Here is a 115,343-nt window from a genome sequence, read left to right as displayed (position 1 = left end):
CTTGGTAGGGCGATGGGAGTAAGGTTTGCTAAGGAAAAAGCGAAAGTGGTTATTAATTATCGCTCACGAGAATCAGAAGCAAATGATGTGTTAGAAGAAATTAAAAAGGTAGGCGGAGAAGCGATTGCTGTAAAAGGTGATGTAACCGTCGAATCAGATGTTGTGAATCTCATTCAATCTGCTGTGAAAGAATTTGGTACGCTCGACGTTATGATTAATAATGCAGGGATAGAAAATGCAGTACCATCGCATGAAATGCCACTTGAAGATTGGAATAAAGTAATCAATACAAATTTAACAGGTGCTTTCTTAGGAAGTAGAGAAGCGATTAAATATTTTGTAGAACATGACATTAAAGGGTCTGTCATTAATATGTCTAGTGTTCATGAGAAAATTCCGTGGCCACTATTTGTGCACTATGCAGCGAGTAAGGGTGGCATTAAACTGATGACAGAAACGTTAGCGCTAGAATATGCGCCAAAAGGTATTCGAGTAAATAATATAGGAGCAGGTGCAATTAATACGCCGATCAATGCAGAAAAATTTGCTGATCCTAAAAAACGTGCTGACGTAGAAAGTATGATACCGATGGGCTACATTGGAAAACCAGAAGAAATTGCAGCAGTAGCAACTTGGCTCGCTTCTTCAGAGGCGAGTTATGTAACGGGAATTACGCTATTTGCAGATGGTGGAATGACGTTATATCCATCGTTTCAAGCTGGGCGTGGGTAATATAAAAGGACGAAGAGATAAAACTCTTCGTCCTTTTTTTACAAAAAAATAGCGGCCAGCTATTTTAAATTTAGTGATTAATTGTATCTTGAAGAAATTCTGTTGCTTGATGTTCAGTAACATTTTGTACGAGCGCGACTTCGCTGATCATCATTTTTCGTGCATTATCTAGCATTTGTTTTTCGCTCGCATTTAATGCTCTCTCTTTATTACGGCGAAGTAAATCCCGAACAACTTCTGCGCTATCTTGTAAATTGCCGTTTTTCATTTTTTCCATATTCATTGTATATCTTTGTTTCCATGAGAGTGATGGGTCTGACTCCCCGTTTTGAAATTCAAGAAGTATATCATCTAACGTACCTCGATCAACGATATAACGAATACCCGATTTTTTTAATTGATTCATCGGAAGCATTACTTGCATATCTTTACTAATGATGCGTATCACACAATATTGACGTGAAGTACCTAATATTTCTTTCTCTTCAATTGCTTCAATGATTCCTGCACCGTGCATTGGATAAACGATTTTATCACCAATTTGAAACAAATCATCCACCTCCATATGTGGTAACCACTTTTAATGATAGCATACGTATGTAAAAATGTCAAATTTTATATAATAACATAATATTTATATTCGAGTCAATAAGATGAAGTGCTTTTTTATGTTTTTTTGGGGGACCTTATTTATAGTGATTTTTTTAGAAAAATAGTACAGGTGAAGAAAGAAGGCATATCCACTTATTTTTAAGCATAAAATGTAAAAGCGCTAATACAATATACCTAAATCCGTTCTTTGCAAAGGAGGGAGAGAAGGTGGGGCGCACAATAAAAATTGATATTACAAATAAAGTTGTAGCTAAATTTAGACCAAATTATTTGGAATTATATACGAGTAAATTTATGATAGGTAAGTTTTATGTCTATACTGAAGATAAAGAATATGTGTTAGAAGACGGATATATATATGAGAATGGAAAGTTTTATCGCATCATAGATACGCACCGTGGCAATAATCAAGCGGCGGAGGGCTGCGATCTAGGACGGTGTTAACATGATTCGTGTGAAAGTGTTTGATGAAAGTCACGAAAAAGACTTAGAAGATGCTGTAAATGTTTTTTTGAAAAAGATTGATGATAGCAACTTTGTAGATATTAAATATCAAGTTGGTGTTTCCATTAACGACGATGAAAACCAAATTTATTGTTTTTCAGCAATGATCGTTTATAAAACATAAAAAAGAGCTGGCTCACCCAGCTCTTTTTTATGTTTTATGTTGGGACAACATGTGTCGGTAATACGTTCATAATAGAATGGGGTGTGCCTAATTTCTTTGTCGTTAAAAGAGGCTCCCCTGTTTCATGATTTTGGGCATCTTTACACATACCAAGGTGATAACGATCACCTAAAAATGGATCAATATAAAAACCGTTTTTAAATACTTTATCATTCGGATGTTTTTCATGGTGAATATCAGAGCAGTTAATGCAATAGAACATAGCGTTCAACCCCTTTTTATTTTGTTTGAAAAAAGTGAGTCGGTAGTCATTTCGCTCCTAAGGAAATGTTGAGGAGAAGAGAAATAACTACCTACTCAAATGGTGGGCATATTCCTTCTGATTTGTCATATCTCGCGTATTGTCCCTGAGGGAAGGAGGAGAGACGAAGTACGCATGATATAAGTAAGGCGCTTCTTTCAATATGGATGATGGAGTTTCATGTTGAGAGAAGTTTTTATTTTGTATTGCCTTTGTAAGTATATTATGAGGAAATGCTAAGAGGGTGTTTGTCCTGTTGAAAAAATGTTGAGAATTTCTCAACAGTAAAAGAATTAGCGTTGACATGAAATCAAAAGGTGTTATATTATCGAGGTGAAACCAAAAGGTGTTATGTTATAACGCCGAGTAAAGGAGAATGAACATGGAACAACAAAATACATTAAATGATATTAAACAAACAATCGTTTTTAACGCGTCTATTCAAAAGGTATGGAGTGTAGTATCAACTGCAGAAGGAATTGCGTCATGGTTTATGCCAAATGATTTTGTATTAGAAGTAGGACATGAATTTCATGTGCAATCGCCATTTGGGCCATCACCATGTAAAGTGTTAGAAATTGATGAGCCAAACTATTTATCTTTCTCATGGGATACAGATGGCTGGGTTGTTTCATTTAATTTGAAAGACTTAGGAGATAACAAAACAGAATTTACGTTAATTCACGGCGGCTGGAAACATCCTGATGAAATTCTTCCGAAAGCGAATGCGAAGAGCTCTATTATTCGCGATAGAATGAGCGGTGGTTGGGTAGCGATTGTAAATGAAAAACTGAAAAAGGTTGTCGAAGGCTAAGTGTCCTCGTCAGCAGCGAAATATGATGTATTTCAAGCAATTGCTGATCCAACCCGCCGAGAAGTAATACGGTTATTAAGTGACAAAGAGTTACCGATTTCCAAAATAACGGATCATTTTCCGATGAGTCGTACTGCGGTTGTAAAGCACCTTCATATTCTTTCGGAAGCGAATTTAGTAAGTGGAAGAAAAAGCGGAAGAGAGAAGATATATCGTTTGCATCCAGAACCATTAGAAGAATTACAACAGTGGCTCTCGTATTATGAACGTTTTTGGGATAATAAATTATCCATGCTGAAACATATTGTGGAGAATGAAGAATAAAAAGGATGACCAAAATGGTCATCCTTTTTATTGTTGCTCACTTGTTTGTGTAGCTGGCTTTAATAAAAGCCAAGCAATAATTAATGTAAATACTGCTAATACGAAAGTGCTCATATAAATGACGTGTACGCTTGATGCTAATGCGGATTGTGATTCGGTTACTACGTTTGCTGTAGTACCGCCGTGTCCGCCAGATACAAGATCAAGATTTTTAATACCACGTGCGTGAATCATCGTATTAAAGATTGTACCGAATATTGCAGCACCTAACGTTTGACTAAATGTATTAATAAATGTATTTAAACCAACAGCTGTTCCGCGTGTATGAGCTGGTACGGCTGCTTGAATTGTTACCATGTAAATCGGTGTCACAAGCCCCATTCCTAAGCCGAATAATCCGACTGCTATATAAATGAGGAACGATGGTGAATTGGTTGATAGTGTAAATAATAAGAACGTAGCGACTGATAAAATGCTAGCTCCAAGTAAAATGATTTGTTTCGTTTTTAATTTGCCTACTAAGTTACCAGAGAAAATAGCGCCAAATGTCCACATAACAGGGATTGGCATTAAAATAAGTCCAGCTTCTGTTGCATTTTTCCCTAATACACCTTGACTCCAAATTGGAAGGTACATTGTAATACTAATAATCATTGCGCCAGCAATAAGAGTTAATATATTTATCGTAGATAATGTACGGTTAGAGAAAAGTGCTAGCGGAATTAATGGTTCCGGAGATTTTTTCTCGATGGATAAGAAAATAATAAATGAAACGACGGCGAAGATTAATAGGCCGATAATTGTTATGTCTCCCCAGTTTTGCTTACTGCTACCTGTTAATAATGCATATAGTAGAGCGATTGTACTTAATGAAAAAACTGTTGCACCAAGATAATCGATATGATGTTTAGCAGGTTTAATAGATTCTTTGTAGTAAATTACAATCATTAAGCAAGCGATAATTCCGAATGGAACGTTTAAGAAGAAGATATAACGCCAAGAAAGGGAATCAACTAAAAATCCACCTACTAACGGTCCGATAACACCGGATACACCCCAAACGGCACTCATCCAACCTTGTGCTTTCGCGCGGTCTTTCGCTTCGCTATATAAGTCTCCAATAATCGTCATTGTGATTGGCATAACAGCACCAGCACCGATACCTTGAAGCGCGCGGAAGAAAATTAATTGTTCCATCGATGTAACGACTCCGCAAAGTGCAGAACCGACTAAAAAGATTGTAGCCCCGATCAGTAAAACCTTTTTACGACCGAATAAATCAGCGAGCTTTCCGTATATTGGAGTCGAAACAGCTGTTGCAAGCATATAAATTGCATATACCCAACTAACAAGTTCGACGCCTGACAAATCACTCGTTATACGAGGGATTGCTGTACTAACAATCGTTCCTTCTACCGCAGAAAGAAACGTCATTAACATTAAAGACATCATGACTTTTTTTCTCATTTGTTTTCCCCTTACCCTTTTTTAAATATTCAACAATATAAAATATAAAGGTACTAAGGTATATAAAGCAACAAAAAAGCAATGGAAAGTTACATGGAGCAGATGTTTGTCGCTTCTTGTCGGTAAGTCGATATATTTGAGAAATCGCCGATATAAGTTGTAGAATCGCTGATAAATTTGGAAAATCGCCGATAATGATTTCATGGCAATATTAAAAAAAGAAACAGGAATCCCTGTTTCTTTTTTTAATATTGCATTTTCGCGTTTTCTCCAGCTGTCGTTCCAGCAATTCTACCAGTAACAAGGGCTGATGTAATATTATAGCCACCAGTATAACCGTGAATATCAAGAACTTCTCCGCAGAAATATAAGCCGTTCGTGAATTTAGAAGACATTTCTTTCGGATTAATTTCTTTCACGGATACACCTCCGCCAGTAACGAATGCTTTTTCAATTGACTGCGTACCATTTACATTTACAGTAAACTCTTTAAAGTCTTTCACAAGTGCACGAATCTTTTCGTGAGAAACTTGTCCAGCTTGTTCACTACCGTCAATTTCATTTTTTTCTAATAAGAATAGGAAGTAACGTTCAGGGACATAACCTTTTAAAACGTTTTTAATTCCTTTTTTCGGATCTTCTTTCATTTGTTTCAGCATGCGCTGAAATAATTGCTCACTATTTTCCTCTGGCAATGCATCAATACTCATTTGTATTGTGTTCGTTTTAAACTTTTTCAGTGCTTTCACGACGAATTGACTACAGCGAAGAGCAGCAGGACCAGATAGGCCAAAATGAGTGAAGAGCATGTCCATTTTGTGAGAAATGATAGCTTTTCCTTTCGGGTTTAATACGCTTAAGTTTATATCACGTAAAGCAAGACCTTGTAATGAGCGATCACGTATAAACGGCTCGTTTGACAGGATAGGTACTTCTGTTGGGAATAATTCTGTAATTGTATGACCTGCTTTTTCAGCCCAAGCGTATCCGTCTCCAGTGGAACCAGTTTGAGGAACGGATTTTCCGCCAACAGCGATAACGACGTGATTTGTTTCTAACACTTCGCCTGTTTGCAGTACAACTGCCTTCGTTTGACCATTTTCATATTCAATCGTTTCAACAGGCGTATTTGTACGGATTTTTACACCTAAGTCTTTTAATCGTGTTAAAAGTGCGTCTACAACAGATTGTGCTTTGTTTGACACAGGGAACATGCGACCGTGGTCTTCTTCTTTCAATTTAACACCGAGATTTTCGAAGAATGTAATAATATCTTCATTATTAAAAATAGAAAAAGCGCTGTATAAGAAGCGACCGTTTCCTGGTATATGTTTAACAATTTCATCAAGTGGTAGACGGTTTGTTACGTTGCAGCGTCCGCCGCCAGAAATCGCAAGTTTACGCCCAAGTTTATTTCCTTTATCAAGAAGTAAGACATTTGCGCCTTCTTCTGCAGCACCAATTGCAGCCATTAGCCCAGAAGGACCGCCGCCGATGACAATAACATCATAATGCATAATATATCGACCTCATTTTCTACATTTCCTGCCTAAAAGAATAGCATGTTTTCCCTTAAAAGAAAAATAGAGTGAAGTACTGCTTAATGAGAGAATTGTGGTACAATACAAAAGTTAGAGTTCAGCACTATCCTGCTATTTGTAGGCGATAAGACTAAAACCTCAAGATTTAGGAGAAGTAAATAGGGAGTCTGTTAGCCTGTAAATGCTCGAATGGTTCAACTAATAAGGAGTAGGAGAGAAGTCTCCAACTAATTATAGTTTCACTTTATGTAGATGTAGGAGGATTTTTGTATGTCCGATTCGAAATTTCTGCGCGGAACGCTTATTGTTACGCTAGGGACATTTTTAGTAAAGTTCTTAGGCATGATTTACGTCTTTCCGTTTCATGCATTAGTAGGCACAGAAGGCGGAACGCTCTATACATATGGATACATTCCATATACGATCTTTTTAAGTATCGCAACGGCAGGTGTGCCGCTTGCTGTTTCAAAATTTGTTTCCAAATATAATGCGCTTGGCGATTATAAAACGAGCCGGAGAATGTTCCGCTCGGGAATGGTTATGATGATAGTAACAGGAGTTCTTTCGTTCCTAGTACTGTACATGACGGCGCCACTGTTTGCAGAAGCGATGCTTGGTAAACAAAGTATACACAATAATGTAGGAGAAGTTACGACGATCATTCGTCTTGTAAGTTTCGCACTTATTGTTGTACCAGCAGCGAGTTTAATTCGTGGTTATTTCCAAGGTCACCAGTCTATGGGACCAACTACCGTTTCACAAATTATTGAACAAATTATTCGTATCGTCTTTTTATTAGCTGGTAGTTTTATCGTTATTAAAGTACTTGGCGGTACAGTTGCAACAGCAGTTGGAGTAGCGACGTTTGCTGCGTTCGTTTCAGCGGTTGGAGCACTCGGTGTGTTAATTTGGTACTGGTTAAAACGTAAAAAATATTTGGATCAATATTTAATTGAACAAACTGTACCAGAATCAACAGTAAGTACCGTTCAGTTGTTTAAAGAGTTATTCGCATATGCGATTCCTTACGTTGTAATTGGGTTAACAATTCCTTTATATCAACAAATTGATACATTGACATTTAACTCAATTATGCAGGCGATTGGTCAAGGTGATATCGCAGAGCGAGCGCTTGGTATTTTCACAATGTGGACGCATAAGTTAATTATGATTCCTGTATCACTTGCAACAGCGTTTAGTTTAACGCTTGTACCAGCAATTACAAAATCATTTACTGAAAAACAATACCGCTATTTGAAATTACAAATTACACAAACATTCCAAGCAAATATGTTTTTAACATTGCCAGCAGTTATCGGTATTTCAACACTTGCATATCCAATTTACACTGCTTTCTATGACTCAGATCCATTAGGTGGACAAGTATTAATGTGGTATGCACCAGTTGCATTGTTATTTGCTTTATTTACAGTAACAGCGGCAATTCTTCAAGGGATTAATCAGCAAAAGCATGCGATTGTCGCGCTTATTATGGGTGTTATTTTGAAATTTGTATGTAACGTAATCTTTATTCGTTATTTCGGTACAGTAGGAGCAATTCTAGCGACCGCAGTTGGTTTCTTAGCTTCTGTTTGGTATACAAATCGACAAATTAAAAAATACGCACACTATTCATTCGGTGTTGTATATAAAAGAACATTCCAAATTGCAGTACTGACACTTATAATGGTCGTTGCTGTAAAACTATCACAATGGCTTCTATCCTTCATGATTTCGCCTGATGGCCGTATTGGTGCTCTTATAACAGTTGCGATTTGTGCAGGTATTGGTGGTCTTGTTTACGGATTGTTAGCAATTCGCACAGGAGTACTTGAAAGAGTATTTGGCGGAGAAGCATTAGATAAAATTCAACGTAAACTTGGTAGTAGATTTAAAATAAAGTTGAAATCAAGAGGGGCGTAATTACGTCCCCTTTTCTATGATAAATAAAGAAGGTGAAAAACGTGAGATTAGATAAATTATTAGCGAATATGGGATATGGGAGTAGAAAAGAAGTAAAGAAATTATTGAAAGATGGCGTTGTGAAAATTGATGGAACGCCAGTAAAAGATGCGAAAGTTCATGTAAATGTAGAAGAGCAAGAAGTTATGATTCACGGTGAAGTTGTGGAATACAAAGAGTTTGTTTACTTAATGATGCATAAGCCACAAGGTGTTATTTCAGCGACGGAAGATGATAATCATGAAACAGTAATAGATTTATTAGAATTAGAAGATGCAATCTTTGATCCGTTCCCAGTTGGACGACTTGATATCGATACGGAAGGTTTCTTATTGATAACAAATGATGGCAAGTTATCACATCAATTATTATCTCCGAAAAAGCATGTGCCGAAAAAATATTATGCACACGTTGCAGGAGTAGTAACAGAAGAGGATGTAAAAGAGTTTGCTAAAGGTGTTATTTTAGACGATGGCTATGAAACAAAGCCAGGTGCGCTTACAATATTGAAAAGCGATGATATTTCTGAAATTGAGCTTGTGATTACGGAAGGAAAATTCCATCAAGTGAAGCGTATGTTTGAAGCGGTAGGGAAAAAAGTAGTCTACCTAAAGAGAACAGAGATGGGTCCGTTAGTATTAGATGAAGAACTAGAACTTGGACAATACCGAGAGCTAACAGATGAAGAAGTAGAAATGTTAAGAACATACCAAGTAGATACTGAAAAGTAGTACCTTTATAGGTGCAGAAAAAACCCCTTTCTAATAGTTAGAAAGGGGTATGTATTTATTTACATACAATTATTTTTCGTTATGAGGTCATTCTCACTTTCTTTCCTGTTGTTGTCCACTTACCGCGGCAAGGGCTATACACGAGTTCATTAAACTGCAACACATTTAGATCACGTTGTATCGTTCGCGGTGTGATCCCGAACTCATCTACAAGGTCTTTCGTCGTTACCGTTCCGTTTTCATTGATGTACATATAAATTGATTTAATGCGTGTTAGCATACGAGTAGTTGTAGGTTTCAAGAGAAAACCACTCCTCTACTAGTTTTTTTGACCCCATTCAGGAAAGAAGGTCGTTACTACCATTGTACTCTACATGATAAAATTCATGCTTTAATCTACTTAAATTTTACAAAAGTTTAACAAATATTTATATAGAAAAATATTGGTAGTTGACATTGTATATATGGTCAGTCAACTAACACATAAAATTCTACGTAAAACGCCAAATTCCTGCAAATTTTTTTGAAAAAATAAAAGAAAAACTAATAAGAAATGTCTGAAATATTACAATTGTTCGGTATTTAGTTTTCGTGTATGGCATAAGGGATTTCGGTTTGCTATGATGAAAGAGATAATATAGTGAAGGATGGATGCGTGATGTCAGCGATTAATTGGACTGAAGAAGTTGCAAAACGAAAAGATGATTTAATTCGTGATACACAACAATTTTTACAAATTAAAAGTGTATGGGAAGAAGAATCGGCGAAAGAAGGCACACCATTCGGTGAAGGTGTAGAAAAAGCGCTATCTTTCATGTTACATAAAGGAGAAGCTGAAGGTTTTGCTTCTAAAAATTTAGAAGGATATGCAGGTCATCTTGAAATGGGACAAGGAGAAGAGTTAGTAGGTATTCTTTGTCACGTTGATGTTGTACCAGAAGGAGATGGCTGGACGACTCCTGCGTATAGTGCGGATATTCGCGACGGAAAGATTTTTGCACGTGGTGCAATTGACGATAAAGGCCCAACGATGGCAGCATATTATGCGATGAAAATTGTGAAAGAATTAGGCTTACCTCTTTCAAAACGTGTTCGTATGATTATAGGAACAGATGAGGAAAGCAATTGGAAATGTGTAGATCACTACTTTAAAAACGAAGAAATGCCAACAATCGGTTTTGCACCAGATGCAGACTTTCCAATTATTAATGCAGAAAAAGGAATTTCTGATATACAAGTTGTGCAAAATGGTAGTGAAGAGAAAAAAGGTACATATGAACTTGTTTCATTTGATTCAGGGCGTCGTTTAAATATGGTTCCTGATTTTGCAGAAGCGGTTATTACAGGAGAAGATGTAAATGCACTTACAGTAGCATATGAAGAGTATTTACAAACTGCTAAAAAAATAGGGAAATCGACTATAGAAGGCAATACAGTGACGTTGCAAATAGAAGGAATTTCAGCGCACGGATCTACTCCTGCAAAAGGAGAAAATGCAGGTTTATTATTAGCAAACTTCTTAACTACAGTTTCACTTGATGGAAAAGCAACTGCATTTGCGACATTTGCAACATTTGCAACAGAAACATTTACTGGTGATATTTTTGGTGAAAAAGCTACTATTGCTTATAAAGATGAAATTAGCGGTCCATTAACAGTGAATGTTGGTCGCCTTTCTTATAAGAAAGAGAATGGTGGTAATTTAGGATTAAACGTACGTTACCCAGTTACGACTAACTTTGAAGAAATGATTGCAAAGTTAAAAGAATATGTAGATACGTATGGATTTGCAGTAGCAGACTATTCTAACTCTCGTCCGCATCACGTTGATAAAGATCACGAGTTAATTCGTACGTTGCAACGTGTATATGAGGAACAAACAGGTGAAAAAGCTGAATTGTTAGCAATCGGCGGAGGTACTTATGCTCGCTCATTAAAAGCTGGTGTGGCATTTGGACCGCTATTCCCTGGAAAAGAAGAACTTGCGCATCAAAAAGATGAGTACATTGAAATTGAAGACTTATTAAAAGCAACAGCAATTTATGCGCAAGCAATTCATGAACTAGCGAAGTAAAGTGAAACTTTAATCGCCGATATATGAATAATGACCGCTCTCTACTTTAGAGGGCGGCTTCTTTTTAATTGAATGAGATAAGAAAGAAAAGAAACAATAGAAAGAAGGAGACGGTGTACATGGATAGGCATTATTTTGTCGCAATTACGTTACCAAATTATATAAAAGAAGTGCTGTCTAACTATAAAGAGGATACGAATGAGGAATTACCATTTCGCTCGTGGGTACATAAGGAAGATTATCATATTACCCTTTCCTTTTTAGGAGGTGCGACAGAAGAACAGTTAAAAGGGATAAAGAATGGATTACAAACACTTACAAAAACAAAAGAACTATCGTTCACGTTACAAGGTTTTTCAACGTTTGGTAGAGAAGATCAGCCCCGTATTTTTTGGGCGAAGGTAAGTGAGAATCACGATTTGTTTCAGTTGCAAAAGCAAGTACATGTCATTTGTGAAGAAAATGGATTTTCTCTAGAAACACGCCCGTATCATCCACATATTACTGTTGCTCGTAAATGGATAGGAGAAGAAAAGTTTCATTTAGAAAGTATAAAAGAAGTACCTGAAATATCATTTCAAGCAGATACAATTACTTTATACGAATCCCACGTGAAAGAAACCCCGAAGTATAAATCGATTGCTGAAATAAAATTACAAAAATAGAATGGTGAAAACGTTTTTTATGCAGGTGAATATACTATAGAGAAGAATGGAGTTACTGTATAGAGTCTTGTTGATAAGAAAAGCCTTATCATTTGCAGCTCATTTTATCTCGCTCATTAAAGTTTCACTTTATTTTAACTTTGAGAATGATGGTGATTTTTTTATGTTGAAAGTAAAACGTCCATTTGATGCCTATTTAGATGAAATGAATAAAATTACAATTTTGCTCCCACATGCGTATGGAACAAGTCGGACATTTCGTTTGCAAGAAGGAAGTAATGTGAAAGATTTACCGATTGCTCATACGATTGCGCTTCCAGATGCAACGAAGTATGAGTGCTTTATAGAAGAGCCGCTAGATGTGGGAAAGTATTATACAGTACGAGATGAACGGAATGAAGAAACGGATTTACAAATAGGTGCTGTTATTCGAACAACAATTTTCGATGAAAAGTATTATTACGAAGGTACAGATTTAGGTGCTGTGTATCAAAAAGAAGAAACGACATTTAAAGTATGGGCCCCAACTGCAAGGCTTGCGAAAATAAGAATTTATAAGAGCGATAAAGAATATGCCGATCATGAAATGTACAGGGGAGAAAACGGAGTTTGGATTCAAACATTACAAGGTGATTTAGACGGAGCACGCTATACATTTCTTGTTTGTATTAATTTAATATGGAACGAAGCTGTAGATCCTTATGCAAAGTCGGTGACGGTAAACGGAAAACACGGTGTTGTTATCGATTTAGAAAAAACGAATGTAACAAGAAGAGAAGGATTACCACCATTACAATCAATGACAGATGCCATATTGTATGAACTGCATATTCGTGATGCGACTATACATCAAAATAGTGGAGTGATTCAAAAGGGAACATATAAAGGATTGATGGAAGAGGGAACAACAGGACGGAATGGGACTTTAACAGGGTTGTCTCATATAAAAGATTTAGGTGTTACACATGTTGAACTATTACCGTTATATTGTTTCGGTGGTGTAGATGAGGCGAATCCTTCGTCTGCCTATAATTGGGGGTATAATCCATTATATTACAATGCACCAACAGGATTTTATGCTACAAATCCCTCTGATCCGTATAACAGGATAGTAGAGTGTAAACAGTTAATCGAGACATTTCATGAGCATGGCATTAGGGTAATTATAGATGTTGTATATAATCATGTTTATGAAAGAGAGCTATCATCATTTGAAAAGCTTGTTCCAGGATACTATTTTCGTCATGGTGAAGATGGTATGCCTTCTAATGGGACGGGAGTCGGAAATGATATAGCATCTGAACGGAAAATGATGAGGAAGTTCATTGTAGAGTCTATTTTATATTGGCTTACTGAATACAATGTCGATGGATTCCGATTCGACTTAATGGGAATTTTAGATGTTGATACAATGAATATGATAGAAAAAGAAGTGCGAAACATAAAACGAGATGCTTTGTTATTAGGAGAAGGATGGGATTTACAAACACCGCTTCCTCGTGAGGAAAAAGCAACGTTAAATAATGCGAAGAAAATGCCACATATGGCGCAGTTTAATGATCAATTTCGTGATGGGATAAAAGGGAGTACATTTCATATAAATAAGCGTGGTTTTGCATTTGGTGGGCATGTAGACTGTAATCATTTGCAGTATATTGCAGCAGGAAGTCTTTTAAGTATGAAAGAAACAGGGCTGTTTCTAGAGCCGGCGCAAAGCATTAACTATGTAGAATGTCATGATAATATGACGATGTGGGATAAACTAGTGCGCAGTAATGAAGAATCAGAAGCGATTTTGAAAAAACGTCACCTGCTAGCGAGCGCAATGGTTATTCTTTCACAAGGTATTCCTTTCTTACATGCAGGACAAGAGTTTTATCGTACGAAGAAAGGAAATGAAAATAGCTATAATGCAAATGATGAGATCAATCAATTAGATTGGGATCAAAAAGAGAAAGAAATAGAGACCGTTAACTATATAAAAGGTTTAATTGCGATTCGTAAAGAGCATGGGGCATTCCGATTACAAAACGCAGACCTTATAAAAAAACATATGACTTTTTTACAAACATCTACAGAAGTACTTGCATATCACCTAGAGCATGCAGAATCGTTTGGGCCGTGGAAAGAGATTGTCGTTTTATTTAATAGCGGTTTAGAAGCTAAAACTGTGCAACTTCCGAAAGAAGAAACGTGGCATGTGATAGTAGACGAAAAGCAAGCGAAAATAGAGCCAATTTCTTCATTTAGAGGAAAGGAACTTAGGCTCGCTCCAATTAGCACGTATATATTGACGATAATGTGACAAATCGCTACTTGACGATGAGAATGTAATAAATGTAGAATTGACAAAGGTGACGATTTTGATAAGTTGTCATTCTATGACAGGTTTTGTAAAATAAAATAGAGAATTTTTGGCTGAGGCTAATTTTTCTTTTCATTTACAGTAAAATATATGAATCCACAACATGTGTAGAAATGTTGCGGTTTTTCTTTTCATAACTATAAAAGATAAGGATTTGTTAACGGGTAATGAATATGGAATGGTTGGAACAATTATTAGGAAAAGAGTGGAGTCTTGTACCGGCTGGTGGAGTAACGGGCGATGCATATATTGCGCAAAACGGACAACAGAAGTTATTTTTAAAGCGGAATACATCGCCCTTTTTAGCGGTATTGTCAGCAGAAGGAATTGTTCCAAAATTACTTTGGACAAGAAGGGTAACGAACGGTGATGTAATTTCTGCTCAAAAATGGCTTCCGGGACAGAAGTTAGAGCCAGAGGATATGAAACTAGAACGTGTTGCGAAACTTTTGAAGAAAATTCACTCCTCTAAAGCGCTTGTACAGATGATTCAAAGACTTGGGAAGCAACCGCTTCACGCACAAGAGTTATTACAACAACTGCAACTCGTTTTAAGAGGAGATATAAGGGATGATGAAACAATTCAGCAAGGCCTTCAATATTTAATGGATTCATTAAAAGCTATTGAATACAATGAATTCGTTGTATGCCATTGTGATGTAAACCATAACAACTGGATATTGTCGGATGAAGATGAGTTGTTTTTAATTGATTGGGATGGAGCTGTAATTGCTGACCCAGCTCTAGACCTTGGTATGTTATTATATTGGTACATTCCGCGCCAGGAGTGGAGTGAGTGGCTCGGTTTTTATGATATTGAAATGGATGAATCGCTGCTTAGGCGCATGAGATGGTATGTGATAGCACAAACGATTTTGTCTATTCAATGGCATACAACAAAAAAACAGCAAGCAGAAGCTGAATATTGGCATCAATATTTACAGCAACTACTTGCTTCAGAATAATACTTAAGAAAAATTGTCCATTCCAGCAATCCACTGAGTAAGTTGTTCTTGATTATTGGAAATATGGTTGTCCAAATTAGAGGAAGATTTACCCGATTGACTATAAGAATATACATCGTTTAGCATTGTTTTAGCGTCACTACTTATATTATCGTTTGCGAGTAACGATTGAATGAGGCGCTCTAATTGCTCGCATTCTGAAACTGTCCCGCAGCAATCACTTTGGTGGTTGACTAAAATATCTTTCAGCACTTCTAATTGATGTTGTTGATTAATTGGCATGAACGGATCATCCTTTCGATTGTTTTTCTCTTCAAATGTAAGAGAAAAAGCTGTTTCGTCATGGAATGTTTAATGCTGTATGTAGTTTTTATCAAAATGGTACATCTTATACTTGAAAGAAACGGACCGAGTGCTCGTACGTACTTGGTTTTTTGTTTGGTAGATTGATTAAAAAAAGAAAGAAGGAATTATTCCTTTAAAATAGTTTTGTAAAGAGAGGGAGACATCTATGCGTTTAAGACATAAACCATATGCAATGGATCGAATTAACGAGTATTCACATATCGTAATCGGAAACCCAGAGGAGCGCGCTGGTAACTGGAAAGAAGTATTTGGAAATGAACAACCAATTCATATTGAAGTAGGTACAGGTCGTGGCCGCTTTATGTATGATATGGCAAAAGCGAATCCACATATTAATTATATTGGAATTGAAAAATTCACAAGTGTTGTTGTAGATGCACTTGATAAATTAATTGAAGAAGAAGTGCCGAACTTAAAGTTAATTAATAAAGATGCTGAAGATTTAACAGTTTTCTTTGCAAAAGGTGAGATTGATCGCGTTTATTTAAACTTCTCAGATCCATGGCCAAAGAAGCGTCATACGAAGCGTCGTTTAACGTATAAAACGTTTTTACGCAATTATGAAGAAGTGTTAGTAGAAGGCGGAGAAATTCATTTCAAAACAGATAACCAAGGTTTATTTGAATATTCTCTTATGAGTATGGCTGAGTATGGTATGTTACTAACTTACTTAAGCTTAGATCTTCATAACAGCGACTTTGAAGGTAACATCATGACTGAATACGAAGAGAAATTCTCTAGTAAAGGTCATCGTATTTACCGAGTTGAAGCAAAATATCGTACAGAGCCTATGCAGTAATGCATAGGTTTTTTTATATCTAAAATAATCAGAATTTTATGTTAAGATTAATTGAAAGGGGGATGTGTAATGGAACAGTTACAAATTGGAGATATAAAAGTAACGTGGTTAAAAGGCGGAAATACACATTTAGATGGAGGGGCAATGTTTGGTGTTGTGCCGAAAGTACTTTGGTCACGTAAATATAAACATAATGACACAAATCATATTTACTTACGAACAGATCCGTTACTTTTACAAACGAAAGATGGAAATATGCTCATTGATTCAGGAATAGGAAACGGTAAGTTGGATGAGAAGATGAAACGAAATCAAGGTGTAACAGAAGAATCATCGGTTTATGAATCGTTAGAAAAACAGGGATTAAAGCCTGAAGATATTCAATATGTTTTAATGACACACCTTCATTTTGATCATGCATCTGGCCTAACAAAATGGGATGGGGATCACCTTGTACCAGCGTTTCCAAATGCAAAAGTTTACGTAAGTGAAACAGAGTGGAATGAAATGAGGAACCCAAATATTAGATCCCGTAATACATATTGGAAGGAAAATTGGGAACCGATTGTAGATCAAGTTGTTACGTTTCAGCAAGAAATAGAAATTACAGATGAAATCAAGATGGCACATACGGGTGGGCATAGTGATGGACATGCAGTCATCATTTTGGAGAGTCAAGGGGAAACGATGCTACATTTAGCAGATCTCTTGCCGACGCACGCGCATCAAAATGTATTATGGGTAATGGCATACGATGATTATCCGATGACCTCGATTGAAAATAAACAAAAGTGGATGAAGTATGGTGCTGACAAAGAGGCGTGGTTTACGTTTTATCATGATGCATATTATCGTGCTGTGAAGTGGAATGAGGAAGGGCATATCGTAGAAAAAATAGAACGGAAAACGAGTATAGAAGCATAAAAATAGGAGGTTGTTCCATTATATTTATTGGAGCAGCTTCTTTTTTATTATAGAATTTTGCCAGTAAGTCGATATATTTAAAAAATCGCTGATATAATTTTAATCAATACCCGCAATTTCAAAAAAATAAGAGGTTCACCTAATGGGAACCCTCCGTTTTATGCTGCTATAACCTCTAAAACAGTACCTGTTTTAGCATCAACTAAAAATTCAAATCGTTCTTGTATATCATCTAACATTGTTGTAAGACCGCCGCGATAAACTTCATATGCGACATCATATTTTTCAAATGTCTCTGGAACCATATGTACCCAAGAGCCAGTAATTTCACCTTTATGACTTAATGCTTGTTTCACCATTTTCAATGCTTTTTCTGAAGAAATATGGGATTGTTCTTGTACTTTGTTTGCAACGAGATAACCAGCTGCGAACCCAACGCCAAGACCTGCTACTAAACCTTTCCAGCTCATATATTCACCTCAATTCTATAAAATAAAAATAGTGTACCAATAATAATTATAAAGCAAATACAGCTAAAAAAGAAGAAACTAGAAACATTTCGAAAATTTCGTTACAATAAAAGAGGTATTCTACTAAGGTTTGAAAGAAGGGGACTTCGTGAATAAAGAGACATTGCAATTATTTCGTACGTTAACAGAATTACAAGGTGCATCAGGTTTTGAACATGATGTACGCCGTTTTATGAAACAAGAATTAAGCAAATATGCGGATGAAATTGTACAAGACGGTTTAGGTAGCGTATTTGGTCTGAAAAAAGGGGACGAAACTGGCCCGCTTGTTCTTGTAGCAGGTCATATGGATGAAGTAGGTTTCATGGTTACGCAAATTACGAAAAACGGAATGCTTCGTTTTCAAACGTTAGGCGGCTGGTGGAGCCAAGTTTTATTAGCACAGCGTGTACAAGTTATGACGAAGAATGGTCCTGTTATTGGGGTTGTTGGTTCTATTCCTCCTCATTTATTAAGTGACGCGCAACGTGCAAAACCGATGGATATAAAAAATATGTTAATTGATATAGGTGCAGATAGTTATGAAGATGCGATTGAAATTGGTGTAAAACCAGGACAACAAATCGTGCCGATTTGCCCATTCACACCGATGGCAAATGAGAAGAAAATTATGGCGAAAGCTTGGGACAACCGTTACGGATGTGGTCTTGCAATCGAATTGTTAAAAGAATTAAAAGACGAAACATTACCAAATACATTATATTCTGGTGCTACTGTACAAGAAGAAGTAGGTCTTCGCGGAGCGCAAACCGCTGCAAATATGATTCAACCAGACATTTTCTATGCGCTTGATGCAAGTCCAGCAAACGATGCATCTGGTGACAAAACGCAGTTCGGTCAATTAGGAAAAGGTGCCCTTCTTCGTATTTACGATCGCACGATGGTAACACATAGAGGAATGCGCGAATTCATTTTAGATACAGCAGAAACAAACAACATTCCGTACCAATACTTTATTTCACAAGGTGGTACAGATGCTGGTCGTGTACATACAAGTAACTCTGGTATCCCATCAGCAGTAATTGGTGTTTGTGCACGCTACATTCATACACATGCTTCAATTTTACATGTTGATGATTATGCAGCGGCGAAAGAATTAATTACGAAGCTTGTAAGAACAACAGATAAAACGACGTTAGAGACAATTAAGAATAACGCGTAGAGAAGAAGGGCGAAAAACCCTTCTTTTTTTAGATTGAAGAGATGACCCAGCGATGAGTGGGAGCGGTCAGTGCTTAATTGGTGTTCGAATGATGTATGAAGACTCCAAGTAGGAAGTGAGAGGAAGGCTGTTTTTGTTTTTGAAGACGGTAATGTTGCTAGAAAAACCCTTCTTTTTTAGGCTGAATAGATGACTTGGTGATATGTGGTAGTGGTTGATGCTTAATTCGTATCTGATAGGGATATTAGAATAGAATGATGAATTTTTATAGAGGTGAACGAAATGAAAGTAGTAGTAGGATCAAAGAATAAAACGAAGGTTGGCGCTGTGGAGAAGGTTTGGAAAGATGCTGAAATTACATCTCTTTCTGTTCCGTCAGGAGTATCAGCTCAGCCTTTCTCAGATGAAGAGACGATGCAAGGAGCGATTAATAGAGCGAAGCGAGCGCTAGAGGAAGGAGAAGCTCCAATTGGTATTGGGCTAGAAGGCGGCGTAATGAAAACGGAGCACGGTTTATTTATGTGTAACTGGGGCGCGCTAGCAACAATTGATGGGAAAGTATTTGTGGCCGGAGGAGCGCGTATTACGTTACCAGACGATTTTTTAGCACCTCTTGAAGATGGTAAGGAATTAAGCGAAGTGATGGAAGAGTTTGTGCAGCGAAAAGATATTCGTAGTCACGAAGGTGCTATCGGTATTTTTACAGATGATTATGTCGACCGCACGGAATTATTTGTACACGTTGTTAAGTTGTTAGTTGGGCAATATAAGTATGACGAAAAGCAAGCATAAACCTTGCACCGTGCGCGATGTATGGTAGTATAAAAGAAAGATTATAACATGAAAACATGCACTCGTTAGAGGAGGAAATATAGATGAAGTCATTAGAAAGCATGGAGCAATTCCAACAGTTAAAAAATGAAGAGAATGTAGTCTTTATGTTCTCAGCAGAATGGTGCCCAGACTGCCGCTTTGTAGATCCATTTATGCCAGAAGTAGAAGAGAAATATAGTGATTTCTCATTTTACTATGTAGATCGTGATGAGTTTATTGATCTATGTGTAAAATTAGACGTATTTGGCATTCCGAGCTTTGTAGCGTACAATAAGGGTGAAGAAACTGGTCGCTATGTAAACAAAGATCGTAAAACACAAGAACAAATCGAAGAGTTTATTGAAGGTTTAAAATAAGGCAATTTGCCAATTGAATTGTAAAACAACCTCTACCTTCGCGGGGGAGGTTATTTTTTTGGAAGGGAGGAAAAAGAGATGAAGATGACAAGTAAAAAGATGAAAGACGAGTTAATGAAGAAATTATCTCGCCCAGAATGGGACTTTCAGTATGATAGCGAGAAAGAAGTTCTACGTATTGAACAGAAAGACTCTAAAAAAGGTATTAACGTATCGCTTCCAGGAGTTGTGGCAAAATGGGAAGTGAATAAAGAAAAAGCAATTGAAGAGGTTGCTTATTATGTACAAGAAGCGCTAATTGCGATGCATAAAGAAGAAAATAGCGGAGCGAAAATTTTACCTGTTATTCGCTCTACTTCTTTCCCGAAACAAGCAGAAGAAGGAAATCCGTTTATTATGACGGATCATACGGCGGAAACACGTATTTACTATGCGTTAGATTCGAATAAAACGTATCGACTAATCGATGAGCGTCTGTTACAAAAATTAGAACTTACAGAACAGCAAGTACGTGAAATGGCATTATTCAATGCTCGTTCATTAGGTTATGAATTTAAACAAGACACAGTAGCGGGTAATACATTCTACTTTTTAAACACAAATGATGGGTATGACGCGACGCGTATTTTAAACGAATCGTTACTACAATCGATGCGTGAAAAGATTTCTGGTGACATGGTTGTTGCTGTTCCTCACCAAGATGTATTAATTATTGCTGATATCGTTAACGAAATCGGTTATGATATTATTGCACAAATGACAATGAAATTTTTTGCCGAAGGGCATGTTCCGATTACATCACTTTCATTCGTATATGAAGATGGAGACTTTGAACCAATCTTTATTTTAGCGAAGAATCGGAAGAAGACAGATGGAAAAGAGAAAGGATGAACGAAGTGAACGTTTTTTACAACCTTGAAGGAATTGGTGACACTTTAATTGTTGCCTTACAAGATATTACTTTAGAGAACCGTACTTTTGATCGCAAAGGAGATGTTGCTCGCGTTTATGATCGTGAAAGCAACGTAACGGGAGGATTCAACATCTTTAATGCATCTTCTTATTTAGAAGTAACAGAAACAGGTAACCTTACATTAACGAAAGAGCTTGTTGAGAAAATCAACGAAATTTTAGCGAAGAACGGCTTTGAAGAAACAGTAGAAGCAGATCTTTCTCCGAAATTTGTTGTAGGTTATGTAGCTGAAAAAGAAAAGCATCCAAATGCTGATAAGTTAAACATCTGTAAAGTAGAAATCGGTACAGAAACATTACAAATCGTATGTGGCGCACCAAACGTTGATGCAGGACAAAAAGTTGTCGTTGCAAAAATCGGTGCTGTAATGCCAAGCGGTATGTTAATCAAGCCAGCTGAGCTTCGCGGTGTTCCTTCTTCTGGAATGATCTGCTCTGCACGTGAATTAGAGCTTCCAGACGCTCCACAAGAAAAAGGTATTCTTGTATTAGAAGATAGTTTTGAAGTTGGACAAGAATTTAAATTTTAATTGATATAAAAAAAGAGAGGTTGTCCTTTTGGGCAGCCTCTCTTTTTTGTCATTTTTGTTGGTAAGTCGAAATTTCGTGTTGAATCGTTAATATATTGAGAGTTGTGATAGATATACTCAAAAAATCGTAAATATGATAAGGGTGTCACCTTTTGTCTTAAAATCTATATTGTATTTTATAAACAAACTAGTTAAAATTTAGAAAAATAGAAGGGGATAGACGTATGAAACAACAACCAAAAATCGCAGAACTTCTAAAACGAATTGAAACTTCAAAACAGCAAGATGTTGAGCTAGGTACTTATGAAATATATGTGTTTAGTGAAAGTGAATTAGAAAAAGGACAAATCGGTTACCGATATGATAAACATAAAAAGTCATTAATAAGTGAAGAAAACGGAAAGTGGCAAGAAGGATGGATTGCAATTGGATATGAAACGGATATGGGCGATCCAGTTTTCGTAAATATAGATGATGACGCTTATCCAGTTTATACTGCAGAACGTGGTACAGAAACATGGCAGCCAGTTTATATTGGAAATATGGATGAGATTATAGGGCAATTATAAGAAAGACTTTGAATCCGGTGCAAAGTGATGGGAGAGAAGTATGAAGTATATAAAAATAATGAGCATGATTGTATTCATTGGAATATATATGGCCGGTTGTTCACAAGAGCAGCCGAAAAAAGAAACTACATCTTCTATACAAGAGAAAAACAAAGATACCAAAGAAGACGCACCGGTAGAAAAGCAGCAAGAACAAGAAAAGAACGAAGAATCACAAGCAATTCAAACGAATGAGCAAGTAGAACATAAGCAAGAGGAAGTATCATCTGAGGAAAAGAAAGAAGAAACTACGCCAGTGCAGCCAATTGAGCAACCAGTGCAAAATAATGAACAAAAAGTAGAGAGTAATGAAAAGCAAGGAAAGTTTCTCGTCGTTATTGATCCAGGGCATCAACAAAAAGCGAATTTAAATTTAGAGCCGATTGGACCAGGGGCAACAACGCAAAAATATAAAGTGACAGATGGTACAACAGGTGTTGTGACGAAAAAGAGAGAGGCTGTACTTGTATTAGAAATGGCTTTTTTATTAAAAGAAAAGCTTGAAGAAAAAGGGATACAAGTGTTAATGACAAGAACGTCACAAGACGTTGATATAAGTAATAAAGAACGGGCGACATTCGCAAATAATCATAAGGCTAATTTATTTTTACGTCTTCATGCAGATGGTTCTGAAAATCCAAACCAAAGTGGATTTGCTGTATTGACGCCGGCAGAAGGAAGTCCGTATACGAAAGAGATTTATGCGGAAAGTCTTCAAATCTCCCAAACGATAGTAAATAAAATGAGAGAAAATCAGCAAGTGAAAGTAAATGGAATTAAATTTAGGGGTGACCTTTCTGGATTCAATTGGTCCAAAGTACCTGGCGTACTATTAGAACTTGGGTTTATGTCAAACTATGAAGAAGATAAAAAATTATCTGACCCGCAGTATGTAAATTCTTTATTGCAAAGTGTAACGGATAGTGTAGATGCATATCGGAAGAGTAAAGCTTAAGCGCAGTCTTACATGAAAGGCTGCGTTTTTCCATAGGAAAACACTCGTAAATTAGAATATTGTGGATAAATATGACATGCTTAATTTTACCTGCACTTTTTGCCGAATGCTGATACAATAAAGGATGTTACTATTTAGTAGAAAGAGTGGTAAGCATGTTAGATTGGATGAAAAAGCTGTTTAACAAAGAGGAAGAACAAACAGCGATGAATAAAGAAGTACCAAAGCAAATTGAAAGTCAGCCGAAAATTCCTCGTGTAAACCACTACACTGAAGCAAGAGAAGCACAAATGGCAAGTAGGAATGCAGGTAAATGCCGTTTTCCTTTAGTACCGGATAATGGGTTCGATGAAGAGGATGAAAGCGAAGTAAATCGCTTTGAAGAACAACCTGTTCAAGGAGTAGCATATGAAGAACCGACTGCCCAAAGAGGAATAAAGGTGGAAAGAAGCAGACGACCGTATGTGGAAAAGGTTGTTTCTACATATGAAGAACCGGAAGTGCAATATGAACCGGTGCGGGAGTCTGTCGTTAAAAAGGCATCTGCACCTTCGCAAGAGAGTAACCGTAGACCATTTCGTCCAACAGAAATGATTTCGCCAATTTATGGATATAATCGTCCTTCAGTAGAGAAAAAGGTTGAAAAGCAGGAGGAAGTAAAAGAAAGAGAAGATCTTGAAATATCTGTAGAGGGAAAAGCAGTTGTTGATGCATGGTTAGAGAAAAAAGGATATAAATTATCTGATTTCTCAGAAGGGCAAGCAACGTCTTCTGCTCCAGGTGAAGTAGTTGAACAGAAAGGCCAACAGAGTAAAAAAGAAGAAAAATCAGTTGTTGATCAATGGCTAGAGAAAAACGGTTATGAAATTGAACGCCAAGTGCCTTTAGTAGAAGAAAAAGAAGTGATTAAAGAAATGAGTACACCGCAGGAAGTTTCAGCGGATGAATTACTTCATAAAACAGTAGCTGAGCAGATGGAAAGTGCTAAGCTAGAAAAAGATGTAGTGGTGTTAAACGAAAACAATCTACAAGAAGAATTAGTAGCTTCTAAAGTAGAGCACGAGGATACAATATTATCAGAAGAAATTAAACGTAATACAGAAATAAAACAACCTACTATTGAAGTAGAAAAGCAAGCTCCAGAAGAATCAGTGATTGTCAAAGCAGAAGAAAAACTTGAAGAAACAATCATTGTGGAAATACCAGAAGAGCTAGAAGAAGTGGAAGTAATTGCAGAAACAGAAGAGCAAGAAGAAGTAGAAGTAATTGCAGAAACAGAAGAGCAAGAAGAAGTAGAAGTAATTGCAGAAACAGAAGAGCTAGAAGAAGTAGAAGAGTCAGAAGAAGTGGAAGTAATTGCAGAAGCGGAAGAGTCAGAAGAAGTAGAAGTAATTACAGAAACAGAAGAGCAAGAAGAAGTGGAAGTAATTGCAGAAACAGAAGAGCAAGAAGAAGTAGAAGTAATTGCAGAAGCAGAAGAGCTAGAAGAAGTAGAAGTAATTGCAGAAACAGAAGAGTTAGAAGAAGTGGAAGTAATTGCAGAAACAGAAGAGTCAGAAGAAGTGGAAGTAATTACAGAGGCAGAAGAAACAGAAGCGCCTGTAGTAGAGACATTTGTAGCACTTGAGGAAATTCAGCAGGAAGATGAAGTAATTGAACAAAAGAGTGAATTCATACATGTTGCTGAGGCTGATGAACAGACAAAGAACGATGTTCAAAGTTTTGCGAATGTTTTAATTGCAGAAACAGAGGAAAATAGACGAGTTGTAGAAGAAGCGTCAGTCGCGGAAGAACAATCAGTTGTAGAAGAAGCACCAGTCGCAGAAGAACAACCAGTTGTACAAAAAGAAGAACCAAAACGTGAGAAAAAGCGTCATGTACCATTTAATGTTGTTATGTTGAAACAAGACAGAACACGATTAATGGAAAGGCATGCAGCTAGAACAAAGGCAATGCAGCCTTCTGTTGATGTACGAGTAGAGAATAAGCCAGTGCAACAAGAGGTAGTAGAGCCACAAGTGGAAGAACAACCAGTGCAACAAGAGGTAGTAGAGCCACAAGTGGAAGAGCAACCAATGCAACAGGTGGTAGTAGAGCCACAAGTGGAAGAGCAGCCAATGCAACAGGTGGTAGTAGAGTCACAAGTGGAAGAGCAACCAATGCAACAGGTGGTAGTAGAGTCACAAGTGGAAGAGCAACCAATGCAACAGGTGGTAGTAGAGCCACAAGTGGAAGAGCAACCAGTACAACGAGTAGTAGTAGAATCCCAAGTAGAACAACCAATACAGCAAGTAGTGGTAGAGCAAGTACAAAAGCCAATTTCAAGTACGGAAGTAAAAGAGAAGGCATATGTTGTAAATCAAAGAGAGAACGATATGCGAAATGTATTGCATACACCACCGACATATACTGTTCCACCATTAGCGTTGTTGTCAATTCCACAGCAAACAGCGCTAGATAATACAGAATGGTTAGAAGAGCAGAAAGAATTATTAGATACAACGTTTAATAATTTCCATGTTGGAGCACATGTTATTAATGTATCGCAAGGACCAGCAGTAACTCGTTTTGAAGTGCAACCAGACCCAGGCGTGAAAGTAAATAAAATTACAAATTTAAGTGATGATATTAAGTTAAGTTTAGCTGCGAAAGATATTCGTATTGAAGCGCCGATTCCAGGGAAGAGTGCGATTGGGATTGAAGTTCCAAATAAAGAAAGTAAGCCAGTATTTCTTCGTGAAATTTTAAGAAGTCCTGTATTCACAAAGAGTGAATCACCGCTTACTGTTGCGCTTGGACTTGATATTTCAGGGGATCCAATTGTAACGGATATTCGAAAAATGCCGCACGGACTTATTGCGGGTGCAACGGGTTCAGGTAAAAGTGTGTGTATTAACGCAATTTTAACGAGTATTTTATATAAAGCGAAACCACATGAAGTGAAGTTAATGTTAATTGATCCGAAGATGGTTGAGCTTGCACCATACAATTCTGTTCCGCATCTTGTAGCACCTGTTATTACGGATGTAAAAGCAGCAACAGCTGCATTAAAATGGGCAGTTGAGGAAATGGAACGCCGTTATGAATTGTTTGCACACGCAGGTGCTCGTGATTTAACTCGCTACAATACGATTGTAAGTGAGCGAGAAATTCCAGGAGAGACATTACCTTATATCGTTATTGTCATTGACGAGTTAGCTGATTTAATGATGGTAGCACCGGGTGATGTTGAGGAAGCGATTTGTCGTATTGCGCAAAAAGCACGTGCTTGTGGTATTCATTTATTAGTAGCGACGCAGCGTCCATCTGTAGATGTTATTACAGGTTTAATTAAGTCAAATATTCCAACGCGTATTGCGTTTACTGTATCATCTCAAGTTGATTCACGTACGATTATCGATATTGGGGGCGCGGAGAAATTACTTGGCCGTGGTGATATGTTATTTTTAGGGAACGGTACATCTAAGCCAGTTCGTATACAAGGTGTCTATGTATCGGATGATGAGATTGAAAAAACAGTTGATCATGTGAGAAAGCAAATGAAGCCGAATTACTTATTTAAGCAAGAGGATTTATTAGCGAAAACAGAACAGGCTGAGTCGGAAGATGAATTGTTCTTTGATGCATGTCAATTTGTTGTAGAACAAGGGGGAGCGTCCACATCTTCTGTACAGCGAAAATTCCGCATCGGTTATAATCGCGCGGCACGTCTCATTGAAGAGATGGAATCGCAAGGAATTATTTCTGAAGGTAGAGGAACGAAACCGAGAGATGTCCTTATTTCTGAGGATGAATTTGCCGCTATGCAGGAAACAAATGTATAGTAAACGGTTTTGCTGTATACTAAGAGAAAATGTTGGATAGTAAAGTAGGGAGTAAAGCGACATGAAAGAAATTGAATTAAAATTAAAAGGTGAAATAAATAGACTAACAAATAAAACATTTAAATTTGACGAACGTGTTGGAGAAGGTTGGTTCTCTGCCGTTTACTTTTTAAAGACTAGAGAAATCATCGAAGAATTTCGCCCGAAAAGTGTTGTAACGATGCAATTTTTCCAAAAGGAAAATACAGTTCTTTGCGGAACGGATGAAGTAATTGCATTGCTACAAACATTCGCTAAAAATCCTGAGGAACTTGAGATTAACTCTTTAAAAGATGGCGATAAAATTAGTCCATTTGAAACAGTGTTAACAATTCATGGTCCTTATGAGAATTTCGGATTTTTAGAAGGTGTTATTGATGGGATTTTAGCTCGTCGTACATCGGTTGCAACAAACGTATATAATGTTGTTCAAGCTGCACGTAGTGTAGATAAAGAAAAACCAGTTATTTTCATGGGAGATCGTGACGATCATTATACACAACAAGCTGGTGACGGTTATGCAGCATACATCGGAGGTATGAGCGCACAAGCGACGCATGCGATGAATGAATGGTGGGGCAGAAGTGGTATGGGAACAATGCCTCACGCATTAATTCAAATGTTTAATGGTGATGTTGTAGAAGCGGCAAAAGCATATCATAAGAAATTCCCAGAAGATGAATTAGTTGTACTAATTGATTACAATAATGATGTTATTACAGATGCACTTCGTGTAGCGCGTGAGTTTGGATCAACATTAAAAGGTGTGCGTGTAGATACGTCTCGCACAATGATTGATCAATACTTTATTCGCCACCCAGAAGTACTTGGAACATTCGATCCACGTGGTGTAAACCCATCGCTCGTATTTGCACTTCGCAAGGCGCTTGATGAAGAAGGATTCCAGCATGTAGACATCGTTGTAACTGGTGGATTTGATGAAAAACGTATTCGTGAATTTGAAGCTCAAAAGGTACCTGTTGACATATACGGGGTAGGAAGTAGCTTGTTAAAAATGAATATTGGCTTTACTGGTGATAATGTAGAATTAAATGGGAAACCAGAAGCAAAAGCTGGTCGTAAATATCGTCCAAACCCACGTTTAGAGCGTGTTCAATTAGAAAAAAGAGAAGATATGTAAAAGAGAGAAAAACTGATAGGTGATTGACCCTATCAGTTTTTCTGTTATCATAGTATAGCGGCTTCTTTTTTGCTATAATGGACTTGTTATGGACATATAAAGAAGTACGTACGAGTTTATCCTGATAAGTGAAGGGAAAGAATAACTTCACTACATCAAAAATGTATGATGATTACCAAAATAAGAAAAGATTCATATACTGTCTTATAGATAGGCCGTTGTATTAGTTCGAAATGTTGGAGGTTCTTTAAGATGACAGTTTACCATTTTGTAGGAATTAAAGGAACAGGAATGAGTTCATTAGCGCAAATTCTTCATGATATGAAGCATACTGTTCAAGGGTCTGATTATGAAAAGCGTTTCTTTACACAAACAGCGTTGGAAAAGCGTAGTATCTCGATCCTTCCTTTTGATAAGAATAATGTAGAAGAAGGACAAGTGATTATTGCAGGAAATGCATTTCCTGATACGCATGAAGAAATCGTAGCAGCAAAAGAATTAAACATCCCAGTCCATCGTTACCATCATTTCTTAGGTGACCTGATGAGCCAATACACAAGTGTTGCTGTAACTGGTGCACACGGAAAAACATCAACAACAGGTTTGTTAGCCCATGTAATGCAAGGTGCACACCCGACATCTTACCTTATTGGAGATGGAACAGGGCATGGGGTAGAAAATAGTAAGTATTTTGTATTTGAAGCTTGTGAGTATCGTCGTCATTTCTTGTCTTACAATCCAGACTATGCAATTATGACGAATATTGATTTTGATCATCCAGATTATTTTGCAGACATCAATGATGTATTCAGTGCATTCCAAGAGATGGCATTGCAAGTGAAAAAAGGCATTATTGCATGTGGAGATGATGAAGAACTTCAAAAAATTCAAGCGAAAGTACCTGTTATTTTCTATGGATTTGGAGAAGATAATGATTTCCAAGCACGTAACATTCAAAAGAGAACAGATGGCACGATATTCGATGTATTCGTTCGTAATACGTACTATGACACGTTCAAAATTACAGGATACGGCAACCATAGCGTATTAAATGCATTAGCAGTAATCGCGCTTTGTCATTATGAAAACGTTGATGTAGAAGCAGTAAAACATCAATTAACAACTTTTGAAGGCGTAAAACGTCGCTTTAATGAAAAGCCGATGGGAGAGCAAGTAATCATCGATGACTACGCACACCATCCGACAGAAATTAATGCAACGATTGAAGCTGCTCGTCAAAAGCATCCAGAGCGTGAAGTTGTCGCTGTATTCCAGCCACATACATTCTCACGTACAGAAAAGTTCTTAGATGAGTTCGCAGAAAGCTTAAGCAAAGCTGACCAAGTATACTTATGTGATATTTTCGGATCAGCACGTGAAAACAAAGGTGAATTAACAATCGAAGATCTGCAAAAGCGTATTGACGGTGCAGAATTAATTACAGATACAACAACGGATGTATTAAAGAAACATAAAAACGGCGTTCTAATTTTCATGGGCGCAGGTGACATCCAAAAATTCGAAGCAGCTTACGTAAAAGAAGTTCAAGTTGCAGAGAAATAATAGAAAAGACGCATAGCGGTGGCTGTGCGTCTTTTTTGTTGTGTTCAACTTTTATTTATGTATTGACCTAGAGCTAACTCTAGGTTGTAAGATGAAAATGTAAAAACAAGGGGGAGAGAACATGTATAAAATCGGTGAAGTAGCAGAATTAACAGGGATGGGCATTCACACTTTGCGCTACTATGAGAAATTAGGTTTATTACCACCACCAACGCGATATAGTGGTATTCGTCAATATACAGAAGGCGATGTACGTTTATTAAAATTTTTATATTCATTAAAACAAACTGGGATGTCATTAGAAGAGATGGCTGAGTTTGCAAGTGATGGGTGCATTATAGAGGAAATTAGGCAGAAGAAAGAGGAAGTACCAGCGAAAGTAAAAAAGAGAATTTCCATTTTAACAACGCACTTGGAGCGATTAAAAGAACAGCAGGAACAATTGCAAAAAGTTGTTCAGCTAACGGAGGAGAAGTTAGAAATTTATTACGGTTTTCTAGAAGAAAAGGACTTGGAGGCCGGCAATGAAAAATAAAGTATATACGCAGTTATTAGGTTTTGCGATATTTACTGGTGGGACATTTAATGCGTCGAAATATGCGGTGCAGTATTTCGACGTAATTCATATAGCAGCATGGCGTTTTGGGATTGCTGCATTTGTGATGTTATGTTTGTTAAAAATACGAAAAGATTTTGATTTGAAAGTATGGATGCAGAATAGGACCTATTATCTTTTGCTAGGTATTGTTGGTGTATTCGGCTTTAACTTCTTTTTCTTTTTAGGAATGAAATATACAGAAGCTGTTAATGGTGCACTTATTATGGCGACAAATCCTCTCGTTACGACGCTGTTAGCAAGTGTCATTTTACGAGAGAAAATTGTGAAGCGCCAAGCTATTGGAATGTTACTTGCACTAATTGGCGTTGTTTTTGTACTTACACAAGGTTCGTTTACAATACTACAACATTTATCATTTTCAAAAGGGGATTTTTATATTTTATTAGGGAATATTTGCTGGGCGTTATACGGCGTGCTAGGCAGACGGTTTATTAAAACTGGTAATCCAATACAAACGACGACATATACGATGACTATTGGTGCACTTGCCTTTATTATCATATCTTCTACACAAAAAAGTATAGTACCAGTTTTAGAAATTCCTTTGTTGGCATGGGGAGCAATTCTCTTTATGGCAATTGGAATGAGTGTGCTTGGTTACTTATGGTGGAATAATGGAATTGCTCAAATTGGTGCAGCAAGGACATCATTATTTTTTAATCTAGTGCCTGTTGTTACAATACTTATTTCTTTTATTGAAGGATTCAATATAACATCTGCACAATCTGTAGGAATGATATTAGTTATTACGGGAGTATCGTATTCTTCTGGTTTTATACAAAGAAAATCAAAAGACAGTGTTAATATTTAACTTTTTACACCTAAAAATGTTAGAATAATAAGAAAACTAAAAAGGGGACTAAAAAGCATGTTCACACTCCGAGTAGATGACGAAATCGAACTACAATTACTAGAAAAACATCATAAAGAGGAATTATATCAATTATTAGATCAAAACCGTAATCATTTACGAAAATGGCTCCCTTGGGTAGATGGGACAAAATCTGCTGATGCTTATGATGAGATTTTTCCGATGTGGTTAAAGAAATTTGCAGAGGGAGACGGTTTTGAAAGTGGTATACGTTACAAAGGAAAGCTCGTTGGGATGGTAGGTATTCATCCAGTGAGCTGGGGGAAGAAAGCCGCGAGTCTTGGGTATTACCTTGCAGAAGATACTGGAGGAAAAGGCGTTATGACGCGTAGCGTGAAGGCTGTGCTTCAATATGCATTTGAGTATTTAAAATTAAATAAAATGGAAATCCGATGCGGTGTTGAAAATGTGAAAAGTCGCGCTATTCCAGAGCGTTTAGGGTTTAAGTTAGATGGTATTTTACGAGATGAAGAATGGTTATATGATCATTTCCATGATGTCGCTGTATATAGTTTATTAGCTTCAGAGTGGAAAGAAATTCGATGAACGAGAAAATTGGTATTGTTCCGTATGAAAGTACGTTTCAAGAGGAAGTAGTAGATCTTATCGTTCATATTCAGCAAAAAGAGTATAATGTTCCCATTACGAAAGAAGAGCAACCTGATTTACTTGAAATAGAAACATTCTATCAAAAGGATCACGGAAACTTTTGGGTAGCAATTTATGATGGTAAAGTAGTTGGAACAGTAGCTTTATTAGATATTGAGAATCATCAAGTAGCGCTAAGAAAAATGTTCGTACAAAAAGAGTTTCGTGGAAAAGAATGGGGCGCATCACATATGTTGCTTCAAACAGCAATTTCATGGGCTGAGGATAAAAAATTGAAAGATATTTACTTAGGAACAACAGTAAAATTTTTAGCGGCACATCGTTTTTATGAAAAGAATGGTTTTCAAAGTGTGAGTATAGATCAGTTGCCGAAAAATTTTCCAGTGTTACAGGTAGATAAGAAATTTTATAGGTACATTGTGTAAAAGGTCATTTAGAAATGGCCTTTTTCTATGAACTAAAATGGAAATAGTGGTATAATTTGGATTAGGGGGTGTAGGTATGAACTTTCCAATTCAAAGAAGTAAGTCAGTAGTCATTTTTGTTTGTCTTACGTTAGCTTTTATGTGTATATATCCAATTGTCATGCTTTTCACTAATAAAGCGCATTGGATATCGGCGTTGATTGGGATGGGTTTATGCTTCATTGTAAATGTACCACTTGTTTGGGAAGTATTTATTAAAAAACATAAAGTAGAAAATGGCGTATTAAAGTACGGTGTTTTAAATGACGATATTGTATTGAAAGAGATAAGAATAATTCGTCAAGTTAGGAAATCGCTTGAAATTACGACGAATGCATATAAAGTACATATAATTGCGATGCCGCAAAATATGAATGAATTTTTGGCGCTTATCGAGAAAGAAAATCCGCATGTGAAAATAGAAATGGTAGGTAAGAAATGAAATATGTAAAACCTTTGTTTTGTTTGGAAATTTTGCTTGTGTTTGCTATTTGCACTAGAGTATATATGAAATGGGATCTGCCCTTATATGAACCAATATTAATAGGTACTATCGCAGTGGCGCTTTTATATTATTTTCATTTTCAGCAAACAAAAAGTAAGAACAGTAGATCGATATAGGGTGAGGATAATAAAAAACGCTCGGATATAATTCCGAGCGTTTTTTATTATTTTAAGTTCTCTGGGTTTAAAGCTTCTAGTTCAGGTACAACGAAGCGTCCGTCTTTACGGATTAGTACGTCGTCGAAGTAAATTTCACCGCCGCCGTATTCAGGGCGTTGGATGCATACTAAGTCCCAATGGATGTTTGAGTTGTTACCATTCCATGCATCGTCGTAAGCTTGTCCAGGAGTGAAGTGGAAGCTGCCATCGATTTTTTCATCGAATAGGATGTCTCCCATTGGATGTAAGATGTATGGGTTTACGCCAATTGCGAATTCACCAACGTAGCGTGCGCCTTCGTCTGTATCGAAGATTTTGTTAATGCGTTCTGAATCGTTTGCAGTTGCTTCAACGATTTGGCCGTTCTCGAACTTAAGTTGTACATTTTCAAATGTATAACCGTTGTAAGGAGATGGTGTGTTGTAAGAAACTGTACCGTTAACAGAGTCACGAACTGGTGCAGAGTATACTTCACCATCTGGAATGTTTAAATGACCTGAGCATTTAATTGCTGGAATGTCTTTAATAGAGAATGTTAAGTCAGTTCCAGGACCAGTTAAACGAACTTTATCTGTTTTATTCATTAATGTAACAAGGCTATCCATCGCCTTATCCATTTTACCGTAGTCTAAGTTACATACTTCAAAGTAGAAGTCTTCGAAAGCTTCTGTACTCATTTTAGCAAGCTGTGCCATAGAAGCATTTGGATAGCGAAGAACAACCCAGCGTGTTTTTGGAACGCGAATGTCTCTATGAACTTTTTTGCCAACTGTTTGGCCATGAACTTTCATACGCTCACTTGGAACGTCAGCTTGTTCATTAATATTATCGCCAGAGCGAAGACCGATATAAGCGTCCATGTCTTTCATTACGCTTGCTTCATATGCAGCGATTTGTTCGAAATGTTCTTCAGTAGCACCCATTAATAAAGAGCGATCTACTTGATGATCTTTTAAAGAGACGAATGGGAAACCACCAGCTGCATATGCTTCTTTTACAAGTGCAGTTACAAGTTCTTTTTGTAAGCCAAAGTTTTCAATTAATACTTTTTCACCTTTTTGTAAGCGGATAGAGTAGTTAATTAAATTGTATGCTAACTTTTCAATACGTGGATCTTTCATATGTAAAGCCTCCCTACTAATTATGTATCCTCTCCTATTGTAACCTACTTAGTGGAATTTGTTGAATGATTTATGTTACAGTTAACGAATAAGTATGAAAATTCTAATGATGAGATAGGGATTAGAATGAAACGGAAAATGATTGTATAATAGGGGAAAGTATGAAAAAGATAAAGGAAGTGATGAAATGCAAGTTCTTTTATATGTAAGTGCGGCTATTATCGCGGTTGCTTTCGCAGTATTAGTAGTGTATGTATGCAGAACGTTGTTATCGGTTCAGAAGACGTTAGAAAACGTTGCAAGCACGTTAGAAGGTTTAGAAAAACAAATGCAAGGAATTAGCGTAGAGACAGAGCAATTATTACATAAAACGAATGCGTTAGCTGATGATATTCAACAGAAGTCACAGTCATTAAATAAAGTGGTAGCGGGTGTAGATGGGATTGGAACGACAATCCAATCTTTAAATACGAAGCTTCGTAATGTATCAGACTCTGTAACGGACGAAATTGAAAATAACGCTGATAAAGTAGCGCAAGTTGTACAGTGGAGCAGTGCGGCGATTGAAGTATACAATCATTACCGTGCGTCGAGACAAGAGAAGAAGGTTGAAAAAGAAGAGCGTAAATTAGAAAGAATTGAGAAAAACGCTGAAAAGAAAGAGAAGCGCTCTAGATTTCGTATGAGAGGTGAATCGTGATGAATATGACAAAGCTTGAAACAATTGAAGAGCTTGAAGTCTTAGTAGAAAAGAATGAGCCGTATGTTCTTTTTAAACATAGTACGACATGCCCGATTAGTCACGGTGCATACACAGAATTTCAAGCGTATTGCAGTGAAGAAAGAGAAGTGCCAGCGTATTACTTATACGTACAAGATGCAAGAGATGTGTCAAATCGTGTTGCAGAACAATACAGTATTAGACATGAATCACCGCAAGTATTATACATAAAAGATGGTATGGTAGTATGGAATACATCTCATTGGAATATTAAAAAAGATGCTTTAGAAGAGAATATAAAGTAAAAAGAAGCAAGCTAAAGGTGCTTGCTTCTTTTTTTTGTTTTTGTTGAAATATATTTAATGGTACACTATTAATAGTTCAAACTAAATAACTAGATTGTTGAAAGTAGGTTTTAAGTAATGAAGAAAATGGCATTATCCTTCGCAGTCGTAAGTTTATTACTGGGAGCTTGTAGTAACAATAGTAATACGATTAGTAAGAAGGATGAAGTTATACAAAAAGATACAAAAGAAAAAAGTATGATTCCGAGAACTGCTGTTTCTAAAGATTATTATAGAACTGTTATTCCTTTAAAAGAACAAAAGGTTATTAATACAGCTAATATAAAAACAAATTCTAAATTAGATTTAGCAGAGTATGAAAATGGTTTAATAAATATTGCAACGCAGCAATTTGATACAGAGAGCCACGTACTGCAATTAAATCAGTATATTCCAGAGAAACTAGTTGATGAACTAGTTGCGAAAGTAGAAGCGCCAGTTTTGACGAATATTATAGAACAAGACTATTTCGGAAAACAGAATTCAAATGAATTAAGTTTATCTGGTGTTATGATTGGCTTAGCTATGTCTTCAAGTGTATCGAATGAAGAAGCTATGTCTAAAGGGTCTGAAGTTGCTAAACAACTTATTGAAGCTATTAACAAAAATGATAAATATAACAAATCTCCAATTACGTTTGCTATCTTTAAGCAAGAAAGTACAAGTTCTTTAAAAAATGGTACGTATATTGCTAGTGCTACTGTTCAAAAGAATGATACGAACCTTGGAAATTGGAGTACAATTGATGAAAAGTCGTATTCATATCCTTCTGATGAATTTACACAAGCACATGGAGAAGATAATACAAAAATAACTAACTTTGCTAAGGAAATAAAAGGTTTTTCTACTGGAGATTTTATTCCAGTCAACGCAAAAGTTTCTTATAAGAAAGATCAAATGGATACATTAAATATGAATATTGTTATTAAATATAACGGTAAAACAGAATTAATGGCTCTTACCCAATTGGCTGCGCAAGGTATGTTGGACAAATTGCCTAAAGATGCGAAAGTACAATTACAGATCAAGTCCGAGAGTAAAATTGAGGCCGTTATTATAAAAGAGAAAAACAGTGATAAACCGTTTGTTTCCTTCTTGTAAAAAAGACAGTATGTAAACTGTCTTTTTTTTTATTTTAAATGAAAATATACAATGTTTTTTGATGATAATTCATTGCTGTATATCGTGTGACAATCGTATATGTATCAACTATAATAAGTTATCTTAAAAAAGTAATATATAGGAATTTGAAAGATGTGGCTTTTTTATGGCATCACAACAATTAGGTCGTTTACGTTCTGAAATTGATCAACTTAATTTACAAATATTAGAGTTATTAAACGAAAGAGGTCGTCTCGTACAAGAAGTTGGTACTTTAAAAGAAGTATAAGGTGTGAAACGTTTTGATCCTGTACGTGAAAGAAATATGCTGGATTTAATTGTAGAGAATAATAATGGTCCATTTGAAACTTCGACTTTACAACATATTTTCAAACAAATTTTTCAAGTTGGTTTAGAGTTACAAGAAGAGGATCATCGTAAAGCACTACTTGTGTCTTGTAAGAAAAAATAGAAGATACGATTGTTGAAATTAATGCGTGGTGGTGCTTTCAAGCCACATACTTCACCGTATGATTTTCAAGGTCTTGGATTAGCAGGATTACAAATTTTACGCCAAGTAGCAGATAAATATGATTTGGCTGTTATTAGTGAAATTTTAAATCCAAATGATATTGAGATGTCATTAGATTACGTTGATGTTATTCAAATTGGCACTCACAATATGCAAAACTTTGATTTGCTAAGGGCAGCTGGTGCTGTAAATAAACCAGTATTATTAAAACGTGGTCTATCAGCAACGATTGAAGAATTCATTAATGCGGCAGAATATATTATGGCAAAGGGAAATGGGAACATTATTTTATGTGAACGAGGTATTCGCACGTATGAAAGAGTGACGCGTAAGACGCTTGATATTTCCGCTGTACCGATTTTAAAGAAAGGAACACATTTACCTGTTGTTGTCGATGTAACGCATTCTACAGGGCGACGTGACCTTCTCTTATCAACTGCAAAAGCAGCGATGGCAATTGGTGCAGACGCAATTATGGCTGAAGTACATCCAAATCCCGCTGTAGCTTTATCAGATGAGGCGCAGAAAATGAATATTCCGCAGTTCAATGATTTTATGAATGAATTAAAATCATTTGGAAGTAAATTATAAAAGCTTTTAATGAGCTGTTCCAATAAGGCGTTTTGGGGCATCTGTATAGAGACTGTCATTGTCGATTTTTGTTGGTAAGTTGATATATTTAAAAAATCGCTGATATAATTAGAGTTGTGGTAGATATATTTGGAAAATCGCTGATATATTTCGAGTTACGGTTCATATATTCGAAAAATCGTCGATATAAATTTCATTTACTATCGTACTGCTTAAAATAAGATTTCTACTTAGGAAACATCTATTTTTTTACAAAAAATGCTCTTTTTTCATAAAAAATACGAAAATACGAGAAAAGAAGCGAATTTTTTCGAAACTTTTGCGGGAAAATATTGTATGAGCCTGCGTTTTTATCGTATCATTAGTAAAAGGAAGAACTCGGGACGATTGGTGGCATCTGCAAATAGAGTTGATGTCTTTTTTTCATTCAAGTAACCGATACATAAAAATAGATAACAAAAATAGAAGGAGTGTGCGATGAGATGAACGTAACAATCTATGATGTAGCGCGCGAAGCGAACGTTTCAATGGCTACCGTATCACGCGTTGTGAACGGTAACCCAAATGTAAAGCCTACAACAAGAAAGAAAGTATTAGAAGCAATTGATCGTTTAGGGTACCGCCCAAATGCGGTAGCACGTGGACTAGCAAGTAAGAAGACAACTACAGTAGGTGTTATTATTCCTGATATCTCAAATACGTTTTATGCAGAACTTGCACGTGGAATTGAAGATATCGCAACAATGTACAAATATAACATCATTTTAAGTAACTCTGACCAAAACAAAGAGAAAGAGTTCCATTTATTAAATACGATGCTTGGAAAGCAAGTGGACGGAATTGTTTTCATGGGTGAAGATATTACAGACATTCACATTGAAGAATTTAAAAAATCTCCAGTACCAATTGTATTAGCAGCGTCATTCGATGAGCAAAATGAAACGCCATCAGTAAATATTGATTATACACAAGCAGCTTACGATGCAATGAAGCACTTTATTGAGCAAGGACATAAGCGTATCGGTTTCGTCTCTGGTCCATTCATTGATAAAGCGGGAAGCGCGAAAAAGTTACAAGGTTATAAAAAAGCTTTAGAAGAAGAAGGTATTTCATATGATGAAAATCTTGTAATCGATGGAGATTACACATATGACTCAGGTATCGAAGCATTCGAAAAGCTTTGGAGCAATGATGAAAAGCCAACAGCAATCTTCGTATCGTCTGATGAAATGGCACTAGGTGTAATCCACGCAGCACAAGACGCTGGATTAAACGTACCAACTGACGTAGAAGTACTTGGTTTCGATAATACACGCCTTGCATTAATGGTTCGTCCGCAACTTTCAACAGTTGTACAACCGATGTATGATATCGGTGCAGTAGCAATGCGTCTATTAACAAAGTATATGAACAAAGAAAAAGTAGAAGATCACACTGTTATCTTACCTCACCGTATCCAATTTAGAGATTCAACGAAGTAAGTATAAAAAAGCTCACAGCGATTGCTGTGAGCTTTTATTCATATTCAGGATAATATTTTTCAATTACTGTATCTACAGTTTCATTTTTCTTAACGTGTAAAAATCTTGCGTACAATTCTTTTCCAGTTTCAAATGGCGTATCGTCTAATTCAAACACATGTAACACTTTTCGGAACGTCCATGTGATTTGCTCATCATACATATTATCGTATGTGTGCTCCGATTGTATAGCTATATTTTCACCTAGTTCATGAGCTTCTTCTAAACTGTTTGCTTTAACAAGAATAATACTTTCTTCAAAAAGTGTATCGTGATTCTCTTCATAATGCTCATCAATTTTCGTAGGATCAGGCTCACCAGCATGAACAGACTCAAACAATAATTTTACAGCGTACACATTATGCTGCATGTTTCACTTTATAAATAATACTTGCGACAAGCGAAGCAGGTATTGTAAATACGTTACTTTGATAATGGTAATGCACTTGGGATTCTTCATAAGACATGTTGTCATATAGTTCGTTTTGTGAGACATTCATTTTTTTCTGTTTTTCTTTGAGCATTTTAATGTAGTTGTACTGTATTGGGACGAGAATGATGAAATAAGCTAATACGATTAGTGAAATCCAAATCATTATGAACACTCCCTTACAAAGAATATTTGTATATGGTAATTATATCAATTTACATGAAAAATATCCATATTTTCCCAGTGGTCAATTTCTTTTCCAAAATGCAAAAAGTTCTTCAGCGCTTCGTAAATTATGTTCAAGGCATGTTTGGGCAGTGCGTTTTAAAACTTTGTATTAACTGTTCTAATCTAGAAGGATTATATTGTTTCACATGGCCAGTAATAATGGTTTCATCTTTGTCTAAGTCAATTGTAATTTAATCGAATCGCTCTACTTGTTTAAAATATCCTACAATATCATCTTCCAATTGAAATTCTCCCTAGTTTATAGCTTATTTAGAAGATTTCTCTATAAATTGTATGATTCCTTGTTATATGTCACATAAGTGCAAATTTACCTATTATAGGGCAATGTCATGTATAATAGAAAGAAAAGGCTTGTGAGGGGGGAGAAGAGATGATCGTTCTTTGGATAATTACGCTTTGTATGACTGCTATTTTTGCATATATGACGTTAAAACAAAATGGCTTAAAGCGATTTGTTCCAGGAAGTATTCTTGCAGGAATTGCCCTTATCACGTATGTAATTTCTATTTTTATTGAAAGTGTATCAGTAGATATGAGCACAAGTTTAATGTTTATTGGTATTACACTATTTGCAGGTAGCATTATGGTACTTATGGTTGCTGGTATTATTTTATTTATTCATATGAATTCGGAAACGTTATAGCATATAGAAAAGGCATGTCCCGAGGGACATGCCTTTTTATCCGTTCAATTATGCTCTATCTTTAGAAGAGTTTTGCTGTTTTAGTAAGTCGCGAATTTCGCCAAGAAGTTCTTCTTCTTTTGTTGGTTCTGGAAGTTCTTCCTCTTTTTCTTCTTCTCTTTTAGATGTTAGTTTGTTGAAAACTTTAACAAACATAAAGATAGCAGCTGCAATAATTAAGAAATCAAAAATAGTTTGGATGAAGTTACCATACATAATAGATGATTTACCGAATGTAATTTTTAAATCTGTAAAGTCAACGCCACCTAATACCATACCAAGTAATGGTGTGATGATATCTTTTACTAAAGAACTAACGATTTTACCGAATGCAGCACCGATTACAACCCCGACAGCTAAATCGATTACATTACCTTTGAATGCGAATTTTTTAAACTCGTTCCACATGTGTTAATCCCATCCTTTCCACGATTCATTATGAAATTTATAATTCCTATCAACATATTCTATAGAAATTTACGAGAGAAATAAAGAGGAAATGGGAATGAAAGTAAATTCTGAAAAATGTATCCGTTTTAATTTTTGTTTACATCATCTAGTAAAGATTGTAGCATTTGCTGCGTTTTTAATCCTTCTAATCCATCTACAACAGGCTTTGTATCGCCTTGTACACACTCAATAAAATGATGAACAGCATCTTCAAAACCACGTTGTTTTAACGTCGTATCCCATGATGGGGAACCACTTTGTGAAACTGAGTTTTCCTGTTCAATTTCAAATGTATTCATATTTTTTACGCGAATGATTTTCCCTGGCGTTACAAGTTCAATTTGTTCTAAATTTGTACCGGCATGGCGATGCATTGCAGTAGAAAGTAACAGTCCACTTGGAGTTGTATATGTATGATGTCCGTAAAGAAGTTCATTCTTTTCATTGATTTGCATCATATTGTGGACGGCGTTAAGGTCATCATTAGCTAACCAGCGAGCAGTATCTACAATGTGTAAATAATCATCTAACATAGTGAAGTCGTACGTATATGGCCCGACTTTATTTGTACGATGCTTTTCAATTCGAATCCATGAAATATCATTAGCCTGTTCTTTGGCAGCGACATACATAGGAACGAATCTGCGATTAAATCCGACCATTAATTTTCGGTTATACTTCTCGCTCAACTCGACTAGTTGCTCAGCTTGTTCCACTGTAGCTGCTAGCGGCTTATCAACATAAACGTCGATCCCTTTTTTCAGAAGTTCAGAAACGATTTCATAATGTGATGCAGTTGAACTATGCACGAAGATTGCATCGCATTCCGAAGCTAACATTTCAATAGAATGAAAGTCTTGAATCCGGTATTGCTGGCAAACTTGTTTTCTTTTCTCCTCGTTAGGTGTAAACGCCCCTACAAAATTCCAATCTGTTTCTTTTGTAAGTGTTGGAAGATAGGCCTTTTGCGCAATACTTCCAAGTCCAATCATCCCAATTTTAGGTTTGTTCATTTTTATTCCCACCCTATTAATATTAATGTAACGGCTTAAATGTAGCATAGGGTGGGGGAGGAAGGCAAAAATTAGCTTTTTACTTACGTCCTTCTAACAAAATCTTCTCTATCTCTTCAAAGTGATGAGCGCGAGCATGCTCTAACGGGGTAACACCATCATGGTCTGGAATATTTACATCTGCACCGTGCTCAATAAGAAGGCGAATGACTTGTTGCTGTGTTTCGTTTCCGTTATTTAGTACGATGGCTTCCATTAAAGCTGTCCATCCGAGGTTATTTACATGATTTACATCAATATTTGTTCGAGTGAGGAGTTCTTTTATAACTTCAATATAGCCATGTTCTGAGGCTGGGATAAGAGCTGTTCCACCGTAACGATTTGTAATCGTAGGATCTGCACCAGCATCAATTGTTAGCTTTAAAATGTCTAAGTAACCTTCCGCACCGGCGTATAGAAAGGGATTGTTTTTCATGTCATCTTGGATGTTTACGTCAGCACCAGCTTCGATAAGCATTTTTGCGGTTTTTACATCATTTTTGTATGTTGCAATCATAAGCGGAGTGCGTCCTTGATTATCCGTCGCATTTATATTTGAGCCTTGTTTTAGTAAAGATATAATAGTATTCGTTTCATTTTTTTCAGTAGCTGCTAGTAGTGCAGTCTCCATGTTTATCATCTCCTTTTTTACTTCTTGTTCTTGCGAGCATCCTTGTAAAAAAATTACGCAACATATCATACTGAATGTTTTTTTGAACATGGAATTTCAACCTCCTAATTTCAACTGTAAAATAGGAACATTAAATTTTTATAAACTGACGCTAAAATTACTATAAAATCGCTTGAGTATTTGAACATATATTTTTATGCTTATGAATATGAAGGATGGGTAAAGTGAGGATGTAAATGATGTCTATTAAAACAAGGTTTTTATTTTCTTATATTGCTGTAATTCTCGTTTCTATTACACTCATATTAGTCGCGGGATTTTTAATTGTTTTTTCGATAACAGGTGACTTGGAAGCAGTGAAAAATTTCTATAAAAGTTCTTACATTCAAAAGCCGCTTACACCAGAAGAAGAGAATGCCTATCTTGAATTAAAACTAGCGGCAAAGCAACATCAATCTCAATTATTAGATGAATCGTTCGTTTCATCAATTGAAAAAGAAGGCGTGAAAATAATTGTAAGAAAGGGAGAAAACATTTCTTATGCTACAAAGGGTTTTGAAAGTTCGACTTTAACAGAAGCCCTTCCGAAATTTGAAGCAGCAAATATTAATAGTCGTGGTACAACGGAACTAGGTGATACATTTTATCGATATGTAAAATTTGATTTTTATTTTGCAGAGAAAGAAGAAGGGAGTATATTTGTACTAAAAAAGCAAAGTTCATTTGTAGATCTTACACAAAAATTATTTCCAATCTTATTCGTATCGCTTTTACTATTAGCTATTTTACTTATTGGGTTATTAAGTTATCTCGTTTCAAGAAGTGTAATAAAACCAATTTTTGTATTGAAAGGCGCAACAGAGAAAATTAAAGAAGGAAATTTAGATTTTCAAATGCCAGTTACATCGCACGATGAAATAGGTCAATTAAATCAAGGATTTGAGGAAATGAGGAAGAAGTTAAAAGAATCGATTGAAGTACAAACGCAGTATGAAGAAAATCGAAAAGAACTTATTTCAAACATATCGCATGATTTAAAAACACCGATTACATCTATTATCGGATATGTAGAAGGAATAAAAGACGGGGTAGCAAATACGCCAGAAAAAATGGATAAGTATTTAACGACAATTCACACGAAGGCAAAACATATGGACACACTCATTGATGAACTCTTTTTGTTTTCGAAGCTCGATTTGAATCGAGTTCCATTCCAATTTGAGACAGTTGAATTAAATACGTTTATGCAAGAATTAATAGAAGAGATGCAGATGGATTTAAGTGAAGAAGGTATAGAAGTTAACTTACAATTACATTCATCGCCATTATATGTAACGGCTGATTGCGAAAAGATAAATAGAGTTATATCAAATTTAATTCATAATAGTGTGAAGTACATGGATAAAGAAGAGAAGAAAATTACTGTAACAGTATCGAGTGATAACAATAAAGTTATTGTGAAAGTGATGGACAATGGATCAGGTATAGAATCTGATACGCTACCGTATATCTTTGAACGTTTTTATCGTGCAGAACAATCGCGAAATTCTAGCACAGGTGGAAGTGGACTTGGTTTAGCAATAGCGAAGCAAATTGTTGAAGAACATGGCGGGGAAATTTGGGCGGAAAGCGAGCTTGGTAAAGGCACAAGCATTTTCTTCTCATTGGAAAAAGTAGAGGAATGTGGTGAGTAAATTGAAAAGAATTTTACTAATAGAAGATGAAGTAAGTATTGCAGAATTACAGCGAGATTATTTAGAAATTAATGATTTCCAAGTTGATGTAGAGCATTCAGGAGAAACAGGTTTACAAATAGCCCTGCAAGAAGAATATGATTTAATTATTTTAGATATTATGCTCCCGAAAATGAACGGATTCGAAATTTGTAAACAAATACGTGCTGTAAAAGATATTCCGATTCTACTTGTTTCAGCAAAAAAAGAAGATATAGATAAAATTCGCGGACTCGGATTAGGAGCGGATGATTATATAACGAAACCGTTTAGCCCAAGCGAATTAGTCGCAAGAGTAAAAGCTCATATTGCTCGTTATGAAAGATTATCAGGAAATGTAAGTAAGCAACGTGATACGTTATATATTCACGGAATTTCTATCGATCAACGAGCGAGGAAAGTTTTTATAAACAATGAAGAAGTGGCATTTACAACGAAGGAATTTGATTTATTAACATTCTTTGTCACACATCCAAACCAAGTATTAAATAAAGAACAGTTATTTGAACGCATTTGGGGATTAGATTCCGCTGGTGATTTAGCCACTGTTGTCGTCCACATTAGAAAGCTACGTGAAAAAATTGAAAGAGATCCTGCCCACCCACAATATATTGAAACAGTATGGGGAGCTGGTTATCGTTTTAATGTGTAGGGAACCTGCCGAGTAATTGGCAGGTTTTTTTGTATGTTATTCGAATGAAAAGGAAGGAATAGGTAATTTATGTTAAAATGTAAAGAGAAACAAAACAGAGGAGAGCATGAGGGGCGTGCTATATGTTGGGGGATATATTAAAAGATAATAAATCAAACAAGGCTTTAAAGATTGGAACTAATATCGTACTTATCTTATTGATTATTGGTGCAATACAAATGTTTTATGATGAAGATTCTACGAATGATCATTTTGGTTGGTTCTTTTTTGCGATCTTTTGGGTAATTAAAAGCATTTCTAGCTCTAAGGTAAGTTTAAAAGATAGAGATAAGAAGTCGGTATTACTTGATGTGGGTTTAGTTGTTATTTCTTGTATTTTTTTAGTTGTTTTTAGTGTGAAATATTTCTTTTGAAAAAAGCTCATAGTCTTATAGAGGCTGTGAGCTTTTTGTTCGAAAATTAGCTTGCGACCTTAACATACTATTTTAGAGTTCCTTGTTGCAATGATTTATAAAATGTTTGAGTAGTAGAAGTAAACTGAGTAGCCTCTTCTAAAAAAGGATAATGGTTGCTGTTTTCAAATGGAATGAAGATAGAATTACGTATCCCATCATGCATCTTGATAGAATACTGAATTGGGCACTGTACATCATATCTTCCGCATATAATAAGTGTCTTTGTTTGGATGGAAGGTAAATACTCTCTTAAATCAAATGAAGGATATTCATTGACGAAAGCATTCATCCGGCTAACGGACATTGTTTTTTTGATTGGTTTACAAAAATAAGAGTTGTAGTTTTCTGGTTTATACAATGATAATTTTGTTCTCTTAGTAGATAGTTCTTTCCGTTCTTCACTTGTAAGGTGAGGGCTTTTTAAGTTTTCGATGAGCTCTTGCATATAATGAAATTGTGAATGTTCGGGATGATAAATGCAAAATGGTGTTTCGGTATAGTTACTTGCTGCAGCTCCTACTACGACTAATGATTGTAAGGAATTTGGATATGTAATCGCATATAAAAGGCCAAGCATACCACCTGTTGAATGACCAGCGAAATGCCATGTTGGAAGTTGTAATGCTTCTCGTATTGCTTCTAAGTCGTGGATTGTTTCAATCATGCTTAATTCGTTTTCTGAATGGGCGGTTACAGAGCGACCAGTATCTCGTAAATTAATGAGAAATACACGATGCGTAGCAGTAAAAACATCCGCAAAGTAATCACCAGTTTCATTAAATTGTGAATAGTGATGTGTAATACAAAGCGATTCGCCATCTCCTTTTGTAAAGAGTTCAAATGTACCACGTTTCGTGTGGATCATTTGTCGTTTCCACATAATATCACGACCTTTTCTCATAAAAGTTGGGCCAGGCTGTTATGAAATGAAAATATATCGGCGCATCTCGAAATATATCAGCGATTATTAAAATATATCGACTTACCGACAGAAACCGACAATAAATAAAAGGAGGCTATTCAAAAACGAGCCTCCTTTTCGTTTAGTACAAAGATTTTGTCATATTATTCCGAATAATTTCAAGGGATTTCGCTACAGTTAATGCATTTTTTTCTTCAATTTCTGGTTTACGGGGGATAGGTTTATACATGTTGTCTGGATCTTCCCATGTGAGGGGAAGTTCTGTTTCTGCTTGTCCTTTCCAAGCTTCAATCCATTCTGGAGGGAGATAACCTGAGATGTTTTGGATGTTGTTCATTTCGAGCCAAATGAGCGCCCATGCTCTTGGTACGACGCGCCAATGGTCATAGCCGCCACCGCCGACAGCGATCCAGCGACTGTCGCAATATTCATTAGCAATTTCACGAGCGAGTTTCGGTATTTCGCGGTAAATATTCATGGTCGCACAAAGGTGTGTAAGTGGGTCGTAGTAATGTGCATCAGCACCATTTTGCGTTAAAATAATATCCGGTTTAAAGTATGCTGCAACTTCTTTTACAACAGTTCGATATGATTCTAAGAACGATTCATCTTCTGTAAAAGCATCGAGTGGAACGTTAAAAGAATAACTATAACCATTACCTTGTCCGCGTTCGTTTACAGCGCCAGTTCCAGGGAATAAATAGCGACCAGTTTCATGTAATGAAATGGTGCATACGTTAGGGTCATCATAAAATGACCACTGTACACCATCACCGTGATGAGCGTCTGTATCAATATATAGGACGCGTAAACCGTATTTCTTCTGAATATACTTCATTGCGATAGAACTGTCGTTATAAATACAAAAGCCAGATGCTTTACCACGGAAGCCATGATGTAAGCCGCCTCCTAAGTTAAGCGCGTGTTTTACTTTTCCGGAAAGAACAGCATCGACAGCTGTTAATGTACCACCAACGAGCAATGCGCTTGCTTCGTGCATATTTGGAAACATCGGTGTATCTTCTGTTCCAAGTCCATATGTCATCGCAATTGATTTTTCTAAATTTCCTTCTCCAGCACGTTTTACCGCATTTATGTACTCCTCTGTATGAACGTAGGCAATCTCTTCATCTGTAGCCATCCGTGGTGAGATGATTTGAGAGGGAGAGATGAAACCGCCCTTTTGTAATAAATCATACGTAAGTGTGACGCGCAGTTGGTTAAAAGGATGATCAGGGCTAAATGAATAGCCCCGAAAGTCATCCGAATAAATAAACGCGCTACTCATGCTTGCATCCCCATGATGTTCGGCCATAATACGCGATAGCCTTCTGCTTCAAGTGCATCAATCACTTTTAGAGGATTCATCGTTTGAATGCGGAAAACAAGTACTTTATCATTCTCGTCTTTTGCTGGATAGACGAGAACGCTCACGATATTTATTTGTAAATCACTAAAAATAGCAACGACTTTTCCAAGAATACCAGGTTCGTTTTTTACTTGAATTTCAATTTGTGAACTCGGTTGATGTGCCCCTGTTAATTTCACTAACGTGTGCAGTACTGTAGATTCTGAGATGATACCAACTAACTTACCAGCCTTTGTAACAGGAAGGCAGCCAATTTTATTTTCAAAAAATAAAGTAGCAATTTCCTCAACGAAATCGAGAGGGTGGCAAGTCATTACAGGATGTTTCATAATAAGTTCAAGCGGTTGCTGTAGCATATCGAGTGAAACTTGTTCATCTAGAATAGACGGACTTGCATCTCTTACATCCCGATCAGAAATAATGCCTACGACGTGATTATTTTGATCGACAATTGGAATGTGCCGAATGCCTTTCGTGCGAATCGTTCGGATTGCTGTTTCGATTGTATCGTTTGGATGTAGTGTAACTACATTTTGATTCATAATTTCTTCTACAATCATTCCAGTTGCCCCCTTTATTAATACATAAAACGATTGTGAAAACGTAGATGATCAAAAGCTTGAATAGAATCCGTATCAACGCGTTTACCGATGCGGACCATTAAACAGTTGGCGGGATGTGAACAAATTTCAGGATCGTCTGTAGCCATCCATTGTAACCCGCCGGCATTCATCATCTTTTCCATTACTTTTCGGTATTCCCACACATTCAATCCTGTTTGTTTCAAATCCCAGTGCCAATAATATTCAGTCGTCAATATAATGTAATCTTCCATATAATCGTCCATCATAGAAACCTCTAGTAAGTTCTTTCCGACAGAACTCCCGCGGAAGGCTGGGACTACTTCTATTGCCCCAAGCTCAATTAAGTTTTCCATTTTTCCTTCTGACCATCGTTCAAGTGGATCAGGATATAAATATGTAACATATCCAACAATCATTTGGTCATGTCTAGCAATAATGAGTCGAGCTTCTGGTAATTTAGAAATTTCGACAATTGCTTTATATTGCTGTTCAGCAGGACGAAATGCAACTAAATCTGGATGAAATTCATACATTTCAAGATTATGTGTAGAGACAGGACCTTCAATAATTAAAGTGCCTTTCGCTGTTTTTAAGTTTCTAGCATTGTATATTTTTTTATGAATCAATGTATTGCTCACCACCTTGAGGGTTTGTGAATCTATTAATATCGTACTTTATAATATATGCGATGTGAATCGAATTTTGTCATTAAAAATTTGTCTAAAAATCAACAAATATACTGAAAATTTTAAATAATATCATTATAATAGATAATAGAATACATAGGAGGGGGATGTAAAGTATGAAAGTAGAAACGCTTCCTGTCATTAAAGGAGAAAATAATTTGCCGAATTATGATGAGGCATACGCGAATTTTAACTGGGAAGAGGTTAATAAAAACTTTACTTGGAATGAAACAGGCCGAGTAAATATGGCGTATGAGGCAATTGATAAGCATGTGAAATCCGATCGAAAGAATAAAGTAGCTCTTTATTATCAAGATGGATCGCGAAAAGAGAAATATACGTTTAAGGAAATGAAGGATTTTTCTAATAAAGCAGGGAATGTCCTGAAAAATTATGGCGATGTAGAAAAAGGCGATCGCGTTTTTATTTTTATGCCACGTTCTCCAGAGTTATATTTCGCACTTTTAGGTGCAGTGAAATTAGGAGCAATTGTTGGACCGTTATTTGAAGCATTTATGGAAGGTGCGGTTCGCGATCGTTTAGAAGATAGTGAAGCGAAGGTGTTAATTACAACGCCTGAGTTATTAGAGCGTGTACCATTAAATGATTTACCTGCTTTAAAAACAGTTTTCCTTGTTGGAGATAATGTAGAAGAAGGCGGTAAAACGGTAGCGTTCAATCCTTTATTTGAACAAGCTTCAAAAGAATTACATATTGAATGGTTAGGCCGTGAAGATGGTTTAATTCTTCACTATACGTCTGGTTCTACTGGTAAGCCAAAGGGTGTGCTTCATGCGCAAAATGCAATGGTTCAGCACTATCAAACGGCGAAATGGGTATTAGATTTAAAAGAAGATGACGTATATTGGTGCACAGCTGACCCGGGCTGGGTAACGGGAACTGCTTACGGTATTTTCGCACCGTGGTTAGTTGGAGCGTCAAATGTTATTTTAGGTGGACGCTTTAGTCCAGAAGCTTGGTATGAAGCACTGCAAGATTACGGTGTGACGGTTTGGTACAGCGCACCAACAGCGTTCCGTATGTTAATGGGAGCTGGACAAGACGCAATTAAAAAATACGACTTATCACAAGTTCGTCACGTATTAAGCGTTGGTGAGCCGTTAAATCCAGAAGTAATTCGCTGGGGTATGAATGTATTTGGACTTCGTATTCATGATACGTGGTGGATGACAGAAACAGGTGGACAAGTTATTTGTAACTACCCTTGTATGGAAATTCGCCCAGGCTCAATGGGTAAACCAATTCCAGGTGTGAAAGCAGCGATTGTTGATAATGAAGGAAATGAAGTTCCTCCATACACAATGGGTAACTTAGCAATTGCGAAAGGTTGGCCATCTATGATGCGTGCAATCTGGAATAACCAGAAAAAGTATGAATCTTATTTCATGCCGGGAGATTGGTACGTATCAGGTGACTCTGCCTATATGGATGAAGATGGATACTTCTGGTTCCAAGGACGTATTGACGATGTAATTATGACGTCAGGTGAGCGCGTTGGTCCGTTTGAAGTAGAAAGTAAATTAATCGAGCATGCTGCTGTTGCAGAAGCAGGTGTAATTGGTATTCCTGATCCAGTGCGTGGTGAAATTATTAAAGCATTTATCGCACTTCGAGCAGGATACGAACCATCTGATGAATTAAAAGAAGAAATTCGTCAATTTGTAAAGAAAGGCCTAGCAGCTCATGCAGCGCCAAGGCAAATTGAATTTAGAGATAAATTACCGAAAACGAGAAGTGGTAAAATTATGCGCCGCGTATTAAAAGCGTGGGAATTAAACTTACCAACAGGTGACTTATCAACGATGGAAGATTAAGAGAGGAAGGTCTGAACGAAAAATGTTCAGACCTTTTTTTATGTTATTATTAACTTATATATATAAGTTAAAGGGGGGAGTATGATGAAAACAGAAAAAGAAAAGATGATACTAGGAGAAATGTACATACCGGCTGATCCAGTTTTAGTACAAGAAAGAGAGCAAGCACGTATATTAACGAGAAAATTAAATGATACGCCAGAAGAGCAATTAAAAGAGCGTAGCGAAATCGTAAAAGAATTATTTGGAACGACAGGAGATAATATTCATCTTGAATCTTCTTTTAGATGTGATTACGGTTATAACATTCACGTTGGCGAAAATTTTTACGCGAACTTTGACTGTACAATTTTAGACGTATGCCCGGTAACAATCGGAGTGAACTGTATGTTAGCTCCAGGTGTTCACATTTATACAGCAACACACCCGCTTGATCCAGTAGAGCGCATAAGCGGATCAGAATACGGAAAACCAGTTACAATTGGCGATAACGTATGGATTGGCGGAAGAGCAATTATTAATCCAGGTGTAACAATTGGAGACAATGCGGTGATCGCATCTGGTGCTGTCGTAACGAGAGATGTATCTAATAATGTAGTAGTTGGCGGGAATCCCGCAAAGATTATAAAAAAATTAAAATAATATTTGAACGAAGTGTCTTCCTCGTCTGTATACATTTGTGAAAGAATAGATGAGGGAGGCTTTTTTATGTCTAATAAATTACTTCTTGCTTTTGCTTTAATTGGAATTATAGTTGTATTTTCTTGTGGTCTTTTCTTACCGATACCAATTGGATATAGAGTATCAATGCTTACAGCTGGAGCTATAATGGGTGTTCTGTTTTCAATAATTATTCCATTTGATAGAAAACATATAGTACGGAAAAATGGATATAAAATTGATTTTACAAAAACAAAAGTGTATTTTCGCTGGAATGTATTTGATACTATTTCTGTCTGCCTTGCGTTGTATGCATGCATATGTGTGCAAGCGTTAAATATTTTAGTTGCAATGGGATTTACGATTCAAAACCCATATGTGCAATTTTTTACAAATCAATCACAATTGTGGATTTTTATTGCGATTGCATATTTAATTTCCCGTATTTCATTAACGTTAAAAGGAATAAAGGAGATCAAAAATCATGGCGCAGATTGGGATTGAGGAGGAGCTCATGCTTGCGTATCAAAGTGGAGATAAACAAGCGGGAGAAAGACTATATATTTTAATCAAACCAGCGCTATACAAATTTTTATATCGATTTAACCGAGATGAACAATTAAGTATCGATCTTGTGCAAGATACGTTTTTGACGCTAGAGCGTAAGAAACATATGTATGAAATTGAAAAAGGTAAAATAAAAACGTATTTATTTCAAATTGGTTATCGTCTTATGATTAATAAATTAAATAGGAGAAAAAGGTGGCGTACGCTTTTGCCATTTTTAGTGCCGATTCCGGAAAAAGAATTTTCTCACGAAGATCGGCTCACAGTAAGAGAAGCAATTTTGAAAGTTCCAGAAGAGCAAAGAGCGGTCCTAATCCTTTCTTATTATCATGATATGCAGCAAAAAGAAATTGCAGAAATATTAAACATTCCGATTGGAACAGTGAAATCGAGACTTCATAATGGAATAAAGAAATTGAAACAATTGCTGGAGGTGGATGAAATTGAGCGAAAATCCCTTTAAGAGTGAATATAAGTTAAAGCAACATTTAGATAGTGATCATGTAGAAATACCAGACTTTCCAAAAACGGTAAGTCGATTCGATCGATTAATAGGGTTTCTTGGTTCCCCGGCGAAAGATCCTGTGGAGGCGACCATTGGAAATGATTTATCGGTTGTGTTTCATGTATCGTTGTTAGTTGGGGTTCCAATGCTTTCTCTTATTACGATACTCTTTATGGCGTTGTAAAGGATTGGAAAGAAGAGAAATTCCACCTCTATTTGACACGCCTATATAAATGATGGTATAAAGAAAAGTATATGAATAATTGAGCGTGGAAAGGGAGAAGTAGTGATCATTTCCCTGTTTTAGAGAGCTGATGGTCGGTGGAAATCAGCACATAGATGATCGCGAATTACGCCCCTAGAGCATCTTTTTTCGATTGAATTGTATTCAAAAGGGAAAAGACGGTGCTAAGCCGTTATGTAAATAAGGTGGTAGGCTTTTTTGCCTGCAACTAGGGTGGTAACGCGATAATCAAAATCGTCCCTTATTTGAAGGGGCGATTTTTTTATGTTTTCAACTTTCACGCCAGTAATGAACTTAAAGGAGAGTATGTAGGATATGGGTATTTTACAAGATCTTGAATTTCGCGGTCTAATTAATCAGCAAACAGATGCTGAGGGCCTTGAGCAATTATTAGAAAAAGAAAGCGTTAAATTATACTGTGGTTTCGATCCGACAGCAGATAGCTTACACATTGGTCATATGTTACCAGTATTAATGTTACGTCGTTTCCAATTAGCTGGTCACCAACCAATCGCACTTGTTGGCGGTGGTACTGGTATGATCGGTGATCCAAGTGGTAAAAAAGCAGAGCGTACATTAAATACGAAAGATACAGTTGCTTACTACACAGAAAGCATTAAAAACCAACTTTCAAACTTCTTAGAGTTCGAAAACGTGGACAACCCAGCAACGATGGCTAACAACTATGACTGGCTTGGTAACTTAGATGTAATTTCATTCTTACGCGATATCGGTAAAAACTTCGGTTTAAACTATATGTTAGCAAAAGATACAGTAGCATCTCGTTTAGAAACTGGTATTTCATTCACTGAGTTCAGTTACATGATTTTACAATCATATGACTTCTTAAACTTATACCAACATCATAATTGCCGTCTGCAAATCGGTGGTAGTGACCAATGGGGTAACATTACAGCTGGTCTTGAATTAATCCGTAAATCAGAGGAAGATGCGAAAGCATTCGGTTTAACAATTCCACTTGTTACAAAATCTGACGGTACGAAGTTTGGTAAAACAGAAGGCGGAGCAATTTGGTTAGACCCAGAGAAAACAACTCCTTACGAGTTCTACCAATTCTGGATTAACACAGATGACCGCGACGTTGTTAAATACTTAAAATACTTCACATTCTTATCTCATGAAGAAATTCTTGAGCTTGAAAAGCAAGTAGCTGAAGCACCAGAAAAACGTGCAGCACAAAAAGCATTAGGTTCTGAAATGACAAAACTTGTTCACGGCGAAGAAGCATTAGAGCAAGCAATCAAAATTTCAGCTGCACTATTCAGCGGTTCTGTAGCAGAACTAACTGCAAGCGAAATTGAACAAGGATTCAAAGACGTACCATCTGTAGAACGTACTGCAGAAGATACAGTATTAATCGACTTACTTGTAGAAAGCAAAATCTCTCCATCAAAACGTCAAGCACGTGAAGATGTAACGAACGGCGCAATCTACGTAAACGGTGAGCGTACACAAGCGTTAGACTACGTTGTAACAGAAAACGACCGCATCCAAGGTAAATTTACAATCATTCGCCGCGGTAAGAAGAAATATTTCTTAATTCGTTACTAATTAGGAACGAATGTAAAACAAATAAAACCCCGAATTGTAAACTGAAAAGTTTATGATTCGGGGTTTTTTATGTATGGATTTAAAACGTCGGATCTTTTCTTTTAAATAGAATATAAAGAATTAATATGAACATATAAAGTAAACTCACTAGCATAACGATAAATGCTGTTGGATAAAATTTTGCTGCATATATAAAGAAATCGATTTGATAAATATCTTCGTAATTTGAAACGGTGCCTTTGAAGTAATTCGTAAACTTAGCGCTATATTTCCATTCATCAGGATCATCTATTAAATTACTTCCCTGATACCAATTAATAAGCGCGGAAGTAATAAACAACATACATGCACTGCCTAACTGAACCATTTGGTTTATCGTCAAAATGAATCAACCTCCTGTTTTATGGTTATTATAGCGTGCATTCATATACTTGTAACCGTTTTGTTGTAATCTCCTTTTCGAGTTCATACGGAAATCACATGTAAGCGGTATGATAAATGTATAACAACTAGAAAGGAGTGGTAAAACGAAATGTCACTAGAAGCGCTAATTATTTTTTCTTTGCTAAATGCGGGTCAGCTTGCAGAGAATTCGAAGGTGGATGTACATAAAGAGCAGAAAGATGCTTATGTATATGTTCAGAAAGAGGAAAATAAATAATTTTATTTTATATATAAACGAAAAAAGCCAATCCACAGGATTGGCTTTTTGTCATTAACGAGAGTAGAACTCTACGATTAATGCTTCGTTGATTTCAGCTGGTAACTCAGCACGCTCAGCGTGACGAGTGTAAGTAGCTTCTAATTTGTCAGCATCGAAAGTTAAGTATTCTGGTACGAAGTTGTTAACTTCGATCGCTTCTTTAACAACAACAAGGCTGTTAGATTTTTCGCGAACGCTGATAGTTTGACCAGGTTTTACACGGTAAGATGGGATATCTACGCGAGCGCCATCAACCATGATGTGACCGTGGTTTACTAATTGGCGAGCTGCACGACGAGTGCGAGCTAAGCCCATACGGTAAACTAAGTTGTCAAGACGAGCTTCAAGAAGGATCATGAAGTTTTCGCCGTGCTTACCAGGCATTTTACCTGCTTGGTCAAATGTGCGACGGAATTGACGCTCAGTCATGCCGTACATGTGACGAAGTTTTTGTTTCTCTTGTAATTGTAAACCGTATTCTGAAAGTTTCTTACGTTGGTTAGGACCGTGAGGACCTGGTGCGTAAGGGCGTTTTTCTAATTCTTTTCCTGTGCCGCTTAGAGAGATTCCAAGACGACGAGACAGTTTCCAAGCTGGACCTGTATAACGAGCCATAGTTGACTCCTCCTTTAAAAATGTTTTTATTTACGTAAAATAAAAACAGACGTAATCGATATTTACGGGCATTTTGTTTTCATGTACCTTCGCTCCAGCAGCAGGGAGTTACGAGATACACCTCCGTAGAGGAACAAAATACAAACGATAAACTCACATTACAAGGCTGCCTTTTTATTTTACACAAACGCTATTATATCTTTTACCCAGAGTTTCGTCAAGCGAGTACGTTTTTGTTTTATGCATATAAATTTTGGAAATTAATATAAGAAGGAATTTAAAACAATATAAAAGAAGAGATAGAAACACAAATAAAACGCTTACATAAAATATGGTAAAAACGTTCATCAGTTTTTTACTGGTGAATATGCGGTAATAAAAACATAAAGGGGATGTTTTTATGAAAAAGAAGCATATGGAGACAGCGTTAATTCATCACGGTTATACACCTGAGGAACATAAAGGAAGTTTAACACCACCTTTATTTCAAACCTCTACGTTTACATTTGAGACTGCGCAGCAAGGAGAGGCGAGTTTTGCGGGAGTGGATCCATCTTATATTTACTCAAGGCTTGGAAATCCGACTGTGAAATTATTTGAAGAACGTATGGCGGTGTTAGAAGGAGGAGAAGAAGCACTTGCCTTCGGATCTGGTATGGCAGCTATTTCAGCAACTTTAATCGGTTTTTTAAAGGCTGGAGATCATATTATTTGTTCAAATGGATTATATGGGTGTACGTACGGTTTTTTAGAAGTGTTAGAAGAAAAATTTATGATTACGCATTCGTTTTGTGAGATGGAGACAGAGGTTGATATTGAAAATAAAATTCGTCCAAATACAAAGCTTATTTTCGTTGAAACACCGATTAATCCAACAATGAAATTAATCGATTTAAAACAAGTTATTCAGGTTGCGAAGCAAAATGGTTTACTTGTCATTGTTGATAATACGTTTTGTTCACCTTATTTACAAAGACCGCTTGAGCTTGGCTGTGACGCTGTTGTGCATAGTGCGACAAAATATATTGGTGGCCATGGTGACGTTGTAGCGGGTGTAACAATTTGTAAAACGAAAGCGTTAGCTGAAAAGATTCGCCCGATGCGAAAAGATATCGGCGGCATTATGGCGCCGTTTGATGCGTGGTTATTATTACGCGGGTTAAAGACGTTAGCGGTAAGAATGGATCGTCATTGTGATAATGCAGAAAAAATTGTATCGTTCTTAAGAAAACATGATGCGGTAGAAGGTGTTTGGTATCCAGAAGGGGAATTAGCATCTCGTCAAATGAAGCGCGGGGGCGGTGTTATTTCTTTTTCAGTAAAAGGCGGAAAAGAAGAGACGCAAGCATTTATTAATGACCTCCACTTTATTACAATTGCGGTGAGTTTAGGAGATACAGAAACGTTAATTCAGCATCCAGCAACGATGACGCACGCTGCGATTCCAGCTGAACTAAGAAAAGAAATGGGCATTTTCGATAATTTAATACGCTTATCGGTTGGTTTAGAATCTTGGGAGGATATCGTTTCTGATTTAGAGCAAGCATTAAAGAAAATATCTACTGTTAATCAATAAAAAAAGAGTGAGCTATCGGTTTTGTACAGGACGTACTAAATCGATAACTCGCTCTTTTCTTTTTACATATGTTTTAGGAGTGTTTCCACAAACTTTTCTAAATAGCGCTGATCTACTTCATCAAAACGATTCTTTTCAGGACTATCAATGTCAAGTACACCAATGACAGCTCCTTCTTTCACAATCGGTACAACGATTTCTGAATTAGAAGCACTATCGCAAGCGATGTGACCTGGGAATTGGTGAACGTCCGCTACAAGCTGCGTTGTTTTCGTTTCAGCTGCTACGCCGCAAACGCCTCGTCCAAATGGAATGCGTAGGCAAGCAGGCATTCCTTGGAACGGTCCAAGGACAAGCTGATTTCCTTCTGTTACGTAAAAGCCAACCCAATTAACGCGATCTAAAAATTGGTTTAATAATGCGGACGCATTTGATAAGTTTGCGACTACGTTTGATTCGCCAGTTAATAACGCATCCAGTTGTTTAATTACTGTCTCATATTGCTGCACGCGAGATCCTGCATAACTTTCTTTAGTAAACATGGAAACAGCTCCTTTTTTATCGAGATGTGTAAAATATTAGCAAAATACGATGTATTTCACATGACTTTGTCGATAGAAAATTAAAGGAATTTGTCTTAAAAGTCAAGAAATTTAAACTATAGCTGTTCATTGAGAGGAAGTGAGCGCATGAAGCAGACGAAACAAAAAGTAATTGATGCGGCAATATCGTTGTTTAATACGAAAGGTTATGATGGAACGTCGGTGCGAGACATTGCAAAGCGAGCGGATGTGAATGTAGCGAATATTTCATATTATTTTGCTGGGAAGCAAGGTTTATTAGAACAGCTTATTACTGATTTTTTAGAAGGGTATATTCATGTGATTGAAATTTCGTTTGAACAGAGAGAATATTTGTCGGCTAAAGATGTGATGGTGCAAATGGTGCGTGGGATGTTACGATATCAATTTGAAAATAGAGAACTAACACGTTTCTTCTACCGAGAGCTTTCGCTTGATACGACATTAATTCGTGAAGTGATGACCGTTTATTTTTCTAAAGAAAGATATTATATAGAGCAAATTATTAGACAAGGACAAATGAAACAAGAATTTCAGAAAGTATCATTTACAATGTTTATGACGCAATTAAAAGGTATGATAAATATGCCGTTTTTATATCCACAATATATATCAGAAGTACTGCATTCTTTCCCGTCTGAGACATTTTTCATAGAAATGTACACGAAAGAGATTGAGCAATGGATGGAACAAGCATTATGTAAAGCAAATATGTACCATGAATGGCCAAGAGCTGTTCATATGTGAAGAATCCCCACCTAACGAACTGAGGTGGGGATTTTTATGTTTACTTTTCTTTGCCATAAATTGTTACATAATAGCGCGATAATTGTTAATGCAGCTCCAGCAATTTCGATTTTATCGACTGTATAACCTCGAAAGATAGAACCAATCAGGGCAAGGATAGGGACTAAATTCATAAATAATATGCCGTTAATAGATGAAATATAGCGATTTCCCATATTCCAGCAAAATACAGCGATAACTCCTGCGATAATCGACATATAAAGGAGCTCAAAACGAACGCTCACAACTGTACGCAGTGACGGCATAGTAACTATATTTGTGTACGTTAAGAAAGTAACAATAACGATGAGTGAAATTGAGCCAAATAAACAAGTCAATGTCGTATATCGAAGTGGTGACCAAGATTGAAAACGAGCACCCCCGTTTGTATAAATGACCCAGCAAGTAACACCGCATAGCATTAATATATTTGTCGATAAGTGACTTGCAGCTCCAAATAATAAGTGAATATTTCCTTTTGAAATGACAAGCATAACACCGAGTAATGCAACGAACATACAAAGAAATGTGTAGTTTTGAGGGCGACGATTTTTCGTTATCCATTGCAGTGATAAGGCGATTAGAGGCATAAGGGACTGAATCATAGCTGCATGAATTGCTCCAGAAGGCCCGGCAAGTTGTTGTCCGTAGAAAACGAGAAAACCATATCCTGCGAAACCGACTGTCCCATAAAAGAACAGAGAAAGTGTTCTTTTTTCTAAGCGGAGTGAAGTCTTCCCTTCAGTAATTAATAGCAAAATAAGAAAAATAATAGCTGCTGATCCATAGCGAATCGTTGTGAAGAAGAACGGATCGATAAATTGCAGGGCATTTGCCATTACAGGAAACATAAATCCCCAGGCAGTTACGGCGAGTAAGCATAGAAAGGATCCGAGTAGCATTTGTTTTTTGTTCAAGAGTATCTTTCCCCTTTACATTTCGTTATAGTAAGTTGATGAAATAAGTATAAAGAGTAATTGTTTATAGGAGGAAATATCGATTTCTTATAACGGTTATAACTTTTTGTTAGAGGTGTGTACGATGGATTTGGAGGCAGTACGATCGTTTATCGAAGTGAAGCATACGCGAAGTTTATCAAAGGCAAGTAAGATTTTACATATATCTCAACCAGCGCTTAGTAAGCAAATTCAAAAGTTAGAAGCGGATTTAGAGGTTACTTTACTTAAGCGTTCTGCGCAAGGAGTGGAGTTAACGGAGGCAGGAGAGTTATTTATAAAAAGAATGCTACCGATTTTGGAACAAATAAATGAAGTGAAAACAGAAATGAGGAGGTATCAAGAGAACCGAAAGTTTTCAATTGGTATACTACCGAGTTTAGCAGAGCATTACATATTAGAGTGTAAAGATGTATTAGGTGATGAGTTCGAAGTAGAGTGGCAAATCGGACATACGGAAGTATTAAGAGATTTATTTAAAGCGCGGGAGATTGACGCGATGTTCATCGATTCAGTAGTAGAAGGTGCTACGTATATAAAAGAAGTACAACAAGAGAAAATTGTTTGTGCCATTTCAAATAATCATCCGTATAAAGAGAAGAAAGTCATTCAAATAGAAGAGCTGCAAAATGAAAAATTAATTGTATATCCAGAAATATGCGATGTAAGGAAAATGATTATGAACATGTTTCATGAGATAGGTGTAAAACCAACTATAGCTGTGGAAACATCTTACGCAGAACCGATGCTTGCAATGGTAAAAGCTGGCCTTGGCATCACTTTACTTCCAGAAAGGGCAGTAGAGCAGTCTGTAAGGCAGGGAAATGTACATGGAATTTCTGTTGAACCACCACTCATGCGGAAAATTTATTTCGCATCTCATACGAAAGATTGTTTGTTATTACAATCATTTGAGGATAGGTAGTGAGGTAGGCGGAATATTGAGAAAGATTACAATCGCATTGAAAGAAACATGAAATTTTAAAAAAAACTAGGTCAAAAACAAGCCATTACATGGTATGATTAGTACATTGTTAGTTGTTAAATATAGGGGAATTCCCTTTTTATACATAATGCCTTCCATTTCATAAACGGAACGGACAAAAAAAGAGATATAACTAGGAGGCTTTTTTGCATGGATTCTATCCTGACGATCGTTATCATTGTAGTAAGCTCTATTCTAGTGCTGCTCATGATAGAGCTTGTGATAAGAAATCGTTCATATAAAGATATTGAAGCACTGGAGCAGTGGAAACAAGAGATAAAAGATAAACCTGTGGCAGATGAACTAAAACGGGTAAAAGATTTAAACATGACGGGTCAAACAGAAGAACTGTTTGGTAAATGGCGTGAAGAATGGGATGAAATTGTATCAACAACCCTTCCGAAAGCTGACAAAGATTTAGCGCAAGCGCGAAAATTCGCCTCGCAATTCTCCTTCCGAAAAGCAAAGCATGCGATGAACGAATCCATAAGTGGTTTAGATGACGCTGATAATCGTATTACAGGTGTTTTAAATGAATTACAGCAATTGTTAGAAAGCCATGAGAAAAATAGCTCGGAAATTGAAGGGTTACGTGATACATATCGTAGTATGAAAAAGAGTGTTCTTGCTCATAGACATATGTATGGAGCAGCAGAGCAGAAAATCGAAGAGATGCTAGACGCTGAATCTAATAAATTTAAAAGCTTTGAAGAAGCAACAGATAATGGTGACTACTTAAAAGCGAGAGAAATTGTTATTAGTTTAGAAGAAGGTTTAGCAAGTTTAGAAATCATTATTCACCAAATTCCAGATTTATTAGTAGAGTGTCAAGCGACGCTACCAGTTCAACTGGAAGATTTATTACAGGGTCATAATGATATGGTAAGACAAGGTTATGTATTAGAGTATTTGGAAATCCCTAAAGAAGTTCGTGATATGACGACACAACTAAACACATGTTTAATGGATATACAGGAGCTTCATATAACAGAAGCGGCTGAAAAAGTGGAAGACTTAAAAACTCGTTTAGATGGTTTCTATGATCAACTTGAGCAAGAGGTGCATGCGAGACATTATGTGGAGCAAAAAACACTTTCTGTTTATGAAGACTTAGAAGAAATACGTATCGAAACGATTGAAACGAAAACAGAAACACAACTTGTGAAACAAAGCTATCAATTGCAAGATAAGGATATTGAATCTCAAAAAGTAATTGAAAAGCAAATGCACATTTTAACGAAACGTTTTGAAATGCTACAATTACGCGTTGCTGAACAAGATATTGCCTTCTCTATTATTCGTGAGGAACTAGAAGAGGTTTATGAGCAATGTGAAACGTTAAAAGTACTTCATGCAGAATATAAAGAAATGCTGCAAACGATGCGTAAAGAAGAATTTGAAGCGCGTGAGAAGTTACAAGAAATGCGAAATACTATTTTCGAAACGAAACGCTTTATGCAAAAGTCGAATTTGCCAGGTCTTCCAGAGAGTATTATGGAAGATTTAAAAAGAGGGCAAATGGCAATGCAAGCTGTATATGAACAATTAGAAGTAAAGCCGTTAAATATGAACGCTGTAAATAGCAGTTTAGAAGAAGCATACACAACTGTGAACGGTGTAGCTGAAATGACAGAAGAATTAATTGGACAAGCGTATTTAGTTGAAAAATTAATTCAATACGGTAACCGTTACCGCAGTCATGATGAAAGCCTTGCAGAAAGCTTAAATTATGCGGAGAAATTATTCCGTGAATATCAATACGATGCAGCTTTAGAACAAGCCGCTTCTGTACTAGAGCAACTTGAACCTGGTGTTGTTCAAAAAATAGCTGAATATGTAGACAATGAACAAACCCTTTCATAAAAGGGTTTGTTTTTTTGTGTAATTTTGCAGGCGATGTTGCTATAATGAATAGCGGAATACAGTAAGGTTATTCGTTTCAAAATAAAGTGAAACTGTAATCAGTGGGGGTATCTCACTAATTATTATTCACTAATCGGGATAAAACGGAACCTTTGCGTAGTCTTAGCGTAATGACACGTATTTATGATATGATTATATGATGTGATAGCGCTGAAAGGGGAAGAACGATGATCTATTTTGATAATAGTGCGACGACGAAGCCATATCCAGAAGCTCTTCAATCGTACGTGACGGTTGCTGGGAAATATTTTGGTAATCCTTCTTCTATTCATTCGCTTGGAGGAGAGGCAGAGCGTCTATTAACACAATCAAGAACGATTGCAGCGCAGCTTCTTCACGTTAAACCTTCTGAAATTATTTTCACATCAGGTGGAACGGAAGGGAACAACCTTGCGATTAAAGGGATAGCGATGAGGAATCGTTCGCGCGGCAAACATATCATTACAACAAATATTGAACACGCGTCTGTGTTTGAGGCATATAAGCAATTAGAAGAACTCGGATTTGATGTAACATATTTACCGGTTAACGAGCATGGTGTTGTATCGGTAGAGGATGTAAAACGAGCACTTCGTGAAGATACGATTCTTGTATCAATTATTCATGTGAACAACGAAACTGGAGCAATTCAGCCCGTTGCTGAAATTGGAACGTTATTATCGAATCATCCGAAAATAAGATTCCATGTAGATCATGTACAAGGGATAGGAAAAGTACCGCTTGATTTATATGCTTCTCATATTGATCTTTGCTCAATATCTGGACATAAATTCCACAGTGTAAAAGGAACGGGTCTTCTTTATATACGTGATGGCGTAAGATTAGATCCGATTTTATCAGGTGGTCAACAAGAGCTTAAGTATCGCTCTGGTACAGAGAATTTACCTGGCATTGTAGCGATGGTGAAAGCTCTTCGCATGACAATGGAACAAGTGAAAGAAAAGGTAGCTCATTTGCAAAGTTTACAAGCAGAGCTTGTCAGCTTCTTTAAAGAGATGGAAGATGTGACAATTAATACATCGCTTGCATATGCAGCACCGCACATTTTAAATGTATCATTTGTTGGTTTAAAACCAGAAGTAGTCGTTCATGCTTTAGAAGAGCACGGTGTATATGTATCGACGAAGTCTGCTTGTTCTTCAAAAGCAAATGAAGTGAGCAGAGTGTTAGTGTCAATGGGAGTGCCGCATGCAGCAGCTGCAAGTGCTATTCGTATTAGTTTGGCACCAGACAACACGATGGAAGAAGTAAAACAATTTGAAGGTATTGTAAAAGAGACGATGCCAAAATTATATGAAGTGATGAGGTAAAGAAATATGATGACATATGAATATATTTTAGTGCGTTACGGAGAAATGACGACAAAAGGTAAAAACCGTTCTAAATTTGTAAGCACATTAAAAGATAACGTGAAGTTCAAACTGAAAAAGTTCCCAAATATTAAAATTGATGCAACGCATGACCGTATGTACATCCAGTTAAATGGTGAAGATCATGAAGCAATCTCTGAAAGATTGAAAGACGTATTTGGTATTCATAAGTTTAACTTAGCGATGAAAGTACCATCAGAATTAGAAGACATTAAAAAAGGTGCATTAGCAGCGTTCTTACAAGTAAAAGATGATGTGAAAACATTTAAAATTACAGTGCACCGTTCTGATAAGCGCTTCCCAATGAAGACGATGGAGTTACTTCCAGAAATCGGTGGGCACATTTTAGAAAATACAGAGGATATCACAGTAGACGTCCATAATCCAGATGTGAATGTACGTGTAGAAATTCGCAGTGGTTACAGCTATATTATGTGTGGTGAGCACATGGGAGCTGGCGGTTTACCAGTTGGCGTTGGCGGAAAAGTAATGGTACTTCTTTCTGGTGGTATTGATAGCCCAGTAGCAGCGTACTTAACGATGAAACGCGGCGTATCTGTGGAAGCAGTTCACTTCCATAGCCCACCTTTCACAAGTGAGCGTGCAAAACAAAAAGTAATCGATTTAGCACAAGAGTTAACGAAATACTGTAAACGTGTAACGCTTCACCTTATTCCGTTTACAGAAGTGCAAAAAACGATTAATAAAGAAATCCCATCTAGCTATTCAATGACGGTTATGCGCCGTATGATGATGCGTATTACAGAGCAGATTGCTGAGGAGCGTAATGCACTTGCAATCACAACTGGTGAAAGTCTTGGACAAGTAGCAAGCCAAACATTAGATAGTATGCATACGATTAACGAAGTAACAAACTACCCAGTTATTCGTCCGCTTATTACGATGGATAAATTAGAAATTATTAAAATTGCTGAAGAAATCGGCACGTATGATATTTCAATTCGTCCATACGAAGATTGCTGTACAGTATTCACACCAGCTAGCCCGGCGACGAAGCCGAAGCGTGAAAAAGCAAATCGATTTGAAGCGAAATACGATTTCACACCGTTAATCGAACAAGCTGTAGCGAACAAAGAAACAATGGTATTACAAACAGTTGAAGTAGTGGCGGAAGAAGAAAAATTCGAAGAACTTTTCTAAAACCATAAATTACCATATCTAAAATGTGTATGAAGTCATGTTATTTATCACACTCTATACTCACAAGGAGGTGATATAACATGGCACGTAGCACAAATAAATTAGCGGTTCCTGGTGCTGAATCAGCATTAGACCAAATGAAATACGAAATCGCTCAAGAGTTTGGTGTTCAACTTGGAGCGGATGCAACATCTCGCGCTAACGGTTCTGTTGGTGGCGAAATTACAAAACGTCTAGTTTCACTAGCTGAGCAACAATTAGGCGGTTTCCAAAAATAATCCCATATACGATGGCTTAGAAAGGGCGGGTTTTCCCGCTCTTTCTTTTTGTTGTTCAAATTAGTATAAATTCATTTCGACAAAAGCATAAAAAAATTGTCAAAAGAAGAGGGTTCAAAATTTACTGAAAATTCTTTATTATATAAGGGAGGCATAAAGAAAAAGGAGGATGTTTCTGAAGAGAGAGGAATTGTTGGCACCACCATCTTATAATTTAGTTTCAGAAATAGAGAAATATACAGACGATAAAGAGAAGCTTGCTTTAATTTGGCAAGATGATAAAGGGAATAGACGAGAAGTTACATATTTTGAATTAATGCAAGGTGCAAATAAAATTGGAAACGCTTTTATAAAAAGTGGCTTACAAAAAGGGGACAAGCTCCTTATTATGATGCCGCGCTTAATTGAAGCATACATGACGTATATCGCTGCGATTAAAGCAGGATTTGTCGTAATTCCAAGTTCGGAAATGTTGCGTAAAAAAGATATCGAATATCGAATTGGACATGGCGAAGTAAAAGCGATAGTAAGCTATGAGCCGTACATTGGACAGTTTGATGATATAGAAGCAATGGAATCTCTTCAAAAATTCGTCCTGAGCGAGCAGTCAGTAGAGGGATGGATCAATTTAAAAACAGCATTAGAAACAGAAAGTGACATGTTAGAAATGGCGAAAACAGATAAAGAAGATATGGTCTTTTTATCTTACACGTCAGGGACGACAGGAAACCCGAAAGGTGTCGTTCATACGCACGCGTGGGCATACGCTCATTTACGTACAAGCGCCCCAAATTGGCTCGGAATTGAAGAGAATGATGTTGTATGGGCAACGGCTAGTCCAGGGTGGCAAAAGTGGATTTGGAGCCCGTTTTTAGCAACTTTCGGTTCAGGGGCAACAGGATTTGTATACAACGGTAAGTTTGAACCGAAAACGTATTTAAATTTATTAGGCGATAATAAGGTGAATGTGCTTTGTTGTACACCGACTGAGTATAGATTAATGGCAAAGGTAGAAGATTTAAGCGAGTACAATTTAGAGGCGTTACATAGCGCTGTATCCGCAGGTGAGCCGTTAAATAGAGAAGTCATTGGAACATTCCAAAAGCACTTTGATATTACAGTAAGAGACGGCTATGGGCAAACGGAAAATACACTACTTGTTGGTGTAATGAAAGGGATGGATATTAGACCAGGATCAATGGGGAAACCAACGCCAGGTAACCACGTCGATATCGTAAATGAGGAAGGTATTCCAGTTAAAGTAGGCGAAGTTGGTGATATTGCAGTTCACATTGAAACGCCGGCACTCTTTAAACAATATTATAAAGACGATGAGCGTACAGCGATGCAATTCCGCGGTGATTATTATATTACAGGTGATAAAGCGAAGAAAGATGAAGACGGCTACTTCTGGTTTGAAGGGCGCGGTGATGATATCATTATTAGCTCTGGTTATATAATCGGGCCGTTTGAAGTAGAGGATGCGCTTGTAAAACATCCTTACGTAAGAGAATGTGCGGTTGTCGCAAGTCCTGATGAAATTCGCGGAAGTGTCGTGAAGGCATTTATCGTATTAAGAGAGAATATAGAAAAGAACGAAGAAATATTAATTCCAACACTCCAACAACACGTCAAAGAACTCACTGCACCATATAAATACCCTCGCAAAATTGAATTTGTAGATGAACTACCAAAAACGATTTCTGGAAAAATTCGCCGTATTGAACTTAGAAAACAAGAGATGGAGATTCCGTCAAAATAATTTTGAAAACAGTGAAGTAAATAGTTGAATGAAATGCAAAACAATGATAATATAAAAACGAACACAAGTTCGATTTTATAAATTTAAAAAAGAGGTGTCCGTATGATTTTAGGTATTAATCCGTACTTAGTTTTAGATGGTAGTGGGCAAGAAGCTGTACAGTTTTATAAAGAGGCTTTAGATGCAAAAGTAGAAGTCATGCAAACTTTTGGTGACATGCCTGAAAATCCAGAATACCCGATTCCAGCTGAAGCGAAAGAGCGCGTTTTACACGCTACTTTAAAAGTTGGTAATACGGATCTTATGATTTCTGATACATTCCCAGGTCAAGGGCATGCAATCGGATCTCAAGTAACAATCGCAATTCAAATTAGTAATGCAGAAAAAGCAAAAGAAGTATTCGATAAGTTACAAGAAGGTGGAGAAGTTATCATGCCACTTCAAGAAACATTCTGGAGCCCAGCATACGGACAAGTAAAAGATAAATTTAATATTGAATGGCAAGTTACAACGTCTACTACTGAACAAAAGTAATTTTTAGAAAAGCACCATGTTTTGAAATGGTGCTTTTTTTTATACAATAAAAAATAAAGAAGATGGGATATATGGGAGAAATTTGGTATGGCGGTACCATTTACACAATGAGAGAAGAAAATGAAAAAGTGGACGCTGTTTACATTGAAAACGGTACGATCGTTGATTTTGGAAGTAAAGAAGAGTTAGAAAACCAATATGCCGCGGTTACATTGCACGATTTAAAAGGCAAAACAATGATCCCAGGTCTCGTTGATAGCCATATGCATCTTATTGGGCATGGAGAGAGATTACTCCGTCTAGATTTATCAAATTGTACATCTTATGGTGAAGTGCTTACTCTTGTTCAGAAGCGAGTGAAAGAAGCTCCAAAGGGCTCTTGGATTATTGGAGAAGGATGGAATGAAAATAACTTTACAGATACGAAAGATGTTCACGCGCGTGATTTAGATGAAATTTCGAAAGAACACCCCATTTTATTAAAGCGAGTTTGTCGTCACGTTACATGGGTGAATTCATACATATTGCAAGAAGCGAACATAACAGAAGCGACGCAAAATCCAAAAGGCGGGAAAATCGGTAGGGATTCATCAAATAAGTTAACAGGACTTTTATATGAACAAGGACAAGAATTAATTAAACATGTTCAGCCTGAAATTGATGAAGCGTATTTACAAAGAGCTTTGCAAACAGCGATTAAAGATTGCTGGAAATATGGACTTGTAGGCGGGCATACGGAAGATTTAAATTACTACGGTGGTTTTAGAAAAACATATAATGCGTTTTCTCACGTTATAAAAGAAATGCCATTTAAAGCACATTTGCTCGTTCACCATGAAGTAGCACATGAACGAAAAGAATATGAAAATGAACATTATATTGAATTTGGGGCAATGAAAATTTTTTCTGACGGTTCTTTTGGAGGAAGAACAGCATTATTAAGTGAACCGTATGAAGATGCAAAGGAAACGAATGGGGTTGCAATTTTCACGCGTGAAGAACTTGCAGAATTAGTGAAGAAAGCACGAGACTTACATATGCCAGTTGCGATTCATACTATCGGTGACTTGTCGCTTGAATATGTTATTGATGCACTCGAATTATATCCACCAGCAGAAGGGTTACGTGACCGTATTATTCATTGTCAGCTTGCTCGTGAAGAGTTGATAGAAAGAATGAAAAACTTGCAAGCCATTATCGATATACAGCCAGTCTTTCTTTCATCAGATTTTCCATCAGTCATTGAAAAACTGGGAGAACACCGTCTTCGTTATGCGTATGCTTGGAAGACATTACTGGAAGCAGGACTACATTGTAATGGTGGCTCAGATGCTCCTATTGAACAAGTAAATCCGTTTCTAGGCATATATAGCGCTGTTACACGTAGAAGTTTTATTGACGGTGTATGCTATATGCCTGAGGAAAGATTAACGGTATATGAGGCTGTTTCTTTATTTACAACAGGGAGTGCCGCCTATGCAATCGGAAAAGAAGCGAAACGAGGGCAAATTACAAAAGGATATGAAGCAGACTTTACAATATTAGACCACAATATTTTTGAAATTGAGGCAGAAGAAATAAAAGAAGTACAAGCAGAAATGACCGTAATAGATGGCCGAGTTGTCTATAGAAAAGATGTGTAAAAATATATCAGCGATTATTAAAATATATCGAATTACCGACAAAAACTGACAAGAATAACGGCCGGATAGTAAGAGATTATTGTTCGCGTCAATCGGGGTAAATAAATAACCGCAGAATTATGGAATTCCATAATTCTGCGGTTATTTTAATCCTATAAAAACGTTCTCTGTACTTTTTCCCAGAACGAATTATTTTTTAATTTAACTGTTTTAATTTGTTTATCGCTTAAGCGTACAACAGCTTTTTCCACTTGTTTAATGCTAAGCGCTTCGTTATCCATGCCGATAACAGGATAATCGTTACCGTCTGGTCTTAGTTTTAAAGTTAATGTACGTTCGTGATTTAAAATGAACGGTGAACCGAGCGTACGGTAAGTGTTGTTGTTTAAAGATGCTAGTTCGCTTACTTGGAAACATGGAATAAGTGGGTCAACAACTGCACCATGCAATGATTTATTGTAAGCAGTACTTCCTGTTGGGGTAGAAACTACTAAACCGTCTCCTCTAAATGTTTCGAAATATAAATCATCAACGTGAACATCTACAACGAATGTTTTAATAATGCTAGAACGTAATGAGAACTCATTTAAACAATGGAAAGATGTACTGTGATCTACATCTACCTGAATTGTTGGATATTTTCGCACTTCAATTTCATTTTTTGTAATTTCTTGAAGGGCTGTATCAACGTGATCAATGTGGAAATCGCAGTAGAACGAAGTTTCATCTTTCGTAGAAATCCCTGCGTATAAGCAATCTTCCCTAAAACCAGTTTTACGAACGGCTTGTAAGAAGGTTGCATCATCTCCAACACTGACGATAGCGTTTGCATTTTTTGGATGATCTAATATGGTAAATCCATTCTCTTCTAAAATACGATAGATTGGTTTCATTTTTTCAACGAGCGTTGCTTTGTCATCACCATAAAAGAAAAATAAATTGCGACGATCTGCCATTATGTATCCCTCCACTGCAGTTAAATTTTCTGTTTTTCGTGCTACATATCATTAGAGTCCGTTCCCTGATGATATGTTCAAATAATATATTTCGATACAAATTGTCAAAATACCTTTTTATTTTTAGAAAAATTTTTATATTCAATCTTATGGAACTCTGTTTAATGATGAATAAAGTTGTCGATAATGGGTACGGAGTGAAAGGATGATACGTATGAAGTGGCTCGTAATTGGAATAATAATTCTTCTCCTTTTTATTTTGCTTATACTATTGTCGAAAATATCGCTTAAGGTGACATTTTTATATTCAGAAATGGAAAAGCAATGTTTATTTCAAGTGAAAATATGGATGATTCGATATACATTTGATGTATTGGAAAGAATTGAAAAACAGCAGAAAAAAACAGGACAGAAAATCGAAAAAGCTGAAGAGGACGGCGGACTAGATAATAAAATTATGGCGCAACTTGACAGTATTGGAGAACTGATAAAAAGGCTTCAAAAAGTTCATACTATCGTTAAAGATTTTCTCAAACGAGTGAAAATCAATGGTTGGAAATGGCATACGCAAATTGGAGCAGGCGACGCAGCTAGTACTGGAATTGTCACTGGATATGCATGGGGGACAAAAGGAATGGCTGCTGGAGTTGTCGGACAATATATGCATATTGTCGATGTACCAGAATTTGAAATTACTCCTGTTTTTCAAGGGAAAGGATTTGCATCGAGATGCGAGTTAACAGCATCTTTTCGTATATTTCGTACTATAAAAACAGCGGTGAAATTGCTCATATTTATGAGGCAGCAAAAATCTGGTATGACAGAAAAATCTGTTCAAGCATAGGGGGGATATAGAATGGACCATCCAATTCAAGGTTTAATGACAACCGCAATGCAGCATTTAAAACAAATGACTGATGTAAATACAATTGTTGGTGACCCAATTAAAGCGGCAGATGGAAGTGTAATTCTTACTGTTTCGAAAGTAAGTTTCGGATTTGCTGCTGGTGGAAGTGAATTTGGTAGGGTAGAGCATTCAGGCCGTCATCCATTTGGCGGAGGAAGTGGAGGAGGAGTTTCTATTAATCCTGTTGCCTTTCTTGTTATAAATGGAGATGGTGTGAAAGTATTACATTTAGATAAGCAAACGCATGTCATCGATAAAATAATTGAATTAGCACCACAAGCTGTTGATAAAGTGAAAGAAATGATGGATAAACGAAAAGAAGATGATCCTGAATTTCAAATTTAACGAATAAAGAAGCTAATCAATAGGTTAGCTTCTTTTATTTTTTTGTAAATAAAGCGATTTTATTTGCATTATCGATAGGGACAAACTATCATTTACATTGTACATATTTTGTTTAAATAAGGGAGGATTTTCAAGTGGCAAACGTAACTTTTAAAGGTAATCCAATGACTTTAGTTGGAACAGAAGTTAAAGTTGGCGATCAAGCGCCAAACTTCCAAGTATTAGCAAACGACTTATCTCCAGTAAGTTTAGAAACATACAAAGGCGAAGTAAAATTAATTAGTGTTGTACCTTCAATCGACACAGGTGTGTGTGATGCACAAACACGTCGTTTTAACCAAGATGCAGCAGGTATTGAAAACGCAAAAGTATTAACAATTAGCGCTGATTTACCATTCGCTCAAAAACGCTGGTGTGCAGCAAACGGTTTAGAAAATGTTGTAACACTTTCTGACCACCGTGACCTTTCATTCGGTGAAGCTTACGGCTTAGTAATGAAAGAACTTCGTTTACTTGCTCGTGCAGTATTCGTAGTAGATAGCAACGACAAAGTAGTTTACGTAGAATACGTAGGCGAAGGTACAAGCCATCCAAACTATGAAGCAGCATTAGAAGCAGCTAAATCTGCAAAGTAATGTGAAGGAAATGACCTCTTATAAAGAGGTCGTTTTTTCTCATATATCGCTGCGTAACGGTGCCGATATATGAGAAAAAACGTTATATCATATATAACTTGAGAGGGAGCTCTTTACAGGAGGTCGCTTTTTCTTTTTGGAAAAAATCACTTTGTGGTATGATATAAGTTATGTGTAAAAGAGAGAAGGAGGAATGTACGTGAGTCAGACAGTGGAAACATTATTTTCTATTTTTGATTCTTCTGCGGTAGTTTTACGTAAAGAATTAGATGTGACATATTTAGAGGCGCTTGTAGAAACAGGTGATAACTTGTTTGAGGGAGCGATTTTACAAGAGGAATTATCCGAATCAGCAATTGAAAGGCTGAATCGTGAATATAGTACGTTTAATGAAGAAACATATAAAGGTGAAGAAATTCGTAAAGCATTTCAGTTAGCCATCTTAAAAGGAATGAAAGAAGGCGTACAAGCGAATCATGAAATGACGCCTGATGCAGTTGGGATGTTCATGAGTTACTTATTCCATAAATTTATGCAAGGTCAAAACGAAATTACAGTTTTAGATCCTGCAATTGGAACAGGAAATTTAATGACTACAGTGTTTAATAGCGCCAAAGAAGGACTAACAATGAGTGGATTTGGTGTAGAAGTGGATGAAGTGCTAATTAAACTTGCTTTAGTAAATGCAAATTTACAAAAGCATGCAATCGAATTCTTCCATCAAGATGGACTAGCACCACTTTATATCGATCCAGTTGATGCAGTCGTTTCAGACTTACCGATTGGTTACTATCCAAACGAAATCGGTGCCAGTGAATATAAATTAAAAGCAGATGAAGGAATGTCGTATGCTCATCACTTATTTATTGAACAAAGTGTGAAACATACGAAAGAGGGCGGGTACTTATTCTTCTTAGTACCAAACTTCATTTTTGAAAGTGACCAGGCACCAAAATTACATGCATTTATTAAAGAAACATGCTTTATTCAAGGGTTATTACAGCTTCCTGTTTCCATGTTTAAAAACGAGAAAAATGCAAAAAGTATATTTGTTCTCCAAAAGAAAGGCGCTAATGTAACAATGCCAAAACAGGCGTTATTAGTGGAGTTGCCTAAATTCTCTAACATGAAGGCGATGGAGAACATTATGGATCAATTAAATACTTGGTTTGCAACACATAAATAAAGCTGGGTGTATGTAACAGCATTAGTGATTCATGTAGTACAGTTTTATATAATATGTCATATTTTTAAATATATACTAGATTTAACTGAATTTTTTTGAAATCTGTAATATATATTTTTTCTTGGTGTTACAATTTTTTCACTTGAAATATATGTCGGACGATGTTTAAATTAAAATCGTGAGTATAAAATTTGCTAATGATGAAACGTTTTCATATTTGGTGAATTTGATCAGATAAAATCGAGCGGTTTGTGGAAACATCCACACAACTACCAAGAGAAAAAGGGGCGAAAGACTAGATGTCAAAAATCATCGCGATTAACGCAGGAAGCTCTTCCTTAAAATTCCAATTATTTGAAATGCCAAGTGAAACAGTATTAACAAAAGGTTTAGTAGAACGTATCGGTTTAGAAGATAGTATCTTCACTATTACTGTAGATGGCGAAAAACAAAAAGAAATTACAAACATTCCAGATCACGCAGTAGCAGTTAATATGCTTCTTAAAAAGTTAACTGAAAACGGAATCGTTAAATCTCTAGATGAGATTGGCGGTATCGGTCACCGTGTCGTTCACGGCGGCGAAAAATTTGCTGACTCTGTTTTAATTACTGATGAAGTATTAGCTGATATCGAAGAATTAAGCGATTTAGCACCACTTCATAACCCAGCAAACGTTGTTGGTATTAAAGCATTCCAAGAAGTATTACCAAACGTACCAGCAGTAGCAGTATTCGATACAGCATTCCACCAAACAATGCCGGAATCTGCATTCCTATACAGCTTACCATATGAGTACTATGAAAAATTCGGCATCCGTAAATACGGTTTCCACGGAACTTCTCATAAATATGTAACTGAGCGTGCGGCTGAATTATTAGGTCGTCCAATTGAAAGCTTAAGCTTACTTTCTTGTCACTTAGGTAACGGTGCAAGTATCGCAGCAGTAGAGGGCGGTAAATCTATCGATACTTCTATGGGCTTCACTCCACTTGCTGGTGTAACAATGGGTACACGTTCTGGTAACCTTGACCCTGCGTTAATTCCATACATCATGGAAAAAACAGGCCAAACAGTAGAAGAAGTAGTTAACGTATTAAACAAGAAGAGTGGTATGTTAGGTCTTACTGGTTACTCTAGTGACCTACGTGACATCATTGCGAAAGAAGAAGAAGGCGACCACCGTGCGAAAGTAGCACTTGATGTATTCGTAAGCCGTATCCACAAATACATCGGTTCTTACACTGCTCGTATGAAAGGTGTAGACGCAATCATCTTCACAGCTGGTGTAGGTGAAAACAGTGCGATTATTCGTGAGCGCGTATTAGAAGGCCTTGAGTACATGGGCGTATACTTCGATGCAAAACGTAATAACGTATTCGGTGAAGAAGCATTCATCAGCTTCCCACACTCTCCAGTAAAAATTATCGTAATTCCAACTGACGAAGAAGTTATGATCGCTCGTGACGTACTACGTCTTGGAGATATTGGTTAATATATGAAAAGAAAGACGAGATCCTATAGGATTTCGTCTTTTTTCTTTTGGATGTATTTTAAAACTCCATCTGGATATAATATTTTTTCTTTCTGAATGAATGCCGTAATAGGAATCCATTTCGCATACACTACTGTTTCCTCATCTTGTATATTTAATATTTTCATTTCATATAGTGACGTGTCTAATAAACGCAAAGAATATAGTTGAATGATTTCATGACCAATGTCCCCATCGAGATGAAAGACATTTTCTAAACAACCTAAATAATTGGTGATTTCTATCTCCGTATGAAGCTCTTCTGTAAACTCCCGAATAACAGTATGTGCTGATTTTTCACCAAGTTCAATGGAACCGCCAAGAGGTCGGTAAAATGTTTCATCGGCTGAATGATATTCTTGTACGAGAAGGCGATCTTGATGTACAGCAAGACCGAAAGCTTTTGCACGTGGATACATATAGAATCACTCCTTATTTGTTTTGTATAAGGACGATTATAATGTATGGTGTGATAAAAGTATCGTGTATTTAAGTGTGTGGTCTAACTGTAATTCCATCAAATAGGTCTTTCCAAAATGCTTCATTGTATTGGTATACATCCATAATAGGACATTTCATAACGCAAATACGTTGTAATCCCCAATCTTCTTGGGTGATAGTTGGTATATCGGCAGGAATTAGTAACAGGACAGAGAATGTATGTGTAACGATTTGAGATAAAATTTGTTCTAGGGAACATGCTTCTTCATATGTTCCTCCAGTTCGAATAAACAATATGGATTCCGCCGTTTCAATTGTAGTTAGAAAACGATTAATTCGATGTTCATAGTTTAACTTAATTTCTGTATAAGAAGGCCAATAAGTTGGTGTGTTTACATCTGTTTTAAAGTCATGACAGGAGTCAATTTCATAAAGGTTGTCCCTTAATCTTAATTTGGCATCATCATCCCAAAATGAGATGAAGGATAGATTTTCGAAATTTAAAAAACGGTCAAATCGATTTTGTAATAATAAATTTACTTTCGTTAATGAAGGACTTAGCATAAAATCAATAACGCCAAAAAATGGTGATAATTCTAATTGATATAATGCCCAAGCAGGCCAACAGTTTTGTCCTAAGCTGAATACTGCTTTATAGTTTTGTTTTAGATTGGATAGATTCATGTGAAGTATCTCATCCTTTTTGCTATTATTTTATGTCACTCATAAAGGGTATGTGAAAAGAGATATACAAGCATATTTGTAAAGAATAAGCAGAAATATGTTACAATAGAAAAAAATCGAACGAGGTGGTTGTTACGATGCGATCGAAGCGAGAACAAGCCATTTTAGACAATATAAAAGAATGGGAAGCGCAATTAGTTGAGCAAGAAGCGACCGATTTTCAAAAAGTGTTTGATAAATGGTTACATACTACAGTTGCGAAATTACCTGAGAAAAAGCGAAAAGAATTCTTCACGAAAGCAGATGGATGGCTCTTTCATTTGCATGCATTTATTCAAAGTTCACAAGCACAGTTAGACGCACGTAATCGGATTTTAGGAACATCGAGATTATTTGATGAATCGATTGAACAGCTTGAAGATTTGAAAGCATTATCTATTGATCAGTTAACATACATAGCAGAGCAGCAAACAGCACGTCATCGTCTATATTCATTTGTGCAAGGCGGGGCGACAGGTGCTGGAGGTTTATTATTATTAACGGCGGATTTTCCGGTTATGATCGCGTTAAATGTGAAGGCGGTCCAACTTATTGCAACATCATTTGGACATGATGTGAACAAGCCATATGAAATGATGCTTGCGTTAAAGGTGTTTCACGCGTCATTACTACCAGGAAGACTTCAGCAATACGCATGGTACAATTTATTGCAAGAGCTGGAACAAGAAGATTCGTTCTTTTATGAAGGAGACGAAGCAGTGTTACAAACAGCTTCTACTGAAGTTGTGTTAAAACAAATTTTGAAGACATTTTCGATTTATGCTCTTCGTCGTAAATTATTCCAAGGTATTCCGGTAATTGGAATGGCAATTGGATCTACAGTGAATTATCGTTTAACAAGAAACGTTACTGAATTTGCAAATAGATTTTATCAAGTGCGCCATATAGTCGAGAAAGAAAAAAGAGCATAAAAAAAAGCGAGAGGCCGAAGCCTTTCGCTTTTTTAATTTGTTGCATGTTTTTTGGACATTGGAACAGATACTGGCTGCTTTTCTGCTGTTTTTTCTGTTTTTGGATAATAAATTAAATCCAATGTTTTTGCCTGTACGGCAATCGAAAGAATAGTAAAAGCAATTTCTGTCCAATTTAAATAATATAATGAAAGCGCAAGAACAATCGCGTCAAAGACGAAGAAAATTTGCCCAATTGTAAAACGAGTTCGTTTACTTAATACAATTGTTAAAATATCGTCTCCACCGGTTGCACCGCCAAATCGCAATATAAAACCGAGTCCAATACCAGCTAACGCACCGCCAACTACTGCAGCTATAAATAAGTTATTTGATAAATCTACCGTAAATGGAGAATAATTTTCCATAAAGGAATAAAATACTCCGAATGAAATTGAACCTAAGAATGAGTAGCCAACCATTTTTCTACCTAAAAATGAAGCACACAGTAAAATAATTGGGATATCCATTAATACAGTTGAAATAGATGGTGAAATATCATAAAAGTTTTGAATGAATAGTGCAATTCCTACAAAGCCACCTTCTGTTAAGTGGTTTTGGAAGTGAATGTGATATAGCGCTGCTGCTAAAATAAATGAACCGATTAAAACCATAAAAATTTCTTTAATAATTTGCCGACTTTGGATGTTCCTCATCGTTATTCCTTCTTTCCGTAGTTAGTAGTCCTTTTTGTGTTGTAAACTAACTACGAGCTCACATGTAGCTTTCAGTTAGTTTACGAAAAAACTAACTACGCTATATGTCGCTGAAGAAATAACGAATAATCCTCTCGTCCATCAATTCTCCCTACCTTCGTTTTAGTTTAAGTCTTAAAACGACTAAACAAAACGTGGAGTAGGATTCGTCATTTAGCAATCCTGCTCTTCTTTGTTTTGTTTAGTTAGTAACAATTAAGTCCTAAACAAAACGCTATGTGTAAGAAGAGTCTTTTTTTTGCCAAATTATCCTTCGGGCAATCATAATTTCCCCACTCTCGTATTTTTTTCGCTAGACTAAAGTATCTGAGCTAAAAAATACGCTACGTGTATGATTCGTCAATACGATGCCACATGCTCCTTCGAGCGATCATGATATCAAAATCCCTTCCTTCAAGATTTATACTATTATATCATACTTTTAAAAAATGTATGCGGATGGAAACCGACAATAAACGGAGGGAATCTACAAAAAATGTTATGTTTAAATATTTTTGTAGAAAAGCCTAAGTTATTTCGGAGGATTGGACAGTTTATAACGGTTTGTCCAATAAGTAAGAAAAAAAGGTTTTATTCCGTTGTGTTCTTTTCATCATTTTTATCTTTAAAAAACGCATCCCAACTAATCACACTTAAAAAAGTTAAAGCAATAATAACGAAAGCACGCATAAGCTTTAGACCTCCTTTTGTACATAGTATATGAATCATTCGATTTGGAATGTGTCATTTTTTTACAAATCTTAACTATTATGAGAGTATATTAATATAGATAGATGAAGGGGAGAGTGAAGGTATGCTAAAAGACATGTTCAAAAGAAAAGAGTTAATATGCATTTCATGTCAGAAAAAAATTCAATATGAAGAAGAGCTTGTTGCTTTTGTAAAGTTGCCGAAAGAAAGAGGTATATTAGTTGGTCCATTCGATGTATGTTTGGCGAAAACAGCACAAGAAATATATTGTAAATCATGTTACGACAAAAAAGCATGACCCAAAGTAATTGAGGGGCATGCTTTTTTCATTGGTGTGCTTTCCCCTCAGATACATTTTGAGTGAGTCGATACCAAAGCCAAAGGTCATTAATGATGGAAGCAAGATCGGCAATTTCTGAATTTAGTTTACAAGAAACTTCGAAGTCTTCTTCGTTATTTAAATAATGTTGTTTTGTATTAATATAGTGCTCAAGTTCTTTTATACGATCAGGAATTTTCCCGCGAACTTGTTCCCATCTTAGTAAAATAGCATGTTGCATTTTTTCGGGGATTTCTTCCCAGTCTTCTTGTAAATGCGGAATTTCAATTCCTAGATGTTCATCGTATAAGAAATACTTTTCCATAAGTTCACCCCCGTTTTCCTGCTTATATTGTACAGAAAAACAGAAAGAAGTTCGACGAAATTGTTTGAAAAAATTTGAAAATGACTCTTGATACATTTTGTGAAAGGTGGTAAAGTGTGAATTATTATAAAATAAAATGAATATTTATTCTTTAGGGGGATGCAAAATGGAGAAGAAAAAAGTTGTATTAGCATATTCCGGAGGTCTTGATACTTCCGTTGCAATTAAATGGTTACAAGAGAAGAATTATGATATTATCGCGCTTTGTTTAGACTTAGGGGAAGGAAAAGACTTAGGGTTTGTGAAAGAAAAGGCGCTTTCAGTTGGTGCAATTAAATCATATATGGTGGATGTCCAAGAAGAATTTGCGAATGAATATGCATTGATGGCGATGCAAGCACACACATTATACGAAGGGAAATACCCTCTTGTCTCTGCATTATCTCGTCCGCTTATTGCGAAGAAATTAGTGGAAATCGCAGAACAAGAAGGCGCAACTGCAGTTGCACACGGATGTACAGGGAAAGGAAATGACCAAGTTCGTTTTGAAGTTTCTATCCAAGCATTAAATCCTTACTTAGAAGTGATTGCGCCTGTACGTGAATGGAAATGGTCACGTGAAGAAGAAATTGCATATGCAAAAGAAAACGATGTACCAATTCCGATTAATTTAGATAGCCCGTTTTCAATCGATCAAAACTTATGGGGACGCAGCAACGAATGTGGAATTTTAGAAGATCCATGGGCAGCGCCGCCAGAAGATGCATATGAGATGACATTGGCATTAGAAGATACACCGAATAAACCAGAGTTTGTAGAAATCGGATTTGAAGCAGGCGTACCGACTACTTTAAATGGTACTGCATATTCACTTTCAGAATTAATTAAAACGTTAAATGCGCTTGCTGGAAAACACGGCGTTGGACGTATTGATCACGTAGAAAATCGTCTTGTCGGTATTAAATCTCGTGAAGTATACGAATGCCCAGCAGCAATGACGTTAATCACTGCGCATAAAGAGTTGGAAGATTTAACACACGTAAAAGAAGTAGCGCATTTTAAACCAGTGATTGAACAGAAAATAACAGAACTTATTTATAACGGTTTATGGTTCTCACCTTTAAAACAAGCGCTTCATGCATTTTTACAAGAAACGCAAAAGAATGTAACAGGTACAGTGCGTGTGAAATTATTTAAAGGTCATGCGATTGTAGAAGGACGTAAATCTGAATACTCTTTATACGATGAAAAATTAGCAACATATACTGCTCAAGATGAATTTAATCATGATGCAGCAGTTGGATTCATTTCATTATTCGGTTTACCGACGAAAGTATACAGCCAAGTGAATCAAAAGAAGGTGGAAGCGTGAGCAAACTTTGGGGCGGACGATTTACGGAAGAAGCGGAAGCATGGGTTGAAGAGTTTGGAGCATCCATCTCCTTCGATCAACAATTAGTAAATCAAGATATAAACGGGAGTATTGCACACGTAACGATGCTAGCAAAGCAAGGCATCGTTACGAAAGAAGAGGCAGAGAAAATAAAGATAGGTCTTCAATATTTATTAGAAGAAGCGAAACAAAATAAATTACATTTTTCGGTTGAAGCTGAAGATATTCATTTAAATATTGAAAAGATGTTAATTGAAAAAATCGGTGAAGTAGGAGGGAAACTTCATACAGGCCGAAGTCGTAACGATCAAGTGGCGACAGATATGCATTTGTATTTAAAAGAAAAGGTAGAACATATTATAAAAGCTACAAAACAATTGCAAACTGTTCTTGTTCAACAAGCAGAAAATAATATTGAAACCATTATGCCAGGCTATACGCACTTGCAGCGTGCCCAGCCGATTTCATTTGCTCATCATATTCTTGCTTACTTTTGGATGTTAGAGCGTGATGTGAATCGTTATGAAGATTCATTAAAGCGTAATAATATCTCCCCATTAGGAGCAGGAGCGCTAGCTGGGACGACATTCCCGATCGACCGAGAATATAGTGCGGAACTTCTTGGGTTTAATGGAATCTATGAAAATAGTTTAGATGCAGTAAGTGATCGTGATTTCATACTGGAGTTTTTAAGTAATTCATCTATGCTCATGATGCACTTATCACGTTTTTGTGAAGAACTTATTTTATGGAGTAGCCAAGAGTTTCAATTTATTGAAATGAGCGATCAATATGCGACAGGTAGCAGCATTATGCCGCAAAAGAAAAATCCGGATATGGCGGAACTAATCCGTGGTAAAACAGGCAGAGTATACGGTAATTTATTCAGTTTACTTACAGTAATGAAAGGATTACCACTCGCTTACAATAAAGACTTACAAGAAGATAAAGAAGGAATGTTTGATACAGTCAAAACAGTAGAAGGATGCCTTCATATTATGGCGGGCATGCTTGAAACGATGACTGTAAACAAAGAAAAAATGGGGCAAGCTGTGACGCAAGATTTCTCCAACGCAACAGAAATTGCCGACTACTTAGCAAACAAAGGACTACCATTCCGTCAAGCTCATGAAATTGTTGGGAAGTTAGTGCTACATTGCACACAAAAAGGAATTTATTTATTAGATGTCCCGCTTGAAACATATCAAGAAATGAGCTCTTTATTTGAAGAAGATTTGTATGAAGTTCTTTCACCATATGCGGCTGTAAAGCGTCGTAATAGTGCTGGTGGGACAGGGTTTGAACAAATCAAAAACGCTTTGGAGAAGGCGAAGGGGTTAGTTGGAGAGTTTGTTAGAAGTTGATTGATTTTATAGGGAAGAAGGTACGCTAATCTTGATGGAGAGAAGCTTACCTTCTTTTTTTATAGCCCAACATTAATCATACTTATGTCGATCTTCTGTAATTCGAATATACTCTATATCCATCAAATCACGAAGTAATGCACCATTACTTAGTTCAACGCCGTGTTTCTCTTTAAAATGAGTGCGAATTGTATCTAGCATTTCAATTTCTTTTCCGTTTACGTCTAAAATAATGCGTTCAGAATCATCCATATAGCATCCTCCTTTTTTACACATATATATTTTGTCCGTCTATTTCTAAAAAATGTATGTTAACGTAATGTTAGGAAATAAGAAAGGGATGGAAAATGAGACGTATTTATTTTATAGGGCTAATTTTGTACACGCTAATTGTATTGCATGTTGCATTCCCAAACGTATTTTCATTTGGAAATGTAGAAACAGCACATGTTGCGATATTTATCTTTTCTCTATTTGTAGTAGATTGCTTTATTTCTATATGGCTTTCGAAAAGAAAAGATATACAAGGTAAAAAAGAAATGGAACGGAAAAAGAGAAAACGTTCATTTTGGATGATGACGTACTGTTTGTCTTTAGTACTTACTGCTGCTTTTTTTAGTGAGCATATTCCATTAGAAAGGTTAAATATTGGATTTGGAGCGTTCGTATTCGCATACTATTTTTTTATGCACTTTCTTTCTTATATGAAAGAAAAGCGAGGAGAAGAGGAAAATCCGCTTGTAGAAGAAGCGAAAGAACAAGAGCATAAGAGAATAGAAGGGGATATAAAGAAACTTGGAGAACAAAAATGGTATTTAAAATCAAAAATCATATATGTTCTTTGTTTCATTACGCCGCCAATTGGCTATTTGTACGTCTTCTTACTTCGTAAAAAAATGACAGAAGATGCAAAGCAAACATACTTAACGGTTGCGACGATTATGATGGCATTATGGTCTTTGAAGTTTCTTCCTCCCTATGTATTAGCAATTACTGTTGTTATTGTGGCTTGTCTTGTATTTATAGTGAAGTTTATAAAATGAAAACACGAAGCCTAATATGTAACACTGAATTTAAAATAGTTAAAAATATATAAGATATACTACACGAAGACACATGTTGTTTAACAATGTAGTTTTAAAGTGTAGAAACACTTAGCTTGATACGCTTGTTTTTTATCACTACATTCATCAAAGTAACAATAAAGTCGTTTCTGTAATGATTTAAGAAAGGAATAACCTATTTAATAACTACATGCTACTGAATACAGTCTTTCATGTATTGTTATAAGAAGAAAAACAAGAGCCAGTGTTATTAAACTAACAGATAGATTAAAGTAAGAAATGTTATACTATAATTTGTTTAGTAATAATAGGAGGAATAATAATGGTTCAATCAATAGTTCATATCGCATTAGTAGTAAAAGACTACGATGAGGCAATAGAGTTTTATACAAAGAAACTAAATTTTACATTGGTCCAAGATATATATCAGCCAGAGCAAAATAAAAGATGGGTAGTGGTATCTCCTCCTGGTTCAGTCGGCACGACAATACTACTGGCTAGAGCATCTAAACCTGAGCAAGATTCTTTTATCGGTAACCAATCAGGCGGTAGAGTTTTTCTTTTCTTAAATACTGACGATTTTTGGAGAGATTATAATGAAATGATCTCAAGAGGAATAGAATTTGTGAGAGAACCGCAAGAGCAAGAATATGGAACAGTTGCAGTATTCAAAGATTTATACGGGAATTTATGGGATTTGTTACAACTAAAAGATGACCATCCAATCGCTCAAAGAATTAAGTAGAATACAGTTTAAATTTTATTAAATAATCAATTGGAAAATGGGGATTTTGAAGTGTTCTTTGATTTTGTGGAGTGGATTGATATTTTAAAATCCATACAAGAGTAGAGAAGAACAGAGAAGATTTATTCCTATGAATAAAAATAAAGGCATGTCGTGAAAAAAGGAGTGGATTTCCCACCCCTTTTTTAGTTTATTATCATTGTTTAACAATATGTGTTTATTGTTCATTCGAGCCTCGAACTTAATTTTCCTTATCCTTCGGTAAAATATGTGGACTTGGTGTTTTATCTATAAATTAAAGATCACCTTGCTCCTCATCACCACGAACAACAAGGACATCGCATTTCGCATAGCGAATAATATGTTCAGAGACGCTACCAATTAGGAAACGTTCAACAGCATTTAAACCAGTTGCACCACACATAATTAAATCTACTTTATGGTTTGGAGCGATTTCTTTTGAAATTTTAGATTTAGGATTACCAAATTCTAATACAGTTTCAATTTTTTCAAGACCAGCTTCAAGCGCAGTTTTTTTGTAGTCTTCTAATAAGTCTTCTGCAAATAGATTTGCACGTTCAGCAATTGCACGGCTATAAGCCTCTACTGCTGAGTACGCTTTTACATCAACGATATGAGCGATTGTTAATGTTGCATTGTTGCGCTTTGCGACTTGAATTGCTTTTTTAAAGGCTTTTTCTGCTTCTTTAGAACCATCCACCGCGATTAAAATATTTGTATATGTATTATTCATAGTAAATTCCTCCCAATCTGTTTTATAACTGTTTACAACTTAATTATAAAACAAATTTTGGTAACGTGCTTGCCAGAAACGTTACAGAATTTTGAAAACTCTGTTTCAATTCATTTTAGTTGTAATTGGAGCGAGAACTTGTTACATATGAAGTATAGCAATTTAAAAGGGGGCAGTTTTGTGAGACATGCGCTCATTACAGCCGGTACGAAAGGTTTAGGAAAGCAAGTAACAGAAAAGTTATTGGCTAAAGGCTATTCAGTAACAGTAACGTATCATAGCGATATCACGGCTATGGAAACGATGAAAGAAACATATAAAGATGTGGAAGAGCGTCTACAATTCGTGCAAGCAGATGTCACGAAAAAGGAAGATTTACATAAAATAGTAGAAGAAGCGATGAGCCGTTTTGGCAAAATTGACTTTTTAATTAATAATGCTGGTCCATATGTATTTGAACGAAAAAAGTTAGTTGATTATGAAGAAGATGAATGGAATGAAATGATTCAGGGAAATTTAACAGCGGTATTTCATTTATTAAAACTTGTTGTTCCGGTCATGAGAAAACAGAACTTTGGCCGTATTATTAATTACGGATTTCAAGGGGCGGATAGTGCACCGGGATGGATTTATCGTTCAGCTTTTGCCGCAGCGAAAGTAGGACTTGTTTCATTAACGAAAACAGTTGCTTATGAAGAAGCGGAGTATGGTATTACTGCGAACATGGTATGTCCTGGTGATATTATTGGCGATATGAAAGAGGCAACTATTCAAGAAGCACGTCAGCTGAAAGAGCATAACACACCGATTGGTAGATCTGGAACAGGTGAAGATATTGCAAGAACCATTTCGTTTTTATGTGAGGACGATTCCGATATGATTACCGGTACAATTATTGAAGTGACTGGTGCAGTGGATGTTATTCATAGACATCGATAGAATAAAATAAGATGAAGTTTCGAATAATTGGACAGTTTATCCATTGTGCTGAGAGGTGCGGATAATACTGTCCTTTAATATAAAATTAAATCTATCGGAAAACTTGTATTATTTTTTGTCAAATATTGAGATATTATGTTAAAATATAAGAGCGTAGAAAGCGCTTTAAAAAATGATTCAGGGGTCATTTCATAACTCAAGGGGGAACTAATCATGCGTATCGGTATTCCAACAGAAATTAAGAACAATGAAAACCGTGTGGCAATGACGCCAGCGGGAGCAGTACATTTAGTACAAAATGGTCACGAAGTTTTTGTTCAAAAAGGAGCAGGTTTAGGATCTGGCTTTACAGATGAAGAATACGTACAAGCTGGTGCGAAACTTGTAGAAACTGCTGAAGAAGCATGGAATCAAGATATGGTTATGAAGGTAAAAGAGCCAGTAGCAAGTGAATACGGCTATTTCCGTGAAGGTTTAATTTTATTCACATACTTACACTTAGCTCCAGAACCAGAATTAACGAAAGCATTAATCGATAACAAAGTTACATCAATCGCATACGAAACAGTACAATTAGACAATCGTTCTTTACCATTACTTGCACCTATGAGTGAAGTAGCTGGTCGTATGTCTGCACAAATCGGTGCACAATTCCTTGAGAAAAACAAAGGCGGTAAAGGTATTTTACTTGCAGGCGTTCCAGGGGTAAAACGCGGCAAAGTAACAATCATCGGCGGTGGTCAAGCTGGTACAAACGCAGCTAAGATTGCAGTAGGTTTAGGTGCAGATGTAACAATCATTGACTTAAGTGCAGAACGTCTTCGTCAATTAGATGATATTTTCGGTAACCAAGTAAAAACATTAATGTCTAATCCATACAACATTGCAGAAGCTGTTAAAGAATCTGACCTTGTTATTGGAGCAGTATTAATTCCGGGTGCAAAAGCGCCAAAACTTGTAACTGAAGAAATGATTCAATCAATGGAACCAGGTTCTGTCGTTGTAGATATTGCGATTGACCAAGGTGGTATTTTCGAAACAACTGATCGTATTACAACTCATGACAACCCAACTTACGAAAAACATGGCGTTGTTCATTATGCAGTTGCTAATATGCCAGGTGCGGTTCCACGTACGTCAACTCTTGCATTAACAAACGTAACAGTACCATATGCAGTACAAATTGCGAACAAAGGCTATAAAGATGCTTGCCTAGGCAACTCTGCATTATTAAAAGGTATTAACACATTAGATGGATATGTAACATTCGAAGCAGTTGCAGAAGCTCACGGCTTACAATACGCTGATGCGAAAGAGCTACTTGAAAAAGCTCCTGCTTTATCATAATAGAAATACATTTGAGACCTTCCTTTTCATAAGGAGGGTCTTTTTTATATGGGGAAATAACATGTGAATAATTGTTATTTATTGGTGTAAATCGATTTTTATTATGATAATTTAGAATTATATAATAAAAGAGGGGATTCAATGGGGAGTAAAAAAAGGAAGCAAAAGCAAGCTAAAAGACAAAAGTACATAAAGAAAAAACAGAAACAGAACATACCTTTTTCACAAAAAGTAGTCATTATGATAGAAAAAACATTCCGGTATATTTGTATGGCTCTGTATGTAATTTTGTGTATGTATTCATTTGGAGTGTTTTACAGTTTTGGGATAACTCCCAATATTATTGAGAGCATTCTAGAATTTATACTTGTTGCAATAGAATTAGTCTTATTCTTTATATTATTTGATAAAGTATGGCCTAGTCATGAAAGTAAAAAAGATAGAAAAAGAAGCAAAAAATCTTCATACGCTTCAAGCTCATCAAGTGGGTTCGGTGACTACAGTAGCAATGACTGTAGTAGCTCAAGTGATGGTGGAGGAGATTGCGGAGGTGGTGGAGACTAAGTTGATTTTTCAGAAGAACGACTAATGGAAGGATGGGACGAAATATGGAAACTGTGAACTTAATAGAATTAACAAAAGACATTCAAGATCAACATAAAAACTTCGTCGTTTCAAACATAAACAGTCATTGCTTACGCATCGCTGTCTTTACGGGTGAATATGATTGGCACTATCATTCTAATTCGGATGAATTATTTATTGTGCTAGAGGGAGAATTACTTATTGATTTTGAAGATGGAGAAACAGCGGTTTTAAAGCCAAATGATTCTATTTTAATTCCAGCATGTACGATTCATAGAACGAGAGCATTAAAGAGAACGGTAAATCTTTGTTTTGAACATATAGAGGCTGATACGATTAAAGTGGAGCAATTATGAAAAAATTATCTGTAGCCGATTATAGAAAAGTTCTTCCGGTTTTAGAAGGTAATACAAGAACGACGACGTTTGCTTATGCGGTATGTGATCAAATGATAGATGGTGAGGTTTTTATAAACGGGCAATTAACAGCAGGATTAATTATTACAGCTAACGGTATCTATTATTTATTTGGTGATACGAATGATCAAAATTATAACGAAGAGTTATTTTCATATTTAAAAACGGCTATTGAAAAAACAGAGAAGAGATTTACACTCTTCACTTCGAGTGAAGAGTGGGAAATGATGATAGAAGAGCGTTTTAGTAATGTACTTCGGAACATCCCGCGAATGAAATTTCAAAGCGTAACCTTTGAAGAGAGCCAACGAGATTTTAACAAAAATACATATGAAGTGAAGCGTATTGATAGAAGAGATATAGAGCGCAGCAGTGAATTTAAAGAGGAGTACTACAAAGAGTATTGGGGATCAAAAGAAACGTTTTTGAACAGTGGTTTTGGATTTTGTATAGAACAAGATGGGATAATTGTAGCTGAATGTGTCTCAATATTTAGCGGGAATGGTTTTGCTGAAATAGATATTGCAACACATGAAGCGCATCAAGGGAAAGGATTAGCTCAAGCTGTTGCAACAAGGTTCATTGAACATTGCATGCAAAATGACATTATACCGAGCTGGGATTGTTATGTAGACAATATTCCTTCGCGAAAATTAGCTAGTAAATTAAGTTTTTATCATCCAATAGAATATAGTTTGTTTGTACGTAAGAAAACGGGGGAATAAAAATGAATGTAGAATTAACAAGATTTAAAGTTAAGCCTGGTAAGAGTCATCGAGTAGATGAATGGATGCAGCTTCTTAATGACAATTTGAAAGAAGTGCTTTTGACATTAAACGACGAAAAGATGTACGTTGAGACAATTTTCCGGGAAATAAGAGATGGAGAAGAGTACTTATATTGGTATTCTGTGCAAGGAGAAGGTGGTATTTTTGTCGAAAATTCGCATCATGAAATTGATAAAAAGCACTTAGCATTTTGGTATGAATGTATCGATGAAGAAGCAACGTCTATTGATATGAAAACAGAAGTTGTTATGATTCAAGATGTTGTGAAGGAAGCGATGAAATAATAGATTGTTATTTTATAACTGTAAAATGATCTTCTTTTTTGTTGGAATATATATTATTGGAGATGCTGTAGGATGAAAATTAGTAATAAATATATCACTCTCGGTGAAATAGAAATAATAAGAGAACCTTTAAATAAATTGCATGAATATCATAATAATAAATCAAAACATTTTTCTGGTGATTATCCAAGAATGACATTTGAGGAACGTATTGAAAATTATAAACAGAATTCAAATTACGGAGAATATAGAATTGAATTATTAGTTGAGGCGGAAACAGATGATATATTAGGGTTTTGTATAGCGTATAGTAAAAGTGTAAGCGGAAAGATTGAAGTTTTATTCGTTGATGAAAAATACCGAAGAAACGGATTTGGCTTAAAATTAATGAATAGTGCAGTGGAATGGTTTAAAGCGAAGAAGATAGATGAAATTGAATTAACAGTAGTGTATGGAAATGAAGCTGTATCGTTTTATGAAAAGTTGGGGTTCTATCCTCGTTCAATTATTATGGCAACTAAGTCATAACGATAGTATGGGGAGAGAGGAGTGGGAGTTTTTGCTTCAAAAAAATGATTCATATTTTACTAAAATATATGTGAAAAGCGCATCAAAATGGATGTGCTTTTTATTATGAAAAAATTTATAAAAGCTGCATTTGAATATCTTTAAGTGAAAATAAAGAGGGATATCGAGAATATTTTAGGATAAACTATAAAGTGAAACTTTAATCAGTGGAGTGGTTCATCCCTCACTGATTATCAGCCCTCACCAATCGGGCTTTTACGGGCAGTCCGCCCCCCACCTAATTTCTTTGCTTCCGCTGAATTTTGATGTGAGGTCTTACTGCCCGTTAATGCGGGATAAAGAAATAAAAAACACCAAACCAAAAGACTTACCAATATACGGTGTAGTTGTAACAGGAAAAACAGAGGATTTACAAAGTTTACAAGGATCACCGTATATTAAGGCTGCTGTAAGAGGTGTAACAGTTGAGAAATATTGATTACAAGTAATTAATGTGAATAATCAGAAAATTTATGTTATAATATGGGAAAAGGAGGTTTATATGAGGCAAATACATGGAGCAATTTATATTTACATAACAATGTTTTTCGTGGCGATATCCTATGGGTTGGGGCACGTGTATTCGCATCCTATACTAACTTTTTTAAGTGGAGCATGTATGGCGTTTGCGCTTCTTGTCCACCTTTTCTCAGTTTGGATCGTGAAATTTCAATTAAATATTAGTGAAATAGAAGAAGGCACTTTTTGAGTGGCCTTCTTTTTTAATAATATTTTGGAAGCTCTTGTAGCAATTTCTCAATTTCGAATTCGGTTTCTTCACATATAGAAAGTGTGCGTAGTCTGAAAAATAAGCTACGTAAGAAAGATTTTGTATTTCCATATAAAAACTCGTACGATTCAATAGGTAGTGCTTGTTTTTGGACCGGTAATTGAGCTACTAAGTCACGAAGGGCTAATATGAGTATTTCTTCTTTCAGGCCATTTTGCAGCATTGTGACAATCGGATAAACGAGACGCTCGTCTTCTTCATATCGTCTTCTTCATATTTGTAGTAAATAGAATGGACACAAACTTTGTTTAACAAAGTTTTTAATATCTCTTCGTAATGTAAAGTTTCTAGTTTAGGACTATGAACAAGCGCCTCAAATGTATCGGAAGCATGTGCGATACTATGTGCCCAGCCGTGGTCTTGCACATATCCGCGGAAATCATGTTCATTGTTCATATATAGAATTAATTGATCTTTTACAGTTAAAATATCATTCTGTGATAAGAAATTATGAGTTGTATCTGCATCTATAATGAGCGCAATTAATAAGGTCGTAAATGCACGAGTAAATACAGCATCTTCATCATCTGAATGAATCTTATACAATAAATATTTTTCACCGATGCTTTCTAATAATAGTTTCTGTAATTGTGTGTGTGAAAGGTAGCGATTTTTGATGAGATGATAAAAAGTAGAGTAGATGAGTTTGTCCCTTAAATAGCTATTAGTATCGCCAATATGTTCAAGCATATTGGAACTTAAAGAATCAATGTTAAGTGTGTTATCCAGTATGTAATTATTATTACGAATTTCTTCTAATTGTTGTTGTAACATATAAATCCTCCTTTTTTAGAAAATTCTGTATTTTAATAGTATAATAAAAGGAAGGAATAGGCAATGAATTTTGATGTGGGGATCTTACTGTCCGTAAATGCGGGATAAATAAGTGTATTTGAATGGAGGGGGCATTATGAAGAGAGCATTATTCTTTTTCATTAGTATTTTCTTTTTAGGAAGCTGTTCCATTTCGTATGTTAATTTTTCTAGTGAGAGCAAAAGTTGGACTGGACAATATAAAGGGCATATTAAGGATGACAGTGAAGATGGAATGTTTACGTTTCAATATAAGGGTGGGGATGGAAAGACAGAATTTAAAAACTTAGAGATTGCTATTAATGGAGCCTTTAGTACAATGACACAAACGTCAGAAGTTCATAAAGGAGCAAGGGTTGAAATAAAATCTTCTTGTGTAAGTTGTGCACCTCTATCTAAAGATGAACCGATAGAAGTTGTAATTAAATGGGATGATAAGTATGAGGAGAAGATGGTGTTAAATTTGAAATAGCCTAAATTAAGGAGTTAAAAATGAATAGGCATGTGAAAATTGTTATGTTTTTAAGTGTATTTCTAGTCATATTATCAGCTTGTACTACAAAACAAGTAGAGCAGGTAACGGTAAAAGAAGTCCCTAAAGAAGGGTATATCATATTAAGAAATGACACGGTATTTTTTGCCGATGATAAAACGTTTGAAACAAAAGTAGAGTTACAAAATTATATAGAACAACAAATGAATAAAGAGCATCCACCACATATAGTCTTGAGCTTTAAGGACAAAGACGCATATAAACAGTTAAAAACAGGGGATAAAATAAAAGTATGGTTTTCTCAAATACTTGAAAGCTATCCAGCAAGAATGATTGTAGAGAAATTTGAAATAGTAGAGGAATAAAAAAAGGCAGCATTCACGCTGCCTTTTTATTATTTTACAAATTGTAATTCTTTCGGGAATTTCGTTAAAATTTCTGATCCGTCTTTTGTAATGTAAATATCATCTTCAATACGAACGCCACCTACGTTTGGTACGTAAATACCAGGTTCGATTGTGAAGACCATACCTTCTTTTAATGGAGACTCGTTACCAGCTTTTACATCTGGATATTCATGTACGCTAATTCCAAGTCCATGACCAAGTCGGTGCGGGAAGAAGTCTCCGTAACCTGCATCTGCGATAACAGAACGAGCAGCGTTATCGATTGCGCCAAGTGTAACACCTGGTTTACATGCTTCAACTGCTTGTAGTTGTCCAGCAAGTACAGTGTTGTAAATGCGAGTTTGCTCTTCAGAAATCTCACCGAATGCTACTGTACGTGTAATATCAGAGCAATAACCTTCAATGATTACACCTAAATCAAATAGTACGAAATCACCGCGCTTCATTTTGTTTGCGCCAGGAATACCGTGTGGAAGAGCAGAGTTTGCACCCGCTAATACCATCGTATCAAATGACATCTTATGTATGCCTTTTGTTTTTAATTCGTGTTCAATAATTGCTAATACTTCTAGCTCGCTACGGTTTTCTTTAATTGCATTTACACCAACTTCAACAGCGTAGTCCGCCATTTTAGCTGCTTCGCGTAAAATAGAAAGTTCTTTTTCATCTTTAATTAAACGAAGTTCGCGAACTTTCTCCTCAGCTGATTTGAAAGCTGCATTTGGGAATAATTTCGTTAATTCTTCGTAGCGCTCTACGTTTAAATGTTCTTTTTCAATTGCAACTGCATTTGCATTGATGCCGCGGTCTTTAATTGCTTTTGCAATCATATCCCATGGTCTGTCAGTATCAGTAAATCCGATAATTTCATGTGCCCAGCCAGCGTTACGTGCTTGACCTTCTTCCATTTTAGGACAAATTAAAATAGGTTCTTTTTCTTGGAATACAAACATACCAAGTAATCTTTCATGCGGTTCACAGTGGAAGTTCGTCATGTAGAAGACGTTCGGTGTAGAAGTTAAGAACGCAGCTTCTACGTTTTTTTCTTTTAGCCATTGCATTAAATTTTCTAATCTAGCATTCATCGATTGGCCCCCCCGAGATATTTAATTACAAATATAACTTTAACTCGGAAGAAAGCGTTATGACAAGTAAATAGATGTTAGAAAAGACAGGGAATTGAAAAATCATGTAGAATAAAAAGTGAGAATGTGAATAGGGGAGGAATGTAATAATGAAAGTATCTTATCATGGGCATTCAGTTGTGAAAATTGAGGCGAATGGAAAAGTTATTTTAATTGACCCGTTTTTAACAGGTAATCCGAAAACAGATTTAAAAGCTGAAGATGTAAAAGTGGATGCAATCCTTTTATCGCATGGACACGGTGATCATGTTGGAGATACAGTAGAACTTGCGAAGAAAAATAATGCAGTTGTTGTAGCGCCATTTGAACTAGCAACATTTTTAAGTTGGCAAGGTGTAAATACACATCCGATGCATATTGGTGGTTCACATGAATTTGACTTTGGAAAAGTGAAGTTTACACAAGCATTCCACGGCTCTAGTTATATTGATGAAGCAAATAAGACGATTACATATACAGGTATGCCAGCAGGTATTTTATTTACAGCAGAAGAGAAAACAGTGTACCACGCAGGAGATACTGCACTATTCTCTGATATGAAGTTAATTGGGGGAATTAAATAAAGTTGATCTAGCATTTTTACCAATTGGTGATAATTTCACAATGGGACCAGAAGATGCTGTACTAGCGGCAAAATGGATTAATGCGAAAACTGTTGTACCGATGCATTACAATACGTTCCCAGTTATTGAACAAGATCCATATCAATTTGTAGAAAAGCTACAAAATTGTACAGGGAAAGTATTAGAAGCTGGAGAAAGTATTACACTATAGAAAAGAAAAGTGAAGGGTTTTTACGTGTGTAGAACAGCTTTTAATGCTTGTATTTGTTTTGGTGATTCTTTTCTTTTGGTACGTGGTTGTTCAGGTGTTTCATTCAATTCCATTGCAACTTTTTTCCCATCTACGAAAGCTAAAAATACAGCACCTACAACCTCTAAAAGTTTTTTCATCATGTGTTCGCTCCTTTGTTTTATTTCTTGTCTTCATTGTATAGGGAATCAAGTGGGCGAACTATCGAATGAGATGACAATAGCATTACATTGTTGTAATAGAATGACTGGTGGAATGTAAGAGTCATTTTGTTATAAAAAAAATAGTACAGGTATGCAAAGAGAGAGTGTAACAGTTTTGAAAATATAGTATACTGAAAGTACAACACATGAAGAATTTAGGGAAAAGAAAGTATGGTGAAACCATTTGGCTACCAAGCATAACCAAATTTTAGAACATATTAATAGCCTGCCAGTAGGCCATAAAATTTCTGTAAGACAAATTGCGAAAGATTTGAGTGTAAGTGAAGGGACAGCTTACCGTGCAATTAAAGATGCAGAAAATAAAGGATATGTTAGTACAATTGAACGTGTCGGAACAATTCGAATTGAACAAAAGAAGAAAGAGAATATCGAAAAACTGACATATGCAGAAGTCGTTAACATTGTCGACGGTCAAGTACTTGGGGGCAGAGAAGGACTACATAAAACATTAAATAAATTCGTAATCGGAGCTATGAAATTAGAAGCGATGATGCGCTATACAGAAGCTGGGAATTTACTCATTATTGGTAACCGTACGAATGCACATCAATTAGCGCTAGAAACTGGAGCCGCTGTATTAATTACGGGTGGATTTGATACAGAAGATCATGTGAAGAAATTAGCAGACGAATTAAAGCTGCCGATTATTTCAAGTAGCTACGATACATTTACGGTCGCAACGTTAATTAACCGTGCAATTTATGATCAACTGATTAAGAAAGAAATTGTACTTGTTGAGGATATTTTAACACCAATTGAAGAAACGTTATATTTAAAGCCACATGATACAGTACAGCAATGGCATGCATATAATGAAGAGACAATGCACGGAAGATATCCAATTGTCGATGAAAATAAAAAAGTGCTAGGAATCGTAACTTCAAAAGACATGATCGGTGTAGCGAAAGAAACACCAATTGATAAAGTAATGACAAAACACCCAATTACAGTGAATGGTAAAATGTCTGTCGCAGCTGCGGCACGTATGATGGTGTGGGAAGGAATTGAATTACTTCCTGTCGTTGAGGAAGGAAATAAACTGCAAGGTATTATTAGCCGTCAAGATGTACTTCAGGCACTGCAAATGATTCAACGTCAGCCACAAGTTGGAGAAACAATTGATGATATTGTAACGAATCAATTTATGACGCCAAAAGAAGCGAAAAATGAGCATCTATATCAATTTTCAGTGACGCCGCAAATGACGAACTCAATCGGAACGTTATCGTACGGTGTATTTGCAACAATTGTGACAGAAGCGACAAATCGCGTTATTCGTGCGCAAAAGAAAAGCGATTTAATTGTTGAAAACTTAACAATTTATTTCGTAAAGCCGGTTCAAATTGATAATGTTGTATCCGTTCATCCGAAAGTATTAGAAATTGGGCGTAAATTTGGTAAGGTTGATGTAGAGGTGCATCATGAAGGTAATGTCGTTGGAAAAGCATTACTTATGGTTCAGTTAATTGATAAATAAAAAGATGGAACAAATCGTTTTGATTTGTTCCATCTTTTTTGTTGTTTTAAATTTGAAAGGCATGATTTTAGATGAGAGTTTTAGTGAAATATGTATGGGGTGGAATGGAAAAGTAACGCAAGAAAAGACAGAATAGTAATTCAATTTGGTTGTATATTGTGTTATGATAATATTGTAAGAAAATGGATTTATGAAAGGTGGTATACATTATGTCGTCAGCCGTACTCTTTTTTGGTAGTATCGCATTATTTTACTTTCTTGTAATGATACCGATCCAATATTTATATTTACAAGGTTTACATGAAAAAAAGGAAAAGACAGGATTATCTCAGCGAGAGCTATATGAAAAAATGTCTTTTGGAGAAGAACAATTACATTTTCACGTACAAGGTAACCCATTTAATATACCATCTGCGTTTGTCGCATATATGATTTTAAAAGTTAGGGGACGTAAAAAAGCATCACAATTTTGATGCTTTTTTACGTTGTTTCATAGACTTCTGCTTCTTTAACTGCTAATGGTAAGAAATGTTTGTATTGGCGAAATCCATTAAATACACTTGCACTACCAAATAGAACGAATAAGATACCAACGATAATACGAGCGGTTGAAAGTTCTAAAAAGAATTGGTTTATCCCGAAGAATAAGACGAATGAACCGAGTGCCATTGCGGATTTTCCAGAGAGCCAACCTTTCTCCATTGGGCGGTTTGTACGAAAGTATTTTGTTTTGTAGAAGAGATACAACATAAATGAGACGATAATACAGAAGACTAATACTGGCATAATGAACACTCCCATCGTTTTATGAAAAAAATAGTGGAGAAAAAAGAAATATCTAAACTTTCTAACTTTTATTATAAAGCAATTGTTCGCATGTATGAAATACTTTCCGTTATAATGAGAGATAAAGTGAAGAAGTTGATTAAAAAGGAGATTATACATATGCATGAGCAAATTTTAGGAGCAATTAAAGAGTTTGATACAATTATTATTCATCGCCACGTGCGTCCGGATCCAGATGCATTAGGTTCACAGGGTGGCCTTGGTACAATTCTAAAAGAATCGTTTCCAGAGAAAAATATTTATACGGTTGGGTACAATGAACCATCGTTAGCATACTTACGAGTAATGGATGATATTGAAGATAGTATATACGAAAATGCGCTTGTTATTGTTTGTGATACTGCGAATCAAGAACGTGTTGACGATCAACGCTATACAAAAGGGAAGATGTTAATTAAAATTGATCATCACCCAAATGAAGATCCATATGGAGATATTACGTGGGTAGATACGACAGCGAGTTCGACAAGTGAAATGATTTATGAGTTTTATAACTATGGAAAAGATAAAGGATTAAAAATAACAAAAGAAGCAGCCCGCCTTATTTTAGCAGGAATTGTTGGAGATACAGGTCGTTTCTTATTCCCAAATACGACAGCAAAAACACTTCGTTACGTAAGTGAGCTTGTTGACATGGGTGTGAAATTCACAGATTTATACAATGAAATGTATAAGACAAAAGAAAAAATTGCTCGTTTAAACGGTTATATTTTACAAAACTTTACGATGGTAGAAGAAGGAGCAGCTTACATTAAATTAACGAAAGAAGTATTAGAAGAATTTGATGTACTTCCTTCTGAAGCATCTGGTGTTGTTGGAGCGCTTGGCAATATTGATGGATTAAAGGCGTGGGTTCTATTTTTAGAGGAAGACGACGTAATTCGTGTTCGTCTTCGTTCAAAAGGACCAGTTATAAACAAATTGGCAATGCAATATAACGGCGGAGGACATCCGATGGCTTCTGGTGCCAAGGCATCTTCTTGGGAAGAAGCGGATCGTCTTTTTGCTGATTTACGTGAGATTTGTAAATAAGGGACTATATGTTAGAACGAAAAGAAGGAGCGGCGCTAAAGCCCTCCTTCTTTATTTTTCCTTTTCTATAGTAATGCTAATTTCAAGCACTGTATCAAAAGATATTGTATCGACTTTAAAACGGTATAGTCGATCGTAATGTTTGTACGTTTTGTTTTCGATTACCTTTTTGAGTAGGTCTTTATTTTTTGCGATACTTTGAATGTTTTTCGTTAAAAGATGCTGGAGATCATTATGGATAGATGTAGTCATATTTTCGAGTGTAAGATTGTCTAAATCGTATTTTTCCCGATTGATAAGTTTTATTTTAATCTCTTGAATGGTTAAGAGCCGTTTATTTTCAGTGTTCAATTTTTCTTGATCTTCGAGAAGGACGTGGAGCTTTGCTTCTTGTTTTTCTATAATTTCTCTTTGTTCTGCTATTTTACTAGCTTGTTCTTCTTGAAAAACACCGTATATGTACAAAAAAATAAACCAGCTCAACACGCCTCCAACAGCAGCACCAGCTAATACTAAGTACCATCTTTTTGCTGTATTGGCACTTGGTACTCTCATACATGTTCCTGCGTTAGCCATTTAATAATAATGAGACCTGTTTGCATACCACCAGTTGCGAAAAAAATAAGGAGAATTTGTTTTACGATATCTTTCATATCTCCGCCAAAGAAACTTCTTTCAAAGCTATAAAAGGTATCGAATGTTCCACCGATTGCTGCAACGAGTGCCCAAATTCTTAAATTTTGGGCGAATTGATTAATGTAAGTTAGAGCTGGTTTTCCGATAAGAAACGCACCAAATCCACCAATTAATGAACCGCCAAGTATAACCCCAAAGGCAATAAAATAACTAATAATAAGCAGAGAGAAAAAAGTATGTTCTCTTACATCCATCGTCATTCCCCTTTCTTCTTCATATATATGGACAAAGTATAAGAAGTATGTTTTGATTTCCGCTTTCCTCATCACCTATAATAAAAGTAGTCAAATAGGTAAAGAGAGGGTACAACAGTGAAGTTTGTGCATTTACAATGTCAAACCGTTTTTAGTTTATTAAAAAGTGCTTGTAAAATTGATGAGCTTGTAGTCAGGGCGAAAGAACTTGGTTTTTCATCGCTGGCTATTACGGATGAAAATGTTATGTATGGCGTTATTCCGTTTTATAAAGCATGTAAGAAACATGGTATACAGCCTGTTATTGGATTAACCGCTTCTATTTTTAGTGAAGAAGAAGAAAGGTCTTATCCGCTTGTATTACTTGCTGAGAATGAAATAGGCTACCAAAATTTATTAAAGATTTCTAGCAGTATTATGACAAAATCCAAAGAAGGTATTCCTAAGAAGTGGCTTGCGCATTATGCGAAAGGATTAATTGCTATTTCACCAGGTAAAGATGGCGAAATTGAGCAATTATTACTAGAAGACAATGAGAGTCAGGCAGAAGAAGTAGCTCGCACATATCAAAATATGTTCGGCCATTTTTATATGAGTTTGCAGCATCATGCGATTCAAGATGAGTTGCTTTTACAAGAGAAACTACCTGAATTTATTAGTAGGGTTAATATTCCAGTCGTTGCAACAAACGATGTGCGCTATATCAATCAAAGTGACGCACTTGTTCACGAATGTTTACTATCTGTTGAAAGTGGAACGAAAATGACTGATCCAGATAGGCCGAGGCTGAAAACAGATCAATATTATTTAAAGTCATCGGATGAAATGGAAGCACTATTTTCCCATGCGCCGGAAGCAATCCAAAATACAATGAAAATTGCAGAGCGTTGCCAAGTAGAAATACCGTTCCATGTAAATCAACTTCCGAAGTTTCCTGTTTCGTCTAATGAAACGAGTGATATATACTTGCGTCGTGTTTGTGAAGAAGGTTTGCGGAAACAATATGGTGCGCCGAAAGAAGTGCATATAAAGCGTTTAAATCATGAATTAAATGTTATTTCTCGTATGGGATTTAGTGATTATTTCCTCATCGTATGGGATTTTATGAAGTATGCACATGAAAATCATATTTTAACAGGACCAGGTCGTGGATCGGCAGCTGGTTCACTCGTCTCATACGTATTAGAAATTACAGATATTGATCCGATTGAATATGATCTATTATTTGAAAGGTTTTTAAATCCTGAACGTGTGACGCTTCCCGATATTGATATTGATTTTCCAGACGTAAGACGTGATGAGATGATTCGCTATGTGAAAGATAAATACGGTCAGCTCCGTGTTGCGCAAATTGTAACGTTTGGTACGCTTGCAGCAAAAGCGGCAATTAGAGACATTGCCCGCGTAATGGGGCTTCCGCCGCGAGATATTGATATATTTTCAAAACTTATCCCATCAAAGCTTGGTATAACGTTAAAAGATGCATATGAAGAATCACAATCACTTCGTGAGTTTATACAAGGGAATCTTCTGCATGAGCGTGTGTTTGAAATCGCAAAACGTGTAGAAGGTTTACCACGTCATACGTCTATTCATGCGGCTGGCGTTATTATGAGTCAAGAACCGCTAACAGGCAGTGTAGCAATTCAAGAAGGACATAACGATGTTTATGTTACGCAATATCCAGCCGATGCGCTAGAAGAACTTGGGTTGCTTAAGATGGACTTTTTAGGATTACGTAATTTAACGTTACTTGAAAATATTATAAAATTTATCGCGAACAAAACAGGGAAAGAAATCGATATAAGAAACTTACCTCTTCAAGATGAAAAGACGTTCCAATTATTAGGGAGAGGGGATACAACAGGTGTATTCCAGCTTGAGTCAGGTGGTATGCGAAATGTACTTCGCGGGTTAAAACCGAATGAGTTTGAAGATATCGTAGCTGTTAACTCATTATACAGACCGGGACCGATGGAACAGATACCGACCTTTATTGAATCGAAACATGGAAAAAGAAAAATTGAATATTTACATCCGGATTTAAAGCCAATTTTAGAAAGAACATACGGCGTCATTGTATACCAAGAACAAATTATGCAAATTGCATCGAAGTTAGCAGGGTTTTCGCTTGGTGAAGCAGATTTACTGCGCCGTGCAGTGAGTAAAAAGAATCGTGATATTTTAGATCAGGAACGTAAGCATTTTGTCCAAGGTTGTTTGCAAAATGGTTACGATGAGACGTCTGCTGAGAAAATTTACGATTTAATTGTAAGATTTGCGAATTACGGTTTTAACCGAAGTCACGCTGTAGCTTACAGTATGATCGGATATCAACTTGCCTACTTAAAAGCGAACTATACGCTGGAATTTATGACGGCACTATTATCAAGTGCAATTGGAAATGAAGATAAAATTGTACAGTATATACGAGAAACGAAGCGAAAAGGTTTTCATGTTTTGCCGCCGTCTCTTCAAAAAAGTGGTTACAACTTCCAAATAGAGGGGAATGCGATACGTTACAGTTTACTTTCGATTCGAAATATTGGAATGGCTACAGTGACGGCATTATTAGAAGAACGAGAGAAAAAAATGTTCGAAGATTTGTTTGAATTTTGTCTCCGTTTGCCGTCAAAGTTTGTAACGGAGCGCAATTTAGAAGCTTTCGTCTGGTCGGGATGTTTTGATGATTTTGGTGTTTCGAGAACGAATTTATGGAAAAGTATTAAAGGGGCATTAGAGTACGCGAATCTCGCACGTGATTTAGGAGATGCTGTTCCAAAATCAAAATACGTACAAGGAGAAGAGCTATCTTTTATTGAACAACTAAATAAAGAGAAAGAAGCACTTGGCTTTTATTTATCAAGTTATCCGACAGCGCAGTATGTAAAGTTAGCAAAAGAATTAGAAATTCCATCTCTCGCTCAGGCGATGCGACACAAGAAAAAAGTACAAAGAGCTATTGTGTATATAACAAGTGTGAGAGTGATTCGTACGAAAAAGTTTCAAAAGATGGCATTTATTACATTCTGTGATCAAAATGATGAAATGGAAGCAGTCCTCTTCCCGGAAACGTATATACATTTCTCGGACAAGTTACAAGAAGGAGCAATTGTTTTAGTTGACGGTACGATTGAGCTAAGAAATCATAAGCTGCAATGGATTGTAAATGGGCTATATCCGCTAGAGGAAATGGATGTTTATGAAGAAAAGAAAGACGCATCTGTTTACGTGAAATTGCCGTCTCAGTATGAGAAAAAGCTTTTAAATCAGGTTACGAAAATATTGTTCGACTATTCAGGTTTTGCGAAAGTACTAATTTATTATGAAAAGGAACATAAAATGGTACAATTATCTCGGAGTTTATCGATTCATCCAAGTGAAGAATGTTTAGGAGCACTTCGTGAAATTGTCGGGGAAGAAAATGTAGTTGTGAAAATATAATGGACAATTTCCCTACACTTCGATTATTATAGTAGTAGTGTTCGTGGTCAGACCACTTGGAGAAATTGATATCAGCAAGAATAATTTGAGGAGAGTGGATAGTTTGTCAACACTTCGTGAAGAAGCACTTCACATGCATAAAGTGCATCAAGGAAAATTAGAAACTGTATCAAAAGTAAAAGTAGAAAATGCAAAAGATTTAAGTCTTGCATATTCTCCAGGGGTTGCAGAACCTTGTAAAGAAATTTATGACGATAAAAGTAAGGTATATGAATATACGATGAAGGGAAATATGGTAGCAGTTGTGACAGACGGAACGGCTGTACTTGGTCTTGGTAACATTGGACCTGAAGCATCTCTTCCAGTAATGGAAGGTAAAGCTGTATTATTCAAGAGCTTTGCTGGTGTAGATGCATTCCCGATTGCCTTAAATACAAACGATGTAGATAAAATTGTTGAAACTGTAAAATTAATGGAGCCAACTTTTGGCGGCGTTAACTTAGAAGATATCGCAGCACCAAACTGCTTCATTATTGAAGAGCGTTTGAAAAAAGAAACAAATATTCCTATCTTCCATGATGATCAACACGGAACAGCTATCGTAACAGTAGCAGGTCTTGTAAATGCACTGAAATTAGTTGGAAAGAAAATGTCTGACATTAAAGTTGTCGCAAATGGCGCAGGTGCAGCAGGTATTGCAATTATTAAACTTTTATATCGCTATGGTGTACGCGACATTATTATGTGTGACCGTAAAGGGGCAATCTATGATGGTCGTCCTACAGGTATGAATCCGGTGAAGGATGAAGTTGCAAAATATACAAATAAGAATCGTATAGAAGGTTCTTTAGCTGATGTTGTACAAGGTGCGGACGTATTCATTGGTGTATCTGCAGAAGGTGCATTAACAGAAGAGATGGTTCGTACAATGAATGACAATGCGATTATTTTTGCAATGGCAAATCCAGTTCCAGAAATTATGCCAGAATTGGCAAAAGCAGCGGGCGCAGCTGTTGTTGGAACAGGTCGTTCTGACTTCCCGAACCAAGTAAATAATGTACTGGCGTTCCCTGGTATTTTCCGCGGTGCACTTGACGTACATGCGACACAAATTAACGAAGAAATGAAGATGGCAGCTGTACAGGCTATTGCTGAGCTTGTAGCAGAAGATGAGTTGAATGCAGACTATATCATTCCAGCACCATTTGACGCGCGTGTAGCGCCTCAAGTAGCGGCTTACGTTGCAAAAGCAGCAATGGAGACAGGAGTAGCTCGCCGTCAAGTAGATCCAAATGAGATCGCTGAAAAAACAAAACAATTAGCGCTGATTGGTAAAGAATAAGCGAGGAATTTCCATTGACATCATCAAATACAAAAGTATATCTCGAAATTGTAAAAAAAATCCGTTCCATTATGGAAGAGGATGGATTGGTAGCGGGGGATCGTTTGCCGTCTGAGCGCGAGTTAAGTTCACGCTTAAACGTAGGACGTTCCTCTGTAAGAGAAGCATTGCGTGCTTTAGAACTGGTAGGATTGATTGAAACGAGACGTGGTGAAGGGACGTTTATTCGAAACTTTTATGATAACGGTCTTGTACAATTAATTGCTCCGTTCTTACTGCAAGATGAGAAAACAATTCGTGATTTATTACAAACAAAACGATTGCTTGAGAAAGATATGATTCGAATTGTATGTAATTTACCGAAAGAAACGTTTTCTAAAGTACTAAGTAGATTACACCAAGTACTTGAAGAAAATGAAAGCTCAATCCCAACGCTTCATCAAACGTTCTTTAAAACACTTATTGAACAAGTCGATAATTATTTACTATATCGCATTTGGATGATCGTAAATGATTACGTAGCAACTCTTTCTTGTAAAGTTTCAAGAGATTCTATCGATATGTATAGAAAGCTTTATGCTACTTTGGAAGAAAAACAAGAAAATGATGCACTAAAAATTTACGATGAATTAGTAGAGAATATACAGTTTCACTCGTAATGTATAAAATTTGTCGAAATGACCATGACACGTTATGACAAACATTCTACCGCGTAGCGGTTAAAGTTAAACGTAAAGAGTGAGGTTATTAGACAGATTGAGAAGATAAGGCTAACATCAAACTTTGGTGTTAGCCCCATTTTCTTCTTACGCTAACCTTAGCTCTCAACGAAGGGGGTCAAATTGTGCTAAGAGATTTATTCGTGAAAAAGAAAAAGTACGCTGCAATACCTTCAGAACAAGTACGAAAAGATGTACCAGATGGCGTTATGACAAAATGTCCGGAATGTAAAAAAATCATGTATACGAAAGAACTTCTAAAAAATTTAAAAGTATGTGTGAATTGTGGATATCATCATCCTATGAATGCATGGGAACGTCTTGATAGTATATTGGACGAAGGGTCATTCCGTGAGTATGACAAAGAAATGGTTTCATTAAATCCACTCGAGTTTCCAGGTTATGAAGAGAAACTAGAGAGCGATCGTAAGAAGACTGAATTGAACGAAGCGGTTGTAACTGGTGAAGGAACAATTGATGACATGCTTGTTGTTGTTGCAGTAATGGATTCTCGTTTTCGAATGGGGAGCATGGGCTCTGTAGTAGGAGAAAAAATCGCCCGTGCGGTTGAAAAGGCGTACGACTTACAAGTTCCATTTATTATCTTTACTGCTTCGGGTGGTGCCCGTATGCAAGAAGGGATATTAAGTTTAATGCAAATGGCAAAAACAAGCGTAGCTTTGAAAAAGCATAGTAATGCAGGAGGGTTATTTATTTCTGTTATGACTCACCCAACGACGGGCGGGGTTTCAGCGAGTTTCGCTTCACTTGGTGATTATAATCTTGCAGAACCAGGTGCACTTATCGGATTTGCTGGTAGACGTGTAATTGAACAAACGGTGCGTGAGAAACTACCGGAAGATTTCCAAACGGCAGAATTCTTACTAGATCATGGTCAATTAGATGCGGTGGTGCATCGTGATGATATGAGAGAATCGCTTCGCAAGATTTTAGAAGTTCATCAAGGAGGGGAATTGGCTGTATGGCAGAGCTAGAATTTGAAAAACCAGTTGTTGAGCTAAGAAATAAGATTCGTGAACTGAAAGACTATACGAAAAACAGCCAGATGGACTTCAGTGAGGAGATTCGTATTTTGGAAGAAAAGCTAGAAAATTTAGAGGAAGATATATACGGCAATCTAAAAGTATGGGACCGTGTTCAAATTGCTCGTCATGCAGAACGACCGACAACGCTCGATTATATTGAGCACTTATTTACTGATTTTTTCGAATGTCATGGAGATCGTCTATTTGGCGATGATGCAGCGATTGTCGGCGGCATTGCGAAATATAAAGGGATGCCTGTAACTGTAATTGGGCATCAGCGCGGAAAAGATACGAAAGAAAATATTCGCCGTAACTTTGGAATGCCTCATCCAGAAGGATATCGAAAAGCACTGCGTCTCATGAAACAAGCGGAAAAGTTTAATCGTCCTATTATTTGTTTCATCGATACGAAGGGAGCTTATCCTGGTAAAGCAGCTGAAGAACGTGGACAAAGTGAAGCTATTGCCCGCAACCTATTTGAGATGGCAGGTTTAACGGTACCAGTTATTTGTATCGTTATCGGTGAAGGCGGTAGTGGTGGTGCGCTAGGTCTTGGAGTAGGAGATTACATTCATATGCTAGAAAATTCCACTTATTCTGTTATTACACCAGAGGGTGCAGCGGCAATTCTTTGGAAAGATGCAGGAAAAGCAAAGGAAGCTGCAGAAGCAATGAAAATTACAGCAGCAGATTTGAAGGAATTAGGTGTAATTGATGAAATTATTCCAGAGGCAAAAGGTGGAGCTCACCGTAATCTTTTAAAACAGTCAGAAAATATAGACTTAATAATTAGAAAAACTTTTGAACAATTAAACGGAATTTCGAAAGATGAATTAATCGAAAAACGTTATGAAAAATATATGAAAATTGGGCAAGTTTCGTTTTCAAACGCTTCCATTGGGATAAAATAAGAAAAGCGTGCGTTCCTCTTCGCGAATGCACGTTTTTATTATGAAAAGACACATCTTCTCCATTGTGTTTTTATATTTTTTCGTGTTATTTTATTATAAGGCAAATAATCTTTATGAGGTGAGTACAAATGAAACGTATTGGTGTATTAACAAGTGGTGGAGATTCACCTGGTATGAATGCTGCCATTCGTGCAGTTGTTCGTAAAGCGATTTTCCATGATATTGAAGTATATGGTATTTACCATGGATACGCTGGATTAATTTCTGGTCACATTGAAAAATTAGAACTTGGTTCTGTTGGCGATATTATCCACCGCGGTGGTACGAAATTATATACAGCAAGATGTCCTGAGTTTAAAGACCCAGAAGTACGACTAAAAGGTATCGAGCAATTAAAGAAACATGGTATCGAAGGACTTGTTGTTATTGGTGGAGATGGTTCTTACCAAGGCGCTAAAAAATTAACTGAACAAGGATTCCCATGTGTTGGTGTACCAGGTACAATCGACAATGATATCCCTGGAACAGACTTCACAATTGGTTTCGATACAGCTTTAAACACTGTTATTGATGCAATTGATAAAATCCGTGACACAGCTACATCTCATGAACGTACATATGTTATCGAAGTAATGGGACGTCACGCTGGTGATATCGCATTATGGGCTGGTTTAGCTGATGGTGCAGAAACAATCTTAATTCCAGAAGAAGAGTATGACATGGATGATGTTATCGCTCGTCTGAAGCGCGGTAGTGAACGTGGTAAAAAACACAGTATTATCGTTGTAGCTGAAGGTGTTGGAAGTGCAATTGACATCGGTAAGCACATTGAAGAAGCAACAAACTTTGATACTCGTGTAACTGTATTAGGTCACGTACAACGTGGCGGATCACCAAGTGCACAAGACCGTGTATTAGCAAGTCGTCTTGGCGCAAGAGCAGTTGAATTATTAATTGCTGGTAGAGGTGGACGTTGTGTAGGTATTCAAGATAACAAACTTGTTGATCATGATATTATCGAAGCGTTAGCTCAAAAGCATACAATCGATAAAGATATGTATCAATTATCTAAAGAATTATCCATCTAATCGGCGTAATGTCGGATATTTGGGAACGGTTTCATAATTTTCGGAGGTGCAATATGCGTAAAACTAAAATTGTATGTACAATAGGTCCTGCTAGTGAAAGTATTGAAAAATTAGAGCAATTAATTGAAGCGGGTATGAACGTTGCTCGTTTAAACTTCTCTCATGGTAGCCATGAAGAGCACGGAGCTCGTATTAAAAACATTCGTGAAGCTTCAAAGAAAACTGGTAAAACAGTTGGTATCTTACTTGATACAAAAGGTCCAGAAATCCGTACTCACGACTTCGTAGACGGACAAGCTGAGCTTGTAACAGGTGCAGAAGTAGTTCTTTCTACTGAGCAAGTATTAGGTACTGCAGAGAAGTTCTCTGTATCTTATGCTGGTCTTTATGACGATGTAGACCCAGGTTCTCGCATTCTAATCGATGACGGTCTTATCGAACTAGAAGTAATCGAAAAAGCTGATGGAAACATCCGTACAAAAGTTCTTAACAGCGGAACTGTAAAAAATAAAAAAGGTGTTAACGTACCAAACGTAAGCATTAAGCTTCCTGGTATCACTGAAAAAGACGTAAAAGATATCATCTTCGGTATCGAGCAAAAAGTTGATTTCATCGCAGCTTCATTCGTACGTAAAGCGTCTGACGTATTAGAAATCCGTGAATTATTAGAAGAGCATGGCGCTCAATATATCCAAATCGTACCGAAAATCGAAAACCAAGAAGGTATCGACAACATCGATTCAATCTTAGAAGTTTCTGACGGTTTAATGGTAGCTCGTGGTGATATGGGTGTAGAAATTCCACCAGAAGAAGTACCATTAGTACAAAAACGTCTAATCAAAAAATGTAACGTGTTAGGTAAACCAGTTATTACTGCGACACAAATGTTAGACTCTATGCAACGTAACCCACGTCCAACTCGTGCGGAAGCAAGTGACGTAGCTAACGCAATCTTCGATGGTACAGATGCAATCATGCTTTCAGGTGAAACAGCTGCTGGTCAATATCCGGTAGAAGCAGTAACAATGATGGCTAACATTGCAGTACGTGTTGAAAAATCATTACAATACGAAGATATGTTCAAAAAACGTATTAAAGAGTTCACTCCAACAATTACAGATGCAATTAGCCAATCTGTTGCGCATACAGCACTTGCTCTTGATGTAGCTGCAATCGTAGCTCCAACAGAAAGTGGACATACTGCGAAAATGATCTCTAAATACCGTCCAAAATCTCCAATCGTAGCTGTAACATCTGACGAGCAAGTAGGACGTCGTCTTGCACTTGTTTGGGGTGTACAAGCATTTATGGCTGAGAAGCGCGCAGCTTCAACTGACGAAATGTTAGATACAGCGATTCAAACAGGTATGGATGCAGGTCTAATCGGCCTTGGAGATACTGTAGTAATTACTGCTGGTGTTCCAGTTGCTGAAACTGGTACAACAAACTTAATGAAAATCCACGTTGTTGGTGAAGAAGTTGCTAAAGGACAAGGAATCGGTCGTAAAGCTGCAAAAGGTAAAGTAGTTGTAGCAAAAACAGCTGCTGAAGCTGTAGCGAACGTAAACGAAGGTGATATTCTTGTTACAACAAGCACTGATAAAGATATGATTCCTGCAATCGAAAAAGCTGCTGCTTTAGTTGTAGAAGAAGGTGGCCTAACAAGCCATGCTGCTGTTGTGGGCGTATCAATCGGTATTCCTGTTATCGTTGGTGTAAACGGCGTAACAGCAACTTTAAAAAATGGCCAAGAAGTAACAGTTGATGCAGCACGCGGAATTGTTTATAATGGACATGCGGAAGTGCTATAAGTAATACGGAGAGAAGGATCGGAGTCCTTCTCTTTTTTTACACAAAAACGAGATAGAATTAGCTTAAAACGCCTAGAATTGCTTTTAAAAGCTGTTTGTTATGGGTTTTAATATGAAAGGGTATTATATTTCATATGATGTATATAGGCGTTGTGAGGGTGTTAAAAGTGAGTTGTGAGAGAGGTGTAGAACTATGAAGTGGTTACTATTCTTGTTTATTTTAATACCGGCGATTGAGATTACGGTCTTAATCGGATCAAGTCATGTAATAGGTTTATGGTCTACGTTCGCTATGATTGTATTTACAGGTGTAGTAGGTGTGTATTTGGCGAAAAGACAAGGATTTAAAGTGCTTGGAGAGATTCAATCTAAGTTGAATAGAGGGGAAATGCCAGGTGAGGCAGTATTAGATGGTATTTTTGTATTTGTAGGAGGTATTCTCTTAGTGCTTCCTGGTTATGTGACAGATGTGCTAGGGTTTATCTGCGTGATCCCTATTACGAGAGCTTTATTGAAGCCGCTTGTTATGAAGTGGGTGGAATGGAAGTTTAGAAAGAACTCTACTATTATCATTCAGAAGTAGCGCTTAGATTATAACGATCTAAGTGCTATTTTTTTGTCTTGTAAGAGGGGAGGAACTTTCTGATTGAAGCTTTGCTTTACCGCGTTATTTGTGGGGGGATGATGAGTGGGGATGAACAAAACGTCCGCTTATTATATTTGCTATATAATTTTCGTTTGAACTCTTGTTGTGCTTCGATTAAACGTGTGATTTTTTAGTGCTATTAATTTGGATGAATAAGATGGTGCGAAATGCAGCCAAATTAAAGTTTTGCTTTCGAATATAAAGGAGCGATTGGTGTAAAGAATTCATATAAAAGGTGGTGATTGTTAGTTGAAGCCTTATTTTATGCCATTTTGTATATTTATTCATTTACATAAAAAGTAATAAATGTAAGTAATAATTATAGATAAAATAGAATAAAAATGTATTTTTAACTAGAATATGTGTTTTTTTATGCAAAAAAACAAGAGGATTATCCTGTTTCTGGGTAATGCTCTTGTTGCGTGTGAGTAGTGTGAAAAATAAGTAAAAGGAATAATCAGTGGGAATTTCCCACTGATTATAGCTTGATTTTTTGTATGAATTAGAAACTGTTATTTTGAAGGTGAACCTTTAATATATTTCCACAAGTCATGGAAGACATTAGCTTTGTGTAATGTATTAAGTAGTACTAAGGTGACTGGACCGATGATTAATCCTAAAAAGCCAAAAAGCTTAAAGCCGACAAATAGAGCGACGAGTGTTGCTAATGGATCGAGACCGATGTTAGATGAAAGTACTTTCGGCTCCATAATTTGTCTTTGGACAATCACGACGATGTATAAAATGAGAAGGCCAATGGCGAATCCGGTATCGCCAGTGAAAAATACGTATATAACCCACGGAACGAAGACCGCGCCTGTTCCTAAATAGGGTAGTAAATCTACAACTCCTGTAATAATCGCAATAGTAATGGCGTATGGTACGCGTAATATTAAAAGTCCAATCAGTACAATGACGGTTGTCATAGATACGAGTGTAAGTTGTGCTTTCACAAAACCGAATAAAGCTTTTTTTAAGTCGACAAAAATAGTTTTTCCGTAGCCATGTACACGATTTGGTAGTAATTTTCTTGCTTTTTGAGCAAGACGGTGCCAATCGTAACTAATGAAGAAAGTGGCTAATAAAATGAATACAAGGACAGTTAACGTTGTTGGCAGTGCACTAATGAAATTCGTTAACCCGCTTATAATGGCGGTTAAAAGTTCTTTCATTTGTGTTGTTGCTTCTGTTCCTAAGTTTTGGATGTTTTGTGTAATTGTATAGCGCTGTGGTTCTCCAAGATGATTAAATTTAGAGATTAAATCATCGTAGAGAGGCATAATATGATTAAGTGCAAATTGCTGAGCGAATGTAACGATATCTGGAAACTTTACTGTAACAAGTTGTAGTAAGTATGTTGTGGCAGATATTGCTTCAGTCACAAGATATGTAACAAGTCCGACGATAGCTCCAAATACGAGAATTAAGCTAACGAGTACTGCTAGTGCGCGAGGAAATTGTAGTTTTTGATTAAGGAAATTGACGACAGGATTAATCAAATAAGCAAATGCAAAAGCGATAATAAAAGGATAGATAAGCCCTGACATGTATAGTAATACATAGAACCCAGCTACCGTTGCTACAATGACAAATATGAGTCGCAATATCATATATAGTAAGTTTCGGTTCAAAGATGTATACCTCCCATTCCAATTTGGATTATCCTAATTCGTTCAACTTATAACGAGTGTGTCCCACTGATTAAAGTTTCACTTTATGTTATAGTGGAATGATGGATTTTTCCTGCTTTTTCAGTATGTGAGTGACTGTGAAAGCTTGGTGTTGATGCTTCTACTATATGGTAAAAACTTCATTTTCTCTTCTTTTTATTTTACCTGTTTCTTATTAGAAAAGAAAGAAGAGACGACTGTTTTCAAAAATGTATACATGCTTAAATTTTTATGGTGAAAGTCTCAATTTATCATTTTAAAATACATAAAAAATGAAGTGATTCATGTTGAATAGGCATCGATATAGCATGTATAACGATAGGTTTAAAGGTATTTTTGTTTGGAAATGAGTTCATTATTTTCAGAAAGGAAGTGCAAACATGATTAGTCAGTCAACGTTATTTTTATTCATACTACTTATTATAGGACTTATTGCTAAAAACCAATCGCTTACTGTAGCTATTGGTGTGTTATTTCTATTGAAGTTTACGTTTTTAGGAGATAAGGTCTTTCCTTATTTACAAACGAAAGGAATTAACCTAGGTGTAACGGTCATTACAATAGCGGTGCTCGTACCGATTGCGACGGGGGAAATAGGTTTTAAACAACTTGGAGAAGCGGCGAAATCGTATTATGCGTGGATTGCTTTAGCTTCAGGTGTAGCGGTCGCTTTGTTAGCGAAAGGCGGCGTACAATTGTTGACAACGGATCCTCATATTACAACTGCGCTTGTTTTTGGGACAATTATAGCGGTTGCGTTATTTAATGGGGTTGCTGTTGGTCCGTTAATTGGGGCTGGAATTGCCTATGCGGTTATGAGTATTATACAGATGTTTAAATAAGGAATTTTATAGTAATATAAAATTTTTGAATTCTTTCTGTTCACAAAAGTCAGATAATTGTTTATAATAGGATTAGAAACTTTGAAAAGTTACATAACAGCAGAGACTTTACACCAGATAAAATAAAAACAACATAAAACAATTTTATAATGATATTGTTTTATGTTGTTTTTATCATAAAACTCTTCGGAATGTATTTTCCTCACTAACTTGTTGTTTTGAGCGTGAGGATTCGGGGAGACATTCACGCTCATGCTTTCCATGTAAACAATGGACAATAAGAGGGGAACACCGCAACAAATTTGCATGATCGTGCATTTTGCTTGCCTAAAGAGTGAACGGGCGTTCATAATTCATAAGGGGAGCAAATAGATATAAGGAGCAAGGTTGGGAGAATTTTCAGGAAAAGGAGAGAATGTCATGACTGTTATTCGAGGTTTAGAAGGGGTAGTAGCAACAACATCATCTGTGAGCTCTATTATTGATGATACATTAACTTATGTTGGGTATAATATTGATGATTTAGCTGAGAATGCTACGTTTGAAGAAGTAGTGTACTTATTATGGCACCGCAAGCTTCCTAATGAAAAAGAACTAGCGGAATTTAATGAAATTGTATCTGAATACTATAAAGTTCCAGGTGAGATTTTAACATATTTGAAACAAGTAGATTTAAAAATTGCACATCCGATGTCTGTTTTACGAACTGCAATTTCCATGCTATCATTATACGATGAGAGCGCTGAAATTATGGATGAAAAGTCCAATTATTTGAAAGCGGTTAAATTACAGGCTCAAGTGGGAACTTTAGTTGCTGCTTACGCGAGAATCCGTAAAGGTTTAGATATTGTTGAGCCAAGAAAAGATTTATCATTAGCTGCAAACTTCTTGTACATGTTAAATGATCGCGAGCCAAATGAAGTTGAAATTGAAGCTTTTGATAAGGCACTTGTACTTCATGCAGATCATGAGTTAAACGCTTCTACATTTACTGCACGTGTTTGCGTAGCTACACTGTCAGATGTATATTCTGGTATTACAGCAGCAATCGGTGCATTAAAAGGTCCTCTTCACGGTGGGGCAAATGAAAATGTAATGAAGATGTTAACTGAAATTGGCGAAGAAGAAAATGTAGAGTCATATATTCATAATGCTCTTCAAAATAAAGTAAAAATCATGGGCTTTGGCCACCGTGTGTATGAGCAAGGTGATCCACGTGCAAAACACTTACGTGAAATGTCTAAGAGATTATGCGTGCTTTTAGGAGAAGACAAATGGTATAATATGTCTATCAAAATTGAAGACATTGTAACAAAAGAAAAAGGTCTTCCACCAAATGTCGATTTCTATTCAGCTTCTGTATACCATTGTTTAGGAATTGACCATGACTTATTTACACCTATTTTTGCAATTAGCCGTATGTCAGGCTGGTTAGCTCATATTCTAGAACAATATGAAAACAACCGTTTAATCCGTCCGCGTGCTGATTATAATGGACCAACGCATCAAGTGTATGTTCCAATCGCACAAAGATAAGCGAAAAACACTATTTCGATAGTGAAAATACGCTTTCAAAAGTCTGATTCTTTCGGAAAGATGTAATGATTAGAATATTTTAATTTGACTAACGGTTTGAACTGAGGGGTTATTCCCTCAGTTTCATACATATGAAATTTCAAACATGGGGGTTATCACATTGACGACAGGTGAAAAAATTACTGTAACTAATGGTGTTATGAATGTACCAAACAATCCGATTATTCCATTTATTGAAGGAGATGGAATTGGTCCTGATATTTGGGCAGCTGCATCTCGCGTAATAGAAGCAGCAGTTGAAAAAGCTTATGATGGTGAGAAGAAAATCGTTTGGAAAGAAGTGCTTGCAGGGGAAAAAGCATTCAACCAAACAGGCGAGTGGTTACCAGAAGAAACTTTAAATTTAATTCGCGAATATTTAATCGCAATTAAAGGTCCACTTACAACTCCAGTTGGCGGTGGTATTCGTTCTCTAAACGTAGCACTTCGTCAAGAATTAGATCTATATGTATGTCTACGTCCAGTTCGTTATTTTGAAGGTGTTCCTTCACCTGTAAAACGTCCGGAAGATACTGATATGGTTATTTTCCGTGAAAATACAGAAGACATTTATGCTGGAATTGAATATGCACAAGGATCTCCAGAAGCAGAAAAAGTTCTTGCTTTCTTAAAAGAAGCAATGGGTGTTAATAAAATCCGCTTCCCAGAAACATCTGGTATTGGTATTAAACCAATCTCAGAAGAAGGGACAAAGCGTCTTGTTCGTGCTGCAATTCAATATGCAATTAATGAAAAACGCTCTTCTGTTACATTAGTTCATAAAGGAAACATTATGAAATTTACAGAAGGTGCTTTCAAAAACTGGGGTTACGAAGTAGCGGAACAAGAATTCGGCGACAAAGTATTTACTTGGGCTGAATATGATCGCATTGTTGAAAAAGATGGTAAAGATACAGCAAATAAAGCGATGGCAGACGCTGAAGTGGCTGGAAAAATCATCGTAAAGGATTCTATTGCAGACATCTTCTTACAACAAATTTTAACTCGTCCACGTGAGTTCGATGTTGTTGCAACAATGAACTTAAATGGTGACTATATCTCTGATGCACTTGCTGCACAAGTAGGTGGAATTGGTATTGCACCTGGTGCAAACATTAACTATGTGACTGGACATGCTATCTTTGAAGCTACACACGGTACAGCTCCAAAATATGCAGGTTTAGATAAAGTAAACCCATCTTCAGTTCTTCTTTCAGGTGTATTATTATTAGAACACTTAGGATGGAATGAAGCAGCGAAATTAGTAACAGATTCAGTTGAGAAAACAATTGCATCAAAAGTAGTAACATATGACTTCGCTCGCCTAATGGAAGGCGCAACAGAAGTGAAGTGTTCTGAGTTTGCTAATGAGCTTATTAAAAACATGGATGTAGCGATAATCAAAAATGCATAATTAAAGCGGGGGGTAAATTATGACAATCAAACGCAAGAAAGTTTCAGTCATCGGTGCAGGATTTACAGGAGCAACAACGGCATTCTTATTAGCACAAAAAGAACTTGCAGATGTTGTATTAGTGGACATTCCACAACTGGAAAATCCAACAAAAGGGAAAGCGTTAGATATGTTAGAAGCGAGCCCAGTACAAGGTTTTGATGCTAACATTATTGGAACATCTGATTACGCAGATACTGCTGATTCTGACGTTGTCGTTATTACAGCAGGTATTGCACGTAAGCCTGGTATGAGCCGTGATGACTTAGTAGCAACGAACTCTAAAATTATGAAAAGTATTACGCGCGACATTGCAAAACATTCACCAAATGCAATTATTGTTGTGTTAACAAATCCAGTTGATGCAATGACATATTCTGTATTTAAAGAAGCAGGATTCCCGAAAGAGCGTGTAATTGGCCAATCGGGCGTATTAGATACAGCTCGTTTCCGTACATTCATCGCACAAGAATTAAATCTTTCTGTGAAAGACATTACAGGATTTGTTCTTGGTGGACACGGTGACGACATGGTACCTCTTGTGCGTTATTCTTATGCAGGCGGTATTCCGTTAGAAACGTTAATTCCGAAAGAGCGTTTAGAAGCAATCGTCGAACGTACACGTAAAGGTGGCGGTGAGATTGTAGGCTTATTAGGAAACGGTAGTGCATATTACGCACCAGCAGCTTCTTTAGTTGAAATGACAGAAGCAATCTTAAAAGATCAACGCCGTGTATTACCAGCTATTGCGTACCTTGAAGGTGAGTATGGTTATAGTGACCT

Annotated in this window: 124 protein-coding genes, 4 pseudogenes and 1 other annotated feature (2 of these 129 cut by a window edge); of the genes and pseudogenes, 93 read left to right on the top strand and 35 right to left on the bottom strand. The window is 36.5% G+C overall.

The features are described 5' to 3' along the window. Positions 1-732 carry the 3' portion of a glucose 1-dehydrogenase gene (locus ACQRBL_RS23620; RefSeq protein WP_411995747.1) on the top strand. Its footprint begins 54 nt before the window's first position, so the window shows 732 of its 786 coding nt (coding positions 55-786); its start codon lies beyond the left edge, outside the window; the stop codon is at positions 730-732. 70 nt (positions 733-802) lie between these two features. On the opposite strand, the gene ACQRBL_RS23615 is transcribed toward ACQRBL_RS23620, so the two are convergent. Then, the gene (locus ACQRBL_RS23615) at positions 803-1,297 is read right to left on the bottom strand and encodes a CarD family transcriptional regulator (protein ID WP_000451447.1); all 495 of its coding nucleotides are present in this window, start codon (positions 1,295-1,297) and stop codon (positions 803-805) included. Positions 1,298-1,551: 254 nt separating this feature from the next. Between ACQRBL_RS23615 and ACQRBL_RS23610 the strand changes: the two genes are divergently transcribed. Beyond that, entirely contained in the window at positions 1,552-1,788 is a 237-nt protein-coding gene (locus ACQRBL_RS23610; protein ID WP_000533803.1) for a DUF2553 family protein, read from the top strand. Between the two features lies 1 nt (position 1,789). After that, a complete protein-coding gene (locus ACQRBL_RS23605) occupies positions 1,790-1,972 on the top strand; it encodes a sporulation protein Cse60 (RefSeq protein WP_000621752.1) in 183 nt (60 codons plus the stop codon). Between the two features lie 34 nt (positions 1,973-2,006). Here the strand turns inward: ACQRBL_RS23605 and ACQRBL_RS23600 are convergent, their stop codons facing one another. Next, positions 2,007-2,234: a DUF3973 domain-containing protein gene (locus tag ACQRBL_RS23600; protein ID WP_000498986.1), complete on the bottom strand. Its 228-nt coding sequence runs from the start codon at positions 2,232-2,234 to the stop codon at positions 2,007-2,009. Between the two features lie 421 nt (positions 2,235-2,655). Between ACQRBL_RS23600 and ACQRBL_RS23595 the strand changes: the two genes are divergently transcribed. Together ACQRBL_RS23595 and ACQRBL_RS23590 are read left to right on the top strand one after the other, a co-directional pair. Beyond that, positions 2,656-3,087, top strand: a complete 432-nt coding sequence (locus tag ACQRBL_RS23595; RefSeq protein WP_000437770.1) for an SRPBCC family protein — start codon at positions 2,656-2,658, stop codon at positions 3,085-3,087. After that, positions 3,088-3,411 carry an ArsR/SmtB family transcription factor gene (locus ACQRBL_RS23590; RefSeq protein ID WP_000098837.1) on the top strand — a complete coding sequence of 108 codons (324 nt, stop codon included), beginning with the start codon at positions 3,088-3,090 and terminating at the stop codon, positions 3,409-3,411. It begins immediately after the preceding gene. Between the two features lie 27 nt (positions 3,412-3,438). Here ACQRBL_RS23590 and ACQRBL_RS23585 read toward each other — a convergent pair whose 3' ends face one another. Together ACQRBL_RS23585 and ACQRBL_RS23580 are read right to left on the bottom strand one after the other, a co-directional pair. Continuing rightward, on the bottom strand, positions 3,439-4,878 hold the full coding sequence (locus ACQRBL_RS23585) for an MDR family MFS transporter (protein WP_411995748.1): 1,440 nt from the start codon (positions 4,876-4,878) through the stop codon (positions 3,439-3,441). A gap of 245 nt (positions 4,879-5,123) precedes the next feature. Beyond that, entirely contained in the window at positions 5,124-6,395 is a 1,272-nt protein-coding gene (locus tag ACQRBL_RS23580; protein WP_000558864.1) for an NAD(P)/FAD-dependent oxidoreductase, read from the bottom strand. A 294-nt stretch (positions 6,396-6,689) separates the two neighbouring features. Here ACQRBL_RS23580 and ACQRBL_RS23575 point away from each other — a divergent pair, with 294 nt between their 5' ends. Further along, entirely contained in the window at positions 6,690-8,342 is a 1,653-nt protein-coding gene (locus ACQRBL_RS23575) for a putative polysaccharide biosynthesis protein (RefSeq protein WP_001284026.1), read from the top strand. 41 nt (positions 8,343-8,383) lie between these two features. Continuing rightward, complete coding sequence (locus tag ACQRBL_RS23570) at positions 8,384-9,112, top strand: pseudouridine synthase (RefSeq protein ID WP_001234948.1); 729 nt, start codon at positions 8,384-8,386, stop codon at positions 9,110-9,112. Between the two features lie 79 nt (positions 9,113-9,191). Here ACQRBL_RS23570 and ACQRBL_RS23565 read toward each other — a convergent pair whose 3' ends face one another. Continuing rightward, a complete protein-coding gene (locus ACQRBL_RS23565; protein WP_000805512.1) occupies positions 9,192-9,413 on the bottom strand; it encodes a DeoR family transcriptional regulator in 222 nt (73 codons plus the stop codon). 357 nt (positions 9,414-9,770) lie between these two features. On the opposite strand from ACQRBL_RS23565, the gene pepV reads away from it, so the two are divergent. The 4 genes from pepV (at position 9,771) to ACQRBL_RS23545 (ending at position 15,181) form a co-directional block, all read left to right on the top strand. Continuing rightward, positions 9,771-11,186, top strand: coding sequence for a dipeptidase PepV (gene pepV, locus ACQRBL_RS23560; protein ID WP_411995749.1), 1,416 nt, complete (start codon positions 9,771-9,773; stop codon positions 11,184-11,186). A 119-nt stretch (positions 11,187-11,305) separates the two neighbouring features. After that, the gene (gene thpR / locus ACQRBL_RS23555; RefSeq protein ID WP_098256392.1) at positions 11,306-11,851 is read left to right on the top strand and encodes an RNA 2',3'-cyclic phosphodiesterase; all 546 of its coding nucleotides are present in this window, start codon (positions 11,306-11,308) and stop codon (positions 11,849-11,851) included. A gap of 163 nt (positions 11,852-12,014) precedes the next feature. After that, on the top strand, positions 12,015-14,156 hold the full coding sequence (pulA, locus tag ACQRBL_RS23550; protein ID WP_023523197.1) for a type I pullulanase: 2,142 nt from the start codon (positions 12,015-12,017) through the stop codon (positions 14,154-14,156). A gap of 227 nt (positions 14,157-14,383) precedes the next feature. Next, entirely contained in the window at positions 14,384-15,181 is a 798-nt protein-coding gene (locus tag ACQRBL_RS23545) for a phosphotransferase family protein (RefSeq protein ID WP_002094168.1), read from the top strand. 3 nt (positions 15,182-15,184) lie between these two features. Here the strand turns inward: ACQRBL_RS23545 and ACQRBL_RS23540 are convergent, their stop codons facing one another. Then, positions 15,185-15,463, bottom strand: a complete 279-nt coding sequence (locus ACQRBL_RS23540) for a YtzH-like family protein (protein WP_001122235.1) — start codon at positions 15,461-15,463, stop codon at positions 15,185-15,187. Between the two features lie 229 nt (positions 15,464-15,692). Here ACQRBL_RS23540 and trmB point away from each other — a divergent pair, with 229 nt between their 5' ends. Both trmB and ACQRBL_RS23530 read left to right on the top strand, forming a co-directional pair. Then, positions 15,693-16,346 (top strand): tRNA (guanosine(46)-N7)-methyltransferase TrmB, encoded by a 654-nt coding sequence (trmB, locus tag ACQRBL_RS23535; RefSeq protein WP_001239383.1) that lies wholly within the window; start codon positions 15,693-15,695, stop codon positions 16,344-16,346. Between the two features lie 69 nt (positions 16,347-16,415). Further along, positions 16,416-17,270: a YtnP family quorum-quenching lactonase gene (locus tag ACQRBL_RS23530; RefSeq protein ID WP_000436839.1), complete on the top strand. Its 855-nt coding sequence runs from the start codon at positions 16,416-16,418 to the stop codon at positions 17,268-17,270. Positions 17,271-17,428: 158 nt separating this feature from the next. Here the strand turns inward: ACQRBL_RS23530 and ACQRBL_RS23525 are convergent, their stop codons facing one another. Continuing rightward, the gene (locus tag ACQRBL_RS23525) at positions 17,429-17,740 is read right to left on the bottom strand and encodes a PepSY domain-containing protein (RefSeq protein WP_000118541.1); all 312 of its coding nucleotides are present in this window, start codon (positions 17,738-17,740) and stop codon (positions 17,429-17,431) included. A gap of 148 nt (positions 17,741-17,888) precedes the next feature. Between ACQRBL_RS23525 and ACQRBL_RS23520 the strand changes: the two genes are divergently transcribed. From ACQRBL_RS23520 to ACQRBL_RS23445, 16 genes are all read left to right on the top strand, one after another. Beyond that, on the top strand, positions 17,889-18,962 hold the full coding sequence (locus ACQRBL_RS23520) for a M42 family metallopeptidase (protein WP_411995750.1): 1,074 nt from the start codon (positions 17,889-17,891) through the stop codon (positions 18,960-18,962). 282 nt (positions 18,963-19,244) lie between these two features. Then, complete coding sequence (locus ACQRBL_RS23515; protein ID WP_000869939.1) at positions 19,245-19,754, top strand: DUF84 family protein; 510 nt, start codon at positions 19,245-19,247, stop codon at positions 19,752-19,754. 83 nt (positions 19,755-19,837) lie between these two features. Further along, the gene (locus ACQRBL_RS23510) at positions 19,838-20,152 is read left to right on the top strand and encodes a thioredoxin family protein (protein ID WP_000838193.1); all 315 of its coding nucleotides are present in this window, start codon (positions 19,838-19,840) and stop codon (positions 20,150-20,152) included. Positions 20,153-20,230: 78 nt separating this feature from the next. Continuing rightward, complete coding sequence (locus ACQRBL_RS23505) at positions 20,231-21,043, top strand: DUF1444 domain-containing protein (RefSeq protein ID WP_000784605.1); 813 nt, start codon at positions 20,231-20,233, stop codon at positions 21,041-21,043. Beyond that, on the top strand, positions 21,040-21,654 hold the full coding sequence (gene ytpR / locus ACQRBL_RS23500) for a YtpR family tRNA-binding protein (protein WP_001006777.1): 615 nt from the start codon (positions 21,040-21,042) through the stop codon (positions 21,652-21,654). The genes ACQRBL_RS23505 and ytpR overlap by 4 nt, the downstream gene beginning before the upstream one ends. Positions 21,655-21,878: 224 nt before the next feature. Further along, the gene (locus tag ACQRBL_RS23495; protein WP_000813348.1) at positions 21,879-22,223 is read left to right on the top strand and encodes a hypothetical protein; all 345 of its coding nucleotides are present in this window, start codon (positions 21,879-21,881) and stop codon (positions 22,221-22,223) included. A 40-nt stretch (positions 22,224-22,263) separates the two neighbouring features. Further along, positions 22,264-23,217 (top strand): N-acetylmuramoyl-L-alanine amidase, encoded by a 954-nt coding sequence (locus ACQRBL_RS23490; protein WP_023523194.1) that lies wholly within the window; start codon positions 22,264-22,266, stop codon positions 23,215-23,217. Positions 23,218-23,372: 155 nt separating this feature from the next. Continuing rightward, positions 23,373-27,041: a DNA translocase FtsK gene (locus ACQRBL_RS23485; protein ID WP_411995751.1), complete on the top strand. Its 3,669-nt coding sequence runs from the start codon at positions 23,373-23,375 to the stop codon at positions 27,039-27,041. A gap of 61 nt (positions 27,042-27,102) precedes the next feature. Next, positions 27,103-28,221, top strand: coding sequence for a nicotinate phosphoribosyltransferase (locus tag ACQRBL_RS23480; protein WP_411995752.1), 1,119 nt, complete (start codon positions 27,103-27,105; stop codon positions 28,219-28,221). A 252-nt stretch (positions 28,222-28,473) separates the two neighbouring features. After that, the gene (gene murC, locus ACQRBL_RS23475) at positions 28,474-29,784 is read left to right on the top strand and encodes a UDP-N-acetylmuramate--L-alanine ligase (RefSeq protein WP_000219469.1); all 1,311 of its coding nucleotides are present in this window, start codon (positions 28,474-28,476) and stop codon (positions 29,782-29,784) included. A 121-nt stretch (positions 29,785-29,905) separates the two neighbouring features. Continuing rightward, a complete protein-coding gene (locus tag ACQRBL_RS23470) occupies positions 29,906-30,319 on the top strand; it encodes a MerR family transcriptional regulator (protein WP_000276605.1) in 414 nt (137 codons plus the stop codon). Further along, entirely contained in the window at positions 30,309-31,214 is a 906-nt protein-coding gene (locus tag ACQRBL_RS23465) for a DMT family transporter (RefSeq protein WP_411995753.1), read from the top strand. The genes ACQRBL_RS23470 and ACQRBL_RS23465 overlap by 11 nt, the downstream gene beginning before the upstream one ends. Positions 31,215-31,271: 57 nt before the next feature. Beyond that, positions 31,272-31,820, top strand: coding sequence for a GNAT family N-acetyltransferase (locus tag ACQRBL_RS23460; protein WP_000494680.1), 549 nt, complete (start codon positions 31,272-31,274; stop codon positions 31,818-31,820). Next, entirely contained in the window at positions 31,817-32,308 is a 492-nt protein-coding gene (locus tag ACQRBL_RS23455; RefSeq protein ID WP_411995754.1) for a GNAT family N-acetyltransferase, read from the top strand. Before ACQRBL_RS23460 ends, ACQRBL_RS23455 begins: the two co-directional genes overlap by 4 nt. Positions 32,309-32,384: 76 nt before the next feature. Continuing rightward, entirely contained in the window at positions 32,385-32,789 is a 405-nt protein-coding gene (locus ACQRBL_RS23450; protein WP_063548790.1) for a PH domain-containing protein, read from the top strand. Then, on the top strand, positions 32,786-32,968 hold the full coding sequence (locus ACQRBL_RS23445; protein ID WP_023523191.1) for a hypothetical protein: 183 nt from the start codon (positions 32,786-32,788) through the stop codon (positions 32,966-32,968). The genes ACQRBL_RS23450 and ACQRBL_RS23445 overlap by 4 nt, the downstream gene beginning before the upstream one ends. Positions 32,969-33,015: 47 nt before the next feature. Here the strand turns inward: ACQRBL_RS23445 and ACQRBL_RS23440 are convergent, their stop codons facing one another. Then, a complete protein-coding gene (locus ACQRBL_RS23440; protein ID WP_000654729.1) occupies positions 33,016-34,131 on the bottom strand; it encodes an aminopeptidase in 1,116 nt (371 codons plus the stop codon). 187 nt (positions 34,132-34,318) lie between these two features. Between ACQRBL_RS23440 and ACQRBL_RS23435 the strand changes: the two genes are divergently transcribed. The 5 genes and pseudogenes from ACQRBL_RS23435 (at position 34,319) to ccpA (ending at position 38,901) form a co-directional block, all read left to right on the top strand. Next, positions 34,319-34,831, top strand: a complete 513-nt coding sequence (locus tag ACQRBL_RS23435) for a DUF948 domain-containing protein (RefSeq protein ID WP_001197721.1) — start codon at positions 34,319-34,321, stop codon at positions 34,829-34,831. Then, the gene (gene ytxJ, locus ACQRBL_RS23430; RefSeq protein ID WP_001057469.1) at positions 34,831-35,157 is read left to right on the top strand and encodes a bacillithiol system redox-active protein YtxJ; all 327 of its coding nucleotides are present in this window, start codon (positions 34,831-34,833) and stop codon (positions 35,155-35,157) included. The genes ACQRBL_RS23435 and ytxJ overlap by 1 nt, the downstream gene beginning before the upstream one ends. Positions 35,158-35,274: 117 nt before the next feature. Further along, positions 35,275-36,297, top strand: coding sequence for a CamS family sex pheromone protein (locus ACQRBL_RS23425; protein WP_000738029.1), 1,023 nt, complete (start codon positions 35,275-35,277; stop codon positions 36,295-36,297). Between the two features lie 166 nt (positions 36,298-36,463). Continuing rightward, positions 36,464-37,420, top strand: a pseudogene (locus tag ACQRBL_RS23420) (bifunctional 3-deoxy-7-phosphoheptulonate synthase/chorismate mutase). Positions 37,421-37,902: 482 nt separating this feature from the next. After that, positions 37,903-38,901: a catabolite control protein A gene (gene ccpA, locus ACQRBL_RS23415; RefSeq protein ID WP_001103303.1), complete on the top strand. Its 999-nt coding sequence runs from the start codon at positions 37,903-37,905 to the stop codon at positions 38,899-38,901. Positions 38,902-38,935: 34 nt separating this feature from the next. On the opposite strand, the gene ACQRBL_RS23410 is transcribed toward ccpA, so the two are convergent. Together ACQRBL_RS23410 and ACQRBL_RS23405 are read right to left on the bottom strand one after the other, a co-directional pair. Then, entirely contained in the window at positions 38,936-39,298 is a 363-nt protein-coding gene (locus ACQRBL_RS23410) for a DUF4288 domain-containing protein (RefSeq protein WP_003271799.1), read from the bottom strand. Between the two features lies 1 nt (position 39,299). Then, positions 39,300-39,536: a DUF3949 domain-containing protein gene (locus tag ACQRBL_RS23405; RefSeq protein WP_000637899.1), complete on the bottom strand. Its 237-nt coding sequence runs from the start codon at positions 39,534-39,536 to the stop codon at positions 39,300-39,302. A gap of 453 nt (positions 39,537-39,989) precedes the next feature. Here ACQRBL_RS23405 and ACQRBL_RS23400 point away from each other — a divergent pair, with 453 nt between their 5' ends. Then, positions 39,990-40,262 (top strand): DUF3917 domain-containing protein, encoded by a 273-nt coding sequence (locus tag ACQRBL_RS23400; protein WP_000636589.1) that lies wholly within the window; start codon positions 39,990-39,992, stop codon positions 40,260-40,262. A 48-nt stretch (positions 40,263-40,310) separates the two neighbouring features. Here the strand turns inward: ACQRBL_RS23400 and mscL are convergent, their stop codons facing one another. The 3 genes from mscL to ACQRBL_RS23385 form a co-directional block, all read right to left on the bottom strand. After that, positions 40,311-40,709, bottom strand: a complete 399-nt coding sequence (gene mscL / locus ACQRBL_RS23395) for a large-conductance mechanosensitive channel protein MscL (protein ID WP_000267003.1) — start codon at positions 40,707-40,709, stop codon at positions 40,311-40,313. A gap of 128 nt (positions 40,710-40,837) precedes the next feature. Next, entirely contained in the window at positions 40,838-41,764 is a 927-nt protein-coding gene (locus tag ACQRBL_RS23390; protein WP_063548786.1) for a Gfo/Idh/MocA family protein, read from the bottom strand. A gap of 79 nt (positions 41,765-41,843) precedes the next feature. Continuing rightward, positions 41,844-42,524, bottom strand: a complete 681-nt coding sequence (locus ACQRBL_RS23385; RefSeq protein WP_000474107.1) for an ankyrin repeat domain-containing protein — start codon at positions 42,522-42,524, stop codon at positions 41,844-41,846. Positions 42,525-42,673: 149 nt separating this feature from the next. Between ACQRBL_RS23385 and ACQRBL_RS23380 the strand changes: the two genes are divergently transcribed. The 3 genes from ACQRBL_RS23380 (at position 42,674) to ACQRBL_RS23370 (ending at position 45,232) form a co-directional block, all read left to right on the top strand. Further along, complete coding sequence (locus tag ACQRBL_RS23380; RefSeq protein ID WP_000023857.1) at positions 42,674-44,128, top strand: HAMP domain-containing sensor histidine kinase; 1,455 nt, start codon at positions 42,674-42,676, stop codon at positions 44,126-44,128. Between the two features lies 1 nt (position 44,129). Beyond that, positions 44,130-44,819, top strand: coding sequence for a response regulator transcription factor (locus ACQRBL_RS23375; RefSeq protein WP_003271808.1), 690 nt, complete (start codon positions 44,130-44,132; stop codon positions 44,817-44,819). Positions 44,820-44,941: 122 nt separating this feature from the next. After that, positions 44,942-45,232: a hypothetical protein gene (locus tag ACQRBL_RS23370; protein WP_000900160.1), complete on the top strand. Its 291-nt coding sequence runs from the start codon at positions 44,942-44,944 to the stop codon at positions 45,230-45,232. Between the two features lie 67 nt (positions 45,233-45,299). Here the strand turns inward: ACQRBL_RS23370 and ACQRBL_RS23365 are convergent, their stop codons facing one another. The 4 genes from ACQRBL_RS23365 to acuA form a co-directional block, all read right to left on the bottom strand. Continuing rightward, positions 45,300-46,175 carry an alpha/beta fold hydrolase gene (locus ACQRBL_RS23365; protein ID WP_003271811.1) on the bottom strand — a complete coding sequence of 292 codons (876 nt, stop codon included), beginning with the start codon at positions 46,173-46,175 and terminating at the stop codon, positions 45,300-45,302. Between the two features lie 142 nt (positions 46,176-46,317). Then, positions 46,318-47,484 (bottom strand): acetoin utilization protein AcuC, encoded by a 1,167-nt coding sequence (gene acuC, locus ACQRBL_RS23360; RefSeq protein WP_411995755.1) that lies wholly within the window; start codon positions 47,482-47,484, stop codon positions 46,318-46,320. Continuing rightward, the gene (locus tag ACQRBL_RS23355) at positions 47,481-48,125 is read right to left on the bottom strand and encodes an acetoin utilization AcuB family protein (protein ID WP_000634583.1); all 645 of its coding nucleotides are present in this window, start codon (positions 48,123-48,125) and stop codon (positions 47,481-47,483) included. The genes acuC and ACQRBL_RS23355 overlap by 4 nt, the downstream gene beginning before the upstream one ends. A 17-nt stretch (positions 48,126-48,142) precedes the next feature. Beyond that, a complete protein-coding gene (acuA, locus tag ACQRBL_RS23350) occupies positions 48,143-48,775 on the bottom strand; it encodes an acetoin utilization protein acetyltransferase AcuA (RefSeq protein ID WP_411995756.1) in 633 nt (210 codons plus the stop codon). A 176-nt stretch (positions 48,776-48,951) separates the two neighbouring features. Between acuA and acsA the strand changes: the two genes are divergently transcribed. The 6 genes from acsA (at position 48,952) to tyrS (ending at position 54,218) form a co-directional block, all read left to right on the top strand. Further along, complete coding sequence (gene acsA, locus ACQRBL_RS23345; RefSeq protein WP_411995757.1) at positions 48,952-50,670, top strand: acetate--CoA ligase; 1,719 nt, start codon at positions 48,952-48,954, stop codon at positions 50,668-50,670. 81 nt (positions 50,671-50,751) lie between these two features. After that, positions 50,752-51,312 carry a maltose acetyltransferase domain-containing protein gene (locus tag ACQRBL_RS23340; RefSeq protein WP_003271816.1) on the top strand — a complete coding sequence of 187 codons (561 nt, stop codon included), beginning with the start codon at positions 50,752-50,754 and terminating at the stop codon, positions 51,310-51,312. Between the two features lie 66 nt (positions 51,313-51,378). Further along, the gene (locus ACQRBL_RS23335; RefSeq protein WP_000066427.1) at positions 51,379-51,834 is read left to right on the top strand and encodes a hypothetical protein; all 456 of its coding nucleotides are present in this window, start codon (positions 51,379-51,381) and stop codon (positions 51,832-51,834) included. Continuing rightward, positions 51,815-52,360 (top strand): RNA polymerase sigma factor, encoded by a 546-nt coding sequence (locus ACQRBL_RS23330; protein ID WP_000057196.1) that lies wholly within the window; start codon positions 51,815-51,817, stop codon positions 52,358-52,360. Before ACQRBL_RS23335 ends, ACQRBL_RS23330 begins: the two co-directional genes overlap by 20 nt. Further along, positions 52,341-52,586, top strand: coding sequence for a hypothetical protein (locus tag ACQRBL_RS23325; RefSeq protein WP_001293786.1), 246 nt, complete (start codon positions 52,341-52,343; stop codon positions 52,584-52,586). The genes ACQRBL_RS23330 and ACQRBL_RS23325 overlap by 20 nt, the downstream gene beginning before the upstream one ends. 77 nt (positions 52,587-52,663) lie before the next feature. Continuing rightward, positions 52,664-52,891 (top strand) — a binding site (T-box leader). 70 nt (positions 52,892-52,961) lie between these two features. Then, positions 52,962-54,218, top strand: coding sequence for a tyrosine--tRNA ligase (gene tyrS / locus ACQRBL_RS23320; RefSeq protein WP_411995758.1), 1,257 nt, complete (start codon positions 52,962-52,964; stop codon positions 54,216-54,218). Between the two features lie 79 nt (positions 54,219-54,297). Here tyrS and ACQRBL_RS23315 read toward each other — a convergent pair whose 3' ends face one another. Next, positions 54,298-54,600, bottom strand: coding sequence for a YjdJ family protein (locus ACQRBL_RS23315; protein WP_023523185.1), 303 nt, complete (start codon positions 54,598-54,600; stop codon positions 54,298-54,300). 150 nt (positions 54,601-54,750) lie between these two features. Here ACQRBL_RS23315 and ACQRBL_RS23310 point away from each other — a divergent pair, with 150 nt between their 5' ends. Continuing rightward, positions 54,751-54,879 carry a hypothetical protein gene (locus ACQRBL_RS23310; protein WP_000050944.1) on the top strand — a complete coding sequence of 43 codons (129 nt, stop codon included), beginning with the start codon at positions 54,751-54,753 and terminating at the stop codon, positions 54,877-54,879. 54 nt (positions 54,880-54,933) lie between these two features. Here the strand turns inward: ACQRBL_RS23310 and rpsD are convergent, their stop codons facing one another. Beyond that, positions 54,934-55,536, bottom strand: coding sequence for a 30S ribosomal protein S4 (gene rpsD, locus ACQRBL_RS23305; RefSeq protein ID WP_000135315.1), 603 nt, complete (start codon positions 55,534-55,536; stop codon positions 54,934-54,936). A gap of 400 nt (positions 55,537-55,936) precedes the next feature. On the opposite strand from rpsD, the gene megL reads away from it, so the two are divergent. Then, a complete protein-coding gene (megL, locus tag ACQRBL_RS23300; protein ID WP_000726576.1) occupies positions 55,937-57,112 on the top strand; it encodes a methionine gamma-lyase in 1,176 nt (391 codons plus the stop codon). A 62-nt stretch (positions 57,113-57,174) separates the two neighbouring features. Here megL and ACQRBL_RS23295 read toward each other — a convergent pair whose 3' ends face one another. Continuing rightward, the gene (locus ACQRBL_RS23295; RefSeq protein ID WP_411995759.1) at positions 57,175-57,654 is read right to left on the bottom strand and encodes a GAF domain-containing protein; all 480 of its coding nucleotides are present in this window, start codon (positions 57,652-57,654) and stop codon (positions 57,175-57,177) included. Positions 57,655-57,801: 147 nt separating this feature from the next. On the opposite strand from ACQRBL_RS23295, the gene refZ reads away from it, so the two are divergent. Then, entirely contained in the window at positions 57,802-58,440 is a 639-nt protein-coding gene (gene refZ / locus ACQRBL_RS23290; RefSeq protein ID WP_000814914.1) for a forespore capture DNA-binding protein RefZ, read from the top strand. Positions 58,441-58,451: 11 nt separating this feature from the next. On the opposite strand, the gene ACQRBL_RS23285 is transcribed toward refZ, so the two are convergent. After that, the gene (locus tag ACQRBL_RS23285) at positions 58,452-59,396 is read right to left on the bottom strand and encodes a DMT family transporter (protein WP_001036053.1); all 945 of its coding nucleotides are present in this window, start codon (positions 59,394-59,396) and stop codon (positions 58,452-58,454) included. A 124-nt stretch (positions 59,397-59,520) separates the two neighbouring features. Between ACQRBL_RS23285 and ACQRBL_RS23280 the strand changes: the two genes are divergently transcribed. From ACQRBL_RS23280 to ACQRBL_RS23245, 8 genes are all read left to right on the top strand, one after another. Next, entirely contained in the window at positions 59,521-60,360 is an 840-nt protein-coding gene (locus ACQRBL_RS23280) for a LysR family transcriptional regulator (RefSeq protein WP_065485407.1), read from the top strand. A 210-nt stretch (positions 60,361-60,570) separates the two neighbouring features. Beyond that, positions 60,571-62,283, top strand: a complete 1,713-nt coding sequence (gene ezrA / locus ACQRBL_RS23275; protein WP_000377317.1) for a septation ring formation regulator EzrA — start codon at positions 60,571-60,573, stop codon at positions 62,281-62,283. Between the two features lie 227 nt (positions 62,284-62,510). Continuing rightward, the gene (locus ACQRBL_RS23270; RefSeq protein ID WP_000638976.1) at positions 62,511-63,653 is read left to right on the top strand and encodes a cysteine desulfurase family protein; all 1,143 of its coding nucleotides are present in this window, start codon (positions 62,511-62,513) and stop codon (positions 63,651-63,653) included. Between the two features lie 6 nt (positions 63,654-63,659). After that, on the top strand, positions 63,660-64,874 hold the full coding sequence (gene thiI, locus ACQRBL_RS23265) for a tRNA uracil 4-sulfurtransferase ThiI (protein ID WP_000989275.1): 1,215 nt from the start codon (positions 63,660-63,662) through the stop codon (positions 64,872-64,874). An 80-nt stretch (positions 64,875-64,954) separates the two neighbouring features. Further along, the gene (locus tag ACQRBL_RS23260; protein ID WP_000124490.1) at positions 64,955-65,152 is read left to right on the top strand and encodes an alpha/beta-type small acid-soluble spore protein; all 198 of its coding nucleotides are present in this window, start codon (positions 64,955-64,957) and stop codon (positions 65,150-65,152) included. Between the two features lie 175 nt (positions 65,153-65,327). Then, positions 65,328-66,914, top strand: coding sequence for an acyl-CoA synthetase MbcS (gene mbcS, locus ACQRBL_RS23255; protein WP_411995780.1), 1,587 nt, complete (start codon positions 65,328-65,330; stop codon positions 66,912-66,914). Positions 66,915-67,016: 102 nt separating this feature from the next. Next, the gene (locus ACQRBL_RS23250) at positions 67,017-67,448 is read left to right on the top strand and encodes a VOC family protein (protein ID WP_000600350.1); all 432 of its coding nucleotides are present in this window, start codon (positions 67,017-67,019) and stop codon (positions 67,446-67,448) included. Positions 67,449-67,519: 71 nt separating this feature from the next. After that, positions 67,520-69,091 carry an amidohydrolase gene (locus tag ACQRBL_RS23245; protein ID WP_411995760.1) on the top strand — a complete coding sequence of 524 codons (1,572 nt, stop codon included), beginning with the start codon at positions 67,520-67,522 and terminating at the stop codon, positions 69,089-69,091. Between the two features lie 152 nt (positions 69,092-69,243). Here ACQRBL_RS23245 and ACQRBL_RS23240 read toward each other — a convergent pair whose 3' ends face one another. Then, entirely contained in the window at positions 69,244-70,047 is an 804-nt protein-coding gene (locus ACQRBL_RS23240) for an NAD kinase (protein WP_000785186.1), read from the bottom strand. A 205-nt stretch (positions 70,048-70,252) separates the two neighbouring features. Here ACQRBL_RS23240 and ACQRBL_RS23235 point away from each other — a divergent pair, with 205 nt between their 5' ends. The 5 genes from ACQRBL_RS23235 to ackA all read left to right on the top strand — a co-directional run bounded on the left by ACQRBL_RS23235 (position 70,253) and on the right by ackA (position 74,613). Continuing rightward, on the top strand, positions 70,253-70,891 hold the full coding sequence (locus tag ACQRBL_RS23235) for a DUF2953 domain-containing protein (protein WP_002094156.1): 639 nt from the start codon (positions 70,253-70,255) through the stop codon (positions 70,889-70,891). A gap of 12 nt (positions 70,892-70,903) precedes the next feature. Further along, positions 70,904-71,299, top strand: coding sequence for a GerW family sporulation protein (ytfJ, locus tag ACQRBL_RS23230; RefSeq protein ID WP_000350007.1), 396 nt, complete (start codon positions 70,904-70,906; stop codon positions 71,297-71,299). Positions 71,300-71,433: 134 nt separating this feature from the next. Then, positions 71,434-71,934 (top strand): thiol peroxidase, encoded by a 501-nt coding sequence (gene tpx / locus ACQRBL_RS23225; RefSeq protein WP_000024527.1) that lies wholly within the window; start codon positions 71,434-71,436, stop codon positions 71,932-71,934. A gap of 199 nt (positions 71,935-72,133) precedes the next feature. Then, on the top strand, positions 72,134-73,120 hold the full coding sequence (locus ACQRBL_RS23220) for a class I SAM-dependent methyltransferase (protein WP_000084363.1): 987 nt from the start codon (positions 72,134-72,136) through the stop codon (positions 73,118-73,120). 299 nt (positions 73,121-73,419) lie between these two features. Continuing rightward, entirely contained in the window at positions 73,420-74,613 is a 1,194-nt protein-coding gene (gene ackA / locus ACQRBL_RS23215) for an acetate kinase (RefSeq protein WP_000034575.1), read from the top strand. A gap of 23 nt (positions 74,614-74,636) precedes the next feature. Here ackA and ACQRBL_RS23210 read toward each other — a convergent pair whose 3' ends face one another. Together ACQRBL_RS23210 and ACQRBL_RS23205 are read right to left on the bottom strand one after the other, a co-directional pair. Next, on the bottom strand, positions 74,637-75,071 hold the full coding sequence (locus ACQRBL_RS23210; RefSeq protein ID WP_411995761.1) for an NUDIX hydrolase: 435 nt from the start codon (positions 75,069-75,071) through the stop codon (positions 74,637-74,639). A gap of 70 nt (positions 75,072-75,141) precedes the next feature. Further along, the gene (locus ACQRBL_RS23205) at positions 75,142-75,777 is read right to left on the bottom strand and encodes a DUF1796 family putative cysteine peptidase (protein WP_078993680.1); all 636 of its coding nucleotides are present in this window, start codon (positions 75,775-75,777) and stop codon (positions 75,142-75,144) included. Between the two features lie 137 nt (positions 75,778-75,914). Here ACQRBL_RS23205 and ACQRBL_RS23200 point away from each other — a divergent pair, with 137 nt between their 5' ends. Then, positions 75,915-76,748: an EcsC family protein gene (locus ACQRBL_RS23200; protein ID WP_001256853.1), complete on the top strand. Its 834-nt coding sequence runs from the start codon at positions 75,915-75,917 to the stop codon at positions 76,746-76,748. Positions 76,749-76,780: 32 nt separating this feature from the next. Here the strand turns inward: ACQRBL_RS23200 and ACQRBL_RS23195 are convergent, their stop codons facing one another. Continuing rightward, positions 76,781-77,443 carry a YitT family protein gene (locus tag ACQRBL_RS23195; protein WP_001244515.1) on the bottom strand — a complete coding sequence of 221 codons (663 nt, stop codon included), beginning with the start codon at positions 77,441-77,443 and terminating at the stop codon, positions 76,781-76,783. Between the two features lie 853 nt (positions 77,444-78,296). Between ACQRBL_RS23195 and ACQRBL_RS23190 the strand changes: the two genes are divergently transcribed. After that, a complete protein-coding gene (locus tag ACQRBL_RS23190) occupies positions 78,297-78,491 on the top strand; it encodes a hypothetical protein (RefSeq protein WP_411995762.1) in 195 nt (64 codons plus the stop codon). 28 nt (positions 78,492-78,519) lie between these two features. Here ACQRBL_RS23190 and ACQRBL_RS23185 read toward each other — a convergent pair whose 3' ends face one another. Continuing rightward, entirely contained in the window at positions 78,520-78,837 is a 318-nt protein-coding gene (locus tag ACQRBL_RS23185) for a hypothetical protein (protein ID WP_000417221.1), read from the bottom strand. A gap of 166 nt (positions 78,838-79,003) precedes the next feature. Between ACQRBL_RS23185 and ACQRBL_RS23180 the strand changes: the two genes are divergently transcribed. Together ACQRBL_RS23180 and argH are read left to right on the top strand one after the other, a co-directional pair. Next, the gene (locus tag ACQRBL_RS23180; RefSeq protein ID WP_000412336.1) at positions 79,004-80,209 is read left to right on the top strand and encodes an argininosuccinate synthase; all 1,206 of its coding nucleotides are present in this window, start codon (positions 79,004-79,006) and stop codon (positions 80,207-80,209) included. After that, complete coding sequence (gene argH / locus ACQRBL_RS23175; RefSeq protein ID WP_411995763.1) at positions 80,206-81,594, top strand: argininosuccinate lyase; 1,389 nt, start codon at positions 80,206-80,208, stop codon at positions 81,592-81,594. Before ACQRBL_RS23180 ends, argH begins: the two co-directional genes overlap by 4 nt. Before the next feature lie 72 nt (positions 81,595-81,666). On the opposite strand, the gene ACQRBL_RS23170 is transcribed toward argH, so the two are convergent. Further along, positions 81,667-81,846 carry a hypothetical protein gene (locus ACQRBL_RS23170; RefSeq protein ID WP_000342760.1) on the bottom strand — a complete coding sequence of 60 codons (180 nt, stop codon included), beginning with the start codon at positions 81,844-81,846 and terminating at the stop codon, positions 81,667-81,669. A 95-nt stretch (positions 81,847-81,941) separates the two neighbouring features. Here ACQRBL_RS23170 and ACQRBL_RS23165 point away from each other — a divergent pair, with 95 nt between their 5' ends. Together ACQRBL_RS23165 and ACQRBL_RS23160 are read left to right on the top strand one after the other, a co-directional pair. Next, a complete protein-coding gene (locus tag ACQRBL_RS23165) occupies positions 81,942-82,637 on the top strand; it encodes a hypothetical protein (RefSeq protein ID WP_411995764.1) in 696 nt (231 codons plus the stop codon). Positions 82,638-82,980: 343 nt separating this feature from the next. Continuing rightward, positions 82,981-83,403 carry a VOC family protein gene (locus tag ACQRBL_RS23160; RefSeq protein WP_000250791.1) on the top strand — a complete coding sequence of 141 codons (423 nt, stop codon included), beginning with the start codon at positions 82,981-82,983 and terminating at the stop codon, positions 83,401-83,403. A 295-nt stretch (positions 83,404-83,698) separates the two neighbouring features. Here ACQRBL_RS23160 and ACQRBL_RS23155 read toward each other — a convergent pair whose 3' ends face one another. After that, on the bottom strand, positions 83,699-84,157 hold the full coding sequence (locus ACQRBL_RS23155) for a universal stress protein (protein ID WP_001066672.1): 459 nt from the start codon (positions 84,155-84,157) through the stop codon (positions 83,699-83,701). Between the two features lie 147 nt (positions 84,158-84,304). Here ACQRBL_RS23155 and ACQRBL_RS23150 point away from each other — a divergent pair, with 147 nt between their 5' ends. The 9 genes and pseudogenes from ACQRBL_RS23150 (at position 84,305) to ACQRBL_RS23110 (ending at position 89,792) form a co-directional block, all read left to right on the top strand. Continuing rightward, a complete protein-coding gene (locus ACQRBL_RS23150; protein ID WP_002024902.1) occupies positions 84,305-85,096 on the top strand; it encodes an SDR family oxidoreductase in 792 nt (263 codons plus the stop codon). A 213-nt stretch (positions 85,097-85,309) separates the two neighbouring features. Beyond that, a complete protein-coding gene (gene ald, locus ACQRBL_RS23145) occupies positions 85,310-86,443 on the top strand; it encodes an alanine dehydrogenase (protein ID WP_411995765.1) in 1,134 nt (377 codons plus the stop codon). 141 nt (positions 86,444-86,584) lie between these two features. Next, a complete protein-coding gene (locus ACQRBL_RS23140; RefSeq protein WP_411995766.1) occupies positions 86,585-87,007 on the top strand; it encodes a hypothetical protein in 423 nt (140 codons plus the stop codon). A 44-nt stretch (positions 87,008-87,051) separates the two neighbouring features. Continuing rightward, positions 87,052-87,384: a cupin domain-containing protein gene (locus tag ACQRBL_RS23135; protein ID WP_000450933.1), complete on the top strand. Its 333-nt coding sequence runs from the start codon at positions 87,052-87,054 to the stop codon at positions 87,382-87,384. Further along, positions 87,381-88,169: a GNAT family N-acetyltransferase gene (locus ACQRBL_RS23130; RefSeq protein ID WP_411995767.1), complete on the top strand. Its 789-nt coding sequence runs from the start codon at positions 87,381-87,383 to the stop codon at positions 88,167-88,169. Before ACQRBL_RS23135 ends, ACQRBL_RS23130 begins: the two co-directional genes overlap by 4 nt. 2 nt (positions 88,170-88,171) lie before the next feature. Further along, the gene (locus ACQRBL_RS23125) at positions 88,172-88,516 is read left to right on the top strand and encodes a DUF6176 family protein (protein ID WP_063548754.1); all 345 of its coding nucleotides are present in this window, start codon (positions 88,172-88,174) and stop codon (positions 88,514-88,516) included. Between the two features lie 72 nt (positions 88,517-88,588). Further along, a complete protein-coding gene (locus tag ACQRBL_RS23120) occupies positions 88,589-89,044 on the top strand; it encodes a GNAT family N-acetyltransferase (protein ID WP_000703678.1) in 456 nt (151 codons plus the stop codon). Positions 89,045-89,381: 337 nt separating this feature from the next. After that, positions 89,382-89,522: pseudogene (locus ACQRBL_RS23115) on the top strand (anti sigma factor C-terminal domain-containing protein); the annotation flags it as partial. A 63-nt stretch (positions 89,523-89,585) separates the two neighbouring features. Further along, positions 89,586-89,792, top strand: coding sequence for a hypothetical protein (locus ACQRBL_RS23110; protein WP_001248905.1), 207 nt, complete (start codon positions 89,586-89,588; stop codon positions 89,790-89,792). Between the two features lie 13 nt (positions 89,793-89,805). Here ACQRBL_RS23110 and ACQRBL_RS23105 read toward each other — a convergent pair. Further along, positions 89,806-90,647 (bottom strand): annotated as a pseudogene (locus ACQRBL_RS23105) (DUF2785 domain-containing protein). 136 nt (positions 90,648-90,783) lie between these two features. Here ACQRBL_RS23105 and ACQRBL_RS23100 point away from each other — a divergent pair. Then, positions 90,784-91,158, top strand: coding sequence for a hypothetical protein (locus tag ACQRBL_RS23100; protein WP_000816700.1), 375 nt, complete (start codon positions 90,784-90,786; stop codon positions 91,156-91,158). A 20-nt stretch (positions 91,159-91,178) separates the two neighbouring features. Continuing rightward, positions 91,179-91,544: a DUF3221 domain-containing protein gene (locus tag ACQRBL_RS23095; RefSeq protein WP_063548752.1), complete on the top strand. Its 366-nt coding sequence runs from the start codon at positions 91,179-91,181 to the stop codon at positions 91,542-91,544. Between the two features lie 29 nt (positions 91,545-91,573). Here ACQRBL_RS23095 and pepQ read toward each other — a convergent pair whose 3' ends face one another. Then, positions 91,574-92,671 carry a Xaa-Pro dipeptidase gene (gene pepQ / locus ACQRBL_RS23090; RefSeq protein WP_000994037.1) on the bottom strand — a complete coding sequence of 366 codons (1,098 nt, stop codon included), beginning with the start codon at positions 92,669-92,671 and terminating at the stop codon, positions 91,574-91,576. A gap of 149 nt (positions 92,672-92,820) precedes the next feature. On the opposite strand from pepQ, the pseudogene ACQRBL_RS23085 reads away from it, so the two are divergent. Then, positions 92,821-93,505, top strand: a pseudogene (locus ACQRBL_RS23085) (metal-dependent hydrolase). A gap of 20 nt (positions 93,506-93,525) precedes the next feature. On the opposite strand, the gene ACQRBL_RS23080 reads toward ACQRBL_RS23085, so the two are convergent. Next, positions 93,526-93,687 carry a hypothetical protein gene (locus ACQRBL_RS23080; protein WP_000976304.1) on the bottom strand — a complete coding sequence of 54 codons (162 nt, stop codon included), beginning with the start codon at positions 93,685-93,687 and terminating at the stop codon, positions 93,526-93,528. Positions 93,688-93,931: 244 nt separating this feature from the next. Here ACQRBL_RS23080 and ACQRBL_RS23075 point away from each other — a divergent pair, with 244 nt between their 5' ends. Beyond that, a complete protein-coding gene (locus ACQRBL_RS23075; protein ID WP_000201579.1) occupies positions 93,932-95,245 on the top strand; it encodes a CBS domain-containing protein in 1,314 nt (437 codons plus the stop codon). Between the two features lie 209 nt (positions 95,246-95,454). After that, positions 95,455-95,718 (top strand): DUF3949 domain-containing protein, encoded by a 264-nt coding sequence (locus ACQRBL_RS23070; protein ID WP_000093046.1) that lies wholly within the window; start codon positions 95,455-95,457, stop codon positions 95,716-95,718. A 7-nt stretch (positions 95,719-95,725) separates the two neighbouring features. On the opposite strand, the gene ACQRBL_RS23065 is transcribed toward ACQRBL_RS23070, so the two are convergent. Further along, positions 95,726-96,031 (bottom strand): YtpI family protein, encoded by a 306-nt coding sequence (locus ACQRBL_RS23065; RefSeq protein WP_001144766.1) that lies wholly within the window; start codon positions 96,029-96,031, stop codon positions 95,726-95,728. A gap of 159 nt (positions 96,032-96,190) precedes the next feature. Between ACQRBL_RS23065 and ACQRBL_RS23060 the strand changes: the two genes are divergently transcribed. Continuing rightward, positions 96,191-97,123, top strand: coding sequence for a DHH family phosphoesterase (locus ACQRBL_RS23060; RefSeq protein ID WP_053563565.1), 933 nt, complete (start codon positions 96,191-96,193; stop codon positions 97,121-97,123). Between the two features lie 51 nt (positions 97,124-97,174). On the opposite strand, the gene ytrI is transcribed toward ACQRBL_RS23060, so the two are convergent. Both ytrI and ACQRBL_RS23050 read right to left on the bottom strand, forming a co-directional pair. Then, positions 97,175-97,678, bottom strand: coding sequence for a sporulation membrane protein YtrI (gene ytrI / locus ACQRBL_RS23055; protein ID WP_001265736.1), 504 nt, complete (start codon positions 97,676-97,678; stop codon positions 97,175-97,177). Then, on the bottom strand, positions 97,675-98,088 hold the full coding sequence (locus tag ACQRBL_RS23050; protein ID WP_002005839.1) for a YtrH family sporulation protein: 414 nt from the start codon (positions 98,086-98,088) through the stop codon (positions 97,675-97,677). Before ACQRBL_RS23050 ends, ytrI begins: the two co-directional genes overlap by 4 nt. Positions 98,089-98,130: 42 nt before the next feature. Here ACQRBL_RS23050 and dnaE point away from each other — a divergent pair, with 42 nt between their 5' ends. The 8 genes from dnaE to ACQRBL_RS23010 all read left to right on the top strand — a co-directional run bounded on the left by dnaE (position 98,131) and on the right by ACQRBL_RS23010 (position 108,957). Then, positions 98,131-101,457 (top strand): DNA polymerase III subunit alpha, encoded by a 3,327-nt coding sequence (dnaE, locus tag ACQRBL_RS23045; RefSeq protein WP_411995768.1) that lies wholly within the window; start codon positions 98,131-98,133, stop codon positions 101,455-101,457. A gap of 133 nt (positions 101,458-101,590) precedes the next feature. Then, positions 101,591-102,799, top strand: coding sequence for an NAD(P)-dependent malic enzyme (locus tag ACQRBL_RS23040; RefSeq protein ID WP_161114790.1), 1,209 nt, complete (start codon positions 101,591-101,593; stop codon positions 102,797-102,799). A 14-nt stretch (positions 102,800-102,813) separates the two neighbouring features. After that, on the top strand, positions 102,814-103,458 hold the full coding sequence (locus tag ACQRBL_RS23035; protein ID WP_000204444.1) for a FadR/GntR family transcriptional regulator: 645 nt from the start codon (positions 102,814-102,816) through the stop codon (positions 103,456-103,458). Positions 103,459-103,643: 185 nt separating this feature from the next. Next, positions 103,644-104,513, top strand: a complete 870-nt coding sequence (accD, locus tag ACQRBL_RS23030; protein WP_000942855.1) for an acetyl-CoA carboxylase, carboxyltransferase subunit beta — start codon at positions 103,644-103,646, stop codon at positions 104,511-104,513. Then, positions 104,501-105,475, top strand: a complete 975-nt coding sequence (accA, locus tag ACQRBL_RS23025; protein ID WP_063548746.1) for an acetyl-CoA carboxylase carboxyl transferase subunit alpha — start codon at positions 104,501-104,503, stop codon at positions 105,473-105,475. The genes accD and accA overlap by 13 nt, the downstream gene beginning before the upstream one ends. Before the next feature lie 128 nt (positions 105,476-105,603). Beyond that, positions 105,604-106,563, top strand: coding sequence for a 6-phosphofructokinase (gene pfkA / locus ACQRBL_RS23020; protein ID WP_000821158.1), 960 nt, complete (start codon positions 105,604-105,606; stop codon positions 106,561-106,563). A 53-nt stretch (positions 106,564-106,616) separates the two neighbouring features. Further along, positions 106,617-108,374 carry a pyruvate kinase gene (gene pyk, locus ACQRBL_RS23015; protein ID WP_001232667.1) on the top strand — a complete coding sequence of 586 codons (1,758 nt, stop codon included), beginning with the start codon at positions 106,617-106,619 and terminating at the stop codon, positions 108,372-108,374. A 193-nt stretch (positions 108,375-108,567) separates the two neighbouring features. After that, a complete protein-coding gene (locus ACQRBL_RS23010; RefSeq protein ID WP_411995769.1) occupies positions 108,568-108,957 on the top strand; it encodes an FxsA family protein in 390 nt (129 codons plus the stop codon). Positions 108,958-109,532: 575 nt separating this feature from the next. On the opposite strand, the gene ytvI is transcribed toward ACQRBL_RS23010, so the two are convergent. After that, entirely contained in the window at positions 109,533-110,651 is a 1,119-nt protein-coding gene (gene ytvI / locus ACQRBL_RS23005; RefSeq protein ID WP_023523156.1) for a sporulation integral membrane protein YtvI, read from the bottom strand. 419 nt (positions 110,652-111,070) lie between these two features. Between ytvI and ACQRBL_RS23000 the strand changes: the two genes are divergently transcribed. The 4 genes from ACQRBL_RS23000 to mdh form a co-directional block, all read left to right on the top strand. Then, the gene (locus ACQRBL_RS23000; protein WP_000625507.1) at positions 111,071-111,532 is read left to right on the top strand and encodes a DUF441 domain-containing protein; all 462 of its coding nucleotides are present in this window, start codon (positions 111,071-111,073) and stop codon (positions 111,530-111,532) included. A gap of 387 nt (positions 111,533-111,919) precedes the next feature. Continuing rightward, positions 111,920-113,068 (top strand): citrate synthase, encoded by a 1,149-nt coding sequence (gene citZ, locus ACQRBL_RS22995; RefSeq protein WP_000503651.1) that lies wholly within the window; start codon positions 111,920-111,922, stop codon positions 113,066-113,068. A 160-nt stretch (positions 113,069-113,228) separates the two neighbouring features. Next, complete coding sequence (icd, locus tag ACQRBL_RS22990) at positions 113,229-114,521, top strand: NADP-dependent isocitrate dehydrogenase (RefSeq protein ID WP_411995770.1); 1,293 nt, start codon at positions 113,229-113,231, stop codon at positions 114,519-114,521. A gap of 19 nt (positions 114,522-114,540) precedes the next feature. Then, positions 114,541-115,343, top strand: partial view of a malate dehydrogenase gene (gene mdh / locus ACQRBL_RS22985; protein ID WP_000153232.1) — the 5' portion only. The gene runs 136 nt beyond the window's last position; only the first 803 of its 939 coding nucleotides appear in the window; its start codon is at positions 114,541-114,543; its stop codon lies off the right edge, out of view.

The organism is Bacillus sp. AF62, from assembly GCF_050312695.1.
Lineage (GTDB): Bacteria > Bacillota > Bacilli > Bacillales > Bacillaceae_G > Bacillus_A > Bacillus_A cereus.
The sequence above is the reverse complement of the archived record's forward strand: the minus strand, read 5'-3'. Positions and strand labels throughout refer to the sequence as shown.

Excerpts from the sequence above, each read along its gene's own strand:
- ACQRBL_RS23135 (WP_000450933.1), top strand. The coding sequence starts at position 87,052 with ATGGAAACTGTGAACTTAATAGAATTAACAAAAGACATTCAAGATCAA.
- ACQRBL_RS23600 (WP_000498986.1), bottom strand. The coding sequence starts at position 2,234 with ATGTTCTATTGCATTAACTGCTCTGATATTCACCATGAAAAACATCCG.
- ACQRBL_RS23340 (WP_003271816.1), top strand. The coding sequence starts at position 50,752 with ATGATGAAAACAGAAAAAGAAAAGATGATACTAGGAGAAATGTACATA.
- ezrA (WP_000377317.1), top strand. The coding sequence starts at position 60,571 with ATGGATTCTATCCTGACGATCGTTATCATTGTAGTAAGCTCTATTCTA.
- ACQRBL_RS23380 (WP_000023857.1), top strand. The coding sequence starts at position 42,674 with ATGTCTATTAAAACAAGGTTTTTATTTTCTTATATTGCTGTAATTCTC.
- ACQRBL_RS23205 (WP_078993680.1), bottom strand. The coding sequence starts at position 75,777 with ATGAATCTATCCAATCTAAAACAAAACTATAAAGCAGTATTCAGCTTA.
- trmB (WP_001239383.1), top strand. The coding sequence starts at position 15,693 with ATGCGTTTAAGACATAAACCATATGCAATGGATCGAATTAACGAGTAT.
- ACQRBL_RS23065 (WP_001144766.1), bottom strand. The coding sequence starts at position 96,031 with ATGCCAGTATTAGTCTTCTGTATTATCGTCTCATTTATGTTGTATCTC.
- ACQRBL_RS23435 (WP_001197721.1), top strand. The coding sequence starts at position 34,319 with ATGCAAGTTCTTTTATATGTAAGTGCGGCTATTATCGCGGTTGCTTTC.
- ACQRBL_RS23460 (WP_000494680.1), top strand. The coding sequence starts at position 31,272 with ATGTTCACACTCCGAGTAGATGACGAAATCGAACTACAATTACTAGAA.
- ACQRBL_RS23545 (WP_002094168.1), top strand. The coding sequence starts at position 14,384 with ATGAATATGGAATGGTTGGAACAATTATTAGGAAAAGAGTGGAGTCTT.
- ACQRBL_RS23100 (WP_000816700.1), top strand. The coding sequence starts at position 90,784 with ATGAAGAGAGCATTATTCTTTTTCATTAGTATTTTCTTTTTAGGAAGC.
- ACQRBL_RS23280 (WP_065485407.1), top strand. The coding sequence starts at position 59,521 with ATGGATTTGGAGGCAGTACGATCGTTTATCGAAGTGAAGCATACGCGA.
- ACQRBL_RS23530 (WP_000436839.1), top strand. The coding sequence starts at position 16,416 with ATGGAACAGTTACAAATTGGAGATATAAAAGTAACGTGGTTAAAAGGC.
- ACQRBL_RS23270 (WP_000638976.1), top strand. The coding sequence starts at position 62,511 with ATGATCTATTTTGATAATAGTGCGACGACGAAGCCATATCCAGAAGCT.
- ACQRBL_RS23580 (WP_000558864.1), bottom strand. The coding sequence starts at position 6,395 with ATGCATTATGATGTTATTGTCATCGGCGGCGGTCCTTCTGGGCTAATG.
- ACQRBL_RS23365 (WP_003271811.1), bottom strand. The coding sequence starts at position 46,175 with ATGAGAAAAGGTCGTGATATTATGTGGAAACGACAAATGATCCACACG.
- ACQRBL_RS23440 (WP_000654729.1), bottom strand. The coding sequence starts at position 34,131 with ATGAAAGATCCACGTATTGAAAAGTTAGCATACAATTTAATTAACTAC.
- ACQRBL_RS23150 (WP_002024902.1), top strand. The coding sequence starts at position 84,305 with ATGAAGTATAGCAATTTAAAAGGGGGCAGTTTTGTGAGACATGCGCTC.
- ACQRBL_RS23455 (WP_411995754.1), top strand. The coding sequence starts at position 31,817 with ATGAACGAGAAAATTGGTATTGTTCCGTATGAAAGTACGTTTCAAGAG.
- ACQRBL_RS23490 (WP_023523194.1), top strand. The coding sequence starts at position 22,264 with ATGAAGTATATAAAAATAATGAGCATGATTGTATTCATTGGAATATAT.
- ACQRBL_RS23095 (WP_063548752.1), top strand. The coding sequence starts at position 91,179 with ATGAATAGGCATGTGAAAATTGTTATGTTTTTAAGTGTATTTCTAGTC.
- ACQRBL_RS23155 (WP_001066672.1), bottom strand. The coding sequence starts at position 84,157 with ATGAATAATACATATACAAATATTTTAATCGCGGTGGATGGTTCTAAA.
- ACQRBL_RS23385 (WP_000474107.1), bottom strand. The coding sequence starts at position 42,524 with ATGTTCAAAAAAACATTCAGTATGATATGTTGCGTAATTTTTTTACAA.
- ACQRBL_RS23260 (WP_000124490.1), top strand. The coding sequence starts at position 64,955 with ATGGCACGTAGCACAAATAAATTAGCGGTTCCTGGTGCTGAATCAGCA.
- tyrS (WP_411995758.1), top strand. The coding sequence starts at position 52,962 with ATGGGTATTTTACAAGATCTTGAATTTCGCGGTCTAATTAATCAGCAA.
- ACQRBL_RS23470 (WP_000276605.1), top strand. The coding sequence starts at position 29,906 with ATGTATAAAATCGGTGAAGTAGCAGAATTAACAGGGATGGGCATTCAC.
- ACQRBL_RS23480 (WP_411995752.1), top strand. The coding sequence starts at position 27,103 with ATGAAAGAAATTGAATTAAAATTAAAAGGTGAAATAAATAGACTAACA.
- ACQRBL_RS23465 (WP_411995753.1), top strand. The coding sequence starts at position 30,309 with ATGAAAAATAAAGTATATACGCAGTTATTAGGTTTTGCGATATTTACT.
- ACQRBL_RS23335 (WP_000066427.1), top strand. The coding sequence starts at position 51,379 with ATGTCTAATAAATTACTTCTTGCTTTTGCTTTAATTGGAATTATAGTT.
- ACQRBL_RS23165 (WP_411995764.1), top strand. The coding sequence starts at position 81,942 with ATGAGACGTATTTATTTTATAGGGCTAATTTTGTACACGCTAATTGTA.
- ACQRBL_RS23525 (WP_000118541.1), bottom strand. The coding sequence starts at position 17,740 with ATGAGCTGGAAAGGTTTAGTAGCAGGTCTTGGCGTTGGGTTCGCAGCT.
- ACQRBL_RS23250 (WP_000600350.1), top strand. The coding sequence starts at position 67,017 with ATGATTTTAGGTATTAATCCGTACTTAGTTTTAGATGGTAGTGGGCAA.
- pepQ (WP_000994037.1), bottom strand. The coding sequence starts at position 92,671 with ATGAATGCTAGATTAGAAAATTTAATGCAATGGCTAAAAGAAAAAAAC.
- ACQRBL_RS23070 (WP_000093046.1), top strand. The coding sequence starts at position 95,455 with ATGTCGTCAGCCGTACTCTTTTTTGGTAGTATCGCATTATTTTACTTT.
- thpR (WP_098256392.1), top strand. The coding sequence starts at position 11,306 with ATGGATAGGCATTATTTTGTCGCAATTACGTTACCAAATTATATAAAA.
- pfkA (WP_000821158.1), top strand. The coding sequence starts at position 105,604 with ATGAAACGTATTGGTGTATTAACAAGTGGTGGAGATTCACCTGGTATG.
- ACQRBL_RS23355 (WP_000634583.1), bottom strand. The coding sequence starts at position 48,125 with ATGATTGTAGAAGAAATTATGAATCAAAATGTAGTTACACTACATCCA.
- acuC (WP_411995755.1), bottom strand. The coding sequence starts at position 47,484 with ATGAGTAGCGCGTTTATTTATTCGGATGACTTTCGGGGCTATTCATTT.
- ACQRBL_RS23515 (WP_000869939.1), top strand. The coding sequence starts at position 19,245 with ATGAAAGTAGTAGTAGGATCAAAGAATAAAACGAAGGTTGGCGCTGTG.
- accA (WP_063548746.1), top strand. The coding sequence starts at position 104,501 with ATGGCAGAGCTAGAATTTGAAAAACCAGTTGTTGAGCTAAGAAATAAG.
- ackA (WP_000034575.1), top strand. The coding sequence starts at position 73,420 with ATGTCAAAAATCATCGCGATTAACGCAGGAAGCTCTTCCTTAAAATTC.
- ACQRBL_RS23190 (WP_411995762.1), top strand. The coding sequence starts at position 78,297 with ATGCTAAAAGACATGTTCAAAAGAAAAGAGTTAATATGCATTTCATGT.
- ACQRBL_RS23160 (WP_000250791.1), top strand. The coding sequence starts at position 82,981 with ATGGTTCAATCAATAGTTCATATCGCATTAGTAGTAAAAGACTACGAT.
- ACQRBL_RS23540 (WP_001122235.1), bottom strand. The coding sequence starts at position 15,463 with ATGCCAATTAATCAACAACATCAATTAGAAGTGCTGAAAGATATTTTA.
- ACQRBL_RS23310 (WP_000050944.1), top strand. The coding sequence starts at position 54,751 with ATGTCACTAGAAGCGCTAATTATTTTTTCTTTGCTAAATGCGGGTCAG.
- ACQRBL_RS23130 (WP_411995767.1), top strand. The coding sequence starts at position 87,381 with ATGAAAAAATTATCTGTAGCCGATTATAGAAAAGTTCTTCCGGTTTTA.
- ACQRBL_RS23615 (WP_000451447.1), bottom strand. The coding sequence starts at position 1,297 with ATGGAGGTGGATGATTTGTTTCAAATTGGTGATAAAATCGTTTATCCA.
- refZ (WP_000814914.1), top strand. The coding sequence starts at position 57,802 with ATGAAGCAGACGAAACAAAAAGTAATTGATGCGGCAATATCGTTGTTT.
- ytxJ (WP_001057469.1), top strand. The coding sequence starts at position 34,831 with ATGAATATGACAAAGCTTGAAACAATTGAAGAGCTTGAAGTCTTAGTA.
- ACQRBL_RS23295 (WP_411995759.1), bottom strand. The coding sequence starts at position 57,654 with ATGTTTACTAAAGAAAGTTATGCAGGATCTCGCGTGCAGCAATATGAG.
- thiI (WP_000989275.1), top strand. The coding sequence starts at position 63,660 with ATGATGACATATGAATATATTTTAGTGCGTTACGGAGAAATGACGACA.
- ACQRBL_RS23485 (WP_411995751.1), top strand. The coding sequence starts at position 23,373 with ATGTTAGATTGGATGAAAAAGCTGTTTAACAAAGAGGAAGAACAAACA.
- ACQRBL_RS23240 (WP_000785186.1), bottom strand. The coding sequence starts at position 70,047 with ATGGCAGATCGTCGCAATTTATTTTTCTTTTATGGTGATGACAAAGCA.
- ACQRBL_RS23235 (WP_002094156.1), top strand. The coding sequence starts at position 70,253 with ATGATACGTATGAAGTGGCTCGTAATTGGAATAATAATTCTTCTCCTT.
- ACQRBL_RS23140 (WP_411995766.1), top strand. The coding sequence starts at position 86,585 with ATGGGGAGTAAAAAAAGGAAGCAAAAGCAAGCTAAAAGACAAAAGTAC.
- ytrI (WP_001265736.1), bottom strand. The coding sequence starts at position 97,678 with ATGAGAGTACCAAGTGCCAATACAGCAAAAAGATGGTACTTAGTATTA.
- ACQRBL_RS23210 (WP_411995761.1), bottom strand. The coding sequence starts at position 75,071 with ATGTATCCACGTGCAAAAGCTTTCGGTCTTGCTGTACATCAAGATCGC.
- pulA (WP_023523197.1), top strand. The coding sequence starts at position 12,015 with ATGTTGAAAGTAAAACGTCCATTTGATGCCTATTTAGATGAAATGAAT.
- ACQRBL_RS23400 (WP_000636589.1), top strand. The coding sequence starts at position 39,990 with ATGATCGTTCTTTGGATAATTACGCTTTGTATGACTGCTATTTTTGCA.
- ACQRBL_RS23170 (WP_000342760.1), bottom strand. The coding sequence starts at position 81,846 with ATGGATGATTCTGAACGCATTATTTTAGACGTAAACGGAAAAGAAATT.
- ACQRBL_RS23450 (WP_063548790.1), top strand. The coding sequence starts at position 32,385 with ATGAACTTTCCAATTCAAAGAAGTAAGTCAGTAGTCATTTTTGTTTGT.
- ACQRBL_RS23040 (WP_161114790.1), top strand. The coding sequence starts at position 101,591 with ATGCATAAAGTGCATCAAGGAAAATTAGAAACTGTATCAAAAGTAAAA.
- ACQRBL_RS23390 (WP_063548786.1), bottom strand. The coding sequence starts at position 41,764 with ATGAACAAACCTAAAATTGGGATGATTGGACTTGGAAGTATTGCGCAA.
- rpsD (WP_000135315.1), bottom strand. The coding sequence starts at position 55,536 with ATGGCTCGTTATACAGGTCCAGCTTGGAAACTGTCTCGTCGTCTTGGA.
- ACQRBL_RS23080 (WP_000976304.1), bottom strand. The coding sequence starts at position 93,687 with ATGATGAAAAAACTTTTAGAGGTTGTAGGTGCTGTATTTTTAGCTTTC.
- ACQRBL_RS23510 (WP_000838193.1), top strand. The coding sequence starts at position 19,838 with ATGAAGTCATTAGAAAGCATGGAGCAATTCCAACAGTTAAAAAATGAA.
- ytfJ (WP_000350007.1), top strand. The coding sequence starts at position 70,904 with ATGGACCATCCAATTCAAGGTTTAATGACAACCGCAATGCAGCATTTA.
- ytpR (WP_001006777.1), top strand. The coding sequence starts at position 21,040 with ATGAACGAAGTGAACGTTTTTTACAACCTTGAAGGAATTGGTGACACT.
- megL (WP_000726576.1), top strand. The coding sequence starts at position 55,937 with ATGAAAAAGAAGCATATGGAGACAGCGTTAATTCATCACGGTTATACA.
- ACQRBL_RS23180 (WP_000412336.1), top strand. The coding sequence starts at position 79,004 with ATGGAGAAGAAAAAAGTTGTATTAGCATATTCCGGAGGTCTTGATACT.
- ACQRBL_RS23125 (WP_063548754.1), top strand. The coding sequence starts at position 88,172 with ATGAATGTAGAATTAACAAGATTTAAAGTTAAGCCTGGTAAGAGTCAT.
- ACQRBL_RS23185 (WP_000417221.1), bottom strand. The coding sequence starts at position 78,837 with ATGGAAAAGTATTTCTTATACGATGAACATCTAGGAATTGAAATTCCG.
- ACQRBL_RS23110 (WP_001248905.1), top strand. The coding sequence starts at position 89,586 with ATGAGGCAAATACATGGAGCAATTTATATTTACATAACAATGTTTTTC.
- ACQRBL_RS23595 (WP_000437770.1), top strand. The coding sequence starts at position 2,656 with ATGGAACAACAAAATACATTAAATGATATTAAACAAACAATCGTTTTT.
- pyk (WP_001232667.1), top strand. The coding sequence starts at position 106,617 with ATGCGTAAAACTAAAATTGTATGTACAATAGGTCCTGCTAGTGAAAGT.
- ACQRBL_RS23605 (WP_000621752.1), top strand. The coding sequence starts at position 1,790 with ATGATTCGTGTGAAAGTGTTTGATGAAAGTCACGAAAAAGACTTAGAA.
- ald (WP_411995765.1), top strand. The coding sequence starts at position 85,310 with ATGCGTATCGGTATTCCAACAGAAATTAAGAACAATGAAAACCGTGTG.
- ACQRBL_RS23200 (WP_001256853.1), top strand. The coding sequence starts at position 75,915 with ATGCGATCGAAGCGAGAACAAGCCATTTTAGACAATATAAAAGAATGG.
- ACQRBL_RS23120 (WP_000703678.1), top strand. The coding sequence starts at position 88,589 with ATGAAAATTAGTAATAAATATATCACTCTCGGTGAAATAGAAATAATA.
- ACQRBL_RS23505 (WP_000784605.1), top strand. The coding sequence starts at position 20,231 with ATGAAGATGACAAGTAAAAAGATGAAAGACGAGTTAATGAAGAAATTA.
- ACQRBL_RS23195 (WP_001244515.1), bottom strand. The coding sequence starts at position 77,443 with ATGAGGAACATCCAAAGTCGGCAAATTATTAAAGAAATTTTTATGGTT.
- acsA (WP_411995757.1), top strand. The coding sequence starts at position 48,952 with ATGAAAGTAGAAACGCTTCCTGTCATTAAAGGAGAAAATAATTTGCCG.
- ACQRBL_RS23330 (WP_000057196.1), top strand. The coding sequence starts at position 51,815 with ATGGCGCAGATTGGGATTGAGGAGGAGCTCATGCTTGCGTATCAAAGT.
- ACQRBL_RS23405 (WP_000637899.1), bottom strand. The coding sequence starts at position 39,536 with ATGATTTGGATTTCACTAATCGTATTAGCTTATTTCATCATTCTCGTC.
- ACQRBL_RS23585 (WP_411995748.1), bottom strand. The coding sequence starts at position 4,878 with ATGAGAAAAAAAGTCATGATGTCTTTAATGTTAATGACGTTTCTTTCT.
- ACQRBL_RS23060 (WP_053563565.1), top strand. The coding sequence starts at position 96,191 with ATGCATGAGCAAATTTTAGGAGCAATTAAAGAGTTTGATACAATTATT.
- mscL (WP_000267003.1), bottom strand. The coding sequence starts at position 40,709 with ATGTGGAACGAGTTTAAAAAATTCGCATTCAAAGGTAATGTAATCGAT.
- pepV (WP_411995749.1), top strand. The coding sequence starts at position 9,771 with ATGTCAGCGATTAATTGGACTGAAGAAGTTGCAAAACGAAAAGATGAT.
- ACQRBL_RS23425 (WP_000738029.1), top strand. The coding sequence starts at position 35,275 with ATGAAGAAAATGGCATTATCCTTCGCAGTCGTAAGTTTATTACTGGGA.
- ACQRBL_RS23245 (WP_411995760.1), top strand. The coding sequence starts at position 67,520 with ATGGGAGAAATTTGGTATGGCGGTACCATTTACACAATGAGAGAAGAA.
- ACQRBL_RS23370 (WP_000900160.1), top strand. The coding sequence starts at position 44,942 with ATGTTGGGGGATATATTAAAAGATAATAAATCAAACAAGGCTTTAAAG.
- ACQRBL_RS23010 (WP_411995769.1), top strand. The coding sequence starts at position 108,568 with ATGAAGTGGTTACTATTCTTGTTTATTTTAATACCGGCGATTGAGATT.
- ACQRBL_RS23575 (WP_001284026.1), top strand. The coding sequence starts at position 6,690 with ATGTCCGATTCGAAATTTCTGCGCGGAACGCTTATTGTTACGCTAGGG.
- ACQRBL_RS23495 (WP_000813348.1), top strand. The coding sequence starts at position 21,879 with ATGAAACAACAACCAAAAATCGCAGAACTTCTAAAACGAATTGAAACT.
- ccpA (WP_001103303.1), top strand. The coding sequence starts at position 37,903 with ATGAACGTAACAATCTATGATGTAGCGCGCGAAGCGAACGTTTCAATG.
- ACQRBL_RS23445 (WP_023523191.1), top strand. The coding sequence starts at position 32,786 with ATGAAATATGTAAAACCTTTGTTTTGTTTGGAAATTTTGCTTGTGTTT.
- murC (WP_000219469.1), top strand. The coding sequence starts at position 28,474 with ATGACAGTTTACCATTTTGTAGGAATTAAAGGAACAGGAATGAGTTCA.
- ACQRBL_RS23000 (WP_000625507.1), top strand. The coding sequence starts at position 111,071 with ATGATTAGTCAGTCAACGTTATTTTTATTCATACTACTTATTATAGGA.